Source organism: Roseibium porphyridii, assembly GCF_026191725.2.
Taxonomy (GTDB): domain Bacteria; phylum Pseudomonadota; class Alphaproteobacteria; order Rhizobiales; family Stappiaceae; genus Roseibium; species Roseibium porphyridii.
This window is the reverse complement of the sequence record NZ_CP120863.1, coordinates 1,542,641-1,657,983: the sequence shown is the minus strand read 5'-3', so window position 1 is coordinate 1,657,983 and position 115,343 is coordinate 1,542,641. Positions and strand designations below refer to the sequence as shown.

Sequence of the window (115,343 nt, the reverse complement as noted above, 5' to 3'; positions counted from 1 at the left end):
TCGACAACCCGATCCCCTGGGGTGCTGAACACAGGGAGATCATGGACAATGTCTATCCCTATCTGGCGGGTTTGACTGTTGTTTCCGAAGATCTTCCCGAAGAAGCAAATTGTGTCAGCCTTGATCCGGAACTGACCGACAGCGACGGCATACCCGCGCCGAAGATCACCTACACGCTTGGTGACAACACTCGCAAAATGCTTCGCCACGGCGAGGCGAAAGCAAAAGAACTTCTCCTGGCCGCCGGAGCGAAACAGATCCTGGCCAAGGGTGATGACAGCGTCTGGTGGCGCGCAGGCTGGCATCAGATGGGCACGTGCCGCATGGGAGACGATCCGGGTAGATCGGTCGTCAACGCGTGGGGCCGAAGCCACGATGTGAAGAACCTCTTCATTGTCGACGGGTCCATCTTCGTGACCGCTGGCGCGGTCAATCCAACCTCAACGATCCAGGCTTTGGCGCTTTATATCGGCGACCGGATCAAAACCAACATTGCAACGCTTTTCGATTGAGGCTGCAAATGAATTTCCCGAGCAAAATGTATCTGGGTGGTGCTCTGGTTGATGGTCAGGGCAGTATTGAAGTCGCCAATCCTGCGACGGAAGAGACGGTCACCATCGTGGCCGCCGCGGGCTGTGAAGATGTGCGGTGCGCCCTCGAACACGCTCGCAACGCTTTTCCTTCATGGTCAAGGACATCCATCTTCGAACGCCAGCAATGGATGACAAAGCTGCGCGATGAAGTCATACGGCATGAGGACTATCTGAGAACCTGCATCCACCATGAGCTTGGAAAGCCATGGGCGAGCACCGAGGAAGACTTCGAGAGCCTCAAGAACTCTCTCCAGTTCTATGCCGAGGAAATTGCCCGTTTTCACGACTTCGGCCTTGCGGATCGTACAGGCACTCACACGCACACGATGGTTCACGAAGCTGCCGGCGTTGCAGTCGCGTTTCTTGCCTGGAACTTTCCGCTGCTCAATCTTGCTTTCAAGATCGGCCCGGCGATGGCGGCCGGATGCCCAATCATCATCCGCCCCTCAAACGACACACCGATATCCGCATATGCAGTTGGTGAACTCTGCGCCAAAATTGGGCTTCCGGACGGGGTGGTGCAAATCCTGGCAACTGACAGCTATGAAGCCGCCGATACCTTGTCAGCATCGCCAATCCCGGCTGTCATAACGTTGATCGGCTCGACCGCAACCGGGCGCCACATCATGCGAACCGGCGCAACGACGATCAAACGGTATTCCATGGAACTTGGCGGAAATGCACCTGTCCTTGTGTTCGCCGATGCGGACCTGGAAACGGCAGCGGACATCGTTTGCGGAGTCAAATTCAGCAATGCCGGACAGATATGCGTTTCTCCGAACAGGGTGTTTGTCGAAGCGCCCATACTTGAAGAATTCACGGCAAAGGTTGTTGAACGGGCTCAAAAGGCCACAACAGGTTGGGACCGGAATGCCGATATCACAACAGGCCCTCTCGTCAACGCGAGGGCCTGGAAACGGATCAAGAAACTCATCGACGATGCGGTGTTGGACGGTGCGGACCTTCTTGCCGGTGGTGACCGGCCGGCAGGGCTGAACCGAGGCCATTTCCTGGCCCCAACTGTGCTGGCAAATGTGCGCGAAACCATGGATGTCTATCGACAGGAGACTTTCGGACCGATCGTAAGTCTGATCCCGTTTCAAGGCGAAGACGACCTCTTGGAAAACGCAAACGACTGCGACGATGGCGGTCTGACGGCCTATATCTTCACACGAGATCTGGCAAAGGCGGAACGGTATGCCGCTGGTTTGCGCTACGGCGAAATCCAGATCAATGGTGTGAAATACGACATCGACCTGCCACATGGCGGTATCGGCCAATCGGGCATCGGCCATGACTGCTCAGCTTTGGCGCTGAATGACTACCTCGTCTTGAAACGCGTCACTCGCGCGCTTGAGAGAGGTGCGGCATGAAAATCACCCGCGTCACCAGTCACGTTCTGCAATACGATTTGCCGGAAGAACTCGGTTACTCCCAACAGTTTTATGCCAAGCGAAGTGCGCACCTCGTTGAAGTGGAAACGGATGCCGGCATTACCGGTTGGGGCGAGTGTTTCGGACCGGGCAATGTCGCCCTTGCAAACAAGGGGATCGTTGAAAAGGTCATTCAACCGATGATCCTCGGCGACGATGCGCTGGATCGGGATGTCATCTGGCACAAGGTCTATAATCTTTTGCGGGATCACGGCCAGAAGGGCATGCCCCTTCAAGCGCTCTCCGGTGTTGACATCGCCCTTTGGGATATCGCCGGCAAAGTGGCAGGACTTCCATTGCACAAACTGATCGGGGGGGCTCATCGAAGGCAGGTCCAGGTCTATGGCTATGGCATGATGCTCAAGCGGGAGAGCGTCGATGAGCACGTGGCACGTTTCAGGGCCGAAGCAGCTGAGATCATGGACAAGGGATTTGTCGCGGCAAAGATGAAATCCGGTCTGGGTCCGAAAGAAGACGTTCGGCTTTGCGAGGCCGTTGCCAAAGGGGTCGATGGTCGCGGCAAATTCATGGTCGATGCCAACCACTGCTACACGACGTCCGACGCGTTTTATGTCGGCAGAGCCCTGGATGACTTGGGGGCCTACTGGTTCGAGGAGCCTGTCGCACCCGAGGACCTCGACGGCTACAGGGAACTGCGAGCCGGATTGAAGGTCAACATCTCTGGTGGTGAAGCTGAATTCAACCGATGGGGCTGGCGCCAGATCCTGGAAAACCGGGGATTGGACATTGCTCAGCCGGAAGTGTGCGCGATGGGCGGTGTCAGCGAATATCTGCGCGTTCTAACCCTTTGCCACGCCCATTTCACGCCGGTTATAAACCATGTCTGGGGTTCGGCCATCGCCGTCGCCGTCAATCTCCAGCTCCTGGCCGCAATGCCGCCACTCCCGGGAGGTCTGAACCCATGGGAACCGATGCTCGAGTTCGACACAACCGACAACAAGTTCCGGGATGCGTTGCTCGTCGAGCCCCTGCATATCCAGGAAGAAGTCTATGAGAATGGTGGATTTGTGACGATCCCTGATCGCCCAGGCCTCGGCGTGGAACCGGACCGCGGCTTCATTGCCAAATATGAAGTCGACTGAACGTATCGTCTCAATGTCAGGCCAAAAAGCCAGATAGTTGGGGAGGCAGCGGCACCGGCCGATCTGAAGCGACCAACCACGTTCCAGTCGACGAAGGCAAACTCTCCACTGTCGAGAATGACTGTCGACACCCGCTTGATGCCCGGAAAAGCATGCTGTGATAAGGTGCCAACCTGCTAAATTTCATGTCGGCTGGGCAGCATCAATGCATTCCGTTTTTGTTTTTCTTAAAACCGTCATCCTTTCTTCTTTGCTCTGCGTATTTTTGATTTCGCAAGCAAACTCGGCACAACGCGTTGCACTGGTAGTCGGGAATTCGAATTATTCATCGGTCGGCAAGCTGCCCAACCCTGTCCGGGATGCCACGAATATCGGCGCTGTCCTGAGCGAACTCGGATTTGAAGTGATTTATGGGCAGGATCTCACTCATCAGGACTTCCTGTTGACGCTCAAACGCTTCTCTAACGCGCTCAAGGGGTCGGACGTTGGCCTGTTCTTTTATGCCGGGCATGGAATGCAGATTTCCGGACAGAATTACCTTCTACCAACGGATGTGGAGCTCGAGACAGCCAATGCGATAGACTCTGAACTCGTTGCCTTGAATTTGGTCCTGAAGGAAATGGACCAGCGGACCAAAACAAAGATTGTGTTGGTTGATGCATGCCGAGACAACCGGTTCATGCCCGGCGCAAACCGCTCCGTAGACGCTCAGATTGTTGAAACTGACCTGGGCTTGGCTCCACTGGAAGCCGGCTCTGACACACTGGTTGCCTTTTCAACGGAGCCGGGAAGCGTTGCGAGAGATGGTGCGGGTTTGAACAGCCCTTTTTCAGAAGCGCTTTTGCATCATATTTCGACGCCGAACCTAGATGTCGCGCGGATGATGAGACGCGTGAGAAAGCGCGTGATGGATGCAACTCAGAACGCGCAGGTTCCCTGGAGCAACTCGTCGCTGACAGGCGACTTTTCCTTCAACTATCAGGGAAATCGGGCGCTTACATCTGCCGCCAAAGAAACCGCGCTTTGGGATGCCGTCAAAGACGCCGATGATCCAGACCTGATAAGGGTATATCTGAAGCGCTATCCCAATGGTGAATTCACCAAACAAGCATTGGCGCTCATCAAAGCCGCACCGGAAAGCAAAATTGAACTTTCAGAGCGCGAAAACAGGGAAGCCCGGAACTCCCAAGCAAGGCATGTCCAGAACTGTTTGCAGCGCGAAGAAGATGGATATGACGGCGAACCGTCGATAACGGTAAATGCGTGTTCCGGCGCTGTCGCACAGTTTCCAAATTCAGATATTCTCAAACTGATTTACGGTCGTGCGCTTGATCGTTCTGGCAACGAGACGGCGGCCGCCAAGCAATTCCGGCAGTCCGCCGAACTTGGCAATACCGATGCCATGGTTGAACTTGCAGTCGCCTATGACCTTGGCAAAGGGGTTGAATGGCGCGCGGGTGAAACCATGCGCCTTTTGGAAAAGGCAGCTGTTCTCGGCAATACCCACGCGATGGAAATGCTCGGGCATATCTATCTTGAAGATCGTCAGGTCGAATACGACGACGCGGTGTCATTCGAGTGGTTTCGGCAAGCTGCAGAAGGCGGCAACGCCAGTGCGGCCTTTTCAGTTGCCACCGCCTACAAGCACGGTGAAGGCGTTCGCCAGGATCACTTTCGTGCCCGGTATTGGTTTCAAGTCGCGCTTGCCGACACCAATGCCGATCAAACACTGGCGATGATCAACCTGGCGGATTTGCTCGCAACAGGTCAGGGCGGCGACAAAAATCCCGAGTTCGCGCAGTCCCTCCTTATGAAAGCTGCGGCGCAAGGAGACCAGCTGGCAATGCGTTCTCTTGCCGAGTTCTATCTCGACGGAACATTTGAAAGCGAGACAACTGCGACCGCCGTCGACTGGACGATGAAGGCCATCCGTGAAGGCGGACAAATCGAGGCTGAATTCTGGTTTGTTGATCCTGAAAAGAACAAAACCTACCCTGCAAGCTTCAGAAAAGAAGTCCAAAACCGATTGAGGGAAGCAGGCGTCTATTCCGGCGCGATCGATGGTGTCATCGGCAAAGGGTCACTGATGGCAGTGTTTCAATACGCCAACCAATAGTCCGAGAAGCGAGTGGATATCCGGACCTTTTCGAGCGAGACCGTCGCGGCCGCCACCTACCCTCACTAAACGTGAGGTTGAAAACCTTGCTTCGTCTGACCAAGGCGCGCAATATGTTCTCCTACAACCAACTATGAAAGACGGCGCAATCGCGCGGCGACGATTGCCGAAAGTCTGGCTGATGGTCGTTTAATCGTTCGGAGGGAAGCGCTCATGACAACCGAAGAGGTCGTTCGCAACGCCATTCAGTCGTATAGCCGCGCGGATGTCGAGGCCATATCCGCGCTGTTGCATGACGACATTCACTATCGCATCCATGCCAATGCGGAAACTGCACCTTACTGTGCAGATTGCGGGGGCAAGGCAGCATTCTGGGAAGCGATTGGCCGGATTCAGTCAGACTGGAGTATCGACGACTATCGCCTGACAGATATCATCGTCTCAGGCGAACGCGCTGCAACACAGATCAGTCTCACAATCACCAGTCGCCATACCGGAGTTTCGCGAGAGACCGAGCTGGCCTTGTTCTGGACGGTGAAGGACGGCTGCGTCGTCGAACTTCACGAGTACCACGACACTGCGGCGGCGGCTCTGTCAAAATAGCTGTTCCGACGGTTAGCATTCTCAAGTGAAGGCAACGAAAAACGAAACCTCAACTCGACTGTTGCCGGGTGTTCCGCCGTTCATTGTAACCGGGTAAAACCCAAATGCGACCCAGTCACCGGCCGCGTCCGCAATTTTTGCGGCTTACGCGGCTTGGACAAAAGCCTGCCAAGGCGTTGAGTTTGCGCCTGGCGGCCTGCTGATTAGAACTCGACAACCGCGCGAATTGATTTTCCTTCGTGCATCAGGTCGAACCCATGATTGATTTCTTCCAGTGGCAGTTTGTGCGTGATCATCGGGTCGATTTCGATCTTGCCGTCCATGTACCAATCGACAATCTTCGGCACGTCTGTCCGGCCCGAAGCACCCCCAAACGCTGTCCCGCGCCAAACCCGCCCGGTCACGAGTTGGAAGGGGCGCGTCGAGATTTCTGCGCCGGCAGGGGCAACACCGATGATGATGCTTTCACCCCACCCCTTGTGAGCCGCCTCCAGTGCAGCGCGCATCACCTTCACATTGCCGGTCGCGTCGAACGTGTAGTCCGCGCCACCCCTGGTCAGTTCCACCAGATGCGCAACAATATCCCCCTCGACCTTTGACGGGTTCACAAAGTCTGTCATGCCGAAGCGTTTCGCCATCGTGGCTTTACCGTCATTGAGATCAACACCAACGATCTGGTCGGCACCGGCCATGCGAAGGCCCTGAATGACATTGAGGCCGATACCGCCCAGTCCAAACACAATCGCGCGAGAGCCGATCTCCACTTTGGCCGTGTTGATCACTGCGCCAATCCCCGTCGTCACGCCGCAGCCGATGTAACAGATCTTGTCGAACGGAGCGTCCTTGCGAACCTTGGCAAGCGCGATTTCCGGAACAACCGTATGATTGGCAAAGGTTGAGCAACCCATATAGTGGTGAATGGGTGTCCCATCGAGCATGGAAAAGCGGGTCGAACCGTCGGGCAGCAATCCCTGGCCTTGTGTGCTTCTGATCGATTGGCAGAGATTGGTCTTTGGGTTGAGGCAGTATTCGCACTCCCGGCATTCGGGCGTGTAAAGCGGGATCACGTGGTCTCCCGGTTCAAGACTGGTCACCCCATCACCAACCTCGATGACGACCCCTGCCCCTTCATGTCCCAGGATTGCCGGAAAAATGCCTTCCGGATCATCGCCTGAACGGGTGAACTCATCGGTGTGACACAAACCAGTGGCCTTGATCTCGACCAGCACCTCGCCGGCTCTTGGGCCTTCGAGGTTAACCTCCATAATCTCCAGTGGTTTGCCTGCTTCAAGAGCCACGGCTGCACGTGTTCGCATTTCTGCCTCCCGATATTTAGCTTGCATTGAGAAATTTTTGTCTCATGATTTGATAGGCAGTCTTACAATTTGAGAAAGACCCGTCAATATGCACCTAGAACGTCTGATCAACCTCCTGGAGATCATTGCTGTCGCAGGGCGTCCGGTTTCAACGCTTGAAGTGCAGAAGGCGACCGAACTGCCCAAACCGACCTGCTACAGGCTGATACAGACCCTGCTCGACCGAAAACTCCTGGATCAACCTTCCGACGACGGACAATACGTCGTTGGTGAACGCCTGATCCGCATCGCATTGCTGGGCAAATCGGATGTCGATGTCCGGCGATGCGCGGCTCCGCTATTGAAAGCCGCAGCCACCAAATTCAACGAAACGGTTTTCCTGGCACGCTTTCGCAGCGGCAAGGTGGAAATCATCCATGTGGAAACCCCGGACGATCCGGCACGCGCCTTTATTCATCCAGGCCTCGGCGTTCGTCCGATGCATGCCTGCTCCTGTTCCAAGGCGATTGCTGCATTCGCCGAACCAGACTTTCAGGAAGAAATCCTGTCCCGCAGCATGAAGCAGTACACCGAGCACACCAAGATCACGAAAGCTGAACTCCGGGCGGAATTTGAGGAGATTTCAAAACGGGGATTTGCCGATTGTGATCAGGAAATCGACCTGGGCATCGCAAGCGTTGCTGCACCGGTTTCGATCGGGAATATCGGCGCGACGTTCAGTGTTGGTGCGGTGGGTCCCATTCGCAGATTTGGAAAGGAATATCGACTTGAGATCGGCCAGAAACTGACCGGTCTATCGGAAAAAATCAGTGGAGCCATTCAGCTCTGCAACGTTGCGGAGATCTAGCCAAAAACTGATTTTTAGCCCGATTGCGGGCTGGAACTGCGTGTCCGGAATGGCGGCATTGCTACCAAAATGGGAGGAAAAAATGAACCTTAGGCCAGATCCTACATTCCATGCATCGCCAAAGCTTGCGATGCAGGCACCGGTCGAAAATTATGCATTTACGGTAATGCTCAGTCCCGACGGATCGCAATCCGACGGCATAGCCGTTGTTGACCTCAACCCAAAGTCCGACAGCTACGGGCAGATCGTTCATCAGGTGATCGTGCCCAACAAGGGCGATGAGTTCCATCACTTTGGCTGGAACGCATGTTCGTCGGCTCTGTCGCCGCTTTCAGGTCACGCGTTCCTCGAACGGCGCTATCTCATTGTTCCAGGCATCCGTTCATCGCGCATCTATGTGATAGACGTCAAGGAACCTTTGAAAGCGAAGATCCACAAGACAATCGAGCCCGAAGAGGTATTCGCCAAGACCGGATATTCTCGTCCCCATACAATTCATTGCGGTCCCGAGGGGATCTATGTCAGCTGCCTTGGCGGCCGCGGTGAAGACGGTACGGACGGCCCTCCGGGTATTTTCATCATGGACTGCGAAACCTTCGACATCATCGGTCAATACGAGATGGATCGGGGCAAGCAGGACAAACACTATGATTTCTGGTGGAACCTTCCTCAGGACTACATGGTCAGTTCTGAGTGGGGTTTGCCGCCGCAGTTCGAAAACGGTGTTGTCCCGGAAGATCTACTGTCCAACAAATATGGACATTCGATCCATTTCTGGGATTTGCGCAAGCGCAAGAATATCCAGACGATGGACTTTGGCGAGAACCATCAGATGGCACTGGAGATCCGCCCGGCTCACGACCCCACCAAGTCCTATGGGTTCTGTGGTGTCGTCGTCGACACCACCAATTTGCAGGGTTCAATCTTTACCTGGTGGCGCGACGAAGACGGAAAATGGAAATCCAAGAAAACCATCACCATCGATCCACGTCCGGAAAAAGCTGAGAACTTGCCACCACTGTTGCAGGGTTTCGAAGCCGTTCCGCCGCTCGTGACCGATATCGACCTCAGCCTCGACGACAAATACCTTTATGTTGCGTGCTGGGGGCTGGGAGAAATGCATCAATATGATGTCTCCGACCCGATGAACCCTGTTCTGACGGGCAAGGTTGAATTGGGCGGCATTGCCAGGAGCGCCAAGCATCCCAACGGCAAGGATTTCGCCTATGGCCCACAAATGGTGGAAATCAGCCGCGACGGAAAACGCGTCTACTGGACCAACTCGCTTTATTCGACCTGGGACGATCAGTTCTATCCTGGAACCGAAGGCGGCCAGATGGTTATGGCGCGTGTCGGCGAAAACGGCGGATTGGAGCTCGACAAGGATTTCTACATAGATTTCCCGAAGGGCTTGAGGGCCCACCAGATCCGCCTTGAAGGTGGCGACTGTTCAACGGACAGCTTTTGCTACCCTTCGGTCTGACGCATGACCGATCTCGCGACGACGACGGCCCTATGGTGGGCCGTCATCATCTCCGGCATCTATCATGGTGTGAACCCGGGCATGGGATGGCCGTTGGCTGTGTCAGCAGCATTGATGGAACGCGACCACAGAGCGTTGCCAAAAGCGTTGGCGCTTCTCGCCGGTGGCCATTTCCTGGCGATGATCTGCATCTTGCTGCCGTTTTCCCTGCTGCTGTTTCTGGTCGAATGGGAAATGGAAATCCGGATCGGTGCAGGCGTTTTGGTGATCGCAATGGGCGTTTACCTGCTCATCAATCGCAGACACCCGAAAATGCTGGCCCGGGTCCATCCGGCCCGCCTCGCCTTCTGGTCGTTTCTTGCGGCAATGGCCCATGGGGCAGGCCTGATGCTGGTCCCGATCTTTTTGGGAATTTGCGAGGCCGGCGGCCTCGACGATGGCCACCTGGCGGCACAAAGCCTTATGAACAACAATGTCGTGATTGCATTTCTGGTCGCCGCCGTCCATACGCTTGCCATGATGGTGTCCGGAGGACTAATCGCCCTTTTCATCTATCTTTGGCTGGGATTGAAATTTCTGTCGAAGACCTGGTTCAATCTGGACCTGGTCTGGGCGCTCAGTCTTGTCCTTGTCGGGGCATTCGGCATCTATTCGGCCTACGCTGGACACTGACCAGCACATCCAGCGCAATTGGCTGAGCCGATTGAAATGCGGAATATTTTTGCGCAACCAAACGTCTCGTCGCTTGCAAGATCTGCCTTACCGGCGAGGAGCAGCCGTACTTGCGCGCGGCACCAGTGTAGGCGGGATTATCACTGGCTGGCTGGCGTTCTTGTCGTTTTCAAGAACCGATATCAGTTTTTGGCAGGCCAACTGCCCCCAACGTCTGCGCGGTAGGTGGACGGTCGTCAGTCCGGGATTGAAGACCGCCGCATAGGGCATGTCATCATATCCAACGACAGAAATATCGTCTGGAACACGTATCCCGCGATTTGCAAGACCATGAAGAAACCCAGTTGCCGTCTCATCATTGTGCACGAAAACGGCCGTCGGCAGGCTTCCCTCATCCACAAGCCGGTGTGCGGCATCGATGCCGAACTGGACCGACAGCAGACCCACCCTGGCACGCTCTTCCTGGATATCAATGCCCGCCTGCTTCAAGGCCTGTCGAAATCCGAAATAACGCCGTTCGAACCCGTGCACCTGTAACGGACCACATATCTGAATGATGTCCTTGTGACCCAGCTCGATGAGGTGCTCGGCTGCCAATCGCCCGCCCAGAGCGTCATCCGTACGTACCGAAGGCACATCGACATCCTTGTGCCCGGCACAAGACACAAGAGGAGGCCCCTTGTAACTGCCATCACCATTTGTCGGCATGAGATCTGCGGGAAAATCGTAGGTATTCAGGATCAGCCCACCAGCCTGGTTCATCAAAAGCATGTTGGAGTAAACGCGCTCGTTGCTCGCCACTTCGGACGTATCACCGATCAGAACCACATATCCATGCTGGCGCGCCTCCTCTTCGATCCCTTTGAAAAATTCGGAAAAGAACGCGTTTGTAATATCGGAAACCAGGACAAGGAGCGTCTTGCTGCTGCCACGGCGCAAATCGGCAGCCGCGCGATTGGCACGGTAGCCCATCTGCCGCATAACGCTGAGGACGTGTTCGCGCGTTTCTTCGTTGACGTCTTCCGGTCTCGTTATCGTCCGCGACACGGTCGCGACCGAAACACCGGCCTGTCTTGCTACGTCTCTCGATGTCGGGCGCTTTGAACTCATTAATTCCGCAGCTGCGTCGGTCAGGCAGCGATAGGCCGCCCTTCGGAATTGAATTTATGAATGAATTCCTGCTTGGGCCGCAAGTATATTGTGTCCCCGACATTCTGATCATGTTGCCCGTTAAGGCTCACCGTCAACACGCCCGCCTCCGGAACTTTCACATATAGGATCGTATCGTGGCCCAGTCGTTCGACAAGCGTAACCGTGCCTTCCCAGGCATCATCGCTCTGGCCTAAGGAAAAATGCTCCGGTCGAACACCAAGCGTTGTGGCCCCAACTGCGTCTGCAAGACGCCCCTTCACGAAGTTCATTTTGGGTGAACCGATAAACCCGGCCACAAATTCGCTTGCCGGTTTGTTGTAGAGCTCCATCGGACTGCCAACCTGTTCGATATAGCCTCCGTTCAGAACCACAATCCGGTCTGCCATCGTCATGGCTTCGACCTGATCATGCGTCACATAGATCATTGTCGTGTCCATTCGCTGATGAAGTTCACTGATCTCTACTCGGGTTTCGGAGCGGAGGGCCGCATCCAGGTTGGACAGCGGCTCGTCAAGAAGAAAAACCTGAGGATTACGTACAATCGCGCGGCCAATTGCAACGCGCTGCCGCTGGCCACCCGAAAGCTGTCCCGGTTTCCTGTCGAGATAAGGCCTCAGCTTCAATGCATCGGCCGCCTCGTGAACTTTCTCGGCGATTTCCTTCTTTGATCGTCTTTCGAGACTGAGCGAAAAACCCATGTTCTCGGCAACCGTCATCTGCGGATAAAGCGCATAGGACTGGAAGACCATCGCGATGTTGCGCTGTTTCGGAGACAACGCGTTTGAAAGCTTGTCGCCGATCATCAACTCCCCTCCGGAGATCTTTTCAAGACCGGCGATCATGCGCAAAAGCGTAGACTTGCCGCAGCCGGACGGTCCGACAAAAACGACAAATTCTCCGTCTGCGATCGAAAGATTGATGTCGTGAAGAACTTCGACGTTCCCATAAGCCTTTGAAAGGTTCTTGAGTTCCAACCCAGCCATCGGTTCCTCCTTTAGCCCGCTACCAGCGGAGCTCGAATGATTTTTCTGACGGTTTCACGAGATGCGGGCTGCAATTGCCGTTCCGGCACACCTTCTAGAATTGCTTTGACGTCGTGAACCAGCATGTCTCCAATCGGATGCCTTCCCCCTTCAACGGCTGCGGCTCTGTGCGGCGACCAGATAACATTCTCGCTCTGCCGCAACAGATCGCGCTGCGGCACCGGCTCTCGCGGAAAAACATCGCAGGCCACACGGATCCGGCCAGCGTCTGCAGCTTCGACCAAAGCTTCAAAATCGACGAGATGTGACCTGCTGATCACGATCACAAGGGTGCCTTTCGGCATTTTTTCAATCAGGCTTCGGGAGACGAGCTTGTAGTTCTCCTCCGTCGGCGTTGCTGCAACAATGACGCAGCGGGATGTCGTGACAACCTCTTCCAGGTCGCAGAAGTCAGCACCTTCCGCATCTGTCGACGACGCTTTCAACCATGGATCAAATGCCTTGATACGAGGCGAAAAGGGAGCGAGCAGGCGCGCGCATTCCCTTGCAATTGAACCAAATCCGACAAAGCCAATTGACTGTCCATAGAGCGAGAAATCCGTTCCAATATTGTCATGGAACCAGCGCTCCGACCCGCGCCGGAACCGCTCATGCTCGTCAACAATGCTTCGTGCGCCGGACAGAATTAGGCCCAGCGTCATTTCCGCAACCGAGTACCGGAACCCGGGAGCACATGAGAGAACCTCAATGCCGCGTGCAAAACAGGCCTCGTAATCCAGGCCGATCTGGAATGTTCCCGACACCTCGATAATCGCGCGAAGATTTGGAGCCGCATCGATCTCTGCCCGGTCGAGTTCAGGCTTGGACGCAACAACGAACTCGGCATCCGGAAGCCGATCCAGAAAATCGTCTCGCGCCATCTGCCAGTTCACCCCGCCATGAACGTCGCAAAGCGTTTTAAGTTCCGCAAAAGCGCTTGGCCGGAACAGTTCTTCAACCTGCCTGAAATGCTGGTCCATTATGAGAGTTGGTTTTGACATCTCGATGTGTTCCTTCACTTCACAGCGCCCGCGGTCATTCCACGAACGAAGTGACGCTGGAAAAACAGAAACAGGAGCACGACAGGTATGGCCATGATGACCGTGCCGCTCGAAAGACCTGTCACGTCGCGGGTCATGGTGCCCTGAAAGTTCAACAACCCGACCGAAAGGGTGCGCATTTCATCCTGGGTCAGCAGCAGCAAGCGGAGTAAAAGATCGTTCCAGCTCCACAAGAACTCGAGCAACGCCGTGGTAACGACTGCCGGCATGGCAATCGGCATGATCACGCGACGATAGATCTGAAACTCGGTCGCACCGTCGATGCGCGCAGCTTCATGGAGCGCTTTCGGCACACCTACGAAGTATGAGGTGAACATGAAGACGAACACCGAGACGGCAAGCGCCAGGTCGGCGACGATCACGCCGAAATGTGTATTGAGCAGACCAAAGGAACGGACAATCTGGAACAACGGCAGCACGATGGCGGTCACCGGGATCATCAAGCCTATCAGGAAGATGATCTGGAGCACCATCTTGCCCCTGAAGTCCATGAAAACCAGTGCATAGGCGGCCAGCGAGGCAATGACGACCATCACAGCGGCATCGACAACCGAGATGATGAGGGTGTTGTAGAAATATCCGCTGAAACCGCCTTCGGTCCAGACACGGATATAATGCTCGAAGGTAACGCTGATTGGCGGATACCAGGCAGGATTGACCAGTTCAGTCGTTGGTTTGAGAGATGTGAAAACCGTCAGGATAAGAGGCGCTGCCATCAGGACGGCAATCACGCCAAGTACAAAGAGCAGGAGCCAGCGGCCGTACATCACCGGTCCTCCCTGTTCTGGATTTGCATATAGATGACGGTCGCCAGGCTCACAATGACCAGAAGCGCGACACCGATTGCCGACCCGTAACCATATTGATTTTCAAGCGCACCGCGCTTGTACATGTATGTCGACAGAATTTCGCTGAAACGGATCGGACCGCCCTTGGTGGTTGCCCAGACAAGATCGAACACCTTGAATGACTGCGTCAGCGTCAGGATGAACACCACAGCCGTCACCGGACGCAGCGCCGGCAGTGTGACATACCGGAAGGCCTGTACAGGCGTTGCACCATCCACCTTGGCAGCTTCATAAAGGTCTTCGTCAACGGCTTGCAATCCAGCCAGGAAAATGATGACGCTCAGGCCGATTGTCGACCAGCTATGGGCAAGCGCCAAGGCGTAAAGGACAACGTCGGGGCTTCCCAGCCAGGGTGTTGCCAGCGCCCCAAGACCGACCGATTCAAGCATTTGGTTGATCACACCTGATGGCTGGTACATCCAGCGCCAGATCGTCGCGACGGCCATAGGCGAGATAACAACGGGAAGCACGATGCAGGTCTGGATCAGCAAGCGCGCTTTCCAGACCCGTGCAAGCATGGCTGCAATGACCAGACCGAGACCGACATTGATCACAATGATGACGCCGGACCAGACAAACGTGTTGCGAAAGGCTTCCCAAAAAATCTTGTCGGTGAAGAGCCGCACATAGTTCTCAAAACCCACATACTCGCGTTTCGGACTGATGCCGTCCCAATTGGTGAACGAGTACTCGACGACCGAGATGGTGGGGTAGATCGCAAAGACGAAATAGATCGTCAGAGCTGGCAACAGAAACAGAACCGGGTTCAGCCTCTGAGCCCATTTCGAGTCCGGGTCGAAAAACATCGAGCCACTCCCGAGGAACGGAGATTGAGATGTGCCGCGCAACTGTCGAAAAAGGCAGAGCAGCGCGCGATCCGCGCCCCCGGACCGGAAGAGATCCGGGGACAATTCGGCTGACGAGCGAGTACTTACCGTTCGGCAATGCCGCCGGGGAGCATGATCTCACCGGCCTCCTTGGCCGAAGACCAGGCACTTTGCATCTCGGACGTAAACTCTTCCGGCGTCATGACATCCAGCAGAAGCGCCTGAAGACCATCATAGGATACCGTGGTCAGGCTTCCCGGTGTAATCGTGTCGAGAAAAGCCGGAACGGTCCCATTTGCAGCATGGTCATCCGACGTTTTCCAGATATCGACAGCCAGAGGTGACATTTCAGCCTCAGCCAGAGCGTCATCCAGAGCACCGACCGGTATGGTGCCTGCATTCAACAATGCGACACGACCATCGGTCTCCAAGAACATGCTGTTGAGAAACTGAACGGCAATATCGGCCCCTTCCGACCCCTGACGAATGTACCAACCACTGCCGATGGAATTCGTCGGATGAATTTTCTGTCCGTCTTCGAAGGGGGGAACGGCAAAAACGCTATAGTCGCCGATACGGTCGCCAGCTGCCTCGATACCGCCGCCGATCACCCAGGGACCGGTGAATGTCATGGGAATCTCACCAGCCCAGAACCGGTCCATCAGTTCGCCATAGCCGATTGCCACCGGCGTTGACCCGAACCAGCCTGCCTTGCCCATTTCCTGAAGCTTGGCGGATGCGGCAACAAAGTGGGCATCGGTCCACTCACCATCCCCGAATAGAACATCTTCGATGCCTTCAGGTCCGGCGTAACGTCCGAACATCATCGATTGCCAGTGTGAGATCGGCCATTTGTCAGCAGCACCAAGACCGATGGGTGTGTCAAACCCGGCCTCTTGCAACTTGGCGACAGCAGCCTCCATTTCCGCCCAGGTTGTCGGCACTTCAATACCGTTCTCGGCGAAAATGGCCTTGTTGTAGAACATGCCCGTCGTTTCGACTTCGTTGCCGAATGCCCAAAGTTTGCCGTCACTCGAGGTCTGAACGACAATGCCTTCCGGAATCGTGTCGCCCCAACCATGTTCAAAATAAGCATCGGTCAGGTCGGCGACCAGACCACCTGCAATCAGCGCTGCCGGCTGTCCGGGTCCGGTTCCAAATGTGAAGAGATCAGGTCCCTCTCCTGCGGACAATGCAGGAATAAGTGCAGGATTGAACAAGTCGGACGAGTTCTTGACGACTGTGATCTTTGCATCGGGGTTCTTGGCGTTAAACGCTTCTGCAAGTTCATCGTAAATTGTGGTCTGCCCCGGTTCTCCAGCGACCCAGACAACAACTTCAGTCTGCGCGGACAAGGTCCCTGGCAAACCGGCAAGAACAGCAAATGCGACACCTGCGGCCAGAAAGTTCTTCATGGTTCTCCTCCCATTGAACTGCTTATTTCAGCCAATGTATACGTATACATCATCAATGTAAACGTATACATGATCGAAAAATAGGTCCGCTGGACATCTAGGGCGCTAAGGCTCAGACATCCTTGCAGGAATCGCCGTTACGATTTTTAAAGTTGGTTGCCTGCCGACAATATCGATCAGCGGTTGGAAATCGAGGAAACCGCCACATTCTGAAACAGCCCACCGACACACAGTAGCACCAGCCTTTCGGTGCGGGCGCTTGTCAGCGCCACACACTAAAGAGACATGAAATTAGCCGGCTAGAGTATCTTCAACGGAAAAATGCGTCCTTGCTTTGCTTGTGCAGGTCGCTTCCAACTGCTTTCAGCGTTCGATCAATCTGACCGGAGCCCCAGTTTCCTGAGCAACCGATCCCGTTTCATTAGCCACCAGCCTGACTCGATCGGCCAACTCTCAAAAGAAGTATCATCGCCAAGAGTTCCAGCGCTGTGCAAAGGCCAGTTGGGATCATCCAAAAGCTCTCTTGCAAGAGCAATCATGTCGGCTTTCCCTGCCTGGAGGATGTCCTCGCAAGCCTGCGGGTTCCATAGGAAGCCCACCGCCATGGTCGCAATCTCCGCCTCTTTGCGCACCTTCTCGGCAAATGGCGTCTGGAACCCTTCCTCGATTTTCATCCGGCGCGGACGTTCTTTGCCACCGATGCCACCCGTCGAACAATCGATGAGATCCACGCCGGCTTTCGACAATGCAATTGCAGTCCTGACCGTGTCTTCGACTTCCAGACCACCGTCAAGCCAGTCGGTTGCCGACAAGCGGAACGCCAAGGGGTAGTCTTCCGGCCAATGGGCACGAATGGATTTCGCGACTTCGACTGCGAACCTTGACCGGTTTTCAGCTGAGCCGCCCCAACGGTCGGTGCGTTGGTTTGAAATCGGAGACAGGAACTGGTGGATCAGAAAACCATGCGCCGCATAAACCTCGATCATCTTGAACCCGGCCTTGCGAGCTCTTTCAGCTGCCCTGCCGAATGATTGAACAACGCGCTGAATGTCCTCATCGGTCAGTTCAGCTGGTTCCGGCCATCCTTGTGCATATGGGATCGCGGACGGCGCGCACGCCTGCCACGGGTCTTCGCCTCGTGCAGACCTGTCTTCCTGATCAACCGGTGTTTCACCATGCCAGGGACGCCTTTCCGACGCCTTCCGGCCGGCATGGCTCAGCTGAATGCCGGGAATTGCACCTTCTTTGCTGATGAACTCGGCAATGGGTTTGAGGGCGCTGATCTGAGCGTCGTCCCAAAGCCCGAGGTCGCCGTGCGTTCGCCGTCCGTCCCTTTCCACAGCGGTCGCCTCGGCATAAACCAATCCGACCCCACCAAGGGCAAACCGACCCAGATGAACCATGTGCCAATCGTTCGCATGACCATCGATCGCTCGATACTGGCTCATGGGTGAGACGGCAATGCGGTTCTTGAAAACCACTTCACGAAGCTTGAAGGAGGAAAATAGTTTCGACATGCATATCACCACTGAGGTCCGGTTGTAGCTGAGTGCTACTGAGCACTTCCGGCAATCTCAACCAGCTTGAGCAGGATTCGACCTGAAATGAAGTTCACTTTTTAGATAAGTTGCAGAATGGCTTGAGCTGGTTTGGCGCAAACAACGACTGCTCGTCCGCGAGCACGTTCCTGAATGCCCCGTCAGCCAGGTAGCGGCAAGAGCACTAGCTGCTCAGGTGGACTTGATCCCATAGTTGGCAACCGCCCCAAGAACCTCGTCGATTTGTTTCGCCGAAAGGATATGAGGTTTGCCGACCGATTGGCTGACGATATAGGCGTGCGCCAGAACTTCCAGCTCTTCCATGCGCCAGAGAGCCTTTTCCAGTGTTTCACCAACGACAACGGCCCCGTGATTTGCCATCAGACAGCCGTGCCGAGAGATCATCGCACCGGTAACATGTTCGGACAATTCGTCGCTTCCAAAAAGCGCATAGTCCGCAAGCGGCACGGTGTTGCCTCCGAAAATCGCGACCATATAGTGACATGCCGGAATGGCCATCCGGTTGATGGACAACGCGGTACAGTGAACCGGATGAGCATGAACAACGGCATGCATATCGGGCTTGTCGCGCAAAAGCGCCTGATGAAACTGCCATTCGGTCGACGGTGGAAAAGGTCCCTTGGCCTTTCCTTTTCCTTGAAGGGGAACGGTCGCCAGCATGTCAGGTGTCATCCTGTCATAGGGAACACCGGAGGGAGTAATGATCATCTTCTTGCCGGCACGCACGGATATGTTGCCAGATGTGCCCTGGTTGATGCCTCGCCGGTTCATCTCCTTGCACGTGTCGATGATCGCCTGCCTGAGTTTTTTTGTGTCCTTGTAAGGTGCCTTAAGCATATTCCGTCGCCAATTTGAGCAAGTCGGCCGCCGTGCTTGAGCAGGTGGCGACATGAGTGGCATATCCGCCGCGAATGGCCGCCAGCATCGGCTCGGCCCGATCTGGACCCGAACCGACCAGAAGCCCCATATCCTTGTTGCGCATCTGATCAAGCGTGACCGCAATCATGCGATCTTCAATGTCCCGATTAAGGCCCTGGCCCTTGTGGTCAATCAGTCTGCCACAAATGACTCCAATAGCGCCCTTCTCCGCACAAGACTCAATATCCGCCCTATCCAGGAGACCTGTGTGAACCACATGGCTGTCTTCGCCACAGGTTCCGCAGGCGAAAATAGTCTTGTTGCAATTCGCCACGGCCTGAAGCTGCGCTTCAATAACCGGTTCCTGCCTCAGCCGTTCAACAAGATCCTTGTTGGACAAGACCAGAGGCACATGCAGATTGACACAGTGAGCCCCATACCGTCTGGCGAGCGTCGCCGAACAGGTTTCCGCCGCAAATCCGAGTGCTGCCGGACGGGACCCGACAAGCTGGACGATCGTCAGGTTTTCCATGGTGACGCGCGGCGCCGCCTCAGCCACCCTGTAAACCGTCTCGCCCCAGGCAACACCGAGCCGGTCACCCGGTTCCAAAAGCCCGGGAAGCCAGTCAGCCACAACACGTGTCACCCGCTCCAGAGACTTCTCAGCACCGTCTGGTGACGACGGAATGACGACGGCATCTCGCAGACCGAACTGATCAACAAGGCGGCGCGCCAGATCCTGATTTCGAAAGACATCCGTGTCGAGCGATATGCGCACATAGTCCCGCTTGCGGGCTTCCGCCAGATAATTGACGACCGTCGCCCGAGAAATACCGAGCCTTTCGGCAATCTCGTTCTGATTCATGCCGTCCTGATAGTAGCACCAGGTAACCTCAACGATTGCATCTTCCTGCGGGCGAGCGCGTGCAACCTGGCCGCGCGCGCCGCTCCTGCCGTCCGCTGGTCGGGACTTGGACGGACTTGGTCTCATGCTCTCTTGGCGACCTGCGCAAGATCGGGAAACAATTCTGCAAGCCCTGCGGCACTTGCCTCGCAAATACCCCGCTCGGTGATCAGACCCGTCACCAGATGGTTCGGTGTCACATCAAACGCCGGATTGCCGCCCGCGGTCCCAATCGGAGTAACCTGCACCTGGCCGATACTCCCGTCATCCGTCAGTCCCTGCACATGGGTTACTTCCCTTTCCATGCGTTCTTCGATCGGGATTTCGGCGACCCCATCATCGACGGTCCAGTCAATGGTCGGCGACGGCAAAGCGACATAAAACGGAACGTTGTTGGCCTGTGCTGCAAGTGCTTTCAGGTAAGTTCCGATCTTGTTGCAAACATCTCCGCGGCGCGTGGTGCGGTCCGTTCCGGTGATCACCAGATCCACCATTCCATGCTGCATCAAGTGACCGCCGGCATTGTCGGTGATGTAAGTATGCGGAATGCCGTGGCTCCCAAGTTCCCACGACGTCAACGCACCCTGATTACGAGGCCGCGTCTCGTCGACCCACACGTGGATTGCAATGTTTTCATCATGCGCCTGATACATTGGGCTTGTCGCCGTGCCCCAATCCACCGTCGCGATCCAGCCGGCATTGCAATGGGTCAGGATGCGCACGGGTTCCCCGTCCCGCTTGCCGGCTGCTATCTTGCGGATAATTTCCAGACCGTTCAAACCTATGCGGTGATTGATGTCCACATCCTCGTCTGAAATGTCATGCGCAAGCTGCAAGGCAGCAGCGGACCGCTCACTTTCAGGCAGCGCTTTCAAAGCAGTTCGGCACCGATTGAGCGCCCATCGAAGATTGATGGCCGTCGGCCGTGTCTTGTCCAGAAACGCCCAGGCATTGTCCAGATTTGCATCAGAAGGATCGGTCGCTGCGGCAAGGGCCATGCCATAGGCAGCGGTGGCCCCGATCAACGGTGCACCACGCACCCGCATTTCAACTATCGCATCAGCAAAGTCCTGAAGCGTTTCAACATGTTGCACCCGAAATTCGTGAGGCAGCCATCGTTGATCGATAATTTGAAGTGCGCCCTTGTCCTCATCCCACCAAAGCGAGCGGTAGTGGGTTCCGTTGACCTTCATAGGATGTCCTTCTTGTTGACTTGGCGCGCAAGCAACAGCAACTCGTCCAACGAACCACACGTCTCGGCATTGAGGATAAGTTCCGCGCCCATGTGGAGATTGCGAGCTTCCAGTGCTGCCTTGAGGCCCTTGTCTTCGATCTCTTCGAAATCCGCGTTGTGCGCCAGCGACAATGTCCTTCGATGCATTTCGATGCCGCAGAACCCAAGAGCTTCTTTCCAGGTTTCTGCGAGCAGACCGGCACAGGCGTCGGCTGAATTATGTCCCTGCCCTTCAAACAGCGCTTCCGGATATAGCATTCCCGTTCGTTCGGTCTGCCAGAGACGGGTGAACTCTTCTTCAAAAATCTCGACGACTTCCCGGACCACAGACAGGAGCCATTCCTGATAGTCGTCCAATTCGTCTTTTGCCCTATGCGCAGGCTGGCTGAAATAGGCCATGAAGAAATTTGCCAGCAGCATCCCGATATCGAACCCCATTGGTCCGTATTGAACAAATTCCGGATCGATGACGCGGCTTTCTGTGTCAGTGGACATGATCGAACCGCTGTGAAGGTCGCCATGCACCATCGTCTCCGTGTTGGAGGCGAATTTCATCAGGTGGCGCTGCACCTTTGCCTTCAGCCTGGCATCTGAGCGCAAATTGGCAACGACAGCATCCAGTCCGTCTGTGTGGTGGTTCATCTCCGCGTCATAATACGGGTCGGTGAAGACGAGCGCTTCGGTAATCGCCGGTATTTCAATATTGCCGGAAAAGAGGCCGACATCCTTTTTCTTGTCTGCGCTCTTCATGGACAGTTCCGATCCGCGAAAAGCTGTCCGCGCGCAAAACTTGCCGAGGAAATTTCCAAGGCCTGCAACCTTGTCGCCGTCAATCAGCTTTCGGCGCAGGATCTTGTGCGGTGCAAGGAATTCCATGACGATCAGCGCCTGCGTGTCGTCAAAGTGATAGACAGCCGGCACCGAGCCCGGATCGCGTTCGGCCTGTCGAACCAGGGCGTGATTTTCAAAAAAAGCCCGGTAGAGCGGCAAAGGCCAGCTGTCGCCGACAAGACGTACGTAAGGCAACGCTTGCTTGACGACCACGGCCCCTTCCGGGCCCTCCACGATGAAAACCAAATTCAGATTGCCGTCACCGACTTCACGTACGGTCCAAAGTGCCGGGTCGGATCCGACGCGTTTCGCCACGGCGTCGATCGATGCGAGACGGGCTCCGAGCGTTTCCGGCGTTAACGGTCGATACTGATCAGGCGTATCCATGACTGTGAAATTTCCTCTCTTATCCCACCCGATAATGATCAAGATTGTTCAAAAGTCAACTCGGTTGACAAATGACTATTTTGCGTGCTGTAACTCTAATCAAGGGGATAAAAGCCCCGCAAAATTTTGGGAGGAACGGTGCAAAACGTCACCTGCAAACTCCGCGATCTGGAAAAGTCCTTCGGACAAAATCACGTCCTCAAAGGCATCGATCTGGATCTGCGGTCCGGAGAAGTTACGGCATTGATGGGAGCCAACGGCGCGGGCAAGTCTACGCTCGTGAAAGTGTTGTGCGGCTACCATTTTGCCGATGGCGGCGACATTGAGCTTGGCGGCGAACCATTCTCTCCAACAGATGCCGCCGACGCCATATCCAAGGGCGTCGTAACGGTTCACCAGTCTATCGACGACGGCGTGATCCCGGATCTGGACGTGGCCACCAACCTGACTCTCGACCGCTTGACCGAGCCTGGTGTCGGATTGTTTGTCAACGACAGGAAGCTGCGAGCGCAAGCGCGCGAAGTCGCCGAGAGCATGGGACTGACCATGGACGTGCGCATGCGTGTTGCCGACCTTGATGTCGCCGACAGGCAGATGATCGCGATCGCTCGCGCTATGGCCCGCGCACCAAAACTGCTCATTCTGGACGAACCTACATCGTCCCTTTCGTCATCCGAGGCCGAGCGCCTCTTTGCCCTGATCGATCGGCTGCGGGCGGAAGGGGTGGCGATCTTGTACATCTCTCACCGCATGTCCGACATTCGGCGTATCGCTGACAGGATCGTCACAATGCGCGATGGTGCGATCTCGGGCCTGTTCGAAGCAGAGCCTCTCGATTATGTCGGTGCGGTCAATGCAATGCTCGGTCATCAGATGACCGAAGTGGACATCGATCCCGTCCCCGGCGGACAACCGGTTCTTCAGCTCCAAAATCTGAAACTGTTTGAAGACAGTCGGCCAATTGACTTCGAAGCCCGAGAAGGAGAAGTCGTCGCCTTTACCGGTTTGCTCGGATCCGGGAAGACGCAACTGGCCGAAATCATTTACGGGCTTTCAAAACCTTCCGGCGGCAATCTCCTTCTGGATGGAAAGGAATATCAGCCAGCAGGTGCTGGGGATGCGGTCACCAAAGGCGTCTTCATGTCGCCCAAGGATCGGAGCGTGAATGCTGTCGTGCCCGATTTTGATATCGCCAACAACATGACCGTGCCCTTTCTGGGAGCCTTCAGCCGATTTTCATTTCTGGGCGACAAGGCGCAACGCAAAGCGACCGACGACATGATCGACCGGATCGGAGTGGTTTGCCAATCCAATTCCGACGGCATCGACACCTTGTCGGGCGGCAACCAGCAAAAGGTCATGATTGGTCGCTGGTTGCTCAAGGCCTCGCGCATTCTCCTGCTCGACGAGCCTTTCCAGGGCGTCGACATCGGTGCGCGGCGCGATATAGGACGGTATATTCGCCAAACGGCTCAGAATCGAACAACGCTTGTCTTTGTCGCTGAAATCGACGAGGCCCTGGAAATTGCGGACAGGATCGTCGTCCTGAACGAGGCGGCAATCGCCGGTGAATACATCAACAAGAATGTCGACTTGAACAGCCTGGTTGCGGATGTGTCCGGCCCCGGTGAGCGGCTGGCTCTCGCAGGATGATATTTGGAAAATGAACAAGAACGCACTCGATTTCGCTATTAAATACGGCTTCCTGATCCTTCTGGGCGGGCTCGCGCTTTTCTTCTCGATTTATGCGAGCGGGTTTGCCAGCCCGCGCTCGGCTGTCTTCATTTTGCAGTCGGTGGCGATTACCGGCATCCTGGCCCTCGGTGTCACGTGCACCCTCGTGGTCGGCGGTTTTGACCTCTCTATCGGGTCGGTTGCGACCTCGGCTTTGATGCTGTCGGCCTATACGATGGTCGTCCTCGAACAATCGGCCTTCGTCGCAGTTGCACTCTGCCTCATTATGGGAGCGATCGTCGGACTGGTGAACGGCCTTTTGATCGTCAAGATGCGTGTGCCCGATCTTCTGGCCACCCTTGGCATGATGTTCCTTCTGATCGGTCTTCAGCGTATTCCGACACAGGGCAATTCGATTGCAACCGGCATGAGCCTTGAGAACGGGGCGGTGGCCGAAGGCACTTTCTCCGCCGCTTTTCTCTGGCTCGGTCGTCATCGGTTCGACCTTTTCCTGGACAGGCTCGTGCCCGTGCCGGTCGTCGTCTTCCTGCTGATCGCCCTCTTGATCTGGCTGTTTCTCGGCTACACCCGGCATGGACGCCTGATGTATGCGATCGGCTCAAACGAAAGAGCGGCCGGACTGGTTGGCACAAATGTCCACCGCTACAAGATTGTCGCTTACATGATATCCGGCATGCTTGCCTCGGTTGGCGGAATTCTGCTTGCGGCGCGTTTGGGCCGCGGCGACATCGCATCGGGTAACAATTTGCTGCTCGACAGTGTGGCTGCTGCCCTGATCGGCTTTGCGGTACTGGGTGCAGCCCGTCCGAACGCATTCGGCACCGCAGCAGGTGCTCTTTTTGTCGGCATTCTACTTCAAGGTCTGACCATGATGAATGCCCCTTACTACATGCAGGATTTCGTCAAGGGAGCCGTGCTGGTCGCTGCCCTGGTCTTTACTTTCTACCTGTCATCGCGACGCGGAGGCAGGAGAACTGCGTGACGCCCGCCGGGCGCCGTTCATATTGGGAGGAAACAATATGCTCAGACGTGAATTCATGAAACTGGCCATGGTGGCCGGCCTGGGTCTTGGCGGCGGCAGTGCGCTTGCAGCCGACATGCCCGCACCCTTCGACAAGCCTGAGGACGTGAAAATCGCACTTGTGCGCTATCTTTCGACAGGCGACTTCTTCCAGTCCTATCTTTCGGGCGTGGAAAAGCAGGCTGAAGCGCTTGGTGTCGACTTGCGTGTCTTTGACAGCCGCCAGGATGCGGCTCTGCAGGCGGATATGGTCGACCAGGCAATCGCCCTTGGCGTTGACGGGATCGTCATTCAACATGGATTGACGGAGTCCATGAAACCGGCTGCCCAACGGGCCGTCGATGCCGGCATCAAGGTTGTCGCGTTTGATGTGAACGTCGAAAACGAATCCATCCCCCAGGTCGAGCAGTCCGACTACCTTCTTGGCAAAATGGCACTCGATCAGGCGATCAAGGACAACGGCAACAGCTTCACCGCTGGTTATGTCTACGTGCCAGGCATTGCCCCCCTTGACCGACGGGATATCGCCTGGAAGGAAGTCAAGAAAGACAACCCAGGCATCAAGGAAGCTGCCATGTTCGGCACGCTCGACAATCCGATTGCCAACTCGGTTGCCAATCAGGCGCGCTCTGTGCTGCAGGCCAATCCGACCATCAACGTCGTATTCGCACCTTATGACGAGTTTGCGAAGGGTGTGAAAATCGCCGTTGATGAGGCCGGTCTCAACCAGGACATCAAGATCTATTCCGCGGATGTCTCCACCGCCGACATCTCCGCCATGCGTGAGCCGGACTCAGCTTGGGCGGCAACGGTTGCCACCAACCCTGCCGTCGTTGGCGAGGTCAGCGTGCGTACTCTTGCACTCATGCTGGCCGGTGAAGATCCGGGCAAGCAGGTCATTGTTCCGCCGACCCTGATCACACAGTCCTTCCTGAACGAGCAAGACGTGCGCAACATGGAAGACCTTGGCGAAAAGATGCCCCAGTTCCAGCACGCCGATGTTTCCGTCGCCGAATGGATCCCCTTGCCGGCCCGCTAAGTCCGGTCAAGCCAGCTAGAAAAGCCCGGCAATGTGTTGCCGGGCTTTTTTTGTAAATCAGCTCGCATTCGATCCGAGGCTGATGCCTTGAAATCCGAACATATTGCAAATTCTATGAGGTTCTGGATGTTGTAATCCGCTCTCACCCATCGGCATTCATTCCGGCAAGTAGACCCAGTGGCCAAACTAAAAGACATTGCTGAAATTGTCGGCACTTCAATTGCAACTGTGTCCAGAGTTCTGAACAGGGATGCCACGATCTCCGTTTCACCGAAGACCCGCGCACGTATTGTCGCCGTTGCGGAAGAACTCGACTACAAGCCGTTGAAGGAACGCCGGAGCACACACACCTCTGGACGAACGTCTTTCCGCCCGAAAGTTTCAGAAATATACCTCGAACTTGGTGAGCGCTGGAAGCACGTCTCCGAAGGGTCTTATTATTCAAGACTGAAAAACGGCGTCGAGAGCCGGTGTCTTGAACTCGATGTCCACGTGGTAACGGTAAAGCGCCTTTATCCCGAGCTTTTCCAGTCGGATGGCAAAACCCGCGGCGCCATTGTTGTCGGGCAAGGGTCTGGCATTCACAGACAGGCTCGGGATTTTTGGCAAAATCTGATCGTATTTGCCGATTTCCTGCCCGAAGAACCCGATTTTGACAGCGTTGGGCACGATCTTTATTCCGCGACTGAGCAGCTCATGACCGGTTTGACATCCAGGGGCTATCGCAGAATTGGTTTCATCGGTGGGTGCTCGCTCGGCGAACATCCTGAGATCTACGAAGCACGATTTGAAGCTTACAAAGACTGGCTCAGCAGAAAAGGTGTTTTCGACACCTCTCTCGTCTCACTGGCGGGAAACACGACGGACAATGGTCTTGAATGTACACGTGAGTTACTTGCTGCAACACCGAGACCGGATGCCATTGTGGCCTGCACTGACGACATGGCGGTTGGAGCCTACAAGGCTGTTCGGGACGCCGGTCTCAAAGTGGCGCAGGATGTAGCGGTTGTCGGGTTCAATGACAATCCGGCATCGGAACTTTTGGACCCGGCATTGGCAAGTGTAAGGCTCGCTCCGGAGGAGATTGGCGCTTCAGCTGTCAATCTGTTGCTGGAACGGCTCGCCGGACGCTTCACTGCCAAGAAAGTTGTCCTGCAGTCTCCGATAATCTGGCGGAACAGCGTGAAGTAAAATTCACATCAAAATTTTAGTAAAATTTTACTACACAGACTTTCGGTGCCGTCACATTGTGGTCGAACTTGAGGGCTGCAACAGCCGTCCCACTGGCAATCGCGCCCTCAGGTATTTCCGGTTGGGTAGCTCCAATGGCGTATCTGCCCAACCGGACCCACAAATTCCACCGGACAGGACCACCAATGCCCATGAAATTGAATTTCTGTGAAGACTGGACCTTCACCGCTGGTTTTGAGCCGGAAATGGCAGGTCAACACCTCGACGGCGACACGGTGAGATTACCGCATACCGCCATTGAATTGCCGTTCGACTATTTTGACGAACGCTCCTATCAGAAACCCTTCACCTATCAAAAGAAGCTGCAATGGTCTGACGCCTTTAAGAACAAGGAGATCAATCTCGTCTTTGACGGTGTCATGGCGAATGCATCAGTTTATTTGAACGGTACGCACATTGCAGGACATAAGGACGGTTACACGCCGTTTGAAGTCCGGTTGACAGAAGCTTTTCGCGAAGGCGAATGCCTGATCACCGTATGCGTCGACGGAACGGAAAATCCCGAAATTCCACCTTTCGGTGGCCGTATCGACTATCTGACCTATGCAGGCATCTATCGCGAAGCGTGGTTGCAAATCGCTGACAGTATCTCGATCAAGAATGTGAAGATCGAGACGCGAAACACCTTGAGCGATGCCCCCGGCGTTGAGGCCAGGATCTGGTTGAGCAATCCTCCTCAAACGGCGATCAGAGGTCAGCTGCAGGGCGAACTGGTTTCACCTGACGGCAAGATCATTGCGACGTGCACAACTGACGTTATCACCGATCAGGTGTCCGTTTTGACATTCGAGAACCTGGAAAACATCTCGCTATGGGACCTGGATAAACCAGACCTCTACGCGCTCCGCCTTGCTTTGCGCGCAGATGGTTCAAAAGACAGTTTCGAGACATTCTTTGGATTCCGGACGGCAGAATTCACACCGGAAGGCTTCCTTCTCAACGGCAGGAAAGTGAAGCTGATCGGGCTGAACAGGCACCAATCCTTCCCCTATTCCGGTTATGCACAGGGCAGAGCTTCGCAGGAACGCGATGCCGAACTGCTCAAGGAAGAGTTGGGCTGCAATATCGTCAGAACCTCTCACTACCCTCAATCGCCATGGTTTCTGGACCATTGCGACAGGATCGGGCTTCTGGTTCTGGAGGAAATACCCGGCTGGCAGCATATTGGCGGAGAGGCCTGGAAAGACGAATCCGTTCGAAATGTGCAGCGCATGATCGAGCGGGACTGGAACCATCCGTCCATCGTGCTTTGGGGTGTCCGCATCAATGAATCTCCGGACGACGACGCCTTTTATCAGCGCACGAATACCCTTGCCCGGGAACTGGATGGCACGCGCCAGACGGGTGGCATTCGAAAAGACACAGAAAGTTCGCTTCTTGAAGATGTTTATACCTTCAACGATTTCGTTCTGGGGTCGTTTGAAGACTCTCGCGTCAATCGTCCACGGACGCCGCTGAGAGACCAGAAGGAAACCACGGGTCTCAGCAATCCGGTGCCCTATCTCGTGACCGAATATAACGGTCATATGTACCCCACCAAGATCTTCGATCAGGAACAACGGCAGATAGAGCATGTCACCCGACACCTTGAAATTCTGAACGCTGCCTATGGTGACGACGCTGTCTCAGGCTGCATTGGCTGGTGCATGTTCGACTACAACACCCATCAGGATTTCGGATCCGGTGACAGGGTTTGTTATCACGGTGTCATGACAATGTTTCGGGAAATGAAGCTTGCGGGTCACGCCTATGCAAGCCAGATGAGCCCGGATCGCAAGGTGATTTTAGAACCTGTCAGCATATGGGCACGCGGTGAACGCAACATCGGCGGCACGCTTCCTCTGATGGTGTTGTCGAATTGCGACGAGATCAGAATGACCTATTCCAATGGCAACAGCTTCGAGATCTTCCGCGACAGAAAGAACTTTCCTCATTTGCCGCATCCACCGTTCTGCCTCCCGCTGAGTACGGAGGCCGAAGACGCCCTCGGGGTCTGGGGGCATGACTGGCCGGATGTAGAATTTATCGGTTACCTGAATGGTGAGGTGGCCGTCAGGCGGAAGTTTGTCGCCAACCCCTTGGCAACAGAGCTGCGCCTGGAAGCGGATCTGGTGACGCTCAATCCGGACCATTACGAAACGCGCGTCCTGGCTAAGGCGCTGGACCAGGTCGGCAATCCGCTCGCCTTTATCAATGACAGCATTTCCATTGAACTCGATGGACCGATTGAACTCATCGGGCCAACGACAGTCGCCATGAGAGGTGGCGGCACCGGCTTCTGGGTGCGCGCTCAGTCAGGACAAAAGGGACGTGCGAATATCAGTGTGAAAACATCCCGGTTTCCCGAAAGAAGGATTACTCTTCAGGTTGAATAGCCCTGCCCTGCACCGGCAACCGACGGTTTGCGGCTCAATCATCGAAATAGTCCGAGTGCCGTATCTCAAGATCGGACAAGACCTTTAAGATGGAAGAGAAATGCAATTCACCAAAACGCACCGCTTCTGAGAGGTCCTGAGCGCAGATTGCTTCAAAAATCCGCGCATGCTCGTCTTTCAGAAATCCCAGATGGTTCTTGTCTCGGAGAGATAAAACGCGCAGTCGGTCGAGAACCATCTTTTCCTTTTCCAGAACCTGTGCAGCACGCGGAAATCCCGTTGCTTCGGCAAGTTCAAGGTGAAACACATCGTCCAGGTTTCCGAAAACGACTGCGTCGCCAATCGCAGCAGCGTCTTCCTGCGCTTGCAGGTTTTCAAGCAAGCGATCGTGTGAGGCACTGGGCAAGCCGCCGGAGGCCAGGCGGCGAATATTCGCCATCTCAAGGGCTTCCCGCAAATAGCGGGCTTCAAGGATTTTCTCCTTGTTCAGCCGGGAAACAAAATTGCCGCGGCTGGGATAGGTGACCACCAGTCCCGCCTCGCGAAGGCGCATGAAGGCTTCTCGAACCGGCGTTCTGCTGGCCCCGAATTTCGCAGCAATTTCAGCCTCAGAGACAATGCATCCGGGCTGTAGATCCATATTCAGGATGGCGTGTTTTATCGACCCGAAGATCTGATCGCCCGCAGGTTTGGAAGCGTCAATGCGCTTGAATTCCAGGTCCGTGCGTGCCGGACTATTGGCAGTTGTCGTCATTGCGTTTCGACCAAATTGATACAGGAAATTTCCAGATGCTTACCTACCGGTATACCGGTACACACATCTATTTACAACCGGTATACCGGTGTGCTAGTTGATAATTATAGGTGGTCGAGAAGGTCCTAATGAGTATGCAAGTAGCCTTGATCGGACTTGGTATGGTGGCGCAGACCCATGCACGCGCCATTGCCGCCACAAACGGCAAGGTTTCATTGCGAGGCGTTCTTTCGCGCAGCAAGGAAAGCGCCGAAGCGTTCTTAACCGAGGCGTCCGATATCTTCCCGAAAGCGCCAAAGGCCTATGCAGGCCTTCAGGAACTGGTGTCCGATCAGGACTTGGATTTCGTGATTGTCTGCACACCGCCAAATGCCCGGGCGGACATTGTCTCAGCACTTACAGACCGCGGCCTTCCAATCCTCATGGAAAAGCCGATTGAGCGGACCTATCAGGCAGCAGAAGAAATCGTCAGGCGCTGCGAAACCGCTGCAGTTCCGCTCGGCATTGTCTTTCAGCATCGCATGCGCGCTTCCGCCAAACAGCTGAAAAGGGTCCTGAAACAAGGGACATTGGGACAGATCGCCATGGTGGAGATCTCGGTTCCCTGGTGGCGGGCGCAGTCCTACTACGACGAACCCGGTCGCGGAACCTATCAACGCGACGGTGGTGGTGTTCTGATTTCACAGGCAATCCATACACTGGATCTTGCCTTGTCTCTAACTGGCCCGATCATCGAAGTTCAGTCAATGGCGGCAAAGACGTCCCTTCACGACCTGGAAGCAGAAGATTTTGTCAGTGCCGGGTTGCGATTTGACAATGGTGCGGTCGGCTCTCTCGTTGCCAGTACGGCAAGTTTTCCCGGCGGCGCGGAATCGATCACCCTTCATTGCCAGCATGGATCTGCAGTCCTGAAGTCCGGTCAACTGGAGCTCCTGATGCATGATGGCAGCATCGACACATTCGGCGAGGAAAGCGCGACGGGTGGCGGAGCCGACCCGATGGCATTCACGCACGAATGGCACCAGGCGGTGATCGAGGATATGGCCGACGCAATTGTCGACAAACGCGCACCGATATGCAGCGGTCGCGAGGCATTGCGCGTGCACCGTTTGATCCAGGCCCTGATCCAATCGGCTACGCAAAAGTCAGCCGTAGCAATCCCCCAATTGGAGTCCTGAATGTCAAAACCCCTCAAGTTTGCTGCGTTGGGAATTGATCACCGACACATCTTTGGAATGTCGGAGAACATGAAACAGGCTGGGGCTGAATTTGCATCCTGGTGGACACTGGGAAAACCTGAAACCCACGAAGGCTTTGCAAAACGGTTTCCGGATGTTCCGATGGTCGAGAACCTGGAAGACATTCTCAACGATCCTGCCATCGATCTCGTGCTGATTGCGTCTGTGCCCGCGCAACGCGCGGAGTTGGCGATTGCCGCGATGGAGGCCGGGAAGGATGTCATGGTCGACAAGCCCGGCTGCACGACGCTGGAACAGCTGGATGCGATCAAAAACTGTGTTGAACGGACTGGCCGTATTTGGTCCGTGAACTTTTCTGAACGCTTCGAAGTCGCAAGCGTTACGCGAGCTGCGGAATTGGTTCAGGAAGGCGCTATCGGCAAGGTGGTCCAAACTCTGGGCATGGGACCGCATCGACTGAACGAAGCCACCCGGCCTGAATGGTTCTTCGAGCGCGACAGCTATGGCGGCATCCTGACGGATATAGCATCGCACCAGATCGACCAGTTTCTTTTTTTCACTGGGTCAACAGATGCCGAGATCACCGCTGCAAGCGTAGCAAACTACGCCAACCCGCATCGCCCAGGACTGCAGGATTTCGGCGAAATCGTGCTGCGCAGTTCCCAGGGACACGGTTACATTCGTGTCGACTGGTATACGCCCGATGCGCTCCCGACCTGGGGTGATGGCAGACTGACGATCTTGGGAACGCAGGGCTATATTGAGCTGCGCAAATATGTCGACGTGGCTGGAGCGCCTGGCATCGATCACTTGTTCCTGGTGAACGGCACACGCTGCGAAAAGATCGACTGTTCACAAGCCGGTTTGCCCTACTTCCAACGTCTTAGCGACGACATCAGAAACCGCTCGGAGACCGCAATGCCACAAGCCCACGCCTTCAAGGTGATGGAGCTTGGACTGAAGGCACAGCGCATTGCCGAAGATCGAGGCCAATCATGATCCGGGTCGCAATCATTGGCGCCGGGATCGGCCGGGCCCATCTGGAAGGCTATCGCGCTTTGCCCGACAGGTTTTCCGTCAAAACCATGTGCGATCTGGATGTTGAACGTGCGGCGGATGTCGTCGCGGGCACCAGCGTTCAGGTAGAGACGGATCTTTCCAAGGTGATGTCCGATCCTGCCATCGATCTGGTGGATGTCTGTCTGCCGCCACACCTTCACTACCCCGTCGTGATGCAGGCCCTTGAAGCCGGCAAGCATGTGGTTTGCGAAAAACCGCTGGTGACCTCGCTCAAGGAAGCTGACGAGTTGGTGGCCGCCGCAAGAAAGGCAGACCGGCGCCTGACCCCGGTCTTCCAGTATCGCTTTGGGCCGGGCATGGCCAAACTGAAGGCCTTGATCGATGCCGGGCTTGCGGGCAAGCCCTATGCCGCAAGTCTTGAAACGCACTGGGACAGGGATGAAGCCTATTACGCGGTGCCCTGGCGCGGAACCTGGGAAGGCGAAAACGGCGGCGCTGTTCTTGGCCATGCCATTCACAATCATGACTTGCTCACTACGGTCATGGGTGCTCCGGCGCGTGTGAACGCTGCAGTCGCCACGCGCGTGAACGACATTGAAGTGGAAGATTGCGCTGCAATTTCATTTCAAATGGCCAATGGCAGTGTGGCAACCAGTTCGATCACCCTCGGTGCTTCGACAAACACCAGCCGTATTCGGTTCTGCTTTGAAGGTTTGACGGCCGAAAGTGGCAGCGAACCATATGCGCCGGCTGAAGGTGAATGGACATTCGTTGCCCGTGCGCCCGTCAAGCAGGCGGAAATCGATGACGTCCTGTCCGGGGTGCAGGATGGACTTTCAGGGTTTGCCGGCTTCTTTGAGGCCCTGGCGGACGCACTGGAAAATGGCGGCACACTTGCCGTAAGCGCGGAAGACGGGCGACAATCCATTGAGCTCGTCAGCGCGATTTACCAGGCAGCACGTGAGAACAGGTCGATAAGCCTGCCACTGACTGCCGACAACGAGCTTTATTCAGGCTGGAAGCCAAAATAGCTGACCTGAATACTGAAAAGGGAGGAGTAAAGATGAACAGGAAACTCGAACTTGCCAGCGGTGCCGTACTCGCATCGCTCATGCTGGGCGTCGGAGCGGCATCTGCTGAAGAAATTCGGCTCATGTGTTCCTCAGACGGCAACGAATGCGAAGCCGCGATGGAAATCATTCAACGCTTTGAAGCTGACAATCCCGGCGTCAAGGTTGTCATGGACAAGGTGCCGTACAAGGCAATTCTGGAAAATCTGCCGGTTCAGCTTGCAGCCGGAACCGGTCCGGATATCGCCAAGGTGACGGATCTCGGCGGGCTCAACGAGTACTATCTCGATCTCGCGCCTTACGTGGATCGCGACTATTGGGAAACGTCGTTTGGCGACACGTTGAACTGGTACCGTTCGGGACCGGACGACGATGGCATCTATGGCATGCATTCGCAGCTTACGATCACAGGTCCTTATATCAACAAGACCCTGTTCGAACAGGCCGGTGTCGAAATTCCGGCAGCTGATGCCGACTGGGACACCTGGGCCGAGGCTGCCCGCCAGGTCGCCGAAGCAACGCAAACCCCATTCCCGATGGCTATGGACCGGTCCGGTCACCGCATCGCGGGTCCTGCGATTTCCTATGGTGCCAAACTGTTTGACGAAAACGGCGATCCGATCCTCGTCGATGACGCTTTCACGGAATACGTCAACAAATTTGTCGGATGGCACAATGACGGTACCATGGCCCGTGACGTGTGGGGCGCCAGCGGTGGCACCAGCTACCAGGATGCAGCGCAGGAGTTCATCAACGGCGAACTCGTCTACTACTTCTCGGGCAGCTGGCAAGTGCAGCGGATGGATTCGTCCATCGGCGACGCCTTTGACTGGGAAGTCGTGGGATCACCTTGCGGTGCTGCTGGCTGTTCCGGCATGCCGGGCGGCGCGGGCTTTGTCGGCTTCAAGGACACGAAACATCCTGAAACCGTTGCCAAGCTGATCGACTATCTCGCTCAGGAAGACAACTACACCGAACTCACCGCAAAGTCGCTCAACATTCCGGCGCATTCGGGTGTGGCGGCCAAGGGCGTGACTTATATCGACGCCTCACAAAAGGCCAACGACGCGCTGAACGCATGGGGAGCGCAGGTCGCCAAGATCCTGCCTGTCGCCTTCAAGTATCAGGGCTACAAGAACAACCGGGCCATGTTCAACATCACCCTGTCCAGGGTTTCACAGGCAATTGTCGGTGAGCTCAGCGTTGAAGACGCCATGGACCGGGCGAAGGAAGACCTCGCAACCGCCTTGGCGGAAGCTGGCAAATAAGACCAGTTAGCTCTTAAGGACGGGCGCACCCTGCGCCCGCCCCCTTCGGCATTGGCGGGCAAGATGTCATGATCAGAATTGTTTCCTTCTTTATGGACCTCATCGACATCCCGATGAGGCATGCACAAAAGTATCTGCGAGGGCATACAATTGCCTGGGTGTTCCTTTTGCCCAACCTTGTCCTCTTCGGCCTGTTCGCGTTCCTGCCAATTCTTTTGAACGTTGCTTATGCCTTTACCGGCACTGACAACATCATGCTTTGGGACAGAACTTATGTGGCTGGCGATAATTTTGCCGCTCTAACAGCCTGCTCCAACTATCTGGATGCAAACAGCTGCGAACTCGATCTGTTCTGGCGCTCCGTTCACAACACGCTGTTGTTCATAGTCCTTCAGGTCGGGATCATGGTGGGCGTTTCACTGGTAACTGCGCTGATCCTGAACCGCAGAATTCGTGCCCGCGGATTTTTTCGAAGTGTCTTCTTCTTTCCCGTGCTGTTGTCTCCGGTCGTTGTCGCCCTGATCTGGAAGTGGATCCTGCAGAGAAACGGTCTTATGAATGCGGGCCTTGAGCAACTCGGGCTGGAACGCGTTATCTGGATGCTTGACCGGAACTGGGCCTTCGCATGGTCTGTGTTCCTGTCTGTTTGGGCGCATATGGGGTTTTATACCCTGATCCTCCTGGCGGGCCTGCAAGCGATCCCGCGAGATGTCTATGACGCGGCAACCATGGATGCCGCAAAGCCTTTCCGCACTTTCTACCGGATCACACTGCCTCTCTTGATGCCGACAATGCTCGTCGTGATGGTGCTGGCACTCATCAAAGGCGTTCAGACGTTTGATGAGGTGTACGCATTCACCGGAGGCGGTCCGGGTTCAGCCACGACACTGATCATCCAATACATTTACGAGACGGGTTTTGCCGGAGCACCAAGGCTGTTTGGCCTTGCCTCAGCAGCGTCGATCATTCTTGCAGTCGTCCTGGCAGCTTTGACCTTCCTCCAGCTCAAGTTTACGAGGAAGAACGCAGATGGCTAAGACACTTGAGTTTTTGACCCGGACGCGTGGTCACGGCAAGCTTCACTGGACGGACTGGTTTACCTACGCCTATCTGCTGTTCGGCATCTTGCTGATGTTTGGCCCGGTTGTCTGGCTGGTCATGTCATCCTTCAAGACGGATGCAGAACTCGACCGGTTTCCACCCCGCTTTCTTCCCTATGCAGCCCAAACAGTTGAACTGGAGGGGTACTCCAAACCCCTGCCGCTTTACAAGGTCGTCGCTGGAGACCTGACCGGTGAGACGGTTGCGCAGGTTCGGCGGATCGGCCTGACCTCCCAGGTTGTGCGCCTCGATGCGCCGGAGGAGATTATCAAGATCAACCTGAAGGACCGGGAACCGATCGAACGGATCTCGATTGCGACCGAAAACTACACCGATCTCTTCAGCAAATTCGATTTTCTGCGTTTTTTCTGGAACAGCACCTTCATCACGGTCGTGGCAACGGTGATCATGCTGATCGTGAATTCAATGGCTGCCTTCGCCCTGGCGAAATACAAGTTCAGTGGCAGAGCCGCCGTCATGGCCATGGTCATAGGGGTTTTGATGATCCCGCAAACCGTGGTTCTCGTTCCCTTGTTCATCGTAACCAAGGAACTCGGGATGCTCGACAGCCTCTGGGGTGTCATTGTGCCGGGAGCCGCAACGCCGACCGGGATTTTCCTTTTGAGGCAATACATGCTGACCATTCCGGACGAAATCCTGGATGCTGCGCGCATGGACAAGGCAAGTGAGTGGAAAATCTACTGGCGCATTGTCCTTCCCCTGAGCGCGCCTGCGATTGCCGTTCTGGCGATCCTTGCCATCATGTGGCGCTGGAATGATTTCCTCTGGCCGCTGATTGCGCTGTCCAGATCTGAAAACTTCACACTGCAATTGGCGCTGAACTCCTTCCAGGGTGAGATGACCACCCAGTGGAGCAGCCTCTTAGCCATGACGGTGCTGACCCTTCTACCGGTCGCCTTCGTGTTTGCCTTTTTGCAGAAATACATCGCAACCGGAATTGCTTCGACTGGTGGCAAATAACCAAAACAAACAATGAGCGGGAAGCGCAGCAATGGCCGATCTCCGACTGAAGAATGTGACAAAATCCTACGGTGCCGTTGAGGTCATCAAGGGTGTCGACCTGGAAGTTGCCCACGGTGAATTCTGCGTTTTCGTCGGCCCGTCGGGCTGCGGCAAATCCACCTTGCTGAAGATGATTTCCGGACTGGAAAGCATCACAAGCGGCGATCTCTTTATAGGCGACGACCAGGTGAATCATGTCGCTGCTGCCGAACGCGGGCTCGCAATGGTGTTCCAGTCCTATGCACTTTACCCGCATATGAACGTGCGCCAGAACCTCTCCTTCGGGCTCGAAAACCTGAAGACGCCAAAACCGGTCATAGAGGAAAAAATCAATGCTGCCGCCAAGATGCTGCAGATCGACGAATTGATGGACCGTCGGCCACGGGATCTGTCGGGTGGACAGCGCCAGCGTGTTGCAATCGGTCGTGCTGTTGTTCGCGAACCGCGCATCTTTCTATTTGATGAACCGCTTTCAAATCTTGATGCGGAACTGCGCGTCGATATGCGTTCTGAGATCGCCCAACTGCACCGTCAGCTCGGCAACACCATGATCTACGTGACCCACGATCAGGTCGAGGCCATGACGATGGCCGACAAGATTGCGGTGCTGCGCAGCGGGCTGGTCGAGCAGTTTGGCAAACCGCTGGATCTGTTTAACGATCCAGCCAATATCTTTGTTGCCGGCTTCATCGGCTCTCCAAAGATGAACTTCATTCAAGGCGAACTTCAGGGCAATCGCCTCCTGTTGAAAAACGGCGAAACCATTGAACTGCCTGAATCCAGGTTCCACCTGACAGACAGCGCGAAAGTAACGCTGGGAATACGGCCGAACGATATCGCGCCCGGTTCCGACGAGACCCATGGACTGAATGCGAACATCAGATCGGTAGAGCAACTGGGGGGCGATTCCTACATCTACGCAGTCAGCGACATGGGGGACAACATAACAGTCCATCGCCCGGGGCAGGTGGATGTCTCCGTCGGCGACAAGCTTCTGCTGGAAGTCGATGTCGATACAACGCATCTTTTTGACACTGAAACCGGACTGACGCTGCGCAAAAACAGAACCGGCAACACTTCCGAGGCAACTGCTCAATGAAACAGACTTGGCGCTGGTTTGGTCCCCACGACACAATCGGAATTCATGAATTGCATCAGGCCGGAGTGCAGGGCGTCGTCAGCGCATTGCATCACATCAAACCCGGCCTAGTCTGGAGCAAAGAGGCCATTGTTGAGCGGCAGGCTATGATTTCCCGCGGCGGCCCTGAAAGCGCAACACCGATCCATTGGGATGTCGTGGAGAGCCTGCCGGTTTCAGAGGCGATCAAACTGCAATCGGCGGACTTCAAAGAGCATGTGGCAAACTACAAGACCAGCCTGCAGAACATTGCTGCCTCCGGCATCAAGACCGTGTGCTACAACTTCATGCCGGTTCTTGACTGGACGCGAACGGATCTCAGACGAAAGCTTCCCCACGGCGGAACAGCCATGTGGTTCGACCTTCTCGACTTTGCCGCCTTTGATCTGTTTCTCTTAAAGCGACCGGGAGCTTCGGACGACTATGACGCCGACTTTTGTGAGCGAGCCCGGCAAAGGGCTTCCGAGCTCAGCGATCAGGAACACCAGGCTCTCCAGCAGAACATCGTGGCCGGTCTTCCGGGAGCAAACGACACCTGGACACTCGACGAGATCCGAGTGCATCTATCAAGCTACCAGAATGTTTCAGCGGACACATTGCGCCAGCATCTGATCGACTTCCTTTCCGAGGTTGCCCCTGAAGCAGACAGGCTCGGCCTGCGTCTTTGCTGCCATCCCGATGATCCTCCTTTCTCCTTGTTGGGACTGCCGAGGGTCATGTCGACGGAAGACGATTACCGACGTGTCATGGAGGCAGTTGACATCAATGCCAACGGCATAACGCTTTGCACCGGATCGCTTGGGGTCTCGCCGGAGTTTGACGGTGTCGGCTTCGTGGAACGGCTTGGCGGGCGGATCCATTTCGCGCATTTGAGAAGCACCATGCGTGTTGCCCCTGCAAACCGCGCAAGAACCAGCTTTTTCGAAGCAGCCCATCTGGAGGGCGATATCGACATTGTCGGTGTTGTCGAGGCTCTCTTAAGAGAGGAAAAACGCAGGCGGGCGGAAGGCAGAGACGACCACGAAATACCGATGCGCCCGGACCACGGCCAGGACCTCCTCAGCGACCTGAGCATCGAAAGCATGCCCGGCTACCCCCTGATCGGCCGCATGCGCGGGCTGGCGGAACTAAGAGGTGTCATGTCAGCATTTGAAAGAAAGACGAGAAGTTAAGTCGGCTAAGTTTTGGAAGTTGACCTTGAAACATCCTGCCAAGCTTGGAGAGCATTCAGCCCGAGGCACTGAAAACGTTTGCCCGCCGCCCAAAACCTCATCCAGCTGCGCAAATAGGTTGGGCTTGCTAGTCAACCGGGTCGTATGACAAGGCCCAGTTGGCGCATGAAAACCAACAGCGGGTTGGGTCTGAGGGTCTTTGCCAGATGAGACTTTGAACGAATTCGATGCCGGGGCGCCGGAAGGCGTCCTGCAGTCTTTCTTCTTCCTGCGGCTTCATTGAGCCGGCATCACCTTCTGCGTGAATGAAAAAGGCCTGGCATATCCGCGAGGCGGAAAAACCTGCAGTGCAACGCTTAATGAGAAAAGCTGCTCCATGACGGGAAAACCGGGGACCGGCAGGCCGATTGGGTTTTCCCGGGACACCAAGCGGAACGACCAGGCGGCCATCGGGGGCAAGCCCTTCTATCCAGTTTTCCAATGGCGCCAGAACCGCAAAATTCACGTAGATGCCATCGACTTCGCCTTTGGGCCAGGCCGCTGCATCATCAACGTGAAACGTGACATTGGCACGGCTTTCCAGCGCCGGTCGCGCGATCTGCGCTAGCGTGTCGTCCAGCTCTACAGCAACAACATGACCATCCGGTCCGACAAGCTCGGCAAGAAGCGCCGTATAGTAGCCGGTCCCGGCTCCCAGATGGACAATTGTCTCGCCGGCTTTTGGCGCAAGCGCCCCCAGCAACCTGGCATGAAGCGATGGACTGCCATTATTGACGCCACGCCCCGAGGACAACACGAACAGTGCATCTTGATAGGCATAGACCGGGTCGTTTTCGGCAAGCTGAATGGGGCAGTGTGCGAGGTCAACAACCTTCCATGGGTCCGACCCCAGATAATCTTCCCTGCGCACTCGGCTGAATGCACGCTCTATGTCTTTGTTGGCTTCAACACCGGCGGTTGCACAGATTTGCTTGGCAAAAGCAGACCGCACGATGGCAAGTTCTTCAGGTGTCATCTTCGCTTTGTCCGATTGAGTTGGCGCTATCAAAAAACAAGATTTCGGAATAATTGCGTCGACGCATGCAGAAATCGAAATTGCAACCGAGACGCTTGCACAAGGTGACAGGCAGGTGATCTACGAGCTTGTTCCGACAGGTTGATCAATCCGGCATCGGGATCCTTTTCAATCCATCCTTTTCGACCGATTGCAGCAACATGCCATGATCTGCCCGAAGACAGGTGCTTGCCGGCCAGTCGCAGGATAACCAGCCACTTTCCTGGCCAATCAGAAAAGCTTTGCGCCGTCCTTCAAAGAGATCATGGCTTTCAACAAGACCCGCCTCGTCACCAACAACAATGGCTCCCTCCGGCCCGCCCCAATCGAGCCAATTGAAGGTTCTCTGATCGCGATTGAATTCTCGAACCCACCAGCCATGTCTTGTCCCGTGGACACGCGCCGGGGCGAATTCAGACCCCGCGGCAATGAACTTTCCGTCAGGCGACCAGACAAGAAACTGCGGGTAGTGTGAAAAGCTGGTTTCAGTTGTCAGAACATCGCCGCTTTCCCGGTCCCAGATCACCACACGAGCGCGCATGGATGAGGCAAGCCGAGACCCGTCCGGCGACCAGGCAAGCTGTGTTGAATTGTCGACGGTACAGCAAAAGGCACTCTTCGCCTCGCCTGCCTTTTCATCCCAGATCCTGACCGTTCCATCTTCTGAAGCACTCGCCAAAAGGTCCCCCTCCGGCGACCAGGCGAGGTTTTCAACACTGTCTTCATGGATTGCCGACTGGGAGATTTCGGCACCCGTCCTGGCGTCAAACACACGCACAAGACTGTCGTCTCCGCCAGTTGCGATCCTGGCACCATCCGGAGACCAGGCAACGGAACGAACTGTATCCTGATGGCCCTCCAGGAGCCAAACCTGGCTGCCGGTGCGCGCATCCCAGACACGAGCGGTCTCGTCCCATGATCCGGTGGCGATTTGTGTGCTATCGGGAGACCAGGAAAGCGTGAGAATGTCGTTGGTATGGCCGTTCAGAGCTACAAGCTTCCGACCAGTTGCCATGTCCCAGACGATGTTCACCTCTTCTCGGTCAGCGGACACCAAAAGTGAGCCGTCGGGCGACCAAGCCAAGACACGGATTTCAGCCTCATGACCGGTGAGTTCATCAACCAGTTTCCCGCTTGTTTCGTCCCAGACGATGATACGCCCGTCCTCTAAAGCCATTGCGGCCCGACTTGAGACGGGCGACCAGGCAACGCGGTCGACTGGTTTTGCCTGACCGCGAACCGTCAGAGTTGTCTCCTGGCTCTTTCTATCCCAAATCCTGAGCGCATCATCGGAATACCCGGCAGCAAGACGTCCTCCATCCGGAGACCATTCCAGAGCACCAATCCAATTGTTTTCGTCCACTCTTGAATAGGTTTGGCCAAAGCTTTCTGTTTCCCAGAGCCGCAGTCCGCCATCATCGCCTGCGGCGGCGATCGCTCCTCCGTCGGGAGACCAGGCAACGTTGACGCAGACATAGTCCGGACTTCCACAGGCCAGTTCAGCAGCTGTCTTGCCAGACGAGACATCGACCACGCGGACATCATTGGTGCCAAGCACAAATGCGATTTTCTGGCTGTCTGGTGACCAGGCGATCCCCCTTTCGGCATCATCCTCAAAGTCAGCGATTTCAAGCACCAGCTCACTGGTATCGATATTCCAAACGCGCGCCGTGCGGTCCTGTGATCCACCGGCAAGAAATTCGCCATTCTGTGCCCAGGCCAGCGACAGAATGGTGTCGTCGAACCCTTTCAGAACGTTGGTCTGTTCACCAGTTTCGGGATCAAATACCAAGATGTCGAAACCTGGATCAGAGGTCGCATAGTCGGTTGAAGCAAGTGCAAGATGCTTGCCGCTCGGTGACCAAGCAAGTGCCTGAGCTGTCGAATAGGTCGCCGGAAAGAACTCACCGACATTTTCCGTCACCGACCACAGTGCGACCCCACCTGCCATCGTCGCGGCCACTTTAGATCCGTCCGGAGACCACGCGACGGCTGAATCATCCGGAAGGCCTCCGTCAAATTCGACGATCAGGGAGCCCGTACGAGCATCCCACAGCCGCGCCGGATCGCTTTCTGCAGCAGTTGCAAGATACGCTCCATCCGGAGACCAGGCCAGATCGATCACCTCCCCCTTGTGACCAAAAAGGACTGCGCTCGCTTCACCGGTATCGACATTCCGGATGGTAATGAACGGACCCCACGGAGCCGTTGCAACGCGCGTACCGTCCGGTGACCAGGCGATATAGTCGATTGAGGCCGCCCAATGGCCCGACAAGCCGGCGATGAAACCTTCACTCAAGTCGACTTTTTGCGATATCGGGCTTTTGTCTTCTTGTAGGCGTTCACCGGCAAACGCGCTGCTGACGACACAAAGGCCCAACAGGACAATCATTCGTCGAAAGACCGTTCTCCGACAAAAGCGCAAAGCAATTGCGGGCTTCATGAAGCTGTCTCCAAGTCGCAATGGCAACCGCCGCATTATGACACTGCCGATGGTCGCTTCCAAGAAAAGCTTGCCGGCATGTGTTCCGGAACGGTGCGAGACAGGCACAAAACGCGCAGTGAAGCATTAACCAGTTTTAGCCGCCAAGAATAACACTTCAATTAATACACACTTCAGATCTGGATCTATTTGCGAAATCAAGTAAAATCACAAAGTAAGAAAGCTAAAATACTTCGAATTTCGAATTAAATTAGCTTTATTATAGTATTAATTACTTGAAGAGGTCCAGATGACTGTACTCATCACCGGGGGCGCTGGTTACATCGGCTCCCATTGCTGTTTGTCATTCCTTCAGGCGGGACACGACGTCGTCGTCGTAGACAACCTGTCCAATGCCAGCGATGTGAGCTTGGACCGGGTGGCGTCGATAACGGGTGCGAAGGTTGCGTTGGAGATCGGTGACATCCGCGATCAATCAAAAGTCGAGGAGATTTTGAAACGGTACGGCTGCACTGCGGTCGTACACTTTGCCGGCCTGAAAGCGGTCGGGGAATCAACCCGTGTTCCGCTTACCTATTATGATAACAATGTGGTCGGCACTCACAGTCTTCTGTCGGCAATGGCAAACTGCGGCGTCAAGCAATTGATTTTTTCATCTTCCGCTACGGTCTATGGAGAGCCACAGTTTCTACCCCTCACCGAAAATCATCCGACAAGCGCGGTCAATCCATACGGCCGAACCAAACTGATGATTGAAGACATGTTGCGCGATACTGCGGCAAGCGATCCAACATGGCAGTTCGGTATCCTGCGGTATTTCAATCCGGTCGGTGCGCATGAGAGCGGGCTCGTCGGCGAAGACCCGCAAGGTATTCCGAACAATCTCATGCCGTTCATCACACAAGTTGCGGACGGACGGCGAGCTGAACTGGCGGTTTTTGGCAACGATTACGATACACCGGATGGCACCGGTGTACGTGACTACATTCATGTCGTCGATCTCGTGGAAGGACACCTTCGGGCGCATGAAATCCTGGCTGCCGGATCTGCCCCTTCAAATTGTTTCGCCGTCAATCTGGGCACCGGCAATGGCTACAGCGTTCTGCAGATGGTCAAAGCCTTCGAGCGAGCGTCCAACAAGCAGATACGCTATTCATTCGCGCCGCGCAGAAGCGGCGATGTCGCCGAGTGCTATGCCGATACGCATCTTGCAGAGAACCTTTTGAACTGGAAGGCAGCGCGCGGTCTCGACGACATGTGCAGAGATACCTGGAAATGGGTTCTCAACAACCCACGCGGCTATGAAACTGCAGCCTGAAGACAGGACGGGTCAATGGAAACAGAAAAGCCGGCAAATTGCTGGCTTTTCTCCCTCATGTGTCAACGCTGCGGTTCTGCTTCACGCACCTTCTCCTCAAACCACTACTGCTGAAAGTCCCGAAACACTCTGACGCTGCGGATCGCCGTTGCCGCTCCAGCCACATCACCATCATTCTTTCCGGCAAATGGGGCGACGGCATTGCTCAACAGAACCAGGGCCGGTGTATGGGCAAACTCATTCGGCGCAGCAAAGACTTCAAGGTCATCGACATAAAATCGAAAGCGATTGCCGGTCCATAACATTGCATACCGGTGAAATGCGTCATCCAGACGGACATGTGCGCGATAGCTTGCTGCCAGGACATCTTTTTGAGGACGCCAGCGCCGCGCCGTGACCTGAACGATATTGGGATATTTGACTTCGGCGACATCCAGTTCGAAATGGGTATCACCTTCGGTCTTTCGATCCGACACCAGCCAGAAGGCATTGTTGACGCCTGCTTCGCGTGCGATGCGCATCTCACATTCGAAGTACCCATAGGTTTGACGGAAGTCCCTTGTGCGAATGTAGCCGCCGGTGAACGGTCGTTCCGGATCTGACTGATGCCCGAGACGAAGGTTCACTGCACCATTTGCCAGGACAACGTTCTTTGGAAAGCGCATTGTCTTGTGACCGTCGCCACCAATCCTGACCCGTTCCCATGCCTTGTCAAACTGACCCCGGTCGCTGAAGTCTTCCCGAAACGTGAGCGCCCACTCTCCCTTCGTCTGTTGAAGTGGTGTCGGCAGATCGATCGAGGACAAGGCAAACAGCGGCACGGTCGCCGCCAGGGAGGCTGCGCCCGCCAGCGAGCCAACCGCCAGTCCTGAAAGGAATTTCCGGCGGCTCACCACGCCATGTGCTTCGAAATCGATGTTTGGCCTGGTCAACTTGCCAGTTTTTCCTTGGCGTCCGGAGCTGTCTTCTCACGCAGTTTGAGTTCCAGGTTCCAAGCCCGGCTGCGCAGGGTCTCAATCTCTCCTGTCATGAAGTCCACTTCATTCCTGAACCAGCCGGTAACGTCCTCAACCGACTGATCGACCCGTACGAGATTTGGCTTAACCAGCGCTTGCTCCGGCGGAGAGGCAACCGGCTTCGCCAGCACATGGTTCAGGCCATTCTCCGTGAGGAAGCGATAATATTCCGCATAGTTCAAACGATAGACATGCTGCACCTTGGAGAAGTCGGCGCTTTCGAATATGCGCTCCAGGTTGATCGGCAGATAGTCTTCAATCTCGACCGAAGGAATGGCAAAGAGCGTCGACAATTCGCGTATCCGACTGTCATAGGTAAAGAACACTGCTGGAATGCCCTGGTGAAGACCGATCACATTGCCATGAAGACGAAATCCGACGAGAACGTCGACATTATCTCTGGCATCGGCCGCCCATTCGTCAACATCAAAGAAAGCCTGCATGCGGTCGCTCACAAGTGCTTCGACATCCTTGTCCCCTTCAAGATGATACTTGTTGAGGATTGACTGAATGTGCTTCTGCTTGGCTTCGTCAGTCTCGAAAATCGCGAGCGTTTCCTCGCGTTCGCCTTGCGAATACAGCCGGTTCGCCGAGCGTTTGGCGACAGCTTGAATAAGCGCCCGTTGCATTCTGTTGGTCTTGGTAGCGTTGGAGGCATAATCGGCCGACAGATACTTGTTGAGCGTCAGGCCCACTCGGGCATTGGCCGGATCCAGCGGCTTGATTTCAATCGACGGCCTCAGGTTCCGATAGAAACTCGGGCACCCGATGATCCGGATGTTCTTGATGCCGATATCGTTGAAGACTTCGGCACTGTAAACACCGCGCACGCCGATGGTTTCGCATTTGTCTGCGATGATCTTCCAAGCTTCCACACTGCCCTTTGGCAGCTCAAGTTTCTTGTATTTTGCCGCCTGCGCACCAACGCCTACCGGAACAATTGGCCCTTTCAACTTTTTCAAAAGCGGAATGACATTACCAATGTCCACTGTCTCGGTGAGATAGTTCGACCCCCGGATAACGGTCGCGTCGTAGTCGTCCTTCGGCCAGAGTTTTTCGTCTGCTGCGTGAGCAAACTGAACATTGGTGATCTGGTCGTAGGCAAGCGCCTTCAACATCGCGTCATAAACCAGAACGTCACCGGTATTGATGCCGCCGCGCGCAAATGTCGACAAGGGATCATCGATTTTCAGAAACGCAGATTTGTTGCCCGGCTTGACGGCCGCACCGCCATTGAGAACGAAGAGCTTTTTCATGTGACAGAAACCTTTCCAAGTGAGGGCTCAAACCCTTCGATTACCGGACCGACGATTGCCGGCTTCGCTGATGCCTCGGGGGAAAACTCGCCGGCTCGCGAGCCGGCCCATAGACGGTCTGAGACCGGGACACTTGAGCAGCGGGCGCCTTGGCGCGCCGGATGCTCTGCAGTTGATCGGGGAACCAGGTGTGAAGTTGACGCAAGAACGGCTGCAAGCTCTTCTCCCAACTGCGTTCCGCACCGCGTGACGCCGCCTTTGCAGATAGCGATTGGCGCAGTTTTTCGGATTTGGACAAAGCCTCAAGCGCCGCAATCAGATCATGCGTTGCAACACCGTCATCTTCAGCACGTAGCAGCACGCCGTCGGCTTTGTGGTCGATCAATTCATCAACGGCCCCGACATCCGTTGCGATCGGAATGCAACCAAGGCGCTGCGCCTCGATGATTGTCAGCGGGGCACCTTCCCATCTTGAAGGCAGTACAAAGACATCTGCCCAGGCCATCAGACGGCTCAAATGACGATTGTCATAAATCGGCGGGTCAACGCGAATACCGACCTCTGCAAAACGGTCTTTCCACGATCCGCCCGTATCGGCATCCATGACGTCCGATCCGACGATGCGCCAGTCGATGCCAATGCCACGCTGTTTAAGCGCTCGCGCTGCGGCAAAGATCCGTTCGATGCCCTTCTGCCTGTCCAGGCGACCGAGAAAAACGGCTCTCAACCTGCCGTCGCGACCAAGCGTCCGGCTCTCCGCAAGAGCCTTGGCGTCCTCGCCTGCAAGCGGATAACCAGCGGCATTGGGAATATGCAACAGTTTGGCCATGGGCACTCCCATGCCGTGCAGCCATTCGGCCATGTCCCGCGAACAGGTCAGGACGCTGTCGTAGATATGTTCATAAGCGAGCGTGAGATAAGGGTGTCCCGCTGGCCGTCCAAGTTCGGAACTGTCCAGGACATGCACATAGTTGACGACCTTGACCCCGCGCCGCCTGAGTTCGCCGAAAATAGCATTTGCCGGAGCCAGCTGGTTGTTGATGACAACGTCCAGCCCGGACAAAAAGCCAAGCACTTCTTCTGAACGTGCATACTCGTCATGCCCCATAAGCAGTTCATGACCGGAGAACATGTTCGGCCCGCCCCACAGCGGATAGTCATCAGCGAGAAAGTTGATGCTGTCGAAAACACCATCATTGTCGGCGATGCGGTTATAGACGGGCTTGCCCAATACGTAGAGATGGACCTCGCAGCCGGCGTTTTTCAGAACGCGGGCCGTCGCATAGGCAACTTTCTCCACCCCGCCATATGTGGCAATCGGCAACAGCAGCCCGACGCGAAGCCGTTTTGTCTTCGACGCCAAACGCGGCATGATCGGTGATGCACCGACACTATGCCTGAGCAGTTCGTAATACTTGCTTCGTTCCGGAAAATAGACGGAGCGCCAGATCCAGCGCTTATCGGGCCCGTGCCGATATCCAGATTCCCGCAGCGCCCCGAGCGTTGCCAGAAGACTGTTGGTAGCCGAAAGGGCCGTACCCTGAATGTTTTCAGCTGAAAACGGCCCTCTGATAACAACTTCGGCAATCTTCGGCGATGGGGTCGCCCCCCTCAAGGTCCTGATCCAGTCGTCGGATTTGTCTTCCACGCATTGCTTCATGATGCTGAGCGAACACATCCAGCCAAGCGGCTTCTTGGAGAGTTCGGCACCGTCGCCGAGCGTGTTGACTTCGATTGCAAGCTTGTCCTTGTCGCTTTCAAATCGCAGTGCCACGAAATGGTGAGATGCGGAAAGCCGCTCGCCGAGCCAGAGCACATTGTGCAACAGGCCGCAGCCATTGAGTGCTGCCCTGTGTGCCGGCGACAGCCAGAGCCAGAAGGGAGGTACACCGAAGGTCTCCGGCTCGGCTTGCGCCGACCAGAAGGTTTTCACGAATTCCTCAATGCTGCGCGTTTCATGTTGGGCCACAGGATCGGTGAAGAGATCCACCAGGTAAGTGTCAGCGCCAAAGGCAACGAAGCGCGGAGCTTCTTCGTGTTCCCAGCCCAGCAAAGTGTCCGTCGAGAACAGCTTTTTATGCTTGTCCTTGATGTAACTCAGGATGCTGTCGCGCGTGCGGTTCGAGTCCCGCAACATGCTCTCGGCACGCTGCCGATATTCGAACCCGAAGAAAGGATAGTTCGATCCCTTGAAACCAAGCGAGATCGCTTGAAGCCAAAAATCCCAGTCCTCGAAGCCGGACTTCATGCTTTCGTCAAAACGAACGCCGGCATCGAGGAGGGATCTGGAGACCAGGCTGCCGGCCTCACAGATATTGTCGAAGGTGACGTGCAGAAGACGGGAATACGCAGTCGTGTAATTTCCGCTCCACTCAATCCCGAACTTGTCGATGTTTGGATAGACCCAATCGATCTCGTCATTGGAGCGCATAAAATCCATGAGCACCCGGATTGCGCTTGGTGTGATCCGGTTGTCTGCATCGAGGAAGTAGATTGCCTCAAGATCGGAAAAACTGCGCAAGGCAAAATCGATCCCGTAATTTCGTGCAGAACTCAGTCCGCCATTTGCCTTCTTCAGATAGTAGACATTCTCATAGGCCAACGCGTAAGCCCGGGCGGTCTGACCGGTTTCAGGATAAGGGCAGCCATCGTCGACGATGACGACCGCTATGTTGAAGGGCGCTTCCTGCTCCAAAGCTGCGTCGATTGCCTCTGTCAGCAGAACCGAGTGCTTGAATACGGGTATGACGATCGCAACGGTGGCCGTTGGCATGCCGGAACCGCCGAATATTGCGTGACGCACATTCGGCAATCCCGGTCTTGAACCTGTTTGTTGAAGCATGACGGCCTACCCGCTCACAACTGCGCGGAAGTTACCGAATTTTGCCCAGGCAAAGTCATTGTTGCCCGGCTCGCGCATGCGTGTCGCGAAATAGACATTCTGCCAAACGCCGATCTGCTCGCTGGCAAATGCGCTCACTTGGGCTGTCTCGCCGTAAGTTATTGAAGTCCAACCGGAAAAGGCCTCACCAACAGCCTGCTCCCGTTCCTCGGAAAACAGCGCCTTGGCAGCAGCCAGATCCTGCGCAACCACAACAGCAAATTCGATATCTGCCGCCTGGTTGTTGTCGATAAAGGCTTTGGCCGACATGCGGATGACCTGCGGTGGGCAGGCGGCGGGCAAATAGCCAATCGTCATGCCTTCCGCTGGCGGATGGCACCCGATTGCGCGCTCTGTCGGCAGCGGCATGATGGCTTCGAAGTCGAAGGACACTTCATCGGAATTGGCAAGACTTGCGTGTTCTAGAATGCCGGGGGCAATCGGCACATCCCGGAAACCTTCGTCAAGGTCGACCTGTTGAGATTGTGCCGGTATGTAGTTGGCGTGCTGCGGCATTGAGACACCCGGAATGCCGCCCCAAACCTGAAGCGCTAGACTGTTTTTCAACACCGAAACACCGTTGGCGGCATCCCGCACGTGGAACATGTCGACAGGTTGCAACCCGCCGACCGACAGTCGTGGCACGTCCTCTTCGGTCTGCTCGGCTTGAAGACGGAACTCCAGTGTCCGTTTCAATCCTGCAGTTGAACGTGACAACCCAAAAATATTCCAGCCGGATGCCAGGTCACCGCTGGAAAAATGCCATGTGTCGACGATCCGAAGGTCTTCCAGCGTCACGAGCTGGGCACGCAGCTTGATGTCCGGCCTGGAGCCGGCTTGCTCTACATGAAGTGCAACGCCACTGACACCTGAGCTCGGCACAGGGAGGATTTGAGTGATGCCGTCAGCCGAAGCACTTGCAAGTACGTTTGGATTGAGCGGGTTTTCCGCAGGTTCGTTGCTGAACAGAAGGTCGAGCGGCTGGAGACCGTGCCTGTTCAAAAATGCTTCAAGCGCAGCGAAGCGATTTTGAAGATCATCGTTGAGGCTGCGGAGTGTCTTGAGCTCCCGGCTGGACAGCACCAGGCGGCGTGCACCGGATATGACTTGTTCAGACACAAGCCCCACAAGCGAGGAGATTGCTTCAACTTCGCTTCCGCGTCCCCAGCCGATGACCGGCGGCAACTGCGTAACGCCTCTGTGTTGCAGCCATTTGAGAAAGCTGTCTTTCTCATCGCTTGCCGACGGATCCATGATGACCGCAAGCGGAAGAAGAGGAGCTTCAGAGACTTGAAAGCGCCCGGAATTCTCATCCGTGAATTGCGCAAAGCCTTCCTCAACACCCTCGAACCAAACGGTTTTGACCGCTTCCAAAAGTGAACCTGGAATATCCTGACGAGAGACACCGACGACGATAAGCGTCAGCTCCTTTAATAGCAGGATCTCCCTGGAAGAGTTGTTTACCGGAAACGCATCTTGTGTGGCCACGACTGACATTCAAGCCCCCAATAGAACTACGAAGCGACCCTTTCGGAGAGAACGCCCCTAAATCAAGTATACAATCCGAAGATTCATGATTATTTGTGACAATAATGCGGCGCAACATAGAATTTTGTCAAACTTTTTGTATGTTTATATTATTGAATGTTTTATTCAAACAAATAGGAATTATTATTACAAGAAAAGTATTTTTAATTTACTTTCAAATTCAATATATTTTACATGGCAAGGGCGGTTTGAGGATGACTCAGAGTCGTTCGCTCGCGCATAAAGTGAGCCACGCGGTTCTCAGTCAGAAAATCACTCATGGTGAAGTAGGTGTCCGCATAGGCGCGATTGAATGCGTCGAAAAGGCTCTGGTCCCAAAAGTCTCGCAAACGGAAAACCTGATCGCCGAAGACATCGAAACTCGGAATGCTGAATGTGTCGGCGAATTCGCGTGTGCGGCTGTCATAGGTGAAGTAGAGGGCCGGAACACCATTGGCCAAAGCCATGAGGTTTCCATGCAAGCGATACCCAAGGACGAAATCGCAAGCCTTTACGCAATCGTCATAGTCGGAAACGACCTCGGAATAAAACAGTCGGTTCCTGTAGAGAGCTTCAATCTCGTCATCGAGATACCATTCGCTTACCCAGGCATTTTTACGCAGGGCGGCAATTGCCTCTTCACACTGATCCTGTGTGCCCAGAACCAGCTTCTTCTCTTCAAGCTCACCTTGGGCCATGAGGACAGTATCGAAGCGGCCCGCGACCGACTTGATGAGGTCTCGATGGAAGGTCAGGTATTGCCGGATATCCTTTGCATATGCTGGCGAAACTTCACGCCGCACCGTAACGCCGACTTTCCTGACATCATCGATATTTGGCAGACGGATCTTCATGTCAGGATCATTGCGCCGAAACGCTGTCGGGCAACCAATGACCCGGGTGTTTGTGATCCCGATATCTGAAAGTATCTCAGCCGTATAGTTGCCGCGAACTCCGATCGAGGCAGTTGAATCCGCAATCAGTCGCAGCACGTTCTGTGTGGTGTTGGACAAGGATAGTTTTCCGTCAACCGGCGCTTGGGCACCGATCCCGAATGCCAGCACCGGCAGCTGAAGCCGGTTCAGAACCTGTTCCGACAGCTCCCAGTTCATTTGCTCGTTGATGTAGTTGGATCCGCGGAGCACGACATAGTCGAATTCTTCACGCAGGCGGTCGATTTCGTCCGGGTTGAATTCCCGGATCGTGAGGGTTTCCAGCTTGTCGAAATTCAACAGTTTGAGCGATGAATCGAAGACAAATGCATCCCCAATATTGTGGTAGTGGTTGATGTTGCGCTGAATGTCCCGGTGGCTGTACCAACGCACATTGTTATGATCATAAACTTCGCCGGATGGTATCATCACCAGGATACGGGACATTCCGGTTTCCTTTGCTTTTTCAGGCACTTTTCTTGAGAGCATCCGGCAAGCCCGCAAGAGCTGCTGAACGGCCTTCCATGACATCGCGATAAAGAACCACGTGCTCTCCGGCGCTCTCCAGATGGGTTTTAGGGGGCTGGATACCGGCCCGAAGCCGGCTCCACAGGTCTTGGTTCGTGAGCGCTTCGCACATGCGATCCGCCAGGTCCTCGGGGCTTGATGCACGAGCATGCAGACCGTCGATCCCCGGGCGAACCTTTTCAGCCATCCCGCCAATGTCGCTGCAGATGATCGGACGGCCGTGAAAAAAGGCTTCTTGAATGATCACAGGAGAGTTTTCCCACCAGACCGACGGCATCATTATCCAGTCGGCCTGACGTACGAGGGACGGCATGTCGGTATTCTGATAGCTGCCTGCAAAGCGGACGCGTTGACCAGCCGTATCCAGCAGTTCGCCGATCCTTTGCCGAAACTCTTCAGGCTGTCGTTCCAGATTGCCACCATGAATGGTCAGCGTGGCATCGTCCCCCCAAACACTCTGGGGTATCCTATGAACCGCATCCAACAGAACATCGATGCCCTTGTAGGGTGTCATCTGACCAAAAAAGGCAAAACGGCACCGACGTTCAGAGCCCCCGGAAACTGGACGGACATCCGCGGCTTCGCGCACATTCAAGCCGTTTTCAATGACGGAAATCTTGTTCTGAGGCAGCCCCCAGGCAACATAGCGGTCCGCAAGAAACTGGCTGGGAGAGACATAGCCGTCGGCAACACTCAGCATGGCTTGAATGAACTGCTGACGACGTAAAAATGCCCCAGGTGCGATGTCTGGAAAACAGCCGTGACAGGCGATTGGAGAAGCTGCCTTACACAGCTTGTGGCCCTTTGTTTTGACCATTTGTCCATGATGATGACAAATCGACAGAAACTCATGGAATGTCACAAGAATGACCGCATCGGGCAATGCATCGCGAACGGTATAGAGCGCTTCCAGACCCAATCCGATAAAATGGTGAAAATGAACAACATCCGGACGAAGTGTGCGCACGAAGCGGCGCAGATCCCTGCACAGGTCACCGGTATTGCGGTTGGAGACAAGAAAGGGATCGTAGTCGTCTGCATGAAAGAGCAATTCATCATCGGCATCATCAACACCCATCAGGGCGGATTGACCGTGCCTTGGATACTCGTTTCCGACCCTTGCAAGGAAAAAGGACTGTGTCCCCGGTTGGGCCTTCAGACCGAGATGGAGATTGTAGGATGCGACTTCCGCACCGCCGAGTGAAAGCGTTGGATGCCCATGGGAAATGATCAGTACGCGCAGTGTATCGTCTGAGATTTGCGCTGTTTCGGAAGGCGATACGGTCATGCCCTGGCCTCCACCAACTCCGGCAAGACTGGTGACCAGAAGCGGTCGAAACTGCGCCGGTCGATTTCGGCAACAAGTTTTTTCCAATTGGCAGTGGCCGGGGCGCCGTCATCGGCGTGGATCATTTCCACCTGCGGCACCCAAAGCAAACCAACCCCGGAAAGCTTCAATCGCAATGCCGCATCAAGGCCCTTCTCGTCGGTGCCGAGATAGTTCCGGGAAAACCCGCCCGCTTCCGCAAGAGCCGACCGGGACAAGATACAGCAGTCGAACGGCACGGCGGCAACCTTGGTTGTTTCCGCTCCCAAAAGGGTTCGGCGCGGATAGCCGAGATAGTGCTGCTTCACCTGATGGCGACCGTCCTCCATCTCAATCCAGGCACCACCCCACCTGATAGTGTCGTCCTCATAGAGAATGGTTGGCGCGACCAGCAGGGCTTCATCGTGAGCTTGGAAAGCCGAATGCAGCGTCTCCAACCATCCAGGTGCCCGCGGCAGAACCGCAGAAGAAAGACAAACGATTGTGTCGCACGGCGCTTCGCTGGCGCCTGCCTGGATCGCATCGAGCGCGTCGCCGGCATGGTTCACCAGAACCAATCGAACGGCCAACCCGAAAAACCCGACGACCCGGCGAAAGTCTTCGATCTGCTCTTGCCCCACCTCGTCGGATATTGCCAAGACAATCGGCAAGTCCTTCAAGCTCGGGTCGAGCGCACAAAGGGATAGAAGTACTCTGGATCTTTCAAAATCGTCATCCAGTCCGATAACCAGTGCAAGCACCGCGCTTTCCGGGAAAGGACTCAGGTCGTAGGTTTGGGAAACCGCCGGATCCGGCGCTTCCGCCACCTGTACAAAGGGCAGAAAGTGGCGCTCAAGGACGTCGGGACGAAAGGCAGTAGAAGGATCAAGGCCTGACACCAGCCGCCGCAATGCCGGTTTCAGTGACGCCCGGCCAAGTGCGATCGGGGCGAAAGCCGATCTGCCGTCTTTGAGAACAAGTTCAAGATATGCTTCCTTGAAGACAACGCCGTCTTGCGCTGGAACATGAACGAGAAATCCATGGCGCTGTTTCGCATCCGGCCCTGTCAAAAACGGAGAGAGTGTCTCGAACGCACTTGTCACATCCGGACGCCGCTGGTTTGTCCAACGGGCATCAAGTCGGCAGCTTTTCCCATCTGAACGAAACAACACGGTGTCGACACGCTCTTCCGGGTCCAGAAGCCAACCGGACAGCAGCGCACCTGCGCGATCCACACAAGCGCTGAAGTCGATCCCGACGCGAACCGGTACATCCAGCTCGCTGACAGTTTCCCGACCATCGAAACGCTTGCTGGCCTCTTCCAGAAGGGCCCTGCCATCGCCTGCTGGGGAGAGCTTCGGCAGGAGGGACCGGATGTGCGACGGCAGGGCCCTGACCGGCAGCACCGACTTGCGTTCATGTACATGAACTGCATTCCAGCCTGCCCGGCTTCGAACAAAGATCTTTCGGAGAGATTGGACATCCGTTCCGCCTTCGACAGTAAGCAGACCGGAAAAACCAACCGCCTTGCCCCCTGTGTCCTTGCGTTCAAAAAGTCCGCTAGTGAATGCTCCGATCTGAAGACGCTCCCCAAGTACGAAAACGCGGCATGTACCGGCAGGAATGGCCTTGGCCCAACCTTGCAGATAAGTGTCGCCCTCATCGAACGATCCCAGAATTTCCACAAATCCGTCACGCCCCGAGAAGCCGTCGACAAGTCTGGCCGTTGTGTCCATGACTTCCGGTGTGGCTCCGCAGTTCAGCAGCACTTGAACCAGGCTGTCGATCACATCCGGCTCCGTCTGGGACGAAACCTCACTCACTTTGCCGAAGAAGCTTTTGAGGTCATCCGCCTGATACTTGAACCCATAGGGATGAGAATGACCCTGGCACCGGATCGTGAGACGTTCTGGCCGGATATCCAGCCCGACTGGCAGGGAAAGAACGGCAACGAATGGTGTCTTGTTACCCTTCACCCGTCCATCGTGCTGCAACACGGCAACCGTACAGGAAACCGTTGCCTTCGGATCGTCATTGAGAACGGCTGGCCAGCCACCTGAAAAAACATTGCCAACGCCCGCGACCAGAAGTGTTTCGCGATCAAGTCCAACGCAAAGAAGTGAATGCCCGTCGACCGGGACGGGGGAAATGTCCGTCCTATCATTGTTCGAAGCCGCGTTCTGACGCTGCCGGGTGTTCGGCAACTTCTGCACTCCCTCCAAAGTGACGACTGGCTCCATTCAATCTACCTCCAAAGGCCACCGGCCGTGGCGAACAGCATTCCGCCGACAAAACCGAGAAGGATTGCCAGCAGAAGCAGGTGGACCTTGAGATTGTTCCGGCTTTTGTCACCGAGCTCACTGAGCCGGCTGTCAAAACTCTTCAGCGTCGTATCGAACCGGAGCAGGAAGACTTCGAGTTCCTTCACACGCTGGGACAGTTCCCCCTGCCCTCCTTTCAGGATGGCAAGCGCTTCGCCAAGTTCACCTTCGTTTGACGCAAGCGCATCGATGCGTTGAACAGTCTCACGCAACAGCTTGGTGGCATCGCGCTGCCCAATAGCGCTTTGGCGCTGTGCCACGATCAACCGGTCAACCTTCTCCATTACCAGAGCCAGCGGCATTGCAACGGCCGCCTCGGCAGCCCGCTCCTCAGCGCTCGGTCGCGGCAACTTGAGTTGCGAGTCACCTTCTGGTGTTTCCGCAATAACGGTCAGGCCTTCCGGAGCAGAGGCTACAGCCTGTGGCAACTCAATATCGAAGGCATAGTTGCCGTCGCCAATGCCGTTTCGTTTCAGATCGACACGCGGGTTTTCAGCAACCTTGCTGAGAACCCGTTCGCCGTCATGAAAAACATGAATGGTCATGCGGTCGCTTGGGCTTGAGGCATCCCAGGCCCAACCCAAAAGCCGCCCGCTTTCGAACGCGTCGACGCGTCCCTGCAGCCTGGCAGGGACCGCTTTGACCTGATCCACATCGGTAACATCCGATCCGGAACTCTTGTTGTCGCTCTTTACCTTTTCAAGAGAAGTCACACTCATTTCGATCCTCCTCACGCAGCAGGTGCGCGCGGCGTTGACTGCCGGCCTTGAAAGAGGCCCAGATACTGTTCGGCAACGGACGCCACCGAGAGAGGCGTGCGAACATTTGCCGCCAGATTTCGGTAGAGTTCGACGTCTCCGGCAGCCGTCGCCATGGTGATGGCCAGGCTGACGGGGTCATTCTTGCGAACATGAAGACCATCCACGCCGTCCTTGACAGCCTCCGCCATACCCCCGACACCACTGGTTATGACAGGGCGGCCATGCTGCTGAGCTTCCGCAATGACCAAGGGGGCGTTTTCCCACCAGACAGACGGCACGACCACCCAGTCAACCGGTTCCATGAGGCCGGCGACTTCATCAGGTCGGTAAGCACCGAGCCGCTGCACGTTCGGCGCCGTTTCTTCAAAGAGAGCGTCAATACGCTTGACGAATTCCTTGTCCTGAAAAGGTGCCCCGCCATGAACCCTGAGTTCAAAATCAAGCTCCTTGTCCTTAAGCAGACGAGCTGCCTGAAGGAGGACTTCGATACCTTTCCAGGGCGTCAGATTTCCAAAGTAACCAAACACTGTTTTCGGCTCGTCTGTCGCTGCCCTGCTGGCTACAGGTGTGGTGTCAGGTCGTCCGTTGCTGATGATGCGTATCTTCTCAGCCGGAAGTCCCCAGCGCACATAAACGTCCCGCAAGAACGCACTTGGTGCGACGAATTCATCCACTGTGGCCAAATGTGTTTTGATGAAGCGTTCCCGCAAACGCAGGTCATTCGGTTTGGCTTCCGGAAGACAGCGACAAAGTCCCCCCGGCCCCAGCGCCGCACAGGCTTCATCCGGACTTTTCATCAGGACGCCGTCATTGGCGCAAATCGCGTAATAGTCGTGCAGCGTCATGACAATACGGACATCCGGGAGCACGCGACGCAACAGCACAGGGAGCTCGACGCCGAAGAGCAGCAAATGATGGATATGAACGACATCCGGCTGGAAATTTTCAAGCAGGGTTCGCATGTCAGGAACAAAGGCCTGTAAATCGACCTGGCTCATGTTGAACCGATCAAAATGACCTGCCCACATCAGCAGTTCATCGCCGCTGTCACTGATCGCCTGAAAGCTGGTGCCTGGGTGGGGTTCGCGGTGCAAATGGTTCGTCGCGCCGACAAAGAGCGATTGATGCCCCGCCTTCCGATACGCCTTGGCGAGCTCCAGAGCGACCGTTTCCGTACCGCCAGGATGCAGATCCGGGTGATTGTGGGCAAAAACGAGAATGCGCATCACGTCACCTCCGCGTTTGTCTTCAAGGCAACGAAAAAATCCTGATAGTGCAAAGAATTGCTGCCACCGCGCCAATGCCCCAATCGTTTGACGGCCAATTCGAATCCTGCGGCTTGCAAGGCGCTTTCGATGAAACCGTCATCGAAAGCGACTGCCATCATCGGTTCCTTTTCATCGGCAAACCAGGCAGGCCCCTCACCCGCTCGCTTAAAATCGATGCGCGGCTTAGCGTCGGGATTTCTGTCCTGAACCATAACGAACGCCGAAACAAACAAGCGTCCACCTTTGCCCAGAAGGCGCGCGATTTCCTGGAAATAAGGTCCAATTTCATCCGCAGGCAGATGCGTGATAACGGACGTCATGATGGCAAAATCGAAAGCACCGCTCGCAAATGGCAAGGCCACTTCGTTGCCACGGATATAGCCTTCGGGATTGTAGAGCGAGTTGGCAACATCAAGATGCGCGAAACGAAAGTTCGGATAAACTGATGAGATGTTTCGCGTACACCACTGGATGCCCGCAGAAGCCGGGTCAAACCCGACATAGCGCGCTTTCGCCTGATCGAGGAACTGCGTGAGCGGAACCGCCATCCGGCCAATGCCGCAGCCGACATCGAGCACTTTCTCGTGGGCACGCAGCCCGCCAAGCTCGATAAAGTGCCCGAGGAATTCGGTGCCAATGGCAAGATAATCACCGTCTCCGACAAAGTTGTCTTCACTTGGCGGCACCGGAAGGAAACGATTGCGCAAAACGTAGGCCTGAAGATCGGCAAGTCGTTCCCCACTTAGCGCGACGGGCAACAATCCCGCCGTATCCCGAATGAGAACCGGCGAATTCATGCTCTTGACCCTTCTTCACGCAGAGCCGCGGCTCCCATCAGTGCGACGATATCGTCCTCCCATCGGGACTGATGAAGCCAGCGATTGTACTGTGAGGCGACACCGCCGGTGTAGTCATCGTTCTTGCGGATGGAAACCCGCTCAAAATGGTAAAGCTCGGCATCACCGATGTAGCAGATCTTCCGGTTCAGCTTCCTGAGCTTCAAGCAAAGGTCACTGTCTTCGTAATCACCGACAATGTAATCATTGGTGAAGCCTCCAACGGTCTCGAAGTCTTCCTTCGCCAACACCATGCAGGCACCGGTCACCCCGGGCACTTCACGAGAAGAGCTGGCTTCGGGAAACTGTCTCGGAAAGCCCTTGTAGTAGTGGTGATTGAACCAACGACCTTTGTCGTCCTGAATGAATTTCAGGCCTGCGTGCTGGATTGCATTATCTGCGTAGAGCAGTTTGCCGCCGACCGCCCCGATCTGCTCGTCCATCATCAGGCTGGCGCACAATTGCTCCAACCAGCCTGCCTCGATCGGCACGACATCGGAGTTGATCATGGCAAGGTAGCGGCCACGCGCAGCCTCTGCGCCGGCATTACAGGCAAGGGCGTAGCCGCCGTTGCGTTCCATGACCACAAGGCGCAGCGGCAAGCCATAAAGCAAGTGAAAGCCGGCGAGCAGGTCCTCGACATGCGTGACCTGCTGAGGCGAATCGAGCACAAAGACGATTTCCGCGTTTTCCGCAAGCCAGCTGTCGGTTGAGAAGGCGGCCAGCTGGGCCTTGATGAACTCGAATACCTTGTAGAGCGGAATGACAATCGAAACCGTCGGGTTCGTCAGCACAGTGCCGAACGTAATCTCTTTGGGTGCGCCAACCGAGTGACGAAAGCGCTCCTGAATTTCAGACAGAATATGCGACAGGCAGCCGGACAGGACTTCATCGCTCACATGCCGAGGTGTTGCCACCGAAAGTGCTTTTGCCCTGACCTCGCAAATGTCGCTTGGTTGCGGCGGAGGGACCAGAGAAGCCCGTTCGCCCGACACCAGTCTGAGCTCGAAACGGGGCTGAAGGTTGTGCCGCAATGAGCTGCCGACTGGCGCGAAGGCGACAAACCGTTTGATTGCGTAGCCGCCCTGCGTTTCCGGAAGGACACCGTCAAACGTCATGAGTTCCAGTGGAATGGGTGCATGTGTTCCTGAGAGAATATCGATCCCGCGATAGGCCTTTCCCGGGTCCCGCATCCAACCTCCAACCAGAACACCGGCCTCACCAGACAGGGCTGTTTCGATGGAACAGAAGGAAGTTGATTCAGCAAGCGACCCATGGCGTCGCGCTGCTAGCGGTTCATTTGCTTGCATATTCAAAACAGCCGCCTCGGTCTCCTCGGACCGTTTTCCGATTTCGGCTATGAGGTAGTCCCGAACCTCCGGCAACTTCCGGGAATTCGTCCCCCACCAGGTGCTCAGCGAACGCCCTGCGTTTTCAACGGCGATCCTGCGAATGGCGAGGCCCCATGCCCCAGCAAGCACGAGGAAACCGTTTTGCGGCGGTTGATGAAGCTCAACCGAGCCGAGAAACAGCCTGTTCCTGCCGTTGTTGTAAGAGACGTTGCAGGTTGAACTATCAAGACGTTGAATGCCGAAATCACCGATCAAAACAGCCGTCTGAAGTTCGGCGCTGTCGCTGTTGAGAAGCGTCTCCAGAATGTGCACCCTTCCGACACTCGCCACGAATTCGACAACCGGAGGAGCGTCATTGACAGAGCGCAGAAGCTCGCGTGCGAAATCGACAAACCTGCGCGAACGTGACAACCGGAACATGCCTGACCATGCGTTCAGAAACGTCGTTACGAATACCGCACAGGCAGCCTGACTGAGACCGCTCGTGATGGCAAAGGCGTCGGCCATCGGTATCGATTGGGTAACATCTACCGCCAAACGAGCCTCAGAACCGATGGCACCGGCCGTAAGCTTGAGATCCAGCCTTGACTTTTCCTTCAAGGAGAAGGCCCAGACAATGCGCGATCGACCATCCAGACGCGCAAGCCTGACACTAGCGATCGAACCGAATGAGCTCGAGGATTGTTCTTCCAGCCGTGGAGCTGCATTCACCTGATGAGGAGGATCCCACACAAGAAGGCAGACCCCCGACGTCAATTGATAGATTTGCGGCGACTCAAAGTCCGCCTCGGCGTATTTGCCCAGCGTCTCGAGCATCTGCGTCCTTCGATTGAGGGCCCGCAAATACGGCGCAGACCCCGGGCTGGAAAACGCCGCTCGGGCGCCCGGAAAACCGCGCGCCCGGGACGTGGCTTATCAGGAGACGACGATGTAGCCTTCAGGGTTGTTCTGAAGCTCATCGGCATCGACATTGTTGAGCGTCACGGTGTCACCGTTGCCCAGGTCAATGACCGTGTTGTTGCCCACCTGCGTCGCACGTGCGGCAACATCAGCCGCAGAAGAAACGCCTGTGCTGTTGATGTTGTTGGAGATCTGAACCAGATCACCCACCTGGAAGTCCATCACGATGTCATTGCCACCGCCACCGGTGAACACGAAGACGTCGTGGTTGCCACCACCGAACATCACATCGTTGCCTGCGCCGCCATCAATCAGATCAGTACCTTCACCACCGAAAATGATGTCGCCACCGTCACCGCCTTCGATGTAGTCGGAACCGCCACCGCCGAAGATCGTGTCACTGCCATCTCCACCCAGGATGACGTCTTCGCCGCCCTGACCAAAGATTTTGTCGGCGCCATCTTCGCCGGCGATCACGTCACCGCCGTTCCCACCGAAAAGAAAGTCATCGCCCTCGTCACCGAGAATGATGTCCGATCCACCCAAGCCGAAAATAAAGTCTTGGGCATTGGTACCTTGCAGGAAATCCTGGAAGGCGCTGCCTTCAATTGTAGCCATTGCAAACTCCTGAACTTGCCTCGTTAAAATGACGCCCCGCAGATCGCGGCACACCGCACTGCACAACGTCCGCCTTTCGCTATGCAGCACTGACAATACACAATTATTACTGTTAGCAAAGAGAAGAATAGTGAAAAAAATAAGGCAATAATTTGAAAAATAGAAATTGAAATCAATTTATTCAATTCTATACTTTAAAAGTATAATGAACTTATTCTATTTTTGTTTTGAATTTCAAAATAAAATTAAATAAACCAAAACAGCCCTTATAAGTTGTATTTTTTATATATATTTTTCTGATACTTAAAACCACAATATCGAATTCAACGATCGATCGAAGTGAAATTAATCTTGAAAATACAACCAGTGTTTGCATCTTCTGGCTGCAGATGATCTGAATAATTTTGCAATGCAACATGGCCCTGCATGCAGCAATGCCGGCGAGCACGGAAAGGCACACACGTGCGCTTTCTCAAAAGGGAAGAATATGGTCGGTCAATCTTCCCTGAAGGCTCGATTGAGGCTGTCAGAAATCGGTTCGACGAGATACTCGATCGCCTTGCGGGCACGACGAACAATGAGCACTTCAGCCGGCATGCCTGGATAAAGAGCCAGGTCTGGCCTTCCCTCCAGCGCATCCGGTGTCACTTCTGCCCGCACAACATAAAACGCCGCCTGTGTCTGCGGGTCGACAGTCTGATCGGCGGCCACAAAAGTCACCTGCCCAACAAGTGGACTGGCGCTACGCCTGTTATACGCGGTCAATCTGATCCGCGCTTCTGAACCTACGCTGACAGAATCAATGTCATTGAGATTCATGCGCACCTCGACAAGCATCTTTTCGTCACGCGGCACGATATCCATAATCGCCTTACCAGGCTCGATGACACCGCCCGGCGTGCGCGTTTCTATGTCAGAGACAATTCCGGCCTGAGGTGAATTGACCACCAGCCTGTCGAGCACATCCTTTGCCGATACGATCTGCTCATTGGTTAGGTTGAGATCAAGCTGCGTTTCAAGGATCTTGCTGGCGATGTCGCTTTGCCATTCCTGTTCGGCCTGCAAGAGCGCCACTTCCGCCCCCTGGCGAGCTTTTTCAGCACGCGCCTTTTGCGCGACCAACTCACCGCCGTCTCCAATCATCTCACTCAGTTCGAGCTGGACATCACTGAGCATGGCCTTCGACGTAAAGCCCTTTTCCGCAAGCGAAGTCAACGCGGCGACCCGCTCTTCAAGCAATGCACGCTGTTGCCCCGTGGCTTCAATCTGAGCCTGATTGGCCTCAATCTGTGCGGCATACTGCTCGATTTCCTTTTGCTGAAAGGAAAGTTTGCCCTGGTAAACCTGACGCCGTTTTTCAAAGAACCGGCTTTCCGCAGCAAGCACGTCTTGCGTAAGCGGAGCATCGCTTTCCAGAAGTTCCTTGGGAAAAATGATGGCCTCCGCTCCGTCCCGCTCGGCCCTCAGGCGGGACAACATGGCAAGCAGGCTGACGCGTTTGCCGCGCAGCTGGGCAAGCTCTGCCCGAGCGCGGGTATCGTCCAGCTCGACAAGTGGCTGTCCGGCATCCACAAAATCGCCCTCCAGAACCAGCAGCCGCCGCAGGATCCCACCTTCCAGATGGCTGATTGTTTTTCGTTTGCTATCAACAATCACGCTGCCGGTTGCGACGGCCGCACTGTCCAGATCGGCAGTAAAGCCCCAAAGTAGAAACCCGCCGAATCCGATTGCCACCGCCAACACGGCAGCCAACAAAGGCTTCTTCAGGCTCGGTGGACGCGAGTCATCCGCCACCAATCCCGCCTTCCAGAATGCTTCATCAGGCTCTTTGGATGTCGGGCTGTTTTGGAGTTGCCTTTGGTCTTCTGACATCTTAAGCGACCTCTCCACTGCCTGGCAGCGACCGGTTGGTACCGGGCGCGGGCAAACGGCGTGTGATACTGCTGACGACATCCGTTCTGTCGCCGAACTGGCTGACACGCCCGTCCTCCAGAACAAGGATCTTGTCGGCAACTTCCATGATGGCCGGCCTGTGCGCGATCACGATGACAATGGCCTCGTTTTCCCGCGCCTCGGCTATGGCACGCAGCAGCGCAACCTCTCCCTCGGTATCCAGATTTGCATTGGGCTCATCGAGCACCAGCAAACGCGGTCCTCCGAAAAGGGCTCGCGCCAGGGCAACACGTTGCTTTTGACCGCCAGAAAGCGTGTACCGATTGTCGCCGACGGGTGTATCGTAACCCAGCGGCATCCTGCCGATCATCTCGTGCACCCCCGCCGAACGTGCTGCATCGATCACCATCTGCGGGTCCGCTTCATACATGCGCGAGATGTTGTCTCTCACGGTTCCGTCCAGCAAAGACACCGACTGCGGCAGATAACCGACCATGGCACCGAAAGAAGCCCGCTCCCACAGGTAGACATTGTTCCCGTCCAGAAAGACCCCGCCTGTTGTCGGCTGGAGCACACCGACAAGCAGGCGGGCAAGCGTCGATTTTCCGGCTGCAGAAGCACCCACGACGCCAAGAACCTCACCAGGTTCAAGCGAAAACGAAATGCCTTTGATCACCGGAACCGGCGCATTTGGTGGAGCATAAACCAGCTTTTCAACCTTAAGCGCGCCTTGGCTGGGTGGCGTTGGCACGGTCTGGCGCAAGGAAGAGTGGTTTTCAAGGACGTCACGAACCCTGTTCCAGGCAGTGAAGGCGAACACCCATTGGCGCCAGTTTTCAGTCATATTGTCGAATGGGGTCAACAGCCGGCCCATGATGATACTCGCGGCAATCATCGTACCGGCCGTGACCTCACCCTTGATGACAAGATCAGCACCAAGCGCCAACACGGCAATCTGCATTCCAAATCGTATGCTGCGGGTCAGTGCGTGTATTGCCTTGCCGCGCCGACTGCCCATGGCCATCAATTCTGCCGCATGCAATTGACCCTTGCGCCACCGTCTGGAGAGCGCAGGCATCAACCCCATCGCATCGATCGTTTCCGCATGGCGGAGCGTTGCCCCGATGGTCGCAACGTTTTGAAGGTTGGCCGTGCTTGCTTCTTTCAACAAGGGACGGGTCAGCATATCAGACAAGAGATTGAGACCGATAAGCGTGACTGCCGAGACGACCGCCAGCAGCCCGTAGAAGGGATGCAGCGCGAACAGTACGATCAGGAACAAAGGCACCCACATGGCTTCCAACGGCGCGCTGATCGCGTTGCTCGTAATGAACGTCCGCAAATCATTGAGATCACGCAACACTTCGGAGGCCATGCTGCCTCCCTTTTCAAGTGAGGATTTCACACCGGCCTCGATCGCGGTCAGATTGAGCCGCCGAACCAGTTCGCTGCCCATGATCTGAAAAATCTGACTACGAATGAACTCCAGAACCGCAAAGAGCACCAGGCCCGCAACAGCAATGATCAGAAGCATATTGAGTGTGTCGAGGCTCCGACTGTTCAGGACACGGTCGTAGACCTGGAGCATGAAGAGCGGAACCACCAACTGTAAAAGCGTGATGAACCCGCTCAAAATCGCAGCGACAGCCAAACCGGTTGCAAAGGTAACCCTGGCCTCTCTGATGAGGCGAAACGGATCAATAGCGGCCGGTATTGATTGCTCAGCCATTTACAATTCTCCAAATATTCAACCGATAGATGTGTTCGCAAGTGCGAAAAAAATCAAATTTGCCCAGAAAACGACACATCTTTTCCCTAGTAATGATGAATGACTATAGATTAAATCGAGTCAACTAACGCCTTTAATTGTGGCGATCGATTGACGAGTAGTAGAAAGTTAAAATTAAAAACAATGAATGCACTGAAGTGCAAAGAAAGGGAGCAATTTAGCGATGAGATTAGTTCGAATTTAGTTCGAATATTGGCGGGAGTTCGGGGCACATGCACGATATATTTAAAGAGACGGTGTCTGGCTTAAATGGCCACACGACGAGTATTAAACCTAGAGTTGAGGAAAATGGCAGCAGATCGATCGACACAAACAGGAATAACAACGCCCCCCAAGCCCCGCATGTAAATCACTTTGATCTCGTAAGAATTATCGAAAGAATGTACCGGCGATATCTCGATCGCTTGCGCATCGATCTCATTCGAATTGGTGCCGACGACATTTCTCCTGCGCACGCGATGCTGCTGTTTACTATCGGAGACGATGATCTTTCCGTTCGTGATCTCATGGATCGCGGCCACTATCTCGGCTCGAACGCATCCTACAGCCTGAAGCAACTGGTTCAGTCTGGATATGTTGATCGGACAGCATCAGCTCGCGACAGGCGCTCTGCTCGCATCCGCCTCACGGACAAGGGCAAACAGCTTTGTGCTGACATAAAGACCGCAGATGAGGTCAATCAGGATCAGGTCGTTCAATCCGAAAAAGATTTGCAAGCGCTTGAAGAGACATTCGCAATGCTGCGTAAGCTCGAAGTTCTTTGGGCAACAGACCTGCAGCGGGCAACGCCGCGCCTCGACATGAACCGGTTCTGACCGGAGACGATCCATGCATATCGTGTTTGTGCACCGGCACGGACCCGGCCAGTTTGTTCACTTGGCCCGGCGCCTGATTTCAGATGGTTGGACGGCAACGCTCATCTGCGAAAGCATGGATCGTCCGGTCCCGGGCCTGCGGGTTTTTCGATATGGTGACAAACCGGGTGGCCAAGGCCGATCGGGTGAAATTTCCGGCAAGGGCTCCGTGCCTTACATCGTCGCTGGTCGACGAGTTGCCGATATACTGAACAAGCTTAGCTTGAATGGCCGAAAACCTGACCTCGTGATGGGCCATATTGGTTGGGGTGGCATGTTGTTCGTCAAGGACGCACTGCCGGACGTACCCGCCATCGGCTATTGCGAATATTACTTCCAACCGCAAGGCGGCGACCTCGGATTTGCTCCAACGGAAGAGGTGTCTCTCCATCATCGCCAAACGGTTCGATTGCGCAATACGGTTCAGCTGGCAACGCTGGATCAGATTGATATCGGCATCAGTCCGACCGCCTGGCAAAAAAGCCGCTTCCCACAGGAATTCCAATCAAAGATCGTTGTTCAGCACGAGGGCATAGACACTTCGCGAGCGCGCCCCGACAGTGTTGCGAGTTTTCGTCTGCCAAACGGCCGGCTTCTGACCGCCGGCGATCCGGTCGTCACATTTGCAGCCCGCAGTCTTGAGCCTTATCGCGGCTTTCCACAATTCGTCAAAGCTGCAGCACTGGTTGCTACCCAAATCCCGGAGGCACAGTTCGTCATTGCCGGCGGCGACGGGGTCAGCTACGGCCGCCAAACAGGAAATGCTTCTGAGCTGCGCGACAGACTTGTAGCGGAAACCGGCTTGCCTCAGGATCGCGCGCACTTTCTGGGCCAGGTGCCACATCAGGACCTCGTTAAGCTGTTCCAGGTGTCAGCTGCCCACGTCTACCTGACTTATCCTTTTGTTCTGTCCTGGTCGTTCCTGGAAGCAATGGCGTGTGAAGCGCCGATCATTGCGTCAAACACAGCACCTGTTCAGGAAGTGATCCGTCATAAGCGCAATGGAACGCTTGTGGACTTCTGGGACACGAATGCACTTGCCGACGAAGTCTGCGCGGCTCTAAGCGATCCCAAAAGCAGCTTCGACATGCGCAGGGCGGCAAGAAGAACGGTTGTTGACCGCTTTGAACTCTCAGGCTGCACCCTGCGTCTGCAATCCATGCTGCAGAAGGCGTCGTCTTTGCGCGCCCGAATGTCAGCGCCTGCAAAAAACAGCAAGCAAATGCGACAACCGATACTGGAACGGGGTCACGCATGAAAGCGATGTCGACGGAAATTGCAGAGGTATTGCAGATTGTTCCTGCCTGTCATCAGGACGCTCGCGGGTATTTTGCTGAAACCTATAACAGATCCGCCCTTGAGCCACTCGGCGTAACTGCCGATTTTGTCCAGGACAACTTGTCCTTTTCCAAGCGAGAAGGGACTGTCCGCGGCCTTCACTTTCAAGCACCTCCCTTTCAACAGGCCAAACTCGTTCGTTGTTCCAGCGGCTCGATCTTGGATGTCGCAGTGGACATTCGGTTTGGGTCGCCAACCTTTGGCATGCATGTCGCAAGAGTGCTGAGTGCTCAAAACAGGCATCAGCTCTTTGTCCCGGCCGGATTTGCACATGGGTTTTCGACGCTCACGCCAAATGCTGAAGTCCTTTACAAGGTCGACGCGACTTACGCCCCGCAAAGCGAATGCGGGATCCGTTTCGACGATCCGGTCCTGGCAATAGACTGGCAACTCGGCAACGACCCGGCTTTCCTGTCTGACAAGGACAAGGACCTCCCGCAGTTCACCGCCCTGCCACCTGTTTTCACTTATGCTGACATGATCGAGGTGTCTGAATGCCTGTCCTGATTACAGGAGGAGCCGGCTTTATTGGCACCGCTTTGTGCCGATACCTGCTCGAACAGTCTGACGATGAAATCATCGTGCTCGACAAGCTCACCTACGCTGCCAACACCAGAGCCGTTGCAGAGTTCCGCAAGAACCCGCGTTACACCCTCGTTCAGGCGGACATATGCAACTTCGGGAAAGTTGATCAGATTCTCAGACGTTTCAGCCCAACTGTGGTTCTGAACCTTGCTGCAGAAAGTCATGTCGATCGGTCGATCGAAAATGCAACCGACTTCGTGGAAACAAACATCAAAGGCACGATGGTGCTGCTTGAGGCCATCAGAAAGTTCCTGGCATCGCGCAACGGCTCTGAAGCAGCGTCCTTTCGGTTCCTGCACGTCTCGACAGACGAAGTGTTCGGGGATCTTGCAGACCTGAGTGGCAACAGCATCTTCAGGGAAGACACGCCTTACAATCCGTCATCACCATATGCAGCCAGCAAGGCCGCGTCAGATCACCTGGTGAGGGCCTGGTGCCGCACATTTCGGATCCCTGCGATTGTCACCAACTGCACCAACAACTACGGCCCGGAACAATATCCGGAGAAACTGATCCCGCTGGTCTGCAAACACGCAATGAACGGATGGACGCTCCCGGTTTATGGCGATGGGCATCAAACCCGAGACTGGATCCATGTTTCCGATCATGCCCGCGCGCTTCATTTGGTTCTGAAACATGGGAGACCGGGGCAGACCTATGCCATCGGAGCCCGCAACGAAGTCTGCAATCTCGATCTGGTTCGTCTGATTTGCAGGACGTTCGACAAGCTAGTCCCTGAAAAAGCTCCTCATGAACGCCTGATCCGTTTCGTCACTGACCGTCCAGGGCATGACCGGCGCTATGCCGTTGACCCACAAAAGGTCGAGATAGCAACCGGGTGGAAGCCGGAAGTTGGCTTCAACGAAGGTATTGAAGAAACCGTTCGCTGGTATCTGGATCAGGCTCTCGAAGCGTCCGCTCAACCCCATCAAATCCCGACACTTGCCGCTTCCGGTAGCGCGACAGCATGACGGGGACAACCAGGGTTCTGGTCACCGGCAAAAACGGCCAACTTTCAAAGTCTCTGAAAGTTGTCTCTGATGCCGCAGCCGATCTTGAATTCTGTTTCTTTGCCAGAAACACGCTGGACGTCACCAAGGCTCAAAGTTGCAGCTCGATGATTGACCGATTGCGGCCGAACTTCGTGTTGAACCTTGCAGCCTACACCAACGTAGACGACGCCGAACGCTTTCCAGACAACGCGCATCATGTGAATGGCGTTGGTGCTGGAAATCTTGCTCAGATTTCCGCTGTTTACGACATTCCGATCATTCACATCTCAACCGACTATGTATTCGATGGTGAAAAGCGATCACCTTATGTTGAGACTGATCGCACAAACCCGGTCAACGCCTACGGCATGTCGAAGTTGGCAGGCGAAAACAGCGTCAGTCGACTTAACCCCAAACACATCGTCCTTCGAACGGCCTGGCTTTATTCACCTTTCGGATCGAACTTCGTTTCCTGGCTGCTGTCTGCAGCTGCCAACGGGCGTCAGCTTCGTATTGTGGCCGACCAGGTCGGCAATCCAACCTCGGCACTGGACCTTGCAAAGTCACTTGCGGACCTCGTGCGCCAGCTCGAAGACGTGGACTGGGCCAGCCATTCCGGCATCTATCATTTGGCAGCCCCGGAACCAATGACCCGCTTTCAATGGGCAAAAAAGGTAATTGCCGTCTCCGGCAAACTTTACGGTCCGACCTGTCAGGTCTGCGCAGCTGCCTCGAGCGAATTCGCAACACCTGCCGTAAGGCCATTGAGGACGGTACTCAGCATGGACAAATACCAGAATGCCTTCGGACTGAAGTTTCCGCCCATCGAGAAGAGCATCAGTGATGTGCTGCAGGCATTGCCCCGACCCAGGAGGGATGTGCATTGAAGGGTATCGTTCTTGCTGGCGGCTCAGGAAGCCGTCTTTATCCCATGACCCTGGCGAGTTCGAAACAGCTCTTGCCAGTCTATGACAAGCCCATGGTCTACTACCCGCTGACGACATTGATGCTCGCCGGGCTGAAGGAAATCCTCGTGATCTGTACGCCGCAGGATATCGGTGGCTTTCAGCGCCTGCTTGGTAGCGGCCAACAATGGGGAATCAAGTTGCAATATGCTGCTCAGGATCGCCCGGCAGGCATTGCGCAGGCATTCCTGATTGCAGAAGACTTTCTCGCAGGAGAACGCGCCTCGCTCATCCTCGGCGACAATATTTTTTTCGGCAAGGGCCTGCCGGAAAAAATGCTGTCAGCAATAAACCGGTCGAATGGTGCAACGGTTTTTGCCTATCAGGTTCATGATCCGGAACGATATGGTGTGGTTGAGTTCGACACCGATTATCGAGCGGTTTCTATCACCGAGAAGCCCACCGAACCGTGCACGGATTGGGCGGTTACCGGCCTCTATTTCTATGACGCAGATGTCGTTGATGTCGCAAAGTCCTTGAAACCCTCTGCCAGAGGCGAACTTGAGATCACTGACATCAACAAGGCTTATCTGAACCGTGGCAGTCTGCACGTCGAGCGGCTGGGTAGAGGCTTTGCCTGGCTCGATGCAGGCACCCCTCAATCGCTATTGGATGCTGCCTCGTTCATACAGACGCTTGAATCGCGCCAACGGCTGAAAATCGCGTGCCCGGAGGAAGTTGCGTACCACCAGGGCTGGATTGGCAGGGAAGAGCTGCAGCATCTGGCCGACAAGGTCTCTGGTTCAGCCTATGGAACGTATCTGCAGTGGCTGGTGAATGAACCCACCAGACCCCTGCACGAATTCGACAACGCGCTCGCGTCCTGATCCTTTAGGTTAAGAATTGCGCAATCCGATCAGGAAGCCAGTTCATTGCCGACAGACCAGGCAGCGCCGCCGGACGACTGCACCGCTAGAGCGCCACATCGATTGCCATTTGCCAGGCAGGAAACCACATCTTCCCGGGCCAGCCAGGCCGACAAAAAGCCGCCGTTGAAGGCATCACCTGCACCGGTTGTATCAATCGCTTCTACTGATTGTGCCGCAGCATGTACCGGTGCGTCGGCGCGAATTGCCGTCGCACCAGACGCACCTTCTTTGACAACAACAAGTGGTCCGCTGCCGATCTCAAGACCTGAAGCTGTTAGCGCTGCAAATTCACGCTGGTTCGGCAGAAAAACATCAACGGCCTGAATAAGGGGGGACATCTCATTGCCTTGCGCAAGCAATGTGTCGTCCCAGCCGCAATCAAGCGAAATGCTCCAACCGGCTTGACGGGCAACTGCAAGCACATCCGGACTTTCGCAAAGGCTTTTCAGCTCACCTATATGCAAGTGTTTGATTGATCTGGTGGAAGGTGCCGACGGATCCAAAACTGGAAAGGCAGCCCCGGATTTCTGACTCAAAAAGGATCTGTCACCTTGCAAGGGTATTGCAACAGTAATTTGGGGCGACGCATTGGGAGCGGCCGGTGCGCACATGGATAGGTCCAGCCCTCTTTCGCGTCCCTCCTGCAGGATTTTTGCCTCAAAGGGTGCGGCCGGTAAGACGCCGCTCAGGGCAGTTTGCCAGCCAAGAGCGGCAAAAGCGGCTGCCGTATTGAATGCACCGCCACCTGCATGCAGTGAAACACCTTCAGCAAAGACTTCAGATCCGAGGCTAGGCATTCTGGGAACGCCGGCAAAAACCAGATCGCAATAGATCCGTCCGATGCAGAGGACCTGGGCTGATGTGTCCGAGTGCAGCATCAGACCAACGCGGCTCCGGTTTCAGTGTCAAAAAAGTGCAGCGTTTCCGGTGCAGCCCCGAGCTTGACCTCATCTCCTACCAGAACGCCGCTCTTGCCTGGCACTTTCGCAACGATTTCGCCCTCTGGTCCGTTCACATAAATCAGGGTCTCAGAACCGAGCGGTTCGCGAACGACCACCTTACCGGTCACAATCGGGTTTTCAGTGTCAATTGCCAGATCATCCGGCCGGATACCCAAAAGCATCTCGCGCCCGTCCTGAGTCGTCTTGCCGGGATTGATGCTGCCGCCGCTCTTCAGCCTTATCTGCTCACCGCCTCCGGTGATGCTGATCATGTTCATGGATGGTGCGCCGATAAATTGCGCCACGAAGGTATTTGCAGGCGAATAAAAAACCTCTTCCGGCGTACCCACTTGCTGAATATGGCCGTCTTTCATGATCACGATGCGGTCGGCAAGCGTCATGGCTTCAACCTGATCATGCGTCACGAAAATGATTGTATTGCCAACCTGCTGATGAAGCTTCTTGATCTCCAGCCGCATCTGGGTTCTCAATTGCGCATCGAGATTGGACAGCGGCTCGTCGAACAGAAACACGGCTGGCTGGCGAACCATCGCACGGCCGATTGCAACACGCTGGCGCTGACCACCCGAAAGCTGCGAGGGCTTGCGCTCCAACAAGTCGGTCATATCCAAAATGCGAGCGACATCCTCAATCCGCTTCGCCTTCTCCGCCTTGCTCAGGCTCGAAGTCCAGAGGCCGAAGGCAATGTTCTTGCGCACTGTCATGTGCGGATATATGGCGTAGTTCTGAAAGACCATAGCAATGTCGCGGTCCTTCGGCTCCAGATTGTTGACCACCCGATCCCCGATCCGGATTTCTCCGGCGGTTATGTCTTCAAGACCGGCAATCATGCGCAGACTTGTGGACTTGCCGCAGCCGGATGGACCGACAAAAACAACAAATTCGCCGTCCTTGATGTCCAGATCGATGCCGTGCAGGACTTCAACCTTCCCATAGGACTTGGTCAGCTTGTGCAATGACAGGTTCGCCATGGGTCAAGTCTCCAGAAGCGATGAAAAGGTTTGGTCGAGCGCGATTGCAGCAGCATCGTAGCGCTGCCTGCGCGCGCTTTGCCGGCTTGCAAGCGCCGCCAACTGGTCGCGATAACTCACAAGGGCATGACGCAATGCCTGTGGTGCAGGCCCACCAAGGCGATCGCGGCAGGAAACGAATCTTTCAGGCGACACAGCTGTTCTGTAATCGTCAGAGCTCAAACGCGGGTCCCGTCCGGTTTCCTGGGCAAAAGCTGCTTTGAAATGATTGAACCCTTCTCTTAGCGAGGTTTCTTCTGCAAGCACGCCCTTCGATGTTGCAGCAGCGATCTCGTGGGCTTGCCGGAAGCTCAGCCCTTCATCGCGCACCAGCGTATCCGCCAATTCGGTTATGGTGACACAGGCAGCGTCTGCGTTCTTGCGCACCCGGTCTTCATCGATCCGAGCCGCGGAAACGAACGCAGCTAGCAATCTCAGAACCCTGCTACCGCTTTCAAAAGTCGCGTATCCGGCTTGCTGCACCTCGCCTTCGCTATCATTCATGTCAGTGAAGGGTGTGTTTCGCATTGTGTCGACCATGACGTCGCAGCGCCCTGCCGTGACAGCAGACAGATGACGCATATGCTCGATCGGTACCGGATTGCGTTTTTGCGGCATGATCGAGCTTATTTGAACGAAGCTGTTGGGAACATAAAGCTGGCCGACCTCGAAAGAAGACCAGAATGCCAGATCCTGAATCAAACGACCAAGGTGGACATAGACCAGTTTGAGTGCCGAATAGAGACCGGTGACATAGTCCACGGACGCGATGCACCCGTACGAATTCAGCACAGGAGTTTCGAAACCGAGCAGCACAGCCATTCGTTGCCGGTCTATCGGAAAGCCAGTCGTGGTGATCGCAGCTGCGCCCATCGGGCAATGATCGATCGTATCGATGGCAAGTGCGAGACGTTCCATATCCCGCAAGAGAACTTCCAGCGCTGCGCACAGATAGTGACCGAAAGTGGATGGCTGAGCGGGTTGGCCATGGGTATAGGCAACAATCAGGGTCTCAGCTTCGCGCTCTGCTTTGTGGATGAAAGTTCGGGCTAGGTTCTCAGCCTCCCCCCATAACCTGTCCATGCGCGTTCTCAACGCCAGCTTGAACAGGGTGTGGTCCATGTCGTTGCGGGATCTTGCGGTATGCAGCATACCCCCAAGGTCGCCGAGCTTCCGGCGCAGCAGCGCTTCCACGTAGAAAAAATAGTCTTCGTGTTCTCCGGTGTAGACCAGCGACGCCACATCGACATTGTCATCAATCTCGAACAATGCAGCAGCAAGAGGCTTCACCTGATCGGGCTGCAAAATACCTGTTTCCGACAACATGACCAGATGGGCCTTGTTGATGGCTGCCATATGCCCGGCATAGTTTGCCTTCACGCCTTCAAAGAGGTCCGAAAGCACGGTCTCCTTGTAGACAGGATCGGGAAATTGAGAGGTGTCCTTCACTGGTCCGGTCATCCCTTGAGCCCTGCCATAACGACGCCTCGAATAATGAAGCGCTGGAAAATCAGAAAAACGATCAGAGTCGGGATCGTGGAAATCGCCGCGCCGGTCATGATCAATTCCCAGGCAACATCGACTTCGTCTCCAAACCCAGAAAGACCGACCGGAACCGTATACATCTCGACTGAGTTCGTGACGATCAACGGCCAGAGGAAAGCTGTCCAATTGCCGAGGAACACAAAAATCGCCAAAGCAGCCAAAGCCGGCTTGACCAGTGGCATGGCGATCTTCCACCAGATCTGGAATTCATTCAGACCGTCGATGCGGGCTGCTTCGAGGAAGTCATTCGGCACGCTTTCGAAAAACTGCTTCATCAGGAACGTCCCGAAAGCTGTCATCAGCCCCGGGAACATGATGCCCCAATAGCTGTCAAGCCAGCCGAAAGCCTGGCTCATCGTGTACCAGGGAATGACCAGCATCTCTGTTGGGATCATCAGTGTCGACAAGATGGCAATGAAGACGATGTAGCGGCCCGGAAAGCGGAATTTGCACAAGGTGTACCCGACCAGGCTGTCGAAGAAGAGGTTCGACACTGTGGTAATCAGGGCAATGATGATGGAGTTCACAAACCAGAGATAAAAGCGCCCGTCTTCAAGAACATAAGTGTAGTTCTCGATCGTCGGCTCTTCCGGGATCAGATTGACGTTGTAGACTTCATGCGGCCACTTCAACGACGTCGAGATCATGTAGACGATCGGCGCGATCATCAAAATTCCGCCGAGAAACAGAACCATCCACCGCAAGATCTGACCCATATTGGCGGTTTTTTTGGTTTGCGTGGTGAAGACGGCATCGGCTGCGGCGCGTGGCAGCTGACCGGGATTGGTTGCGAGGCTCATGTGTTGTCCCCCTGCAGGATCCAAAGCTGAAGAAGGCTGACCACCAGCAAGATAAGAAAGAGGACAACCGTCTGCGCCGCGGCATAGCCCATGTCAAAGCTGCTGAAGGCCGTTTCGTAGATCATCAGAACCAACGGTTTCGTGGAATTGAGCGGCCCGCCCGGATTGTTCGTCGTCATGTTGAAAACATGATCGAAGATCCGAAGGAAACCGATCGACGAGAAGACCACAATGAACACGATCGTGGGTTTGAGGAGAGGCAACGTGATGCGGGTGAGCACCGTCCACCAGCCGACCCCGTCGATCTTGGCAGCCTCATAGTAACTTACGGGAATAGCGCGTAAGCCCGCCATGAAAATGATGACCTGAAATCCAAGCCCCGCCCAGATTGCCGGCGCCAGGATGGACGGCAGGGCATTGGTCGTCGAATTCAGGAACTCGATCTGGGGAATTCCGATCGAAGCCAGCATATTGTTAAAAAGGCCGATTGGCACCGGTTGATAGAACCACCGCCACACCCACGCCATGGCAACCGCAGACGTCATGAACGGGAGGAAATAAAGCATCCGCAGGAAGCCGTGCAGAAAGCGTGTCTTGTCGAGGTGGTAAGCAATGACAAAGCTGATCACCAGCGAAACGGGTGTACCAAGCAAAAGGTAGGCAAACGTGTTTCGGAAGACTTTCCAGAAGACCGGATCGTTCCAGAGCTTTTCGTAGTTTTCCAGCCCGGTCCAGGTGCGCTTGCCAAGGAGGTTCCACTCCTGAAAGGAAATCACGAAGGCCGTGCCCGTCGGATAAAAACGGATCACCACATAAAACAGGACCGGGATCGCCAGAAACAGCCATGCCCATACAATCTGCTTTTGCCTGATGGAGAGGTTCTTGTAGGCAGACATGCCGCACCGTGCGATCGTTGAAAAAAGGACTGCCGCAAGGCGGCAGCCCGTTCGCTTAGTCGGTCTTACTTGTAGTAGTCGTCGAGGATCTTCTGCTCCTCGGCTGCGGCAGCAGCCAAGCTCTCTGCCGGGTCCTGACCTTCGATGTCGATCCTTGCCACCATGTCCACCATTGCCTGGCGTTGTGCGGATTCATTGGCAAACTTGGTGGTGTTGGCGTAGGCAAGTCCGCGAATGAACGGCCCGAAAGTCGGATCATTTGCGTTTGCCTCAACCATGCCAACCGAAGGCTTTGCCGGCAACTCGCCAACAACATCGAGCCAGAGCTGCATTGCCTCGTCGGAGGTCAGATACTGCAGGAACTTCACGGCCGCGTCGTATTTCTCGCCTTCCGCCTTGGAGGTAATGCCGTTCACCCAATAAGACGAATAGTTCGACCTCTTGCCGTCAGGCCCGGCCGGCAGCTCCGCGACGCCCCACTTGAGGCCGCGAACCTTGTTCAGGGATCCGATCCGGAAAGAGCCGTCAATGTGCATGCCGGCACGGTTACCCTTGAAGGCCGCCTGCGGCTCGTCCATGAAACCGGACTGAGTGACTTTGTGCTCTTTTTCCAAGTCTACATAGAAATTCAATGCGGCCAGTCCGGCATCGTCCGTGTAGTTCACGGTCTTGTAGTCTTCCTTGTAAGGCTCACCGCCGAACTGACGCACCAGGACCTCGCGCCACCAATGGTGGTCCTGCGCGGTCATGCCGGTGGTAATGCCGACCTGTGTGATGTTGCCGGCGCCATCTACCTTTGTCAGTTTCTTGGCGGCCTCGACAAGTTCATCAAGCGTCTCGGGCGGATTTTCTATTCCTGCCTCATCAAAAAGCCGGGTGTTGTAAAACAGCGCCAGCGAACGCACGGCCGTCGGCAACGCATAATAGGCACCGTCCCGTTTCATCGCCTGAACCATCGGGAAGAATTCTGCGTCGATGGCCGCCGGGTCAAACTGGTCTTTCGGCAACGGCTGGATGAGGTCCGCCTCGATATAATCATTCAGCCAGCCGTAGAACAGCTGAACCACGTCCGGCCCCTCACCGGCTGGAATGGCCGCTGCAACCTTGGTGCGATAATCCGCATAAGGGAAATGAGTCATCTTCACGGTGATGTCGGGATTGGCTTCCTCGAATTTCTCGATCAGCTGCTCCATCGCATCAACACGTGCGTCGAAGAAATACTGCCAATATTCGATTTCGACAGCCATTGCAGAACTGCCGAATAAAGTGGCCAGAGCGGTTAACCCACTCAGCGCCATGCGCTTCATGTATTTGGACATTGATGATGCTCCCGTCTGGATGCGTGCACGCTTGGTCTGGAGGGACGGTCTTTGCCGCCTACATGAAAATTGATTAAGTCAAATAAATTGAATTGTCAATTTTCTTGAGTTATTAGATCGGACATGAAAATCGAGACGCAAATCAGAGGGTCCAACCCATTGCGTAGCCGGAACCGGAACCGGCAGGCGGTCCTCGGCAGCATTCAGGCGGCTGGCACGATGGGTCGTGCCGAAATCGGACGTTCGCTCGGGCTGACGACACAAGCCGCGTCCAACATCATTGCTGAATTGCTGGCTGATGGCCTCATCGAAGAAAAAGGGACCAGAGTTTCAGGCCGTGGCCTGCCAGCCGTCCAATACGGTCTGAACCCCAAAGGAGCCTACGCCTTTGGGGTCGAAATCAGGCCCGATGCGATCTTCACCGCGCTTGTCGATCTTGCCGGCGCCCAGATCAGTACACAGCGCACGGCACTGGAAGACAATTCGCCGGCAGCTGTCTGCGACCATGTTTTGCGCTTGCGCGATGCCATGATTGCCTCATCGCCCATTTCGCTGGACGCAATCCTTGGAAACGGCATCGTCATGCCCGGACCGTTCGGTGACACGGGCCTCACCGGGCGTAGCTCAGACCTCAAGGGCTGGGAGAATACAGACGCACAAAGCCTTTTCAAGGAAACGCTCGGAGGCGTGGTCGAACTCTCCAACGACGCGAATGCCGCCGCGCTCTCTGAAAGCCTGACCGGTGTCGCGCAAGGCATTGGTTGCTACGCGTTTCTCTATTTTGGTCGTGGGCTTGGCCTCGGAATTGTCCAGGATGGCAGGCTCGTGTCAGGGGCCTTCGGAAATGCGGGAGAAGTTGGCCACATACCCTTCCCGGGGCCAAACGGTCCAGCTCCCCTGGAAAGCCTGCTCAGCCGGGATTCCATTCAGACCTATATCGGCAGCAAGAGCCCGATAGATCTGGACGGGATTTCAGATCTCTTCAGTGCACAAGATCAACGACTGGCAGACTGGCTTGAAAGAGCGGCAAACGCTTTGGGGCATGCGGTTCTGACACTGGAAAACCTGCTCGATCCGCAGACCATTATCCTCGGCGGCGCGATGCCGCCCGAGCTCATCGACCACCTGATTTCAAACTGCCCGCTTCCGGCCGCGTCGATTGCCAATCGCAACGACAATTTGCTGCCAAGGCTGCAACGCGGGACATGCGGGCGACTGACCGCAACGCTCGGTGCAGCGTCACTGGTCCTGCACAGCGCCTTCACTCCAATTACCGTTTCTTGAACCTGAGGACACATCCATGCCACTGACAGATCTGCACCGGATAGCCCGGCAGAAGGCCGACCCTTTTCTGGTTCAGCTCTGGCGGGCTCTGGTCCCCTTGCGCTCGGTCATATCTTTCATGAATACCGGTGCCCATCCGGACGACGAGACGTCCCAGATGCTGGCAAGTTTCAGTCTCAACCATGGCATTGACCTTTCCTACGCCTGTTCGACGCGCGGCGAAGGCGGGCAAAACATCATGGGACGCGAGGCGGGTGCTGCACTCGGAGTTCTGCGAACTGCAGAAATGGAACAGGCTGCCGACATTCTCAACATGCGCCTTTATTGGCTGTCGGAAACTCCCGACGATACGATTTTCGATTTCGGTTTTTCCAAGTCTGGCATCGATACCTTGCGGACCTGGGATCACAAACGAACGCTGAAACGCTTCGTCGATATTCTGCGTGAGGAACGCCCTGACATCATCTGCCCTACATTTCTTGATGTACCTGGACAGCACGGCCACCACCGGGCCATGACCCAGGCGGCCGAGGAAGCGATAGTATTGGCGGCCGACCCTGCTTATACCGAAAGCAGTTACCCAGCATGGCAGGTTTCCAAAATGTATTTGCCCGCCTGGTCTGGCGCGGGGCAATCCTATGATGATGACCTGCCACCGCCGCCGGCAACAATCGAGGTTTCCGGTCTTGGACGGGATCCGGTCACCGGAGCCACCTTCTTTCAACTCGGCGAACAAAGCCGGGCATTTCACCAGAGCCAGGGAATGGGTCGGTGGATCCCCAAAGGCCGCGAACACAGCTGGCCTCTACACCTGAAAGTCTGCCATCTGCCAGATGGTGAAGCCTCCCTGGAGGCTGGTCTGCCATCAATTCTAAAGGACCTTGGCGACACGCCAGAACTGGCCAATGCTCAGTCGGAAATCGAAGCGGCACTCGGCGCTTTCCCTGATGCTTCAGCCATTTTGAAACATGCAAGCGCTGCCCTTTCTCATTTGCGGGCAGCAGCTGCGGACATCTCTCCGGCGCATAGCCACAGGGTTGCGCGCAAAGAAAGCCAGCTCTCAACACTTATACGGGTCGCGGCTCAAGTCGATTGCCATGGCTGGCTTGAAAAAGACACCCTAGAGCCAACCGACCAGGCGTCAATTTCGACTGAAATTGATCAAGGCGATGCTGAGCAACTTGATCTTTCACTCCACCTTCCCGGTCACTGGGAAGGTGACCTGACCTCGGTCCGGACCGTCAATGCCCCGATCAGTGATCCTTACCCGTCCCGATACCTTCCTCATCAACCGGACGCGCCATGCCTAAAGCTTGAGCTGACGACCCATGGTGTCAAAAGCAGAACCCACATTCCATTCGACATTCCACCACAAGTTCTGCCAGAACGAAGTGCCGACCTGACACCATCATCGGTGGTTGTGAACCTCTCCGCCCCTGCCGATAACATTTCCATCAGGCTCGGCAATGTTACGCCGCCAGACGCCTCAAAGACACTGGATACGCCGGAGGGTTGGGCCGCCAATAGAACCGAAACAGGGTTTGATATTGCAACTTCGGGCAATCTCGCCAAGGGACTTTATCATCTGCCTCTGCTTCTCGAAGGCATTCCGGCCCAGAGCGTTCAGTCCATCACACGCGCCGATCTTCCGCCCCGTTCCCTTTGCCAGCCGGCAAAGGTTTCGATACGGGTCGTAGACGCAGGAACGACAACCGCGCGAATTGGGTATGCCGGCGGCGGCAATGACCGCGTCGACTATTGGCTTGAGCAGCTTGGCCTGAACGTCAGCCAGATTTCACAGGACGACCTTGAAACCGATGCGGCGCTTTCACGGTTTGACACCATTGTCATCGGAATTTTCGCTATGAAGTCCCGCTCTGACGTATTTGAGGCACTGCCTGCCTTACACCGTTGGGTTTCAAACGGAGGCACACTGCTGACGCTTTACCACCGCCCGTGGGACAACTGGCACCCATCCTCAACACCTCCGGCACCTCTTGAAATCGGTCAACCGTCACTGCGCTGGCGCGTGACTGACGAAGCCGCGGTGGTGACCGTCCTTGATCCCACGCATCCGCTCCTTAACGAACCCAACATCATTGGGGCAGATGACTGGTCCGGCTGGCACAAGGAGCGCGGACTTTACTTTGCAAAATCATGGGATCCGCAATACGTGCCCCTGTTGCAAATGTCTGACCCAGACGAAGCGCCCCACAAAGGGTCGCTTCTATCCGCCGACATCGGCCGTGGACGGCATGTCCATTGCGCTTTGATCCTGCATCATCAAATGGAAAAGCTCGTTCCTGGCGCGTTCCGCCTGATGGTGAACCTCGTCACCCCGAGGCAATGAAAACCCGGCTGGAAAATCCTTGGACCAGCCGCACACAGTCCCGCATTGACTTGGTCACGACGGTCAACCTCAGGACAGATTGAAGCCCTTGGCTCGGACAAACGCTCCAAAAGCGTCGCGTTCAGGCAGGGAATACTGGCGGCTTTTGTCCTCTGACCAGCCATAGGTCGTTGCTGTTCCAAAGACTTCCGTCGCACGCTGACTGTCATAGGGCTGCTGTGCTTCCCTCCTGGTGTCATAGTCGGTGATGACTTGCTCCGGGCCGTCTTCGTGGTAGCAGTCTTCGTGCACGGTTACGGACAAGGGCAGGCGCAGGCTGATCGTCGGTGTCTCCTGTACTGGATAGCCGAATGCCAACCCGGCAACCGGAAACACGTGGTCCGGCAACGCCAGAAGTTCGCTGACAAGGCCAGCTTCGTTCCGAATGGCACTGATTGGACAACACCCGAGGCCGACAGCCTCGGCGGCAGTGACGAATGCCGACAGCGCAATACCAGCATCGACGGCGGCATTGAAAAATGCATCCAGATGGTCGTTTGCAAAAGTCCGGCCGCGCAAGGCGTGAAGCTGTCGCTGCCGCCTGTTGTTTCCGCAGAAGACGGCAATGTTCGGAACCTTGCCGAGCCACGCAGCCGAACCGGCCATTTGCAAGAGACGTTCCTTGATCGTCTCGTCACGGACAATGATGATGTCGCGCTGTTGAAGATCGCTTTTGGTGGGCGATGCCAGGGCCGCAGCACACAACAGCCTGAAAAGTCCAGGCTCCACTTGCCTGTCCTGGAATAAACGACAAGACCCACGCTCCAGCATACTCTTGAGCACCTTGGCTTCAGCAGCCAGACCATCGAGGTCAATCAATTCGCCGTACCTGAGATTAAGTTCGTCTGAAATTGAATTCATCGATACGCCTACCTTGAAAACCCGTCTGACGGAAATACCCACGGCATCAATGCCACCTACCAACCAGCCATCGGAATCGCCGACAGGTTTGGGAGTTCCCGACACTAGAGCGGAAATAGGTCCTAGATCGCAAGGCTCTCCTGGTAGAAGCCTTTGGCTGACTGCGGGATCGTGATGACGCCAGTCCCGGCGTTTGAAATCTCCGCCATGGCACTCAGCAAGTGCCGGAGATTGAGCCAGCAGCAACGGCAAAGCCGTTTGGAAAAACGTGTGGGGCCGACAAACGGTCCTGCCTTCAGTTCATTTTTCCATATTCACAAAAGACTTCGCAGACCCGGCGTTCGTTCTTTCCTGTCAACAGCAGTGAAGCCTTGACTGCTTGCTCTGTCTCGATCCAATCAGCTATTCGAACCGCAAGAGATTCATTGAGTTCAAGGTTTCCAAAGAACAAGACATCCCGCCGCCGCAGCGCAAAATGATGCGCCCTTTTGCCGAAGCGATCTGACGCTGCTCTTTCCGCGGCAGCTACAAACGATGGAAAATACATTAGCCCAGCGCGGTTGAAGTCTAGGGACGGACAGGTGCTGTAGACGAGGTCTGGATCTCTGCCTTCTGCCTGGAACATGCGCAAGCCAAGATGCCCATCCGCACCAGAACGGGCAAGTCTGGCGGCATGGTAGGGAAAATCTAAGTCGGCAGGCAATGCCGGTAGTGCGGGAAGCCCGGCAAAATCCACTCTGGCAACGCTCGCGTTTTCGCCAGCCACCATGCGGGAGACAAAAGTCGACACCAAGCAGACCGATGCAATTGGTTCACCTTTGAGCTTCAGGACATGCAGCGAAGCCAGGCGGGCGCGCGAGACCCGGTAGAGTTTTGAGACTGTCTCCAGACTGTCATCAAGATCGGCAAGAAAGAGACCCGGACAATCCACCGACAATGCACAGAAAGCAGCATAGACATCATTGCCTCTCCGATCCTTGAAGCTGGCATGTTGCTGACCGGAGGCATTCGCGATCAGACGCCAATGACGGTGCCCGAGTGTTTTGAGCATCCAATTCTCGGACAGGCCTGTATACCCAAGCTCGGGCATCCCGAGCGTTTGACTGCTTTGCCAGCCGCCTTGCGACCGCTCTTTGGAAATTTCGACAAGTTCTGCTGAGCTTTTCATGGTTTCAATCAGGAGACCTTGCTGAGCGTGGCTCTGTTGGTCTCGTGCAGGGTTTCAATCTGTTCACTGAGATATTGCGCATCGTCGCCCACACCCAGAAAACGCCCGGACCCCCAGGTGTTCAGCCACCCCAGCCCCAGAAAATAGAGTCCCTTAACCGTGCACACACCGCGGTCGAAAATCGGACGCCCGCGCGCGTTTAGAACATCAACCTTCAGCCAGGAATAGTCCGGCCGAAAGCCGATCGCCCAGACAAGAGACGTGATGTTCTGTCTGTCAAAATCGAGCTGCGAGGGCTCCTGCTCGGGTCGCCAGACTTTCTCAAAAGGTTTTTCTTCCGGCGCATCGATATCGTTTGTGGCGATATAGTCGTCAATCGCCTTTCGGATACCGACATAACTTTCATCGGCATCATCAAGATTTTTTTCCAAATCCTGAGCAAACACAGCCTCGGACCCGGATGCTCCAGACAGACTTCCATAGAGGGTGACACCGTCGAGCGCGAATTTCCGCAAATCTATCTCATGCCCCCCGTCGCGGCCTGTCAGGTAGTGATTGGTCTTCTCGTGAACTGCCTCACCTTGGGGATGATCACGTATGGTCAGGTCATAATGGCCCATGTCGTAGAGCCAGTCGGTGGCATCCCGCCCCCTGTACATGCGTGGTGCTCTCGGTGCCGGGCCAACTGCGAGATGTACTTTCCGGCCTGCAAGCTTCAGATCTTCCATGATCTGAACACCTGACTGGCCGGCTCCGACAACGAGTACATTTCCCTCCGGAAGCTGAGCGGGTGACTTGTAGTCTCCGGCCTGGATCTGAAAAATGGACGGATCGATTTCTTCGGCGAAGGAAGGAATGATCGGTACGTCATAACCTCCCGATGCAATCACCACCTGTTCGGCAAGGTAGTTTTGTTCATTCGTGCAAACGACAAACCGCCCATCGTCACGTCTGCTGACTTCAGTTACCGTGACACCTTCCTTGAGCGGAGGGTCGAAGCTGCGAACGAAGGCCTCAAGATACTCGACGATTTCATCTTTCAACATGAACCCGTGCGGATCGTTGCCGGTATAAGGGAAGTCCGGCAGCTTGCACTGCCAATTCGGCGTCACCAGGCAAAAGCTGTCCCAGCGGTTTTCCCGCCATTGATGAGCAAAACGATACCGTTCCAATACGACATGTTCGATATTCTTCTTGCGGAGACAGTAGCTGGCGGACAAGCCGGCCTGCCCACCTCCCACAATGACAACAGGGATGGAAACATAGGTATTGCTGGTCATGACGATGTCCTGCTTGCAAGTCCGACATCAAACCGAAGAAAGGTAACGGTTGCATCGGGGTAAGTTTCAAAAGCGTTGGATCTAGTCTTCAGGGTTGCCAACTGGGACGCTGCTCGAGAACACGGATAGCCATGCACCGCACGAACCCGTTCGCTGGCAGCTTCGAACGCCTTCTCACTGAGATCGACGAACTCATTGAGCGGATAAGCCTCGCCCTCCTGGAAGAAGTTCCGGACTATCGAGGATGGCGAATAGCAAGCCTCCTCGTCACCATTGGGCCACCGGATCCGAAATGTGAGGTCAGGCATTGGCCACCTCCCTTGGCTTCAGTCCGAGGTAGGGGCTTTGTCGATGGTCCCAGAGAACCTCTTCCTCTCCTTCAAGGGACAACGAAACGGTTGAACCTTGGGACACTTCTCCAACTTCAGCCGCCCAGATGCCCCTTTCCTGAAACCGGGCAACAACTGCACTCGTAGTGTCTGTCGGTGCACTGAGAAGAAAACCAAAGGAGGGAAATGTGACCAACCAGCGCGCAAGCGGAACGCCTGGGGGCGGTTGTATACACTCGAGCGAAAGCTTGATCGCAACCCCTGAACATTCCGCAAGCATGAGTGAAGTGCCGACAAGCCCTCCTTGTGAAATGTCTTTCCCAGCTGCACACAAACCGTCTTCAGCAAGACGTGGCAAAACTTCGGTATCCTGGCGCAGTTGTTCAGCCGGCGCATCGAGAACCGCTTGCCAATTGTTAAAAGGCGCCCTGTATCCGCCGCGGTGGTCAATCGCCGCAATCAGCTTGTCGCCCGGAGCCGCATCAAAGCTGGTGATCAACCTCTTTGCACGGCCCAGTATCGAAACAGCAAGCTGGCTCTGTCCTGCTCTGAAATTGGTATGACCGCCGACTATCGGAATGTCGTAGGTCTGCGATGCAGCCCGCATTCCTTCCAAAATCAGTTCGGCCTTCGATGTTTCTGCCGTCCATATCGCATCCGTCACGGCGATGGGCCGTCCACCCATTGCCAGAATGTCGGACATGTTGACCATGATGCCGCACCATCCCGCAAACCAGGGATCTGCCTCGACAAATGCGTTGATGAAGCCCTCAATGGCAAACAACAGATAGTCGTCGCCATCTGGTAAAATGGCAGCGTCATCGCCGGGCCGGCCAGGCGCTGTCTGGCTAAGGCCGAGTATTCCGCAGGATGCATCGATGTCACGTTTTCCAATCAATCCGGGATCGTCCCGCAAAAGCTCTGCGATCCCCGATAAAGTGTCCGGCCAGCTCTGTTCGGTCATTGCCGCCCCCTCAAGGGCATGGTCCAACCGAGTGCCGGTTTATTGAAAGGAGGATACGCGTTCAGGTTCGCCTCCATTTTCATGTGGCGCTTGCCGTGAATATCGATGGCTTCAAGACACGACCAATGCAGGCGTTCGAATAGTCGGACGTTCTGTTCCTGAACATGTGCATAAAACCGGTCACAGCCGAAAGCATTGGCAGAAGAAACCGCAAGCCTGATGAGTTCAGCACCAAGCCGCCCCACACGGCGATGAGACTCAGCGACAGCCAGGCGTGATCCCCACCAGATACGAGGTTCTTCTTCGTGGATCCTGACAGTGCCAACAACTTCATCGGCCTCACCCGCTATTGTCGACAGAGCGACTAGAGGCAGAGCCCGGCGATCTACATCGTCACGATCATGCCCTTGAAAGATCTGCTGCTCTTCACAAAAAACCTTTATGCGCAGTGCTGTCGCCCCGGCGAACTCCCAAGGTGCGGACGCAGCCTTGATGGAAAACTGCGGCGAGAGAAACGGCTTTCGGCCAAATTCGAACATGTCACCGCACCTGAAGCTTTTCATAGACAGAAAGTGCTGAACATGCGCCGCACCGTCCGCACCCGGCCTTGATGTCTTCGGCGCGCAAACCGCCATCGACAACCATTTTCGACAGGGGTCGCAATATGGAGTCCATAAATTCAGCGGAAGGTGCAGGATGACTTTCAAGCGGGGTGCCCGTGACAGGCACAAAAGGCACAACGAACGGATAGACGCCGATTTCGATGAGTTTTTGGCTTGTTTTCAAAATGGCGTCGGCTGTGTCGCCGAGCCCAGCAAGAATATAGGTTGAAACCTGACCGCGACCGAACACTGGCACCGCCGCGCGAAAGGAATCGAAATACTTTTCAAGCCCGACCTGCGCCTTTCCAGGCATGATCCGTTTGCGGACATCGGGTGTCACCGCCTCAAGATGCATTCCGAGCGCATCGACACCGGCCTCTTTCATGCGAGAATGCCAGATATCATCTTCCGGCGGTTCGCATTGCGCCTGAACGGGAATGTCGACGGCAGCCTTGATTGCCTTCACGCTTTCGACCATGACGGCCGCCCCACGATCCGGCCCCTTCGGAGTACCTGTGGTCAGCACCATGTGTTTGATATCGTCCAGCTCGACCGCGGCCCTGGCAACTTCCGCAAGTTGCTCTGGTGTCTTGTGGGCGATTGTGCGTCCGGCTGCGAGCGACTGACCTATGGCACAGAACTGACAGGTCTTGGTTCTGCTCTGATAGCGAATGCAAGTCTGTAAGACCGTTGTCGCAAGAACGTCTCGTCCGTGCAGTGTTGCAATCTGATGATAGGGGACACCGTCTGACGTCTCCAGATCATAGAATTTCGGCCGCCCGGGAAAACTGATCGTACCAATTTTATTGCCCTTTTTGAGCACATTGCTTTTGCCGTCAGACCCGGGTGCGTCGGCCAGAAACGGGCTCTCGAAAGCTGGCGCTGTATGCACCGGCACCATGACTGTGACACCATCTACGGTCAGCGCCTTGTGGTCCGTCGGCCCTGCACCTCCCCGCCTCGCTTCATGTCCAGCCTTTGGGTCAACGAGGCGAATTCCACGGGTTTGCAGTTCATTGATGAGAACTTCAGCCGGCATTGAAAGGCTCCTCGATTTCGGATTGGATTTGAGACGGGACATCGGCATCCCGCAAAGTGGTCGCAGCAGATGGCGCAGCTACGGGCAACACTGTCTTCGCAGGTCTCGTGTCATGCACGAGATGCAATAATTCCGGGCGGGCGTAATGCCCGACGCTGTCCATCATGCGCTTGCGCTTTGTGATCAATCGCATATCCAGATCAGCTGTCAGTATTCCCTCGCCTTCCGTCAAAGGCGGCACGACATGCCGGCCTTCGGGCGAAATAATGCACGTCATGCAACCGTCCCGCAGACCGCGCTGCAGCTTCGGATCTTCGCTGATGGAATTGATTTGTTCCTCGGTCAGCCACCCGGTGGCATTGACAACGAAACAGCCGCTTTCAAGCGCATGATGTCGCATGGAAACCTCGATCTGTTCTGAAAAGATCGGACCAACTAGCGACCCTGGAAACTGGGCAACATGAATTTCTTCGTGCTGCGTCATCAGGGCATATCGGGCAAGCGGGTTGTAGTGTTCCCAACACGCAAGCGCACCAACACGTCCAACGGCGGTCTCGACAACTTTAAGGCCTGCGCCGTCACCCTGCCCCCATATCATTCTCTCATGGTAGGTCGGGGTAATTTTGCGCCTCTTGAGGCACAGCGAGCCATCCGCATCAAATAATAGTTGCGTGTTGTAGAGCGAGCCGTGGTCGCGCTCGTTAACACCGATCACGGCCACAATGTCGAGTTCTCTGGCAAGCGCTGACAATGCAGCTGTCTCAACGCTCGGCACCGACACGGCCTCTTCGTAAAGTCGAAGATGCTCCTGCCCGGCCAACATCGGCGGCAAGACGAAGGAAAAGTAGGGGTACCAGGGAACAAAGGTCTCCGGGAAGACCACGAGCTTTGCCCCCTTACCAGCTGCTTCGCGCATCGCAGACATGACCTTGTCCAGCGTGCGCGCTTTCGACGTCAGATCAGGCGCTATCTGGACAGCTGCAACTCGAATTGTTTCGGATGATGTTGTCATTGCCGGCTACTGAATTTGGATTGACAGGAAGTGTTCTGCCCGGCCGCGTTGATCGGCCGAGCACTTACTGACCTAGAGGGTCCAGGTGTCCAGAATGAAAGCACCGTCCCGGCGGTGCAGCAGCACGATGTCAAGAACATCCTGCGGAGCAATTGGTGTGATGCCGGGAATGAGTGAGGGTTCACCGTGCCCCATCAAGGCCTGCAGTGCAAAGCGGCATGCATAGACCTTGCCCCCTTCTGACATGAATTTCTTGATCTGGTTGTTCATTGCCAGGTGGCCTGGGAAGGCTTCATCGCCTAGCTTCGGGAACCCTCTTTGAACACCAAGTGAAACACCTGGCCCATAGAGCAGAATGGAGGTTTCAAACCCCTTCCGCTGAAGCCGCGTGGCCTGGAGAAGATTGACCAGCCCGATCGAACCTTCAAATGCAACGGTGTGGAATGTGACGAGGGCCTTTTCGCCCTCTTCCGCCTGAACATCTTCGAAAACCTTCTCTTCGTAGTTGACGAAGAAATCGCCGTCTGCGTGTGCCGGTGCCGTTACCTCTGGCATTTCATGCTCCTGTTATAATGACCATACAATAGCCATACAATTATTGACTTACCGCACTATTGTATGCACATCATTTTCACGATCAAAAGTGAAAAATGCGAAAAACCTGCAAGTGCAAAAATCAAAATCAATTGCATAATTCCTAAGCCGAAGAGCGCTTAAAACTGAGGCAAAAACACTCGTTCTCTTTGCAACAAACTCCATACAATCGACTGCATACATACAATCAGAATCAATTCTGCTACACAGGACGCAACAAATGGACATGCCCGGATTCGGAATGAAGAACTGGAAACCCGCCCTGCCCGAAAGCGGCAAACCGCGATACATCGAAATCGCAGACCTGATCGCAGCAGATCTTCAAAAGGGAATCCTTATGCCGGGGGACCGGCTACCGCCTCAGCGAAAGCTGGCCGATATTCTCGGGGTGGATTTTACGACCGTGTCGCGCGGCTACGTCGAAGCACGCGAAAGAGGCCTTGTAGAGAGCCATGTCGGACGCGGAACGTTCATAAAGACAATCAAGGGACCAGCTATCGAGAGCGAGCCGCGTCGCGCAGAGCAGGTGGACTTGAACATGAATCTGCCGCCGGAGACAGACAATCCGGATCTCATTGAACGCATGCAGGCCGGCCTTTCGGTGGTTTCAGGAAACCTGATTTCCCTGCTGCGATATCAAAACGGAACAGGAACCGAAGTCGACAAAGAGGCAGCATCTTCATGGCTCAGCATGCGGGGAATGGTGCCATCGCTGGAACGGGTTTTCATCACCCCTGGCGCACATCCCGCCATGATGACAATTCTCAACATGCTTGCAGAGCCCGGCGACACCGTTCTGAGTGAAGCGGTTACCTATCCAGGCATCAGGACCATTGCCCGCTCACTCGGCCTTAAACTCATTGGTCTTGAGAGCGACGAACACGGCATTAAGCCCGACGCTCTGGCAGATGCCATTCGGGCCCACAATCCGAAAGCGCTTTACCTGAACCCCACACTTCAAAACCCAACGACCCTGACAATCCCGCAAGAACGACGACTTGAAATTGCTGCTGTTCTCAAGCGCCACAATCTGCCCCTGATTGAAGACGACGCATACGGATTTATTCCAGAACATGCGCCATCTCCATTTGCGGCGGCGGTTCCGGAACTCACGTGGCACATTGGCGGTCTGGCCAAGTGTATCGGCGCCGGTCTTCGCCTCGCGTATGTCGTTGCACCGGACACCAAGGCAGCCCTGAGCTTCACATCCGCGATTCAATCCATGACGGTCATGGCCTCACCGGTGACCATGGCACTCGCGACAAGGTGGATCCAGGATGGCACGGCAGATCACATTCGCCGCTTCATCCGAACGGAAACAAAAGCGCGTCAAGCATTGGCTACCGAAATCCTGACCGGTTTTAGCTTTGCCGCAGATCCGGTCAGCTTCAACATCTGGCTAAAGCTGCCGCCAAACCTTTCCAGAGCAGCTGTTGTCGGTCAGATGTCCGGGAAGGGCATCGGCCTCGTCCCGAGTGACCCGTTTACCGTCGAAGGAAATCCCAGCGAACATATCAGGGTCTGTCTGGGCGGGCGGATCACCCGCGATGAACTCAAAACGTCACTGCAACTCCTCGCCCATACGCTGGAACACAACATATACAGCTGACAGACTTCGATGGGCACAGCTTGCGAGAAGGGTCAAAAGAACATATTCTTAAACTACCTATTGATAGGTAGATGAATTTTCATTATCTTATGTACCCTTGCGCTGCGGGAGCACGGCCACCAACCAAGCCCTGCGCGTTTTCTTAACAACGGTCGCACCAGATGGAGATCCGGCATGGAACTGAATGCTGACTTTTCGGAACGCGTTGTCGTTCATTCAGACGAACTGGAATGGCAAGCCTCTCCGATGAAAGGCGTCGACCGGCGCATGCTCGACCGGATCGGTGGCGAAGTCGCCCGGGCGACGACGATTGTTCGCTATGCTCCGGGGAGCAAGTTTTCCGCCCACACGCACACAGGTGGCGAGGAATTCATCGTGCTTGACGGCGTCTTTCAAGACGAACACGGAGACTTTCCGGAAGGCACCTACGTGCGAAACCCGCCAACTTCAGCGCATACACCCGGATCAGAGGACGGCTGTACGATCTTTGTGAAGTTGTGGCAATTCGACATGGATGACCGCAAGCAGTTCCGCAAGAACATGGCGGACGAACTGAGTGAAACGAACGACGGCGTCGCAACTGCGTTGCTGCACCAGGATAAGCGTGAAACGGTCACGTTTCATCGGGTCGATCCAGGCGCGACCCTCGCGGTAGAAGACACAGGCGGCATTGAACTTCTGGTCATTTCGGGCAGCGGTACAAGTGGCCGCGAGACCCTGAGAAAAGGATCCTGGTTACGCCTTCCTGCAGGAGACAGTTTGACACTTGATGCGGGCGATGATGGTGCAAAGGTCTGGATGAAAACCGGACACCTGCCCTACGCCAAGGCACCGGAGGTTTAAGAATGAACTCTGAAAGACCCCTTGCCATTGTCGCAGGTGCAGGCGCAGGTCTTGGCCAGGCACTTGCAGCGCGCTTTGAGAACGGCGGATACCAGGTTGTCGGCTTGGGCAGAACCAAACCTGAAGCGGTTTCCGGTCGCTTTCAAACACTCGACCTGGCCGATGAAACTGCGGTACCGGATGCGATTGCGGACCTTATCAAGGCGCATGAAGCGCCCAAAGTTGTGATCCACAACACCGCGGAACTCGTCATCTCTCCCTTTTTGGAAACGTCTCTTGGCGACCACCAAAGAACCTGGGCATCGATGGTTCAAAGTGCGGTACTGCTCGCCCAGTCGGTGATTCAGCCAATGATCGCGGCCGGCGGTGGCACTTTTATCGTATCTGGCGCAACGGCCTCACTTCGGGGCGGCGCACGCTTTTCAGCGTTTGCCTCTGCGAAATTTGCCCTAAGAGGCCTGAGCCAATCCTTGGCACGCGAGTTTCAACCTGCCGGAATCCATGTCTCTCATGTCATTTTGGACGGCATCATCGACACACCGCGGTCGCGCGCTTTGCACGCGCTTGATCCTTTGAAAATGATCCGGCCAGTCGACATTGCCGAAAGCTATTGGCAACTCGCGCATCAACCCAAATCCGCCTGGACACATGAGCTGGATCTCAGACCTGCCACCGAGGGCTTTTGATGTTGACGGAAACACTCATCGTCGGGGGAGGTCTCGCAGGGCTCAGCCTTGCAGCACACCTTGAAGCCAAGGGGCAAACCTATCTTGTGCTGGAGGCCAGAAAACGATTTGGCGGTCGAATCCGTTCTGACGAAATCGACCGCGAGCGCTTTGATCTCGGTCCCGCCTGGTTCTGGCCTGGCCAGCCACGCATTGCTGCCCTCATCGACCAACTCGGACTGGAAAAATTCGAACAGTATGCAACTGGCGACCTGACCTTCGAAGATGAACGTGGCAACGTTCAAAGAGGTCAAGGCTTCGCGTCCATGCAAGGCTCCTATCGGCTGAAAGGAGGTCTCGGCAGACTGATATCGTCACTTCAAAGACGTCTGCCGGAAACGAACCTGAAACTGGCGTCCAAGGTGGTCGCGCTTGACGCAAGAGCGGACCACATTATGGCAACCACGCAAAACGGCGAGAACCTGAAGGCAAGACGCGTTGTACTTGCCTTGCCGCCGCGGCTCGCAGCTGAACAGATCGCGTTCTCACCTCCTCTTTCAGAGGCTGCTGTATCAGCAATGTCAGACATTGCCACCTGGATGGCCGGCCAAGCAAAAGCTGTCGCCGTTTATGACGATCCTTTCTGGCGCAACTCAGGTCTTTCCGGCGATGCAATGAGCCGAGTGGGCCCGATGGTGGAAATTCACGACGCCTCACCTGAGGCAACCGGTCCCTATGCGCTTTTCGGGTTCATTGGTGTTCGCCCCGACGACAGGAAAGGTGAAAAACGTTTGCGCAGCGCAGTGATCGCTCAACTTGCAAGACTGTTTGGACCCCGTGCCGCGGAGCCCAAGGCACTCCTCATAAAGGACTGGGCTTTCGACCCTTTGACAGCGACTGCACTGGACCTTCAACCACAATATGCCCACCCCCGTTACGGCCTGCCCGAAGCGATGAAGGGTCTTTGGGACAACCGTCTGCTTTTCGGGGGAACGGAAGTTGCGAGCCAATTTGGGGGCTATCTGGAAGGAGCTCTGGAAGCCTCTGAGAATGTGTTGCATAAAATCCTGCAGGAAGCACAGGTGGATGCATGACAAAGGATACGAAAACGGCACTTCTGGATGCTGCAGAGCGAGCTGTCAGAAGCCGCGGATTTGACGGGTTCAGCTACGCTGATCTGTCCGAGGATGTCGGCATCCGCAAGGCAAGCATTCACTACCACTTTTCAACGAAGGCCGAACTGTCCGCAGCCTTGATGAAGCGCTACCGGGAAACGTTGCAATCTGCTTGCGAAGAGATTGAAGGGTCATCCTTGAACGCGGCAGAACAGCTATCCAAACTCATTGAGATCTATCGTCTTGCGATGAGCGAGGGCGACAGCCTGTGTCTGTGTGTTGCCTTCATCGGCAGCCGGGAAAGCCTTTCACCGGCGGCGATCGACGAGATCACGGAATTCAGGAAAATGGTACTCAACGTGCTGACCCGGGTCTTTGAAAGGGGACGCGGCGATGGTTCAATTTCAAATGTTCAGGATCCGCGCAAGGAAGCCCAGGCAGCGCTGTCGTTGATGGAAGGCGCTCAACTCAGTGCGCGTGCGCAAGAAGAACCTGCCGTCTTCGACAATGCGCTTGCCCTTTTGCTGGGACGGCTGAGCTGAGGCTGTCAGCGACACTCCAGTTTTGAGGGCACTCCCAAAAATTCGTCGGCGCTCGCAGCCGTCTATTTCTGGTGCGCCAAATGCTTTACCGATTTTCCGAAAAAGCGCTGCCCCAGTTTGAAGATCAACGGTGCAAGCACGATACACAGCAAAATGATACTCAGAACCAGTGACACGGGACGTTCCCAGAACACACTCAATGTGCCTTGCGAAATGATGTAGGACTGGAGAAACGTTTCTTCAGCCATGGATCCCAGCACCAGTGCCAGAACCGTCGCAGCTGGCGAATACCCGAACTTTTTCATGGCAAAGCCGACGGCACCGCTGAAGACAAGTATCCATGTCTCCACGATACTTGCATTGATCGCAAAAGCACCGATCACACACAAAAGGACGATAACGGGAACAACGTGAAGATAGGGGATATCCAGAAACTTCACGAACAGCGGTATCGCAAAAATGCTGAGGGCGATCAGGATCATGTTGCCGAGATACATACTGGCAATCAGACCCCACACAAACCCCGGGTCATTGACGATCAGCAGCGGCCCGGGCTGCAGCCCCCACATCATGAAAGCACCGAGCAATACAGCCGTCGCGCCGGACCCTGGAATACCTAGCGACAACAAGGGAACCATGGCACCGGCTGAAGCCGCATTGTTGGCCGCTTCAGGTGCCACCAGACCGCGCATTTCGCCTTTACCGAAATTCTCGGGATCCTTGGCGACTTTCTTTTCCACCGAATAGCCGATGATTGACCCGAGTGTTGCACCCGATCCCGGCAGCACACCCGCCAGAAAACCAATGGCTGAACCGCGAAAAAACGTGAATTTGGATTCAGCGTAATCCTTGCGTGTCGGCCAGAATTCCTTGTCACGGAAACTGATGCGCAGCTTTTCAGCCGGCTGACGATGTTGGCCGTTCAAGATACAGTGCAAGAGTTCCCCGATACCAAAGAGACCAATCGCAACGGCAACGAAATAGACACCGCCGATCAATTCCGGTGAGCCGAAAGTGAACCGCTGCTGCCCGCTCATCACGTCGACGCCAACACTGCCAACCGCAAATCCGATCAGGGCGGAAATGAACCCCTTGAATTTGTTGTCGCCCATCATGGTTGTCAGCATGAGCAACCCGATGGCAATGATCAGGAAGTATTCCGACGGACCGAACTTGGAAGCGAAGTTCGCCAACGACGGCGCAAGAGCCGTGATCAGAAGCACACCGATTGTGCCCCCGAAGAAGGAGGCGATCGCCTGCATCACAAGAGCCGGGCCAGCGCGTCCCTTTTGCGCCAGCGGATAGCCATCGAGCGTCGAGGCAACGGTTGCCGATTCACCGGGCGTATTGATCAGGATCGACGTGATGGTCCCGCCATACATCGAACCATAATAAATGCCGGCGAGCATGATGATGGCCGTGGTCGGATCAAGACCGAATGTAAGGGGCAAGAGTACAGCAATGCCAGCTGCCGGACCAAAGCCCGGGAACAGGCCGACAATCATGCCGACAAAAGCGCCAAGCAGAAGAAACAGCAGCCCTTCAGGTGAAGCTGCGATGCTGAGGCCGAGAGAAAGGTTGGAGATAACTTCGCTGAACATGGATCGCACTCGATTGACGGCGTGTCTTGATCAAAAACCCAGTGGGCTCAGAGGCAGAGAGGCATTCAGAAGGATCTTGAAAAGCCAGTACAGGAAACCTGGCAGCGCAAGACTGTAGAGGATGTTGGTGACTGGCCTGGACCGATCGAATGTGAAGAGGAATGCCAGCATGAAGGCTACCATCGCCAAAAGAGCGCCAACTATCTTGAGGGCCGCCACGAAGCCGCAGATATAAGCGAAGACGATCACAACATCCCGGGCATGTTCCTGCCCGCCATCGATAGTGTGAGTGTCGAGGCCCAAGGCTTCCGCCGTACCTTCTGCAGCCGGTTCCGGTTGGTGTGTATGACCGCTTCCTGATGTGCGCTCCTGAAACCACTCCCTGATATCAAACCAGAGGTTTATCGAGCAGGACACGACCAGCAAAAAGCCGATCATGAGGGGGAAGAATCCTGCCGCCGGACGACCAGACTGAGTATAGAGCGTCAGGGTCGATGTGCCGTAAATCGTGTAACCCAGGGCAACCAAAAGCAGTGCCCCGGCAAACCACTTCTTCATCTTGATTTCTCGCTCACACTTGAAGGACGCATGGGCAAGGCAACATTCCAGCCCATGCGCGTTGGAAGCGCAGATCAGTTGATCGCGCCAATTTCCTTCAGGACGGCTTCATACTTTGCGCTGGTGGCTTCCAGATAAGTTCCGAATTCCGCACCCCAAATCGGATTGCCTGACATGCCGTTCTTCACGAGATAGTCCTGCCATTCCGGCTTTGAAACTGCCTCTTTCAATGTGGCAACCCACCATTCTTGGACAGACGGATCGAGATCGGGTGCCAGCACCACGCCGCGCGGCAACGAGAAATCGAAATCATAGCCAAGTTCTCTGAATGTCGGGATATCGGGGTGGTTCGTGCTGCGTGCCGAATCTGAAAATGCGAGTGCCGTGAACGTTCCCGCATCGATCTGCCCGGCAACTTCGGAGGGATTGGCAACAACCGCGTCGACACTGCCCGAGGTCAATGCCGTGACCAGCTCACCTCCAGATCCGATCGGCACATATTCGTATTCAATATCAGCGGCATTGGCAAAGAGGCTGGCGGTTACCCGCTCAGGGCCCGCAGATCCGCTGCCTGCAATCGTGAAGCGACCTTCCTTAGCCGCCTTAACAACATCGTCGAGGTTCTTGAAATCGGAGTCGCTGCGCACAACCAGAAACATTGCATCGCTTGCAAGAAGCCCAACAGGCGTGAAGTCCTTGTAGGTCCAGTCGGTATCGGCAACCAAAGGCGTGCCGAGAAAGTTTCCGCTGGTTGATGTCGCGGAATAGGGATTGCCAGCCTGGCGCTTCACGTAGCTGAAGCCAACCGCTCCACTCCCACCTTCGCGGTTCTCCACCACGATGTCGTTCGGATAAAGGTCGTACTTGTTCAAGATGTCGACAATCGTGCGCGACATGCGGTCGTTGCCGCCTCCCGGCCCGAACGCAACTGTGTAGGTCAACCGCTCTTGTGGATAGTCGGCTGCGAATGCCGTCACTCCCGAAGCAGCAACAATAACCGCCGTCGCAGCGGCAGCAATCGTGGAACGCATGATCATGGCTTCCTCCCTTAGATCAATTTGCATTTTTTGCTGAATACGTGCAATAAAGAGGAAGTCAAATTGGATGTCAATCAAAAAAAAACCAATCATTGCGTTGAGTTTGGTTTTATGGCTTTATTTCAGGCGTGAAAGTGACCACCAGCCTCAGTGATCGGACTAGAAGAACGCAATGAAAACCAATCAACTAGCCGCAAAAGTGGCTCATGGGCTTTCCCAGAAGATCACGTCCAGGTCTTTAGGCGCCGGTGCACATATCAGCGCACAGAATGTTGCTGACGAATTCGGCGTGTCCCGCTCACCGGTTCGCGAAGCGCTGGAAATGCTGGAAAAGGCCGGCCTAGTCGAAAAACGCACCAATCGCGGCTATTTTGTTTCGGAAACTGAGCCCAAGCCCGCCTCTGCGGATATTCTGAAAGCCATGGCACCGGACGACTCGTCCGTTTACCTGCGAATAGCTGAGGACTGGCGAACGGATCGGTTGCCAGACGAGGTGACTGAACAATACCTTCGTGAAAAATATGATCTCTCGCGAGGACGTCTCCAGGATATTCTGGTCCGTGCTGTCCGCGAGGGTTGGGTCGAAAGAAAACCCGGATACGGCTGGCGGTTTCTGGATGTCGCCAAAACCCCTGAAGCATTTGACAAGATTTATCATTTTCGAATGGTGATTGAGCCCGCAGCAATGCTTGACCCTGACTACAGCGTTGACTGGAAGATACTCGCATCTCTCAAAGACGAACAACAACGCCTGCTGGACCACGAGATTGAGAACAACAGTGTCGAGCACCTTTTGTCAGTCGGCGCGCGTTTTCACGAGGAACTCATCAAGTTCTCCGGCAACCCGCATTTCCACATGGCACTTGTGCGCGTCAATCAGATGCGACGACTGCTGGAATACAAGGCCGTGGTCAGCCGGGACCGCTTTGTCGAACAGACCAATGGCCACTTGGAAATCATAGGTCATCTGGAACGCGCAGAGATCGCGGAGGCATCCTATGCCATGCGCCACCACCTTGGCGGCGCCCTCAAAGGAAAGTCGGAACTGCTCAGAACAAAAAGCTAGAGTCACTTTCCGGATTGCATTTTTGCATTTTATAGCTATAAAAACCAATCAGACAGAAATTGAACCTGCCTGATTGGAGGAAAGACATGCGTTTGATGGTTTTGCCCTGTGATGGGATCGGACCGGAAATAATGGGAGCCACGCTCGACGTGGTCAGAGCAGCAAACCAGAAATTTGACCTTGGCATTTCATTCCAAGAAGAAGCTTCGGGTTTCGAAAGCCTGAAGGCTCATGGCACAACGCTGCGAGAAGACGTTCTGGATCGCGCGCGCACCCAGTTTGACGGTGTTATCCTGGGCACTCAATCCCACATGGACTATCCGCCGGTTGCCGAAGGCGGTCGCAACGTCTCAGCCGGGTTCAGGATCGGGCTGGACCTTTATGCCAATGTGCGCCCCGCCCGCTCGAGGGACTTCTTGCCCAACAAAGCGCCCGGCATGGATCTTGTCATCATGCGGGAGGCAACAGAGGGCTTCTACCCCGATCGCAACATGTACAAGGGTGTCGGCGAGATGATGCCGGATCCCGATATGGCCCTGTCAATTCGCAAGATAACGCGACAGGGCTCGCTGAGGATCTGCCGCGAGGCATTCAAGCTCGCTATGCAACGCGACAAGAAAGTCGCGGCAATCCACAAAGCCAATTCCTTTCTCATGACTGACGGTCTTTTTCTGGAATGCTTCCGGCAAGTAGCCAAAGAGTTCCCGGGTGTTCAAACAGAAGAACTGATCGTCGACGCCTTTGCCGCCCTGCTCGTCCGGCAGCCGCAGAACTATGATGTCGTTGTTGCGACCAACTTTTACGGAGATATCCTCTCCGACCTCGCATCTGAGCTTTCAGGATCACTTGGCTTGGCAGGTTCCATCAATGCCAACGCTGAAACAGGGCTTTGTTGTGCACAGGCCCAGCATGGTTCAGCGCCTGATATCGCCGGAAAGAATATCGCAAACCCGACCTCGCTTATCCTTTCCGCAGCCATGATGCTGAGTTGGCTCGGAGAACGGCGTGGTGTCTCAAAGCTTATGGAGGCAGGCGCGGCAATTTCAGAAGCAGTCGACCGTGTAATTGACGTACCTCAGAACCGCACTCGCGACATTGGCGGCTCCATTGACACCGACGCTTTCGGCCAACTGGTGGCGTCAACCGTCTCAGACCTCAGTCTCGCAGCCTGATCATCCTCCCAAGATGACGTGCCTGCAGCAAGGCGGCGGTCGCGCGACAGACCGCCGCCCCAACGGAGATGCAAATGGTCACCGAGAGACCCAAAATCGCCTTCATTCACGCAACACGCCTTGCCATCGATCCGATTGAAAACACGGCAAAACGGCTCTGGCCCGAAGTCCGAACAGCCTCTCTCCTGGACGATAGTCTCGAAAGCGACCTGAAGGAGGCTGGCGGCCTTACCGCGACGCTACATTCCAGAATTGCCGACCTCACGGACTATGCGCGCACGTTGAATATCGACGGCATTCTCTTCACCTGTTCATCCTTCGGCGATGCGATCGAGGAAGTGGCGCAGCGCACTCCCTTGCCGGTCTTGAAACCGAACGAGGCAATGTTTCGCGACGCTCTTTCATACGGAGAACGTCTGGCCATGATTTACACATTTGAGCCGGCGGTTACCGGCATGGAAGCTGAATTTCAGCGGTTAGCAAAAGGGATTGGCTCGAGCGCATCGCTAACCAGTGTGTTTTGCGCAAACGCTTTGGATGCAAAGCGATCTGGAGACATCGCCGAACATGATCGAATGATCCGTGACCGCGCCCAACTTCTCGACGGTTTTGACGCAATCCTTTTGGCGCAGTTTTCAATGGCGAGTGCAGCCGAACCATCGCGACGGGTGACAAAAACGCCTGTACTCACCAGCCCGGAATCTGCACTGGCGGATTTACGAAGCCGAATAGAAGTCATGCAGCAAAAGGCGGTTCAGTCATGTTGATTGGTGTAATTGCGGACGACTTCACCGGCGCCAGCGACATTGCGAACACTCTCTCCAAGGGTGTCGCGCCGGAAGGTGGATTGCTCACAGCTCAGTATTGCGGTGTTCCTGCCACCTCAGCCAACAGCGACATTCAGGCCGGTGTCATCGCACTAAAGAGCCGGACATCACCGGTCAATGACGCTATTTCAGAAAGCCTCGCTGCGCTTGATTGGTTGCTAAGCCAGGGCTGCTCGCAAATCATCTTCAAATATTGTTCCACTTTCGATTCCACCCCGACAGGAAATATCGGGCCTGTGGCCGAAGCGCTTGCGATTGCAATGGATGAGAATAACGTCCTTGTCTGCCCTGCCTTTCCAGGCGCTGGCCGCACTGTCTATCAGGGACACCTGTTTGTTCATGACAGGCTCCTGAACGAGAGTGGCATGCAGCATCACCCACTTACTCCGATGACGGATCCTGACATTCGCAGATGGCTGCAAAAACAAACGGCGTGGCGTGTTTCGCATCTTCCGGTGGGCGAACTTCACGAAGGTCGATTTGCACCAAGAAGCATATCAAGCGACACCCAGACAACTGAGAAGACTTTCCTGGTTGCAGACGCAATTTCCGACAACGATCTGATCGCCTTGGGAGCCGCATTTCAGGGAGCCAGATTGCTGACAGGTGGGTCCGGGATTGCGATGGGTTTGCCGCGAAATTTCTTCAAAAAAGGCTTACCTCAACCGACCAAATCCACTGTCCTTTCGAATATGGGCGATGGCGCAATTCTTGCCGGCTCCTGTTCGGGCGCAACGCGGCAGCAAATTGAAGCTCATGCCGAAAATCATCCGGTTCTTGATATCGATGTGCCATCTGTCCTGAGCGGCTCACTGGATAGTGCGGCGCTCGTTGAGTTCTTCACGAAACATCGGCAAGACGCACCGCTTGTTTATTCTTCAAGCGCTCCGGAAATTGTTGCACAAATTCAGGAAGACTACGGCGTCGCACGGGTAGCAGAAGCCCTTGAACAGCTCTTTGCCGAAACCGCAACGAAACTGATCGATCTGGGTTTCACGCGGATCGTTGTGGCGGGTGGCGAAACCTCCGGCTCTGTCGCAAAGGCCCTTTGTCACCACAGTTCTGTTGAAGCGATGCATATCGGTATCGAGATTGATCCCGGAGTTCCCATCCTGCACCTCGACACCTCAAAGCCCATTTGCCTGGCCTTGAAGTCGGGAAATTTCGGTGCGCGCAATTTTTTCAAAAAGGCCCTGGACATGATGAAGGGAACAGCATGAGCCCCTTGGAAGAAGCGCTACGCGGTCAGTTGGCCGAGCTTTGTCGCTCATTGTTCCAACGTGGTTTCAGCGTCGGAACTGCCGGTAATGTTTCCGCGCGTGTTCCGGACGGTATCCTCATCACGCCGACAAATTCAAGGCTTGGGGACATTGAACCGCAGCGAATTGCGAAGCTTGATCCTGCGGGCCGACACGTTGCCGGCGACATGCCCAGCAAGGAGGTCTTCCTGCATCAGGCTTTCTATGAAACGAGACCTGAGGCCCGGGCTGTGGTCCATCTTCATTCCACATGGGCAACGGCGCTCTCTTGCAGGCAGGACATCGACCCATCGGACTGCATCCCTCCCCTTACCCCCTATGTGGTGATGCGGGTCGGGACTGTCAGGCAGTTGCCTTATGTCATGCCGGGCGATCCTGCCGCAGGCGATCTGATACGCAGCCTGAATGGCGCATGCAGCGCTGTGCTGCTCGCAAATCATGGCCCCGTCGTTTCAGGAAAAGATCTTTTTTCAGCGGTTTGCGCCGCAGAGGAACTTGAAGAGACGGCCAAATTGGTTTGTGCTTTGCAGGATGCACCATACAGGACGCTGCAAGAAAACGACGTCGCGGCGCTGCGCTTGAAATACGGCAATATGTGAGGACCCATGAAAACCGCTGACCTGATCGATGACCACGCGGATGTTCTCTCGCTTGTCCACTTACCTTTCAGACGCTTTGGAAGCCGCGCCCATATTGCAGGCCCGATCCAGACGATAAAGTGTTTTGAGGACAATTCAGTCGTCCGAAAGGAATTGGAATCTCCTGGCAATGGACGGGTGCTCGTCGTGGACGGTGGCGGCTCAACGCGCGTTGCCCTGCTGGGCGACATGCTTGCTGGCCTCGCTTTGAAGAACGGTTGGGCGGGGCTGGTGCTAAACGCCGCCATTCGAGATAGTGTCGAGATCGATCAGATGGATATTCTGGTCTATGCGCTCGCCACCTCACCGATCAAGAGCGCCAAGGACGGTTGGGGCAAAGCCGGGGAAGACATTCACTTCGGCGGTGTTGAATTGCGGCCTGGCGATTGGGTCTATGCCGACGCAGACGGCGTTCTTATAAGTGAAAGACGTCTGATCTGACAGCGCTTCCACTTGTGAAAATGAGTGCACGCAACGAGGTCGACGACCGGGCGTCCGACAAATCTTGCTACGATCGCCACTTTCAATTGACGCAGAGACAATGGTTGCACAGTTCTGTACAGCCAATTTAAAACTGCAATAAAAACTGTGCCTTTCCCCGATAACAAACCGACATTTACGATACTTTTCATTATTGTTGTTTGTTTATGTTTGCCTAACCCAGGCGTATTACGGTCAAATACTGGGTAACGAGGCCTGTATGAGTATCGAGGCGCTTAAAAGTAGTTTTATGGATCTGACAAGCGACGCGATCGCTGTCGGGCTCGTTGCTTCAGGTGCACCAGCACCGCGCTTAATCTATGCAAACACCGCCTTTTCAGAGTTGACCGGACATGAGCAGGAAGACCTGCTTAGCATGTCTATGGATGAACTCTTTGGCGACAGCCCACAGGTCAGCATTCAGAACAGCGTCGCTCAGGCGCTTGAGAAGGGCCATCAGAAATTCACGTTGAAGGCAAAGCTCCTTCGTCCTGGCAACACCAGCATCTGGGTGAGCATCTCCTTCTTCTTCAAAGAAGTTGCTAATGCTGATGCGTGGCATCTGTGCGCGACCTTCAGGCCTCAGGTTGAGACAGAAAGCGCCGCGGATCTTGCAGATCAATTTCAGAGGGAACGGGATGGTGCAATCAAGGAGCAGCAACGCCTCGTTTCCGCGTTGAATGCCTATCCTGATCCAATCGTCATCTTTGATACCAATCTCAGCCTGGTGTACTGGAACGATGGCTATGCTGCCGCCATCACGGACGATCCCAACGAACTCGTTGCCGGAACGCACCTGAAGGATGTGCTGCGACTGGCCATCAAATACGGACGTTACCCGGAGGCAATTGGCCAGGAAGACGAATGGGTCAACCGCATTTTGTCTTCTGACACCCTGGACAGTGAAATTGAAGATGTCGAGTTGAAAGGCGACGTTCATCATCGTCTTTTGAGGTCACGGTCTTCCAACGGCGACTATGTGATCATTCGGCTGAATTCGACCGAGCTCGTCCGGCAAAAGCGAACCGCCGAGGCCGCCCAGGAACGACTGTTGGCAGCTCTCAACGCCTATCCCTCGCCTTTCGTGATTTATGATTCCAACGACTGTCTGGTTGTCTGCAACGATGCCTATCGTGCATCGATGTCGAATGGCCACGACGATTTGAAAGTTGGAATGCACCGCACGACAGTCGCACGGATCGCCATTCGAGCCGGAAAAATTGCCGACGCAATTGGCCGCGAAGAAGAGTGGATGTCCGACGCGCACCAGCAGAGCGATGTCGACAAGCCGGTTCAGGACCTGGCGCTGCCGAATGACGTTCATCATCGGTTGCTGAGATCCCGGGCTGAAAATGGTGACCTCGTCATTTTGCGTTTGGACACGACTGAGCTGGTTCGACAACGGCGGGCGCTGGAAGACACGCAGAATCGCCTGATATCCGCGATCAAGGCCTATCCGGACCCCTTTGCCATCTATGATGCCGATCTCAACCTGGTGATCTGGAACCCGGCCTATGCCCGCTCCATGACGAAGTCACCCGATGACTTGACCTCGGGCACCAACCTGAAAGTGCTCCTTCGAAACGCCGCCATGGAAGGTCTCATACCGGCTGCCATTGGACGAGAAGAAGAATGGCTTGAAGACTACTATTCGCCTGACCTTCTTGCGCCGGGCGTCGAGGATTTCGAATTCGCCGATGACCAGCACCATCGCATGGTCAGATCTCGCACCGAAAAGGGTGAATATGTCGTTCTGCGATTGAACATCACCGAAGTTGTGCGTCAGCGCAGGGCCGTCGAGCAGTATTCCAAACGGCTTGAAAAAGCGAACCAGGAAATCACCTACAAGGCATTGCATGATGACCTGACAGGTCTCGGCAATCGGCGGTACCTTTCCCTCAAATTCGACGAGCTCGTCGATCTAAGAAGCAAGAAAGGTGGCGAAATAGCCGCTCTGCATATCGATCTCGACCGATTTAAGCACATCAACGACACAATGGGGCATGCAGCCGGCGATCAGGTGTTGCTGGACATCTCCGAACGTATTCGCCGAAATGTCGAGAGCGCAGATGTGGTTGCACGTATCGGCGGTGATGAGTTTGTCGTCCTGATTTATGTACCCAAAGACAACGACCGGCCAGAAACACTTGCAAAGATCCTTTTGCAGGAACTTTCCCGCCCGACACTTTTTGAAGGCAAGGAATGCAGGTTTGGCGCGTCCATAGGTCTCGCCCGCACACCGCTGGCCCATGTTGATCAGCTTCTGACCAATTCCGATGTCGCACTTTATAAGGCCAAACGCCGCGGGCGCGGCCAGCTGGGGATTTTTGACAAGTCGGATCTGGAGGAAGTGCGGCGCACCAAGGAAGTGGCAGATGACGTGCTTCGTGCCATTGAGCAACTGGAATTCGAACCATTCTATCAGCCACAAGTGGACGCAAGATCTGGCCAGACCGTCGGCATTGAGGTGCTTGCCCGCTGGCGCCATCCCGAGAAAGGCATTCTTGCTCCCGCAGCATTTCTTTCTATTGCGACCGATCTCAATGTAGCTGGAGACATCGATCGCCTGATATTCGAGCAGGCAATTGGCGAGTGCCAACAGGCATTCGGCCGTATGTCCAATCCACCTTCATTGTCATTCAATGTCAGCGAAAACCGGGTCAACCACAACGAAATCGATGCCATCCGGCACTACGTTCAGACCTATTCCGGTCAGATAAGCTTTGAGCTTCTGGAAACGATCTTCCTGGAGGAACAGCAAGACGATTTTCTATGCCGTCTGGATCAGCTGCGCGATCTCGGAATTGCAATTGAAGTCGATGATTTCGGAAGCGGCCGCGCCTCCGTCGTGGCTCTGCAACGGATCAACCCCGATCGTGTCAAGATCGACCGACGACTCACCGCCCTGGCAGCAGGGGGCAGCGGCGGCCTTCGCCTTCTCAGGTCCATTATTGAAATTGGCCACTCACTTGAAATGGGTGTCACGGCGGAAGGCATTGAAACAAACGAACAAGCCGAAATACTTGCCAAGCTCGGCTGCGATCGGCTTCAGGGGTATCACTTTGCCAAACCGATGCCCTATCAGGACTTGCTGAAGTTCTTCAATCTGAAATCCGGGGTACTTTGCGGCGGCTAAGGCCGTCGGCGCGACCAGACAAATCCAGTCAAACGGCGTTCGCCTCAGAAACTGCTGCGGCGGTAGATGGCCGTCGGCAATTCAATGCTGTCCGGTTTCTTGCCATTCAACTCGTCCAATAGAGCTTGGGCCGCGAATTGTCCCATACGCCGATGAGGTACATGGACGGTCGTCAACGGGACCGGTGCAACGCTTGCCAGCTCAATGTCGTCGAACCCCGTGATCGCAACATCTTCCGGAACTCTGAGGTTCATCGCAGCGGCTGCCCGCAGCGCTCCGACGGCAAGAACATCATTGCCGCACATGACGACAGTGGGGGGCTCCGGGTGCGCCATGAGTTCGTGAAAAGCTGTCTCGCCGTTTTCGATGGAGTAAGTCGTTTCAACCATCCGCAGTGTGCTGGGATCCAACCCCGCCGCACTCATGGCGTCGCGAATGCCCAGAGCGCGTTCCCTCGCCCTGTCATTGGAAAGCGTGTCGGCAGAAATGCACCCGATCTGTTTGTGACCGGCAGCCATGACGATGTCGGCAAGCTCATGCATTGCCGCACGGTTGTTAAAGCCGACTGCCAACCTGGAAACCTCCGGGTCAAAGGCCCATGCAACAAGAGTGGGTATTTTTCGTTTCTCCAGGAACTCGTAGACGCGCGGCTTGCGATGATACCCGATCAACAAAAGCGCGTCGGCCCCGCGCGCAGTCAAGGTCTTGATCTGTTCTTCTTCCAGGTCTTCCTCATATGACGAACTGGCTACCAGCAATGTGCAGCCGCTTTGATGGAGTTCTTCCTGGAACGCTTGCAGCCCGCGCGCAAAAATCGCGTTTTCCATTGTGGGGATGATTGCACCGATAGTGTTGGTTCTGTTGGCAGCAAGGGCACGCGCGCTGTAATTGGGCGAATATCCCAGCCGGTCAACGGCTTCCATCACCCGGCGCATCGTCTTTTCGGTAACCTGATCAGGCAGATTGAGACAGCGCGACACCGTAGCGGTCGACACACCTGCCGCTTGGGCAACATCGGCAAGCGTGGGAACCTGGCCGGTCGGGGTATTCTTCGTCTCGTCCATTGATCATTTCCGTGAGCCGGTGCCGACCAAGGCACTGGAGCCAAGAGTTTGCTTACAACTCTTGGCTCTCCAAGAAAATAACTTTTCTGCTTGCAATGAAAAATGTAAGCGCTTACATTTTTGCTCAGCCGGGTGAACTCATCGTTGGGAGGTGATCATGTTCTTGATTGTGGCAGCAGTCCTGTTTGCCGTTTTTGTGATCAACGTTTCGATCGGTTCTTTTGGTGGAACGCCGTTTTTCGGGAATGTCGGTGAAATGATCCTGCTCTTAGCAGTCTCAATAGCCTTCACGGCGACCATCCTCAAAAAGGAAGCAATAAAGCGGGCCGGCAAATAGCTTGATCGGAATAAAGTTTTAGGGAGGAATTCATGAAAAAGACCGAAGATCTCGCCTCGCGCGAGCGTCGTAACTTTTTGAAGCTGGCCAGCGCCGGCGGCTTCACCGCAGCAGTCGTAGCAGGTGCTGCCGGAACGCTGTGGTCGGACGAAGCCGTTGCGCAGACCGCGCAGGAGGAAGCTGCCCGCGAAAAAGCGGCAGACCATATCATGACGCTTGCGACTGCCTATCTGCTCGGCGCGTCGCGCAGCTACCCCATCATGCAGCTGGACCTTAAGGAAAACATCCAGAACGCAACCAACGGCAAGGTTTATGTCAAGTTGGCTCCGGGCGGACAGCTTGGTGCGGGCGGAGCGCTCGCTCAGGCCGTTCAGGGCGGCACGATCCAGGCAGCGCAGCACTCACTGTCGAATTTCGCACCATTCGCCTCGACAGTTGATCTGATCAACATGCCGTATTTCTGCGGTTCGAACCAACGCTTCACCAATCTTGTGACATCAGATGCCTGGAAAAAGGAAGTTCATCCGAAGATTGAAGCTTCGGGTTTCAAAGCCCTCTTCTATGTGGTGATCGATCCACGTGTTGTTGCCATCCGCAAAGGTGGAAACAAGGTGATCACACCTGGCGACCTGTCCGGCGTGAAATTCCGCGTACCAGGGTCCGCCATGCTTCAGCAATATTATCGCATGGTCGGTGCAAACCCGACGCCCGTCGCCTGGGGTGAAACACCTTCAGCGATTAAGCAAGGGGTTGCCGATGCTCTCGATCCGTCAGTCGGTGCACTTTACGTGTTCGGCTTCAAGGACATCTTGAGCCATGTGACCTTCACCCAGGCCGTTCCGGACAGTCAGGTCTATTCCATGAACCTTGAATGGTTCAACTCGTTGCCGGCCGACGTTCAGGAAGGCATCGAATTTGCTGGTGAGATCACGGCTCAGCAGAACCTTGCCAAGGTACCTGCTGCCCGGTCCTACGCCATGTCCGAACTGGTGAAGTCTGGTGTGGAATTCCATTCGCTGAGCGAAGATCAGCTTGGAGAATGGAAAGAAGCCGGTGGTTATCAGCGCGAAGAATGGGATCAGTTCAAGGTCGAACTGGCCGGTTCCATGGAAGCGTTTGGCCGTCTGGAAGAAGCCGCAAACACAATGGGCCGCTACTACGTCCACGACGCTTAAGACGTCGCTCCTTTGGGCCGGTGCCTTTTCGCACCGGCCCCTGTTTCCTGTTCAATAAAGCCTTTCCCGCGCAACCACCGCATCAGAGGATCCTCTGATGTGAACGGTAGAGGAGTGCCCATGTTGAAAGTCCTTCAAGCCGTGGACAAGAACGGAGAACGCTGGCTGTTGCTGGTCTTCTACGTGATGCTTGTTCTGACCATGTTCGTCGAAGTTGTTCGGCGCGAAGTGTTCGCCTACTCATCCATCTGGGGTGAGGAAATTGTCCGGTACTCGTTCATCTATCTTGCCTGGATAGGCGCTGCAGCGGCCGTCAAGGAACGCGGGCACATCCGCATCGATGTGATCATGCAGTATGTCGGTCCCAAGGTGAAAGCGCTGCTCTACATCCTGGGCGATCTCGTGATGGCTGCCGTTGCATTGGTTGCTGTCTACTGGTCGTTCGAAACCGTTCTCGTTTCAGCAAAATTCGGCTCCGTGACCCACGGTCTGCGCATCTCGCAAGTCTGGTTCCTGATGGCCGTTCCGTTCGGGTTCGCGCTGGTTCTGTTCCGGCTCGCTCAATCTCTCCTGCGCGATCTGCGCGACTTTCGTGACGGACGTCCCGTTTACGAAGGCGACAAGCTCTTCGACTGAGGGAGGCACCTATGCTCTGGCAACAATTACAACAACAGACCGTCGAACTCGGCTGGGACTTTTATGGTCCGGTTCTGATCTTCATCGGCCTTGTTGCACTCGCCGTGCCTGTCTGGGCTGCAATCGGCTCCGCGGCAATCGCAATGCTGATCATCTCAGGCGCGCTGCCGCTCTCCCTCGTCGGGGAAAGTCTCTTTCACGGCATCGACCACTTTGCCCTGACCGCCGTTCCCCTGTTCATTCTGACGGGCGACGTTCTGGTTCGCACCGGTCTGAGCCGCAAGTTTCTCGATGTCGCGGAAGCCCTCACCTGCTGGGCCAAAGGCGGCTTCGGCTCGGCCACTGTTCTGGTCTGCGGCATGTTCTCCGCAATCTCGGGATCTGATGCGGCAGGTGCCGCGGCCGTTGGCCGGATGACCATCGAACGCCTTGTGGAAAGCGGGTACCCGCGCCCTTATGCCTGTGCACTGGTTGCCGCTGGCGCCTGTACCGGCATTTTGATCCCGCCTTCGATCGCCTACATCATCATCGGGCTGGTTCTCGGGATTTCCGCGTCGACCCTGTTCCTTGCCGCACTCATTCCCGGCATCGCCATTCTTCTGTCGATCCTTGTGACCAACATCGTGATGAACCGGATCTATGCCTATGAAGGCGGTGGTCTGATGACCTTCAGCGAATGGTCTGCCAATCTCGGCAAGGCCTTGAAGTCAGGCTGGTATGCGTTCATCGTCCCAGGCGTCATCTTCTACGGTATCTTTTCCGGACGCCTGACACCAACCGAAGCCGGTGCCGTCGCGGTGGTTATCACCATCGTCATGGGCTTTGTTCTTGGCACACTGAAACTGTCCGATTTCCCGGCAATGCTCGTCAGCTCGGCGAAGGTGAACGGTGTCATCGTTCCGATTATCGCCTTCTCCCTGCCGCTCGCACAGGCGCTGGCGATCCTCGGTGTTCCTCAGGGTTTTGTCTATGCAGTGACATCGCTGACAAGCGAACCTGCGCTTCTCATACTCCTGATGGTCGGCATCCTGATCGCAGCGGGCTGCGTGATGGAAACAACACCGAACATCGTTATCCTGGCGCCGATCCTGAAGCCGCTTGCCGACAATATCGGCATGAACGAGATCCAGTTCTGTATCATGATGATCACCGCGCTTGGTGTCGGCTTCATCACGCCTCCACTTGGGTTGAACCTGTTCGTCGTTTCGGGTCTGACAGGCGAGTCAATCCTGAAAATCGCAGCACGGGCCGTGCCGTTCGTCTTCTTCATGCTGATCGTGACGTTGATGATCGCCTATGTGCCTGCAATCTCCACAACGCTTCTTCCTGACATTTACAAGTAGGGTCTGAAATGACTGTTGAATATCTAAAGAAGGCGGTCCTGACATCAAAGACCGATGCTTCCGAGACCACCAAAATCGTGCAGGAAATCCTTGATACGATTGAAGCGGGCGGCGACGCAGCCGCCCTGGAATACGCCGCCAAGTTCGACAAGTATGAGGGTGACATCATTTTGAATGATGCAGCAATCGAAGCTGCATCAGCCAAAGTGCCGGAAAAACTCAAGCGGGATATCGAATTCGCGCATCAAAACGTGAAGCGTTTCGCCGAAGCTCAACGTGAGACCTGCCAGGACATTGAGGTTGAAGTGATCCCTGGCTTGATCGCTGGACAAAAGAGCATCCCGGTCGACACTGCCGGGTGCTACATCCCCGGCGGCCGCTACAGTCATATCGCCAGCGCCATCATGACCGTCACCACCGCCAAGGTGGCAGGCTGCAAGAACATCATTGCTTGCTCACCACCGCGTCCGGGCATCGGCGTCAATGCTGCGATCATCTACGCCGCCAAAGTGTGTGGCGCTGACAAGATCCTGGCAATGGGCGGCGTACAAGGCGTTGCAGCGATGACGTTTGGCCTCTTCGATTTGCCCAAGGCAAACATCCTGGTCGGCCCTGGCAACCAGTTTGTTGCCGAAGCCAAGAGGATCCTTTTCGGCAGGGTCGGTATCGACATGATCGCCGGACCGACAGACAGCCTTGTTCTGGCCGATGCGACCGCCGATGCCGAAGTCGTGGCCGCCGATCTCGTTGGTCAGGCCGAACACGGTTACAATTCACCCGTGTGGCTTGTGACGGACGACCGTTCATTGGCCGAAAAGGTGATGGCACTCGTGCCCAAACTGATCGATGATCTGCCGGAAGTGAACCGGGACAATGCCACAGCCGCCTGGCGCGACTATGCTGAGGTCATCCTTTGTGAAAACCGGGAAGAAATGGCGGCAACTTCGGACCTCTATGCGCCTGAACACCTCACAGTGCAGGCGCAGGACCTGGACTGGTGGCTCAAACGGTTGTCCTGCTACGGATCTCTGTTTCTCGGTGAAGAAACAACCGTTGCCTTTGGCGACAAGGCGTCGGGACCAAACCATGTTCTGCCAACCTCCGGAGCTGCGACCTATACCGGCGGTCTTTCCGTTCATAAATACATGAAGATCGTCACATGGCAGCGCGCAACGCGCGATGCAGCCAAGCCGGTGGCGGAAGCAACGGCTCGTATTTCAAGGCTTGAGGGTATGGAAGGCCACGCACGCACGGCCGATATCAGGCTCAGGAAATACTTCCCCGACGAGACATTCGATCTCAGTGCCGATGCCGGGGTCTGATCGCATGACTGCCCTCTTCGACGTAACCGGCAAGGTTGTTTGTGTGACCGGAGCAAGTTCCGGCCTCGGGCGCCGAGCCGCCACCGTACTGGCAAGCGCCGGTGCGTCGGTGGTTGGCGTTGCACGCAGAGCCGAAGACCTGGAAAACTGGAAACAAGAAGCGGGCGGCCACACAGCGGCTGTATCAGCCGACCTCAGCGACCGCGCCAAGCTTGCAAAGACTGTCGAAGAGGTGAGCACGCCTTTCGGTCCACCTCAGATCCTGGTGCACGCAGCCGGCATCAACACCAGGCAGGTCGCGGACGAAGTTACCCCTGAGGGATGGGACATCACTTTGACGCTCAACCTCACGATACCGTTCTTTTTGAGCAAAGCCTTTGTTCCGGCCATGCGGGAAAAAGGCTGGGGCCGCATCGTCAATTTTGCTTCATTGCAAACCGAGCGCGCCTTTCCCGGAGGTATTTCTTATGGAGCCTCAAAAGGCGGGATTGGCCAGCTGACGAGAGCAATGGCTGAAGCCTGGTCTGAAGACGGTATCAACACCAACGCGCTCGGGCCTGGCTTCTTTCCAACGGAATTGACGGCCGCGGTCTTTGGTGACAAGGAAAGAGCTGAACGAAATGCTGCTCAAACCTGCATCGGGCGAAACGGCGAACTGGAAGATATCGACGGACCGTTGTTGTTCCTGTGTTCTGAAGCCTCCAGCTACGTGACCGGCCAAATCCTGATGGTCGATGGAGGGTTTACTGCAAAATGAAAGCGCTTGTTTATACAGGACCAGAAGCCCAGTCCTATCAGGACGTCGCCGATCCTGTTCCGGTGCAGGATGAAGTTCTCATCCGCGTCGCCCATACCGGCATATGCGGTTCCGACATGCACGCCTATCTGGGTCATGACGAGCGCCGGCCGGCGCCGCTGATCCTTGGTCATGAAGTTGCCGGAACGGTTCAGACGGGGCCCCTGTCCGGTCGGCACGTCACGGTCAATCCACTGGTAACCTGCGGCAAATGCGAAGCCTGCAAATCCGGGCGTGACAACCTGTGTACGGAACGCCAGATAATTTCAATGCCGCCGCGTGAAGGCGGTTTTGCCGACTATCTTGCCATGCCGGAGCGGAATCTGGTGACCGTTCCAGATCACGTATCGGACGCACAAGCTGCTCTGGCAGAACCGATAGCCTGTGGTTGGCACGCAGTGCGGTTGGCCCGCGCCGCGCTCCGTTGCGAACCTGCCGAAGCGCGAACACTTGTGATCGGCGGCGGCGCTATCGGCCTCGGTGCAGCACTTTCTTTGAGAGCTCAGGGCATGCCTGATGTCCGTCTGGTCGAACCGAATGAGAGCCGTGGTCAATTCCTTGCAAAAACCTGTGGCATTGAAGTCCTGACGCCGGAAGAGGCAGACACCAGCGGCCAATATGACCTGGTGATAGACGGCGTCGGTTACGCCGCGACACGAGCAGCCGCCTCGGCGTCCGTAAAGCCTGGCGGTGTCATTGCCCACATAGGCTTGGGATCCGCAGACGGGGGGCTCGATATACGTCGTGTTACCCTTCAGGAAATTACCTTTATCGGCACCTACACTTACACTGCAGAAGACTTCCGTCAGACTGCCAAAGCGATGTTCGAGGGAAGGCTAGGCGCGCTAAACTGGGTTGAAATCCGGCCTTTGTCAGAAGGCCAGGCAGCCTTTGCCGACTTGCGTGCAGGCAAAATCTCGGTGCCCAAAATTCTACTTTCGCCAAACACCTAAGGAGACATTCATGTCTGAAATCCCCCATCTTCTTGTCCATGAACATGCCGACAATGTCGGTGTGGTCGTCGTGGAAGGACTGACGGCCGGTACCGATATGCTGTGCTGCGTCACCCACGACAACTCTACTTTCCGACTGACCGCAGGCGCTGATGTGCCCATCGGACACAAGATCGCACTGAAAGATCTGAAAGACGGAGACACGGCTGTCAAATACGGCGAGGACATCGGCAAAATCATTGCCGATATCGAAAAGGGCGGACATGTCCACACCCACAACTGCAAAACAAAGCGCTGGTAAGGAGCCCTGCCCATGTCATCCAAATACTCAAATGTCACGGTGAAGGCCTATCGGCGGGAAAACGGCCGCGTCGGCGTACGCAACCACGTCGTCATTCTGCCGGTCGACGATATTTCGAACGCAGCCTGTGAGGCCGTGGCCAACAACGTCAAGGGCACCCTTGCCATTCCGCATGCCTATGGTCGCCTTCAATTCGGCGAAGATCTGGAGTTGCATTTCCGCACGATGATCGGCACCGGAGCCAACCCGAATGTTGCTGCTGTCGTGGTGATCGGGATCGAACCCGGCTGGACCAAACGCATCGCGGACGGCATTCGCGAAACCGGCAAGCCGGTCGCCGAGTTCTCCATTGAGCAGAACGGCGATTTTGAAACCATTCGCGCAGCATCCTGGAAAGCCAAGGAATTCGTTCACTGGTCAACCGAACTTCAGCGCGAAGAATGCCCGCTTTCAGATCTATGGGTTTCGACAAAGTGTGGTGAAAGCGACACCACGACCGGCCTTGGATCGTGCCCGACCGTCGGCAACATGTACGACAAGCTGCTTCCGGAAGGCATTACCGGCTTCTTCGGCGAAACATCAGAGATCACCGGCGCTGAGCACATTTGCCAGAAACGGGCAATCAACGAGGAAGTCGGCGAGCGCTGGCACAAGATGTGGAAAGCGTATCAGGACGATGTGATCTTTGCTCACCAGACCGACGACCTGTCTGACAGCCAGCCTACGAAGGGCAACATTGAAGGCGGTCTGACCACGATCGAAGAAAAAGCGCTCGGCAACCTTGAAAAGATCGGCCGAACCTCGCAATACATCGACATCCTGGAGCCGGCTGAAGCACCCAAGTCCGGTAAAGGCCTCTATTTCATGGATTCATCATCCGCCGCTGCGGAATGTGTTACCCTGATGGCAGCCGGTGGCGCCGTGATCCACACCTTCCCGACAGGACAAGGCAACGTGGTCGGCAACCCGATTGTTCCGGTCATCAAGATCACTGCCAATCCGCGCACAGTGCGCACGATGAGCGAACATGTTGACGTGGATGTCTCCGGTATTTTGCGCCGGGAGATGACCATCGATGAGGCCGGCGACGAATTGATCGAAATGATCCGTCGCACCGCCAATGGGCGCAACACGGCTGCAGAAGCCCTAGGTCATAGAGAGTTCTCAATGACCAAACTTTACAGAAGCGCCTGATTTGCCGGCTGGATGGCCGGTTCGCCGGCCATCTTTAGGAGTGACGACTTTATGGAAACCTCAGAGCGCCTCAGTCTCGCCGAAGCGGTCAGTCTGATTTCGGCGGCTTTTGTCGCGGCCGACGTCCCTTCAGCAGTGGCCCATACAGTCGCTGAGGCTCTGGTTGCCGCCGAAGCCGAAGGTCAGATCGGTCACGGGTTTTCTCGCGTTGAAGACTACGTTGCCCAGGTACGCTCGGGGAAAATTCGCGCGCAGGCACCAGTCGATATCAGGGAAATCGGAACCTCTAGCCTGCTGGCGGATGCCGGTTTCGGCTTTGCCTATCCAGCCCTTGATTTTGTCATTGCACGTGGGGCTGCTCTTGCTCACGAAAGCGGGTGCGCGACCATGGGTGTCACGCGGTCTCATCACTGCGGTGCCCTGTCCGTTCAGGTTGAAAAGCTTGCCAGACAGGGGTTGCTCGGCATCATGGTCGCAAACGCGCCCGCTGCGATGGCACCGTTCGGCGCCAAATCAGCGGTCTTCGGAACCAATCCGATTGCCTTCGCTGCACCGAGGGCGGACAAAGATCCCCTGGTCATCGATTTGTCCTTGTCGCGCGTGGCGCGCGGCAAGGTGATGAATGCCC

The 115,343-nt window shown here is 55.4% G+C and carries 100 protein-coding genes (2 of these 100 running past the window's edge); 52 read left to right on the top strand and 48 right to left on the bottom strand.

The annotated features are described in order from the left end of the window. The 5 genes from K1718_RS07720 to K1718_RS07700 all read left to right on the top strand — a co-directional run. Positions 1-512, top strand: the 3' portion of a protein-coding gene (locus K1718_RS07720; protein ID WP_265683516.1) for a GMC family oxidoreductase. 1,108 nt of this gene lie to the left of the window's left edge; the window shows 512 of its 1,620 coding nt (coding positions 1,109-1,620); its start codon lies off the left edge, out of view; it ends in the stop codon at positions 510-512. Positions 513-520: 8 nt separating this feature from the next. Further along, positions 521-1,966, top strand: a complete 1,446-nt coding sequence (locus K1718_RS07715; protein ID WP_265683514.1) for an aldehyde dehydrogenase family protein — start codon at positions 521-523, stop codon at positions 1,964-1,966. After that, positions 1,963-3,129: a mandelate racemase/muconate lactonizing enzyme family protein gene (locus tag K1718_RS07710; protein ID WP_265683512.1), complete on the top strand. Its 1,167-nt coding sequence runs from the start codon at positions 1,963-1,965 to the stop codon at positions 3,127-3,129. Before K1718_RS07715 ends, K1718_RS07710 begins: the two co-directional genes overlap by 4 nt. A 205-nt stretch (positions 3,130-3,334) precedes the next feature. Then, complete coding sequence (locus K1718_RS07705) at positions 3,335-5,245, top strand: caspase family protein (protein ID WP_265683511.1); 1,911 nt, start codon at positions 3,335-3,337, stop codon at positions 5,243-5,245. A gap of 213 nt (positions 5,246-5,458) precedes the next feature. After that, entirely contained in the window at positions 5,459-5,848 is a 390-nt protein-coding gene (locus K1718_RS07700) for a nuclear transport factor 2 family protein (RefSeq protein ID WP_265683510.1), read from the top strand. Between the two features lie 203 nt (positions 5,849-6,051). On the opposite strand, the gene K1718_RS07695 is transcribed toward K1718_RS07700, so the two are convergent. Continuing rightward, the gene (locus K1718_RS07695) at positions 6,052-7,164 is read right to left on the bottom strand and encodes an S-(hydroxymethyl)glutathione dehydrogenase/class III alcohol dehydrogenase (RefSeq protein ID WP_265683509.1); all 1,113 of its coding nucleotides are present in this window, start codon (positions 7,162-7,164) and stop codon (positions 6,052-6,054) included. A gap of 88 nt (positions 7,165-7,252) precedes the next feature. Between K1718_RS07695 and K1718_RS07690 the strand changes: the two genes are divergently transcribed. From K1718_RS07690 to K1718_RS07680, 3 genes are all read left to right on the top strand, one after another. Continuing rightward, a complete protein-coding gene (locus tag K1718_RS07690; RefSeq protein ID WP_152500376.1) occupies positions 7,253-8,011 on the top strand; it encodes an IclR family transcriptional regulator in 759 nt (252 codons plus the stop codon). An 82-nt stretch (positions 8,012-8,093) separates the two neighbouring features. Beyond that, positions 8,094-9,494 carry a selenium-binding protein SBP56-related protein gene (locus K1718_RS07685; protein ID WP_152500375.1) on the top strand — a complete coding sequence of 467 codons (1,401 nt, stop codon included), beginning with the start codon at positions 8,094-8,096 and terminating at the stop codon, positions 9,492-9,494. A gap of 3 nt (positions 9,495-9,497) precedes the next feature. Next, complete coding sequence (locus tag K1718_RS07680) at positions 9,498-10,166, top strand: hypothetical protein (protein ID WP_152500374.1); 669 nt, start codon at positions 9,498-9,500, stop codon at positions 10,164-10,166. A gap of 87 nt (positions 10,167-10,253) precedes the next feature. Here the strand turns inward: K1718_RS07680 and K1718_RS07675 are convergent, their stop codons facing one another. The 11 genes from K1718_RS07675 to mtnK form a co-directional block, all read right to left on the bottom strand. Continuing rightward, positions 10,254-11,276, bottom strand: coding sequence for a LacI family DNA-binding transcriptional regulator (locus K1718_RS07675; protein WP_152500373.1), 1,023 nt, complete (start codon positions 11,274-11,276; stop codon positions 10,254-10,256). A gap of 20 nt (positions 11,277-11,296) precedes the next feature. After that, positions 11,297-12,301 carry an ABC transporter ATP-binding protein gene (locus K1718_RS07670; protein WP_265683506.1) on the bottom strand — a complete coding sequence of 335 codons (1,005 nt, stop codon included), beginning with the start codon at positions 12,299-12,301 and terminating at the stop codon, positions 11,297-11,299. Positions 12,302-12,312: 11 nt separating this feature from the next. Then, the gene (locus tag K1718_RS07665; RefSeq protein WP_152500371.1) at positions 12,313-13,341 is read right to left on the bottom strand and encodes an NAD(P)-dependent oxidoreductase; all 1,029 of its coding nucleotides are present in this window, start codon (positions 13,339-13,341) and stop codon (positions 12,313-12,315) included. Between the two features lie 14 nt (positions 13,342-13,355). Next, a complete protein-coding gene (locus K1718_RS07660; RefSeq protein WP_152500370.1) occupies positions 13,356-14,168 on the bottom strand; it encodes a carbohydrate ABC transporter permease in 813 nt (270 codons plus the stop codon). After that, positions 14,168-15,055 (bottom strand): carbohydrate ABC transporter permease, encoded by an 888-nt coding sequence (locus K1718_RS07655; RefSeq protein WP_152500369.1) that lies wholly within the window; start codon positions 15,053-15,055, stop codon positions 14,168-14,170. The genes K1718_RS07660 and K1718_RS07655 overlap by 1 nt, the downstream gene beginning before the upstream one ends. Positions 15,056-15,180: 125 nt before the next feature. Continuing rightward, positions 15,181-16,491: an ABC transporter substrate-binding protein gene (locus K1718_RS07650; RefSeq protein WP_265683502.1), complete on the bottom strand. Its 1,311-nt coding sequence runs from the start codon at positions 16,489-16,491 to the stop codon at positions 15,181-15,183. 374 nt (positions 16,492-16,865) lie between these two features. Beyond that, entirely contained in the window at positions 16,866-18,008 is a 1,143-nt protein-coding gene (locus K1718_RS07645) for an NADH:flavin oxidoreductase/NADH oxidase (RefSeq protein ID WP_265683500.1), read from the bottom strand. 213 nt (positions 18,009-18,221) lie between these two features. Beyond that, positions 18,222-18,887 carry a class II aldolase/adducin family protein gene (locus K1718_RS07640; protein WP_152500366.1) on the bottom strand — a complete coding sequence of 222 codons (666 nt, stop codon included), beginning with the start codon at positions 18,885-18,887 and terminating at the stop codon, positions 18,222-18,224. Continuing rightward, the gene (locus K1718_RS07635; protein ID WP_265683496.1) at positions 18,880-19,899 is read right to left on the bottom strand and encodes a sugar-binding transcriptional regulator; all 1,020 of its coding nucleotides are present in this window, start codon (positions 19,897-19,899) and stop codon (positions 18,880-18,882) included. The genes K1718_RS07640 and K1718_RS07635 overlap by 8 nt, the downstream gene beginning before the upstream one ends. Further along, positions 19,896-21,005, bottom strand: a complete 1,110-nt coding sequence (gene mtnA / locus K1718_RS07630) for an S-methyl-5-thioribose-1-phosphate isomerase (RefSeq protein WP_265683493.1) — start codon at positions 21,003-21,005, stop codon at positions 19,896-19,898. Before mtnA ends, K1718_RS07635 begins: the two co-directional genes overlap by 4 nt. Then, positions 21,002-22,264, bottom strand: coding sequence for an S-methyl-5-thioribose kinase (gene mtnK / locus K1718_RS07625; protein WP_265683491.1), 1,263 nt, complete (start codon positions 22,262-22,264; stop codon positions 21,002-21,004). Before mtnK ends, mtnA begins: the two co-directional genes overlap by 4 nt. Before the next feature lie 138 nt (positions 22,265-22,402). Here mtnK and K1718_RS07620 point away from each other — a divergent pair, with 138 nt between their 5' ends. The 5 genes from K1718_RS07620 to K1718_RS07600 all read left to right on the top strand — a co-directional run bounded on the left by K1718_RS07620 (position 22,403) and on the right by K1718_RS07600 (position 29,645). Further along, the gene (locus K1718_RS07620; protein WP_265683489.1) at positions 22,403-23,917 is read left to right on the top strand and encodes a sugar ABC transporter ATP-binding protein; all 1,515 of its coding nucleotides are present in this window, start codon (positions 22,403-22,405) and stop codon (positions 23,915-23,917) included. A gap of 10 nt (positions 23,918-23,927) precedes the next feature. Beyond that, complete coding sequence (locus tag K1718_RS07615; RefSeq protein WP_152500362.1) at positions 23,928-24,941, top strand: ABC transporter permease; 1,014 nt, start codon at positions 23,928-23,930, stop codon at positions 24,939-24,941. 55 nt (positions 24,942-24,996) lie between these two features. After that, positions 24,997-26,019, top strand: a complete 1,023-nt coding sequence (locus K1718_RS07610) for a substrate-binding domain-containing protein (protein WP_247649407.1) — start codon at positions 24,997-24,999, stop codon at positions 26,017-26,019. 177 nt (positions 26,020-26,196) lie between these two features. Further along, positions 26,197-27,210 (top strand): LacI family DNA-binding transcriptional regulator, encoded by a 1,014-nt coding sequence (locus K1718_RS07605; RefSeq protein ID WP_265683486.1) that lies wholly within the window; start codon positions 26,197-26,199, stop codon positions 27,208-27,210. Between the two features lie 185 nt (positions 27,211-27,395). After that, positions 27,396-29,645 carry a glycoside hydrolase family 2 protein gene (locus K1718_RS07600; protein WP_265683484.1) on the top strand — a complete coding sequence of 750 codons (2,250 nt, stop codon included), beginning with the start codon at positions 27,396-27,398 and terminating at the stop codon, positions 29,643-29,645. A 34-nt stretch (positions 29,646-29,679) separates the two neighbouring features. Here K1718_RS07600 and K1718_RS07595 read toward each other — a convergent pair whose 3' ends face one another. Next, complete coding sequence (locus K1718_RS07595; RefSeq protein WP_265683482.1) at positions 29,680-30,399, bottom strand: GntR family transcriptional regulator; 720 nt, start codon at positions 30,397-30,399, stop codon at positions 29,680-29,682. Between the two features lie 128 nt (positions 30,400-30,527). On the opposite strand from K1718_RS07595, the gene K1718_RS07590 reads away from it, so the two are divergent. The 8 genes from K1718_RS07590 (at position 30,528) to uxuA (ending at position 39,390) form a co-directional block, all read left to right on the top strand. Continuing rightward, positions 30,528-31,577 carry a Gfo/Idh/MocA family protein gene (locus K1718_RS07590; RefSeq protein WP_265683479.1) on the top strand — a complete coding sequence of 350 codons (1,050 nt, stop codon included), beginning with the start codon at positions 30,528-30,530 and terminating at the stop codon, positions 31,575-31,577. Further along, on the top strand, positions 31,578-32,597 hold the full coding sequence (locus K1718_RS07585) for a Gfo/Idh/MocA family protein (RefSeq protein ID WP_265683478.1): 1,020 nt from the start codon (positions 31,578-31,580) through the stop codon (positions 32,595-32,597). Beyond that, on the top strand, positions 32,594-33,649 hold the full coding sequence (locus K1718_RS07580) for a Gfo/Idh/MocA family protein (RefSeq protein ID WP_265683475.1): 1,056 nt from the start codon (positions 32,594-32,596) through the stop codon (positions 33,647-33,649). The genes K1718_RS07585 and K1718_RS07580 overlap by 4 nt, the downstream gene beginning before the upstream one ends. Positions 33,650-33,681: 32 nt before the next feature. After that, the gene (locus K1718_RS07575) at positions 33,682-34,956 is read left to right on the top strand and encodes an ABC transporter substrate-binding protein (RefSeq protein ID WP_265683472.1); all 1,275 of its coding nucleotides are present in this window, start codon (positions 33,682-33,684) and stop codon (positions 34,954-34,956) included. 68 nt (positions 34,957-35,024) lie between these two features. Beyond that, positions 35,025-35,993: a carbohydrate ABC transporter permease gene (locus K1718_RS07570; protein ID WP_152500354.1), complete on the top strand. Its 969-nt coding sequence runs from the start codon at positions 35,025-35,027 to the stop codon at positions 35,991-35,993. Next, positions 35,986-37,038 carry a carbohydrate ABC transporter permease gene (locus tag K1718_RS07565; RefSeq protein WP_152500353.1) on the top strand — a complete coding sequence of 351 codons (1,053 nt, stop codon included), beginning with the start codon at positions 35,986-35,988 and terminating at the stop codon, positions 37,036-37,038. The genes K1718_RS07570 and K1718_RS07565 overlap by 8 nt, the downstream gene beginning before the upstream one ends. A 31-nt stretch (positions 37,039-37,069) precedes the next feature. Next, positions 37,070-38,179, top strand: coding sequence for an ABC transporter ATP-binding protein (locus tag K1718_RS07560; protein WP_265683469.1), 1,110 nt, complete (start codon positions 37,070-37,072; stop codon positions 38,177-38,179). Further along, positions 38,176-39,390: a mannonate dehydratase gene (gene uxuA / locus K1718_RS07555; RefSeq protein WP_265683467.1), complete on the top strand. Its 1,215-nt coding sequence runs from the start codon at positions 38,176-38,178 to the stop codon at positions 39,388-39,390. The genes K1718_RS07560 and uxuA overlap by 4 nt, the downstream gene beginning before the upstream one ends. Before the next feature lie 127 nt (positions 39,391-39,517). Here the strand turns inward: uxuA and K1718_RS07550 are convergent, their stop codons facing one another. Together K1718_RS07550 and K1718_RS07545 are read right to left on the bottom strand one after the other, a co-directional pair. Continuing rightward, a complete protein-coding gene (locus K1718_RS07550; RefSeq protein WP_265683466.1) occupies positions 39,518-40,405 on the bottom strand; it encodes a protein-L-isoaspartate O-methyltransferase family protein in 888 nt (295 codons plus the stop codon). A 145-nt stretch (positions 40,406-40,550) separates the two neighbouring features. Continuing rightward, positions 40,551-42,887 (bottom strand): WD40 domain-containing protein, encoded by a 2,337-nt coding sequence (locus K1718_RS07545; RefSeq protein WP_265683465.1) that lies wholly within the window; start codon positions 42,885-42,887, stop codon positions 40,551-40,553. 289 nt (positions 42,888-43,176) lie between these two features. Between K1718_RS07545 and galE the strand changes: the two genes are divergently transcribed. Then, the gene (gene galE, locus K1718_RS07540; RefSeq protein WP_152500348.1) at positions 43,177-44,205 is read left to right on the top strand and encodes a UDP-glucose 4-epimerase GalE; all 1,029 of its coding nucleotides are present in this window, start codon (positions 43,177-43,179) and stop codon (positions 44,203-44,205) included. Positions 44,206-44,309: 104 nt separating this feature from the next. Here galE and K1718_RS07535 read toward each other — a convergent pair whose 3' ends face one another. The 14 genes from K1718_RS07535 to K1718_RS07470 form a co-directional block, all read right to left on the bottom strand. Further along, entirely contained in the window at positions 44,310-45,137 is an 828-nt protein-coding gene (locus K1718_RS07535; protein WP_209006859.1) for a glycoside hydrolase family 16 protein, read from the bottom strand. Continuing rightward, positions 45,134-46,477 (bottom strand): polysaccharide pyruvyl transferase family protein, encoded by a 1,344-nt coding sequence (locus tag K1718_RS07530; protein WP_265683461.1) that lies wholly within the window; start codon positions 46,475-46,477, stop codon positions 45,134-45,136. Before K1718_RS07530 ends, K1718_RS07535 begins: the two co-directional genes overlap by 4 nt. A 40-nt stretch (positions 46,478-46,517) precedes the next feature. Then, positions 46,518-49,319, bottom strand: a complete 2,802-nt coding sequence (locus K1718_RS07525) for a glycosyltransferase (RefSeq protein ID WP_265683460.1) — start codon at positions 49,317-49,319, stop codon at positions 46,518-46,520. 6 nt (positions 49,320-49,325) lie between these two features. Next, positions 49,326-50,855 (bottom strand): DUF6212 domain-containing protein, encoded by a 1,530-nt coding sequence (locus tag K1718_RS07520; protein ID WP_265683458.1) that lies wholly within the window; start codon positions 50,853-50,855, stop codon positions 49,326-49,328. Positions 50,856-51,076: 221 nt separating this feature from the next. Beyond that, positions 51,077-52,264: a polysaccharide pyruvyl transferase family protein gene (locus tag K1718_RS07515; RefSeq protein ID WP_265683456.1), complete on the bottom strand. Its 1,188-nt coding sequence runs from the start codon at positions 52,262-52,264 to the stop codon at positions 51,077-51,079. A 19-nt stretch (positions 52,265-52,283) separates the two neighbouring features. Continuing rightward, positions 52,284-53,633, bottom strand: coding sequence for a glycosyltransferase family 4 protein (locus K1718_RS07510; RefSeq protein ID WP_265683454.1), 1,350 nt, complete (start codon positions 53,631-53,633; stop codon positions 52,284-52,286). After that, a complete protein-coding gene (locus K1718_RS07505) occupies positions 53,630-55,891 on the bottom strand; it encodes a glycosyltransferase family 2 protein (RefSeq protein ID WP_265683452.1) in 2,262 nt (753 codons plus the stop codon). Before K1718_RS07505 ends, K1718_RS07510 begins: the two co-directional genes overlap by 4 nt. 5 nt (positions 55,892-55,896) lie before the next feature. After that, a complete protein-coding gene (locus tag K1718_RS07500; RefSeq protein WP_265683449.1) occupies positions 55,897-56,691 on the bottom strand; it encodes a hypothetical protein in 795 nt (264 codons plus the stop codon). 11 nt (positions 56,692-56,702) lie between these two features. Continuing rightward, positions 56,703-57,959 carry a glycosyltransferase family 4 protein gene (locus K1718_RS07495; protein ID WP_265683447.1) on the bottom strand — a complete coding sequence of 419 codons (1,257 nt, stop codon included), beginning with the start codon at positions 57,957-57,959 and terminating at the stop codon, positions 56,703-56,705. Continuing rightward, the gene (locus K1718_RS07490; protein WP_265683444.1) at positions 57,959-58,798 is read right to left on the bottom strand and encodes a class I SAM-dependent methyltransferase; all 840 of its coding nucleotides are present in this window, start codon (positions 58,796-58,798) and stop codon (positions 57,959-57,961) included. Before K1718_RS07490 ends, K1718_RS07495 begins: the two co-directional genes overlap by 1 nt. Next, complete coding sequence (locus K1718_RS07485; RefSeq protein ID WP_265683442.1) at positions 58,795-61,005, bottom strand: glycosyltransferase family 2 protein; 2,211 nt, start codon at positions 61,003-61,005, stop codon at positions 58,795-58,797. Before K1718_RS07485 ends, K1718_RS07490 begins: the two co-directional genes overlap by 4 nt. Positions 61,006-61,104: 99 nt before the next feature. Then, complete coding sequence (locus K1718_RS07480) at positions 61,105-61,707, bottom strand: calcium-binding protein (RefSeq protein ID WP_152500337.1); 603 nt, start codon at positions 61,705-61,707, stop codon at positions 61,105-61,107. Positions 61,708-62,202: 495 nt separating this feature from the next. Then, complete coding sequence (locus K1718_RS07475; protein ID WP_265683440.1) at positions 62,203-63,579, bottom strand: HlyD family type I secretion periplasmic adaptor subunit; 1,377 nt, start codon at positions 63,577-63,579, stop codon at positions 62,203-62,205. A 1-nt stretch (position 63,580) separates the two neighbouring features. Beyond that, on the bottom strand, positions 63,581-65,329 hold the full coding sequence (locus K1718_RS07470) for a type I secretion system permease/ATPase (RefSeq protein WP_152500335.1): 1,749 nt from the start codon (positions 65,327-65,329) through the stop codon (positions 63,581-63,583). A 440-nt stretch (positions 65,330-65,769) separates the two neighbouring features. Here K1718_RS07470 and K1718_RS07465 point away from each other — a divergent pair, with 440 nt between their 5' ends. The 6 genes from K1718_RS07465 to rfbA are packed head-to-tail and all read left to right on the top strand — an operon-like array spanning position 65,770 to position 70,950. Continuing rightward, positions 65,770-66,204 carry a MarR family transcriptional regulator gene (locus K1718_RS07465; RefSeq protein ID WP_247649361.1) on the top strand — a complete coding sequence of 145 codons (435 nt, stop codon included), beginning with the start codon at positions 65,770-65,772 and terminating at the stop codon, positions 66,202-66,204. Positions 66,205-66,217: 13 nt separating this feature from the next. Then, entirely contained in the window at positions 66,218-67,501 is a 1,284-nt protein-coding gene (locus K1718_RS07460) for a glycosyltransferase (protein WP_265683437.1), read from the top strand. Beyond that, positions 67,498-68,088 (top strand): dTDP-4-dehydrorhamnose 3,5-epimerase, encoded by a 591-nt coding sequence (gene rfbC / locus K1718_RS07455; protein ID WP_265683435.1) that lies wholly within the window; start codon positions 67,498-67,500, stop codon positions 68,086-68,088. The genes K1718_RS07460 and rfbC overlap by 4 nt, the downstream gene beginning before the upstream one ends. Then, complete coding sequence (rfbB, locus tag K1718_RS07450) at positions 68,076-69,137, top strand: dTDP-glucose 4,6-dehydratase (protein WP_265683432.1); 1,062 nt, start codon at positions 68,076-68,078, stop codon at positions 69,135-69,137. The genes rfbC and rfbB overlap by 13 nt, the downstream gene beginning before the upstream one ends. Further along, the gene (gene rfbD, locus K1718_RS07445) at positions 69,134-70,045 is read left to right on the top strand and encodes a dTDP-4-dehydrorhamnose reductase (RefSeq protein ID WP_265683429.1); all 912 of its coding nucleotides are present in this window, start codon (positions 69,134-69,136) and stop codon (positions 70,043-70,045) included. Before rfbB ends, rfbD begins: the two co-directional genes overlap by 4 nt. Continuing rightward, a complete protein-coding gene (rfbA, locus tag K1718_RS07440; protein ID WP_265683426.1) occupies positions 70,042-70,950 on the top strand; it encodes a glucose-1-phosphate thymidylyltransferase RfbA in 909 nt (302 codons plus the stop codon). The genes rfbD and rfbA overlap by 4 nt, the downstream gene beginning before the upstream one ends. A gap of 29 nt (positions 70,951-70,979) precedes the next feature. Here rfbA and K1718_RS07435 read toward each other — a convergent pair whose 3' ends face one another. The 6 genes from K1718_RS07435 to K1718_RS07410 all read right to left on the bottom strand — a co-directional run bounded on the left by K1718_RS07435 (position 70,980) and on the right by K1718_RS07410 (position 77,512). After that, positions 70,980-71,870: a carbohydrate kinase family protein gene (locus K1718_RS07435; protein WP_265683424.1), complete on the bottom strand. Its 891-nt coding sequence runs from the start codon at positions 71,868-71,870 to the stop codon at positions 70,980-70,982. Further along, entirely contained in the window at positions 71,870-72,925 is a 1,056-nt protein-coding gene (locus K1718_RS07430; protein WP_265683422.1) for an ABC transporter ATP-binding protein, read from the bottom strand. Before K1718_RS07430 ends, K1718_RS07435 begins: the two co-directional genes overlap by 1 nt. 3 nt (positions 72,926-72,928) lie before the next feature. Beyond that, positions 72,929-74,425, bottom strand: coding sequence for an argininosuccinate lyase (gene argH, locus K1718_RS07425; protein WP_265683420.1), 1,497 nt, complete (start codon positions 74,423-74,425; stop codon positions 72,929-72,931). Next, complete coding sequence (locus K1718_RS07420) at positions 74,422-75,225, bottom strand: carbohydrate ABC transporter permease (RefSeq protein ID WP_152504174.1); 804 nt, start codon at positions 75,223-75,225, stop codon at positions 74,422-74,424. Before K1718_RS07420 ends, argH begins: the two co-directional genes overlap by 4 nt. An 80-nt stretch (positions 75,226-75,305) precedes the next feature. Then, positions 75,306-76,205 carry a carbohydrate ABC transporter permease gene (locus K1718_RS07415; RefSeq protein WP_265683419.1) on the bottom strand — a complete coding sequence of 300 codons (900 nt, stop codon included), beginning with the start codon at positions 76,203-76,205 and terminating at the stop codon, positions 75,306-75,308. A gap of 65 nt (positions 76,206-76,270) precedes the next feature. Next, positions 76,271-77,512 carry an extracellular solute-binding protein gene (locus tag K1718_RS07410; protein ID WP_209006981.1) on the bottom strand — a complete coding sequence of 414 codons (1,242 nt, stop codon included), beginning with the start codon at positions 77,510-77,512 and terminating at the stop codon, positions 76,271-76,273. A 135-nt stretch (positions 77,513-77,647) separates the two neighbouring features. On the opposite strand from K1718_RS07410, the gene K1718_RS07405 reads away from it, so the two are divergent. Together K1718_RS07405 and K1718_RS07400 are read left to right on the top strand one after the other, a co-directional pair. Beyond that, the gene (locus K1718_RS07405) at positions 77,648-78,808 is read left to right on the top strand and encodes an ROK family transcriptional regulator (RefSeq protein ID WP_152500324.1); all 1,161 of its coding nucleotides are present in this window, start codon (positions 77,648-77,650) and stop codon (positions 78,806-78,808) included. A gap of 16 nt (positions 78,809-78,824) precedes the next feature. Next, the gene (locus K1718_RS07400; protein ID WP_265683417.1) at positions 78,825-81,158 is read left to right on the top strand and encodes a PIG-L family deacetylase; all 2,334 of its coding nucleotides are present in this window, start codon (positions 78,825-78,827) and stop codon (positions 81,156-81,158) included. 69 nt (positions 81,159-81,227) lie between these two features. On the opposite strand, the gene K1718_RS07395 is transcribed toward K1718_RS07400, so the two are convergent. From K1718_RS07395 to K1718_RS07355, 9 genes are all read right to left on the bottom strand, one after another. Beyond that, positions 81,228-82,163, bottom strand: coding sequence for a nitroreductase family protein (locus tag K1718_RS07395; protein ID WP_265683415.1), 936 nt, complete (start codon positions 82,161-82,163; stop codon positions 81,228-81,230). 190 nt (positions 82,164-82,353) lie between these two features. Continuing rightward, on the bottom strand, positions 82,354-83,226 hold the full coding sequence (locus K1718_RS07390) for a Pnap_2097 family protein (RefSeq protein WP_265683412.1): 873 nt from the start codon (positions 83,224-83,226) through the stop codon (positions 82,354-82,356). A gap of 8 nt (positions 83,227-83,234) precedes the next feature. Further along, positions 83,235-84,506, bottom strand: coding sequence for an MSMEG_0569 family flavin-dependent oxidoreductase (locus K1718_RS07385; RefSeq protein ID WP_265683410.1), 1,272 nt, complete (start codon positions 84,504-84,506; stop codon positions 83,235-83,237). Further along, on the bottom strand, positions 84,503-84,814 hold the full coding sequence (locus tag K1718_RS07380) for an MSMEG_0570 family nitrogen starvation response protein (RefSeq protein WP_265683408.1): 312 nt from the start codon (positions 84,812-84,814) through the stop codon (positions 84,503-84,505). Before K1718_RS07380 ends, K1718_RS07385 begins: the two co-directional genes overlap by 4 nt. Further along, the gene (locus K1718_RS07375) at positions 84,807-85,799 is read right to left on the bottom strand and encodes a sll0787 family AIR synthase-like protein (RefSeq protein WP_265683407.1); all 993 of its coding nucleotides are present in this window, start codon (positions 85,797-85,799) and stop codon (positions 84,807-84,809) included. Before K1718_RS07375 ends, K1718_RS07380 begins: the two co-directional genes overlap by 8 nt. Further along, positions 85,796-86,338, bottom strand: a complete 543-nt coding sequence (locus tag K1718_RS07370) for an MSMEG_0567/Sll0786 family nitrogen starvation N-acetyltransferase (protein ID WP_265683406.1) — start codon at positions 86,336-86,338, stop codon at positions 85,796-85,798. The genes K1718_RS07375 and K1718_RS07370 overlap by 4 nt, the downstream gene beginning before the upstream one ends. Before the next feature lies 1 nt (position 86,339). Continuing rightward, on the bottom strand, positions 86,340-87,440 hold the full coding sequence (locus K1718_RS07365; RefSeq protein ID WP_265683404.1) for an MSMEG_0568 family radical SAM protein: 1,101 nt from the start codon (positions 87,438-87,440) through the stop codon (positions 86,340-86,342). Continuing rightward, the gene (locus tag K1718_RS07360; RefSeq protein ID WP_265683402.1) at positions 87,430-88,452 is read right to left on the bottom strand and encodes a Nit6803 family nitrilase; all 1,023 of its coding nucleotides are present in this window, start codon (positions 88,450-88,452) and stop codon (positions 87,430-87,432) included. The genes K1718_RS07365 and K1718_RS07360 overlap by 11 nt, the downstream gene beginning before the upstream one ends. Before the next feature lie 72 nt (positions 88,453-88,524). Further along, entirely contained in the window at positions 88,525-89,007 is a 483-nt protein-coding gene (locus K1718_RS07355; RefSeq protein WP_152500315.1) for an MSMEG_0572/Sll0783 family nitrogen starvation response protein, read from the bottom strand. 280 nt (positions 89,008-89,287) lie between these two features. Between K1718_RS07355 and K1718_RS07350 the strand changes: the two genes are divergently transcribed. From K1718_RS07350 to K1718_RS07330, 5 genes are all read left to right on the top strand, one after another. Next, on the top strand, positions 89,288-90,655 hold the full coding sequence (locus K1718_RS07350) for an aminotransferase-like domain-containing protein (protein WP_265684674.1): 1,368 nt from the start codon (positions 89,288-89,290) through the stop codon (positions 90,653-90,655). A 174-nt stretch (positions 90,656-90,829) separates the two neighbouring features. After that, on the top strand, positions 90,830-91,498 hold the full coding sequence (locus tag K1718_RS07345; RefSeq protein ID WP_265683401.1) for a cupin domain-containing protein: 669 nt from the start codon (positions 90,830-90,832) through the stop codon (positions 91,496-91,498). A 2-nt stretch (positions 91,499-91,500) separates the two neighbouring features. After that, positions 91,501-92,184 carry an SDR family NAD(P)-dependent oxidoreductase gene (locus K1718_RS07340; RefSeq protein WP_265683399.1) on the top strand — a complete coding sequence of 228 codons (684 nt, stop codon included), beginning with the start codon at positions 91,501-91,503 and terminating at the stop codon, positions 92,182-92,184. Next, positions 92,184-93,257, top strand: a complete 1,074-nt coding sequence (locus K1718_RS07335) for a flavin monoamine oxidase family protein (RefSeq protein ID WP_265683397.1) — start codon at positions 92,184-92,186, stop codon at positions 93,255-93,257. The genes K1718_RS07340 and K1718_RS07335 overlap by 1 nt, the downstream gene beginning before the upstream one ends. Continuing rightward, positions 93,254-93,820 (top strand): TetR/AcrR family transcriptional regulator, encoded by a 567-nt coding sequence (locus K1718_RS07330; protein WP_265683395.1) that lies wholly within the window; start codon positions 93,254-93,256, stop codon positions 93,818-93,820. Before K1718_RS07335 ends, K1718_RS07330 begins: the two co-directional genes overlap by 4 nt. 62 nt (positions 93,821-93,882) lie before the next feature. Here K1718_RS07330 and K1718_RS07325 read toward each other — a convergent pair whose 3' ends face one another. The 3 genes from K1718_RS07325 to K1718_RS07315 form a co-directional block, all read right to left on the bottom strand. Continuing rightward, positions 93,883-95,421: a tripartite tricarboxylate transporter permease gene (locus K1718_RS07325; protein WP_265683393.1), complete on the bottom strand. Its 1,539-nt coding sequence runs from the start codon at positions 95,419-95,421 to the stop codon at positions 93,883-93,885. 30 nt (positions 95,422-95,451) lie between these two features. Continuing rightward, the gene (locus tag K1718_RS07320) at positions 95,452-95,979 is read right to left on the bottom strand and encodes a tripartite tricarboxylate transporter TctB family protein (protein WP_265683391.1); all 528 of its coding nucleotides are present in this window, start codon (positions 95,977-95,979) and stop codon (positions 95,452-95,454) included. A gap of 74 nt (positions 95,980-96,053) precedes the next feature. Continuing rightward, the gene (locus K1718_RS07315) at positions 96,054-97,016 is read right to left on the bottom strand and encodes a Bug family tripartite tricarboxylate transporter substrate binding protein (protein ID WP_265683389.1); all 963 of its coding nucleotides are present in this window, start codon (positions 97,014-97,016) and stop codon (positions 96,054-96,056) included. 172 nt (positions 97,017-97,188) lie between these two features. On the opposite strand from K1718_RS07315, the gene K1718_RS07310 reads away from it, so the two are divergent. From K1718_RS07310 to K1718_RS07280, 7 genes are all read left to right on the top strand, one after another. After that, positions 97,189-98,082, top strand: coding sequence for a GntR family transcriptional regulator (locus K1718_RS07310; protein WP_265683387.1), 894 nt, complete (start codon positions 97,189-97,191; stop codon positions 98,080-98,082). An 86-nt stretch (positions 98,083-98,168) separates the two neighbouring features. After that, positions 98,169-99,254 carry an isocitrate/isopropylmalate dehydrogenase family protein gene (locus tag K1718_RS07305; protein WP_152500306.1) on the top strand — a complete coding sequence of 362 codons (1,086 nt, stop codon included), beginning with the start codon at positions 98,169-98,171 and terminating at the stop codon, positions 99,252-99,254. Positions 99,255-99,328: 74 nt separating this feature from the next. Further along, positions 99,329-100,021, top strand: coding sequence for an aspartate/glutamate racemase family protein (locus K1718_RS07300; RefSeq protein WP_265683386.1), 693 nt, complete (start codon positions 99,329-99,331; stop codon positions 100,019-100,021). Continuing rightward, entirely contained in the window at positions 100,015-101,301 is a 1,287-nt protein-coding gene (gene otnK / locus K1718_RS07295; protein ID WP_265683385.1) for a 3-oxo-tetronate kinase, read from the top strand. The genes K1718_RS07300 and otnK overlap by 7 nt, the downstream gene beginning before the upstream one ends. Continuing rightward, entirely contained in the window at positions 101,298-101,939 is a 642-nt protein-coding gene (gene otnC / locus K1718_RS07290; protein WP_265683384.1) for a 3-oxo-tetronate 4-phosphate decarboxylase, read from the top strand. Before otnK ends, otnC begins: the two co-directional genes overlap by 4 nt. 6 nt (positions 101,940-101,945) lie before the next feature. Then, on the top strand, positions 101,946-102,419 hold the full coding sequence (gene rraA, locus K1718_RS07285) for a ribonuclease E activity regulator RraA (protein ID WP_265683383.1): 474 nt from the start codon (positions 101,946-101,948) through the stop codon (positions 102,417-102,419). Positions 102,420-102,708: 289 nt separating this feature from the next. Next, positions 102,709-105,594 carry a sensor domain-containing protein gene (locus tag K1718_RS07280; RefSeq protein WP_265683381.1) on the top strand — a complete coding sequence of 962 codons (2,886 nt, stop codon included), beginning with the start codon at positions 102,709-102,711 and terminating at the stop codon, positions 105,592-105,594. A gap of 44 nt (positions 105,595-105,638) precedes the next feature. Here the strand turns inward: K1718_RS07280 and K1718_RS07275 are convergent, their stop codons facing one another. Then, on the bottom strand, positions 105,639-106,658 hold the full coding sequence (locus tag K1718_RS07275) for a LacI family DNA-binding transcriptional regulator (RefSeq protein ID WP_265683379.1): 1,020 nt from the start codon (positions 106,656-106,658) through the stop codon (positions 105,639-105,641). Positions 106,659-106,815: 157 nt separating this feature from the next. On the opposite strand from K1718_RS07275, the gene K1718_RS07270 reads away from it, so the two are divergent. From K1718_RS07270 to K1718_RS07225, 10 genes are all read left to right on the top strand, one after another. After that, the gene (locus K1718_RS07270) at positions 106,816-106,995 is read left to right on the top strand and encodes a hypothetical protein (protein WP_265683377.1); all 180 of its coding nucleotides are present in this window, start codon (positions 106,816-106,818) and stop codon (positions 106,993-106,995) included. Between the two features lie 32 nt (positions 106,996-107,027). Next, positions 107,028-108,170, top strand: coding sequence for a TRAP transporter substrate-binding protein (locus tag K1718_RS07265; RefSeq protein ID WP_152500298.1), 1,143 nt, complete (start codon positions 107,028-107,030; stop codon positions 108,168-108,170). A gap of 120 nt (positions 108,171-108,290) precedes the next feature. Continuing rightward, positions 108,291-108,806: a TRAP transporter small permease gene (locus K1718_RS07260; RefSeq protein WP_152500297.1), complete on the top strand. Its 516-nt coding sequence runs from the start codon at positions 108,291-108,293 to the stop codon at positions 108,804-108,806. An 11-nt stretch (positions 108,807-108,817) separates the two neighbouring features. Further along, positions 108,818-110,149: a TRAP transporter large permease gene (locus K1718_RS07255; RefSeq protein ID WP_152500296.1), complete on the top strand. Its 1,332-nt coding sequence runs from the start codon at positions 108,818-108,820 to the stop codon at positions 110,147-110,149. An 8-nt stretch (positions 110,150-110,157) separates the two neighbouring features. Continuing rightward, complete coding sequence (gene hisD, locus K1718_RS07250) at positions 110,158-111,471, top strand: histidinol dehydrogenase (protein WP_265683374.1); 1,314 nt, start codon at positions 110,158-110,160, stop codon at positions 111,469-111,471. A gap of 4 nt (positions 111,472-111,475) precedes the next feature. Next, complete coding sequence (locus K1718_RS07245; RefSeq protein ID WP_265683371.1) at positions 111,476-112,228, top strand: SDR family NAD(P)-dependent oxidoreductase; 753 nt, start codon at positions 111,476-111,478, stop codon at positions 112,226-112,228. Then, on the top strand, positions 112,225-113,220 hold the full coding sequence (locus K1718_RS07240) for a zinc-dependent alcohol dehydrogenase (protein WP_265683369.1): 996 nt from the start codon (positions 112,225-112,227) through the stop codon (positions 113,218-113,220). Before K1718_RS07245 ends, K1718_RS07240 begins: the two co-directional genes overlap by 4 nt. A gap of 10 nt (positions 113,221-113,230) precedes the next feature. Further along, positions 113,231-113,521: a UxaA family hydrolase gene (locus K1718_RS07235; protein ID WP_152500292.1), complete on the top strand. Its 291-nt coding sequence runs from the start codon at positions 113,231-113,233 to the stop codon at positions 113,519-113,521. Positions 113,522-113,533: 12 nt separating this feature from the next. Further along, the gene (locus K1718_RS07230) at positions 113,534-114,715 is read left to right on the top strand and encodes a UxaA family hydrolase (protein WP_152500291.1); all 1,182 of its coding nucleotides are present in this window, start codon (positions 113,534-113,536) and stop codon (positions 114,713-114,715) included. A gap of 51 nt (positions 114,716-114,766) precedes the next feature. Next, on the top strand, positions 114,767-115,343 hold the 5' portion of the coding sequence (locus K1718_RS07225) for an Ldh family oxidoreductase (RefSeq protein WP_265683366.1). 434 nt of this gene lie beyond the right edge of the window; the window shows 577 of its 1,011 coding nt (coding positions 1-577); it begins with the start codon at positions 114,767-114,769; its stop codon lies off the right edge, out of view.

Bases quoted from the DNA above. Each gene is read 5' to 3' on its own strand.
- K1718_RS07715 (WP_265683514.1), top strand. From the start codon at position 521: ATGAATTTCCCGAGCAAAATGTATCTGGGTGGTGCTCTGGTTGATGGT.
- K1718_RS07710 (WP_265683512.1), top strand. From the start codon at position 1,963: ATGAAAATCACCCGCGTCACCAGTCACGTTCTGCAATACGATTTGCCG.
- K1718_RS07705 (WP_265683511.1), top strand. From the start codon at position 3,335: ATGCATTCCGTTTTTGTTTTTCTTAAAACCGTCATCCTTTCTTCTTTG.
- K1718_RS07700 (WP_265683510.1), top strand. From the start codon at position 5,459: ATGACAACCGAAGAGGTCGTTCGCAACGCCATTCAGTCGTATAGCCGC.
- K1718_RS07695 (WP_265683509.1), bottom strand. From the start codon at position 7,164: ATGCGAACACGTGCAGCCGTGGCTCTTGAAGCAGGCAAACCACTGGAG.
- K1718_RS07690 (WP_152500376.1), top strand. From the start codon at position 7,253: ATGCACCTAGAACGTCTGATCAACCTCCTGGAGATCATTGCTGTCGCA.
- K1718_RS07685 (WP_152500375.1), top strand. From the start codon at position 8,094: ATGAACCTTAGGCCAGATCCTACATTCCATGCATCGCCAAAGCTTGCG.
- K1718_RS07680 (WP_152500374.1), top strand. From the start codon at position 9,498: ATGACCGATCTCGCGACGACGACGGCCCTATGGTGGGCCGTCATCATC.
- K1718_RS07675 (WP_152500373.1), bottom strand. From the start codon at position 11,276: ATGAGTTCAAAGCGCCCGACATCGAGAGACGTAGCAAGACAGGCCGGT.
- K1718_RS07670 (WP_265683506.1), bottom strand. From the start codon at position 12,301: ATGGCTGGGTTGGAACTCAAGAACCTTTCAAAGGCTTATGGGAACGTC.
- K1718_RS07665 (WP_152500371.1), bottom strand. From the start codon at position 13,341: ATGTCAAAACCAACTCTCATAATGGACCAGCATTTCAGGCAGGTTGAA.
- K1718_RS07660 (WP_152500370.1), bottom strand. From the start codon at position 14,168: ATGTACGGCCGCTGGCTCCTGCTCTTTGTACTTGGCGTGATTGCCGTC.
- K1718_RS07655 (WP_152500369.1), bottom strand. From the start codon at position 15,055: ATGTTTTTCGACCCGGACTCGAAATGGGCTCAGAGGCTGAACCCGGTT.
- K1718_RS07650 (WP_265683502.1), bottom strand. From the start codon at position 16,491: ATGAAGAACTTTCTGGCCGCAGGTGTCGCATTTGCTGTTCTTGCCGGT.
- K1718_RS07645 (WP_265683500.1), bottom strand. From the start codon at position 18,008: ATGTCGAAACTATTTTCCTCCTTCAAGCTTCGTGAAGTGGTTTTCAAG.
- K1718_RS07640 (WP_152500366.1), bottom strand. From the start codon at position 18,887: ATGCTTAAGGCACCTTACAAGGACACAAAAAAACTCAGGCAGGCGATC.
- K1718_RS07635 (WP_265683496.1), bottom strand. From the start codon at position 19,899: ATGAGACCAAGTCCGTCCAAGTCCCGACCAGCGGACGGCAGGAGCGGC.
- mtnA (WP_265683493.1), bottom strand. From the start codon at position 21,005: ATGAAGGTCAACGGAACCCACTACCGCTCGCTTTGGTGGGATGAGGAC.
- mtnK (WP_265683491.1), bottom strand. From the start codon at position 22,264: ATGGATACGCCTGATCAGTATCGACCGTTAACGCCGGAAACGCTCGGA.
- K1718_RS07615 (WP_152500362.1), top strand. From the start codon at position 23,928: ATGAACAAGAACGCACTCGATTTCGCTATTAAATACGGCTTCCTGATC.
- K1718_RS07610 (WP_247649407.1), top strand. From the start codon at position 24,997: ATGAAACTGGCCATGGTGGCCGGCCTGGGTCTTGGCGGCGGCAGTGCG.
- K1718_RS07600 (WP_265683484.1), top strand. From the start codon at position 27,396: ATGCCCATGAAATTGAATTTCTGTGAAGACTGGACCTTCACCGCTGGT.
- K1718_RS07595 (WP_265683482.1), bottom strand. From the start codon at position 30,399: ATGACGACAACTGCCAATAGTCCGGCACGCACGGACCTGGAATTCAAG.
- K1718_RS07590 (WP_265683479.1), top strand. From the start codon at position 30,528: ATGAGTATGCAAGTAGCCTTGATCGGACTTGGTATGGTGGCGCAGACC.
- K1718_RS07585 (WP_265683478.1), top strand. From the start codon at position 31,578: ATGTCAAAACCCCTCAAGTTTGCTGCGTTGGGAATTGATCACCGACAC.
- K1718_RS07580 (WP_265683475.1), top strand. From the start codon at position 32,594: ATGATCCGGGTCGCAATCATTGGCGCCGGGATCGGCCGGGCCCATCTG.
- K1718_RS07575 (WP_265683472.1), top strand. From the start codon at position 33,682: ATGAACAGGAAACTCGAACTTGCCAGCGGTGCCGTACTCGCATCGCTC.
- K1718_RS07570 (WP_152500354.1), top strand. From the start codon at position 35,025: ATGATCAGAATTGTTTCCTTCTTTATGGACCTCATCGACATCCCGATG.
- K1718_RS07565 (WP_152500353.1), top strand. From the start codon at position 35,986: ATGGCTAAGACACTTGAGTTTTTGACCCGGACGCGTGGTCACGGCAAG.
- K1718_RS07560 (WP_265683469.1), top strand. From the start codon at position 37,070: ATGGCCGATCTCCGACTGAAGAATGTGACAAAATCCTACGGTGCCGTT.
- uxuA (WP_265683467.1), top strand. From the start codon at position 38,176: ATGAAACAGACTTGGCGCTGGTTTGGTCCCCACGACACAATCGGAATT.
- K1718_RS07550 (WP_265683466.1), bottom strand. From the start codon at position 40,405: ATGACACCTGAAGAACTTGCCATCGTGCGGTCTGCTTTTGCCAAGCAA.
- K1718_RS07545 (WP_265683465.1), bottom strand. From the start codon at position 42,887: ATGAAGCCCGCAATTGCTTTGCGCTTTTGTCGGAGAACGGTCTTTCGA.
- galE (WP_152500348.1), top strand. From the start codon at position 43,177: ATGACTGTACTCATCACCGGGGGCGCTGGTTACATCGGCTCCCATTGC.
- K1718_RS07530 (WP_265683461.1), bottom strand. From the start codon at position 46,477: ATGAAAAAGCTCTTCGTTCTCAATGGCGGTGCGGCCGTCAAGCCGGGC.
- K1718_RS07525 (WP_265683460.1), bottom strand. From the start codon at position 49,319: ATGCTTCAACAAACAGGTTCAAGACCGGGATTGCCGAATGTGCGTCAC.
- K1718_RS07520 (WP_265683458.1), bottom strand. From the start codon at position 50,855: ATGTCAGTCGTGGCCACACAAGATGCGTTTCCGGTAAACAACTCTTCC.
- K1718_RS07515 (WP_265683456.1), bottom strand. From the start codon at position 52,264: ATGTCCCGTATCCTGGTGATGATACCATCCGGCGAAGTTTATGATCAT.
- K1718_RS07510 (WP_265683454.1), bottom strand. From the start codon at position 53,633: ATGACCGTATCGCCTTCCGAAACAGCGCAAATCTCAGACGATACACTG.
- K1718_RS07505 (WP_265683452.1), bottom strand. From the start codon at position 55,891: ATGGAGCCAGTCGTCACTTTGGAGGGAGTGCAGAAGTTGCCGAACACC.
- K1718_RS07500 (WP_265683449.1), bottom strand. From the start codon at position 56,691: ATGAGTGTGACTTCTCTTGAAAAGGTAAAGAGCGACAACAAGAGTTCC.
- K1718_RS07495 (WP_265683447.1), bottom strand. From the start codon at position 57,959: ATGCGCATTCTCGTTTTTGCCCACAATCACCCGGATCTGCATCCTGGC.
- K1718_RS07490 (WP_265683444.1), bottom strand. From the start codon at position 58,798: ATGAATTCGCCGGTTCTCATTCGGGATACGGCGGGATTGTTGCCCGTC.
- K1718_RS07485 (WP_265683442.1), bottom strand. From the start codon at position 61,005: ATGCTCGAGACGCTGGGCAAATACGCCGAGGCGGACTTTGAGTCGCCG.
- K1718_RS07480 (WP_152500337.1), bottom strand. From the start codon at position 61,707: ATGGCTACAATTGAAGGCAGCGCCTTCCAGGATTTCCTGCAAGGTACC.
- K1718_RS07475 (WP_265683440.1), bottom strand. From the start codon at position 63,579: ATGTCAGAAGACCAAAGGCAACTCCAAAACAGCCCGACATCCAAAGAG.
- K1718_RS07470 (WP_152500335.1), bottom strand. From the start codon at position 65,329: ATGGCTGAGCAATCAATACCGGCCGCTATTGATCCGTTTCGCCTCATC.
- K1718_RS07465 (WP_247649361.1), top strand. From the start codon at position 65,770: ATGTACCGGCGATATCTCGATCGCTTGCGCATCGATCTCATTCGAATT.
- K1718_RS07460 (WP_265683437.1), top strand. From the start codon at position 66,218: ATGCATATCGTGTTTGTGCACCGGCACGGACCCGGCCAGTTTGTTCAC.
- rfbC (WP_265683435.1), top strand. From the start codon at position 67,498: ATGAAAGCGATGTCGACGGAAATTGCAGAGGTATTGCAGATTGTTCCT.
- rfbB (WP_265683432.1), top strand. From the start codon at position 68,076: ATGCCTGTCCTGATTACAGGAGGAGCCGGCTTTATTGGCACCGCTTTG.
- rfbD (WP_265683429.1), top strand. From the start codon at position 69,134: ATGACGGGGACAACCAGGGTTCTGGTCACCGGCAAAAACGGCCAACTT.
- K1718_RS07435 (WP_265683424.1), bottom strand. From the start codon at position 71,870: ATGCTGCACTCGGACACATCAGCCCAGGTCCTCTGCATCGGACGGATC.
- K1718_RS07430 (WP_265683422.1), bottom strand. From the start codon at position 72,925: ATGGCGAACCTGTCATTGCACAAGCTGACCAAGTCCTATGGGAAGGTT.
- argH (WP_265683420.1), bottom strand. From the start codon at position 74,425: ATGACCGGACCAGTGAAGGACACCTCTCAATTTCCCGATCCTGTCTAC.
- K1718_RS07420 (WP_152504174.1), bottom strand. From the start codon at position 75,225: ATGGGTCAGATCTTGCGGTGGATGGTTCTGTTTCTCGGCGGAATTTTG.
- K1718_RS07415 (WP_265683419.1), bottom strand. From the start codon at position 76,205: ATGTCTGCCTACAAGAACCTCTCCATCAGGCAAAAGCAGATTGTATGG.
- K1718_RS07410 (WP_209006981.1), bottom strand. From the start codon at position 77,512: ATGAAGCGCATGGCGCTGAGTGGGTTAACCGCTCTGGCCACTTTATTC.
- K1718_RS07405 (WP_152500324.1), top strand. From the start codon at position 77,648: ATGAAAATCGAGACGCAAATCAGAGGGTCCAACCCATTGCGTAGCCGG.
- K1718_RS07400 (WP_265683417.1), top strand. From the start codon at position 78,825: ATGCCACTGACAGATCTGCACCGGATAGCCCGGCAGAAGGCCGACCCT.
- K1718_RS07390 (WP_265683412.1), bottom strand. From the start codon at position 83,226: ATGAAAAGCTCAGCAGAACTTGTCGAAATTTCCAAAGAGCGGTCGCAA.
- K1718_RS07385 (WP_265683410.1), bottom strand. From the start codon at position 84,506: ATGACCAGCAATACCTATGTTTCCATCCCTGTTGTCATTGTGGGAGGT.
- K1718_RS07380 (WP_265683408.1), bottom strand. From the start codon at position 84,814: ATGCCTGACCTCACATTTCGGATCCGGTGGCCCAATGGTGACGAGGAG.
- K1718_RS07375 (WP_265683407.1), bottom strand. From the start codon at position 85,799: ATGACCGAACAGAGCTGGCCGGACACTTTATCGGGGATCGCAGAGCTT.
- K1718_RS07370 (WP_265683406.1), bottom strand. From the start codon at position 86,338: ATGTTCGAATTTGGCCGAAAGCCGTTTCTCTCGCCGCAGTTTTCCATC.
- K1718_RS07365 (WP_265683404.1), bottom strand. From the start codon at position 87,440: ATGCCGGCTGAAGTTCTCATCAATGAACTGCAAACCCGTGGAATTCGC.
- K1718_RS07360 (WP_265683402.1), bottom strand. From the start codon at position 88,452: ATGACAACATCATCCGAAACAATTCGAGTTGCAGCTGTCCAGATAGCG.
- K1718_RS07355 (WP_152500315.1), bottom strand. From the start codon at position 89,007: ATGCCAGAGGTAACGGCACCGGCACACGCAGACGGCGATTTCTTCGTC.
- K1718_RS07350 (WP_265684674.1), top strand. From the start codon at position 89,288: ATGAAGAACTGGAAACCCGCCCTGCCCGAAAGCGGCAAACCGCGATAC.
- K1718_RS07345 (WP_265683401.1), top strand. From the start codon at position 90,830: ATGGAACTGAATGCTGACTTTTCGGAACGCGTTGTCGTTCATTCAGAC.
- K1718_RS07340 (WP_265683399.1), top strand. From the start codon at position 91,501: ATGAACTCTGAAAGACCCCTTGCCATTGTCGCAGGTGCAGGCGCAGGT.
- K1718_RS07335 (WP_265683397.1), top strand. From the start codon at position 92,184: ATGTTGACGGAAACACTCATCGTCGGGGGAGGTCTCGCAGGGCTCAGC.
- K1718_RS07330 (WP_265683395.1), top strand. From the start codon at position 93,254: ATGACAAAGGATACGAAAACGGCACTTCTGGATGCTGCAGAGCGAGCT.
- K1718_RS07325 (WP_265683393.1), bottom strand. From the start codon at position 95,421: ATGTTCAGCGAAGTTATCTCCAACCTTTCTCTCGGCCTCAGCATCGCA.
- K1718_RS07320 (WP_265683391.1), bottom strand. From the start codon at position 95,979: ATGAAGAAGTGGTTTGCCGGGGCACTGCTTTTGGTTGCCCTGGGTTAC.
- K1718_RS07315 (WP_265683389.1), bottom strand. From the start codon at position 97,016: ATGATCATGCGTTCCACGATTGCTGCCGCTGCGACGGCGGTTATTGTT.
- K1718_RS07310 (WP_265683387.1), top strand. From the start codon at position 97,189: ATGAAAACCAATCAACTAGCCGCAAAAGTGGCTCATGGGCTTTCCCAG.
- K1718_RS07305 (WP_152500306.1), top strand. From the start codon at position 98,169: ATGCGTTTGATGGTTTTGCCCTGTGATGGGATCGGACCGGAAATAATG.
- K1718_RS07300 (WP_265683386.1), top strand. From the start codon at position 99,329: ATGGTCACCGAGAGACCCAAAATCGCCTTCATTCACGCAACACGCCTT.
- otnK (WP_265683385.1), top strand. From the start codon at position 100,015: ATGTTGATTGGTGTAATTGCGGACGACTTCACCGGCGCCAGCGACATT.
- otnC (WP_265683384.1), top strand. From the start codon at position 101,298: ATGAGCCCCTTGGAAGAAGCGCTACGCGGTCAGTTGGCCGAGCTTTGT.
- rraA (WP_265683383.1), top strand. From the start codon at position 101,946: ATGAAAACCGCTGACCTGATCGATGACCACGCGGATGTTCTCTCGCTT.
- K1718_RS07280 (WP_265683381.1), top strand. From the start codon at position 102,709: ATGGATCTGACAAGCGACGCGATCGCTGTCGGGCTCGTTGCTTCAGGT.
- K1718_RS07275 (WP_265683379.1), bottom strand. From the start codon at position 106,658: ATGGACGAGACGAAGAATACCCCGACCGGCCAGGTTCCCACGCTTGCC.
- K1718_RS07270 (WP_265683377.1), top strand. From the start codon at position 106,816: ATGTTCTTGATTGTGGCAGCAGTCCTGTTTGCCGTTTTTGTGATCAAC.
- K1718_RS07265 (WP_152500298.1), top strand. From the start codon at position 107,028: ATGAAAAAGACCGAAGATCTCGCCTCGCGCGAGCGTCGTAACTTTTTG.
- K1718_RS07260 (WP_152500297.1), top strand. From the start codon at position 108,291: ATGTTGAAAGTCCTTCAAGCCGTGGACAAGAACGGAGAACGCTGGCTG.
- K1718_RS07255 (WP_152500296.1), top strand. From the start codon at position 108,818: ATGCTCTGGCAACAATTACAACAACAGACCGTCGAACTCGGCTGGGAC.
- hisD (WP_265683374.1), top strand. From the start codon at position 110,158: ATGACTGTTGAATATCTAAAGAAGGCGGTCCTGACATCAAAGACCGAT.
- K1718_RS07245 (WP_265683371.1), top strand. From the start codon at position 111,476: ATGACTGCCCTCTTCGACGTAACCGGCAAGGTTGTTTGTGTGACCGGA.
- K1718_RS07240 (WP_265683369.1), top strand. From the start codon at position 112,225: ATGAAAGCGCTTGTTTATACAGGACCAGAAGCCCAGTCCTATCAGGAC.
- K1718_RS07235 (WP_152500292.1), top strand. From the start codon at position 113,231: ATGTCTGAAATCCCCCATCTTCTTGTCCATGAACATGCCGACAATGTC.
- K1718_RS07230 (WP_152500291.1), top strand. From the start codon at position 113,534: ATGTCATCCAAATACTCAAATGTCACGGTGAAGGCCTATCGGCGGGAA.